A 113,153-nucleotide genomic window follows, 5' to 3' on the forward strand; every position below is an offset into this window, starting at 1 on the left:
CGATCGCGCCTGGCTATGCTCCTGGGCCGCCTTGAGCATGCTGACGATGTCCGCGAGCTCGGCCCGTATGGCCTGCAGCTCCGGTTCTTCGATCGGGTAGGTCTTGACCTGCGGCGCCTCTTCCACTTGCCCGCGGGATTCATCCAGGCGGTTGCGCGCCCCGCTGATGGTGAAACCCTGTTCATACAGCAGTTCGCGAATCCGCCGGATGAGCAGCACCTCGTGGTGCTGGTAATAGCGGCGATTGCCCCGTCGCTTGATGGGTTTGAGCTGCGTGAACTCCTGCTCCCAATAGCGCAGCACGTGCGGCTTGACGCCGCATAGCTCGCTGACTTCGCCTATGGTGAAGTAACGTTTCGCAGGAATGGGGGGAAGAACGACGGGGGGCTCGATGCGCGCCATAAAACCTCTCAAGACCGATTCTGTTCGCGCAGCGCGACTTGTTCGACCATGCTCTTGAGTTTCTGGCTCGCATGGAAGGTGACGACCCGGCGGGCGGCGATCGGTATTTCTTCGCCCGTCTTGGGATTGCGTCCCGGGCGCTGCGGTTTGTTGCGCACCTGGAAGTTGCCGAAGCCCGAGAGCTTCACCACGTCTCCGCGCTCTAGCGCGTCACGGATCTCCTCGAAGAAGGTCTCGACCATGTCCTTGGCTTCGCGCTTGTTGAGGCCTACGCGCTCGAACAGGAGGTCGGCCAGTTCCGCCTTGGTCAGGGTGCGCGCATCGAGCGTGTTCTGCGGCGCCTCGACGCCCGGGGCGAGCGCGTCCGGGCGGGCGTAGCTGTCGGAAACGAGAGAATGCATAGACACGGATGGAGAACTCGGTGTTAAACCCTCAGCCGGGCACCGTGCTCCGTTTCCAGCGCGGTACGGATGCGGGCCAGGCACGACTCGACTCGGGCGTCGTCCAGGGTTACCGAAGTATCCTGTAGCCAGAATCGGAAGGCAAGGCTTTTTTCCTTTCCTAACAAGGACTTATCCCGCCAAACGTCGAAAAGACGTACATCTTTCACCACGGCCAGTTCGGGCTCCGAGGCGACGACCCTGCGAACCGTATCGAGCATTTGCTGGGCCAGCACTCCTTCCGGGACCCACATGGCCAGGTCGCGGATGACCACCGGTTGGCGCGAGATCTCGGACAGCGCAGGCAACGGGTGTGCCGCGGCCCGCGTAGCATCCACTTCGAATACGATCGGCGCGTGGGGAAGCTCGGCGCGCTGCACCCAACGCGGATGCAGCTCCCCTATCCAGCCGATGGTTTCGCCGTCCATTTCGATGCGGGCGCTGCGGCCAGGATGCAGCGCCGGGTGCTGGTCGGGCACGAAGCGCGGCCCCTGCGCGCTGCAGCCGGCCAACAGGGCTTCGAGATCTGCCTTGACGTCGTAAAAATCGACCTGCCGGGTCTGCGTACCCCACTGCTCTTCGACGACCGGGCCATACGCCAGCGCCGCCAAGCGCATGGGTTGTGCGACGCCGGCCACGTCCAGCGGACCGTCTTCTACGGAGGCATCGCGCCGGAACACGCGCCCCAGCTCGAACACGCGCACGCGGGAAATCTTGCGGTTGACGTTGTATTGCGCGTTCGCCACCAATCCGCCGATCAGGCTACTGCGCATGACCGACAACTGGCTGGCGATGGGGTTGAGCAAGCGGATCGGGTCCGGGTTGCCCGCATAGTCGCGCTCCCACTCCGCTTCCACGAAGCTGAAATTGATGACTTCTTGGTAGTCGAGCGCCGCCATGAGGTGGCGCAGGTCGTGGAAAGAGCGACGCTCTTCCTTCGGCGCACGGACCTTCGCCCGCGCCACGGGCGGCACGTCGGGTATCCGTTCGAAACCATAGATGCGTGCCACCTCCTCGATCAGGTCCTCCTCGATTTCGATGTCGAAGCGGAAGGACGGAGGCGTGACGACGAAAGCGCCCGGCTCGCGCACGAAAGGCAGGCCCAGGCGCGTAAAAATGCTGGCGATCTCTTCTTCCGGCACGGGCACCCCGAGCACCTTGTGGCAGCGCTCGACCCGCAGGCGCACCGGCTTGCGTTCGGGAAGATTCACGACTTGGTCGTCGACGGGACCGACTTGCCCGCCGCAGACCTGCACGATGAGGCTGGTCAGGTATTCGAGGTCGGCGGGAATATTCGCGTAGTCCACGCCGCGCTCGAAGCGATGGCTGGCATCAGTGCTGAAGTTATAGCGGCGCGCGCGGCCCGCGATGGCGGCGGGCCACCAGAATGCCGCCTCGATGTAGATGTCGCGGGTCTCGGTCGAGACGGACGTCGCTTCGCCGCCCATGATGCCGGCCAGGCATTCCGGGCCGTTGTCGTCGGCGATGACGCCGACCGAGCCGTCCACCTCCACCGTTTGGCCGTTCAACAGCAGGATCTTCTCTCCGGGGCGGCCCCACCGCACGTGCAGGCCGCCGTGGACTTTGGCGAGGTCGAACACGTGGCTCGGGCGCCCCAATTCCAGCATCACGTAGTTGGAAATATCGACCAGGGCGGAGATGGAGCGTTGGCCCGACCGCTCGAGCCTGCGGCGTATCCAATCCGGCGTGGGTGCGCTGGCATCGACGCCCCGGATCACCCGGCCGACGTAACGCCCGCAGAGGTCCGGCGCATGCACGGTCACAGGCACGCGATCGTCGATGGTGACCGGCACGGGCTCCAGGCGGGGCGCCTCCAAGGGGGCGCCGGTGAGGGCTGCCACTTCGCGGGCCACGCCGAGCACGGACAGGCAGTCCGCCTTGTTGGGCGTCAGCTTGAGGGTGAAGAGGGTGTCGTCGAGCTGCAGCCATTCGCGCACCGGCACGCCGACCTTGGCGTCGGGGCCGAGATCGAGCAGGCCTGCGTGGTCTTGCGAGAGTCCCAGCTCGCGCGCCGAACACAACATGCCGAACGATTCCACGCCGCGCATCTTGGCGACGCCGATCTTGATGCCGCCCGGCAGTTTCGCGCCGACGGTCGCGAGCGGTACTTTCATGCCGGTCGCCACGTTGGGAGCGCCGCACACGATCTGCAGCGGTTCCCCCTGTCCAGCGTCGACCTTGCAAACTCGCAGCTTGTCGGCGTTGGGGTGCGGCTCCACCGATAGCACCTGGGCCACGACGACCCCGCTGAACTCGGGGGCCACGGGAGCCGTTTCCTCGACCTCGAGGCCGGCCATGGTCAATTGATGAGCCAGTTCGTGAGTCGAAATGGCGGGGTTGGTCAGCGACCGCAACCAGGATTCGGGAAATTGCATGACTAGCCCATCAGTTGAATTGCTTGAGGAAACGCAGATCGCCTTCGAAGAACTGCCTCAGGTCGTTGACGCCATACCGCAGCATGGTCAAGCGCTCCAGGCCCGAGCCGAAGGCAAAGCCGATGTAGCGTTCCGGATCGAGGCCGAAGTTGCGCACGACGGTCGGATGCACCTGGCCCGAGCCGGAGATTTCCAGCCAGCGGCCTTTGTTCGGGCCCGAGGTGAACATCATGTCGATTTCCGCCGAAGGTTCGGTGAACGGGAAGAAGGACGGCCGGAAACGCAGCACCAGGTCGTCGGTCTCGAAAAACGCGCGCAGAAAATCCGTATAGACGCCCTTGAGGTCGGCGAACGAGATGTTTTCGTCGATCCACAGGCCCTCGACCTGGTGGAACATGGGCGAATGCGTGGCGTCGCTGTCTACGCGGTAGGTCCGGCCCGGGGCAATGACCTTGATGGGCGGCTTGTGGGCGCGCGCATACCGTACCTGCATGGGACTGGTGTGCGTGCGCAGCAGCAGGGGCAGTCCCTGCGCGTCCTTCATGTCGACGTAGAACGTATCTTGCATGGAGCGCGCCGGATGGTTCTCCGGGTTGTTGAGCGCGGTGAAGTTGGTCCAGTCGTTCTCCACTTCGGGACCGTCTGCTACGTCGAAGCCGATGGACCGGAAAATCTGTTCGATGCGCTCCCAGGTGCGGATGACCGGATGGATGCCGCCTATGCCGCGTCCGCGGCCGGGCAGCGTCACGTCGATGGTCTCCTCCGCCAGTCGTGCCGCGAGCTTGGCGTCGGCCAATGCCTGGCGCCGCTCGTTGAGCAGGCTCTCGATCTTGGCCTTCGCTTCGTTGATGCGGGCCCCTTCCGTGCGCTTCTGTTCGGGAGCCAGGCTCGCGAGCCCCTTGAGCAGCGCCGTCAGGGCGCCCTGCTTACCCAGAAACCGGGCTTTCTCGTTCTCGAGCGCGTTGGGATCCGACGCGGCCGCGAAGGCCTCCCCGGCTTGGCGTATCAGTTCGTCCAGATTCTGGGACATGGCGGATTCGTATCGATAAGAGGAAAAAGAGGCGCTGCAAAACCCTTCGGCGCTGGCTGCCCATCGCGGCAAGGCGGCCTAGGTTGCGGTGCGAAGTCCCGTGGGCGCCCTGCCGGCAAAAACACGAACGGGGCTTCGAAGAAGCCCCGTTCGGGTGTTGCACTCCTAGCTTACCGCCGCTTCCGGCTTACGGGCCGGACCGGCGCTCAGCGATGCGAGTTCAGGCTGCCAGGGCGTTCTTGACTTGTTGCACGATCGCGGCAAAGCCCGCCTTGTCGCGCACAGCCAGGTCGGCCAGGACCTTGCGGTCGAGGTCGATCGCCGCTTTCTTCAGGCCGGCCATGAACACGCTGTAGGACACGCCGTGCTCGCGGACGGCAGCGTTGATACGGGTGATCCACAGGGCACGGAAGGTGCGCTTCTTGGCGCGGCGGTCGCGATAGGCGTATTGGCCGGCGCGCATGACCGCTTGCTTGGCGACGCGGAATACGTTGCCGCGGCGGCCGCGATAACCCTTGGCCGCGCTGATGACTTTCTTGTGACGGGCCCGGGCGGTTACCCCACGTTTGACTCTAGGCATTTGAAAACTCCAATATCAGCGGGTTGGGTTCAGGCAAACGGCATCATTGCCCGCACGGCCTTCACATCGGCCTCGTGGACCGCGGCGGAGCCGCGCAACTGACGCTTGTTCTTGGTCGTTTTCTTGGTGAGGATGTGGCGCTTGAACGCCTGGCCCCGCTTGATGGAACCGCTACCGCGGACCTTAAAGCGCTTGGCGGCGCTTTTCTTGGTCTTCATCTTAGGCATGACTGCTTCCTGTTGCGTTTACATGCTCACGGGTGCCGGCTGCTGCTGCCGGACTTGACGACCCGCATTCACTTGTTTTACCTGTCCCGTCCCCCGGACGCGCACCGCGGCGGCGCAGCGCCGCACACGAATTTGAAAGCGTTGCCGGGAACCGGATTGCTCGCCGCCAGGACTTTCGCGCCGAGCTTCGCCAGCGTGCACGGGAACCCGTGCACATTCTGGAAAACCGTAGATTATACCGCGTTAATCCCCAGTGCCCTTGCCGGGGCTGGCGGGCTTTTTCTTCGGAGCCAGCACCATGACCATCTGGCGGCCTTCCAGCTTGGGCATGGCTTCGACCGCGCTGATCTCGCCCAGGTCGTCACGCACGCGCTCCAGGACCCGCATGCCGAGCTCCTGGTGCGCCATTTCACGCCCGCGGAACCGCAGCGTCACCTTGGCCTTATCGCCCTCTTCCAGGAAGCGGCGCAGGTTGCGCAGCTTGACCTGGTAGTCGCCCTCGTCGGTTCCAGGCCGGAACTTGACTTCCTTGACCTGGATGATTTTTTGCTTGAGCTTGGCTTCGTGCTGACGCTTTTGCTCCTGGTACTTGAACTTGCCGTAGTCCATCAAGCGGCAGACCGGAGGCTGCGCGTTCGGGGCAATTTCGACCAGGTCAACATCATGCTGCTCGGAAAGCCTAACTGCTTCGGCCAGCTTGACGATGCCAAGCTGTTCGCCGTCGACCCCAATCAGGCGCACCTCCGGTGCAGTGATTTCACCATTGATGCGATTCGGCTTGTCGGTAGCGATGTCTGAAACTCCTGAATTTGATTAAAACGGCCGCCCGCGGCGGAACTGCCCCGCCGCCAGCATGGACCATGCCCGGAACGGACGCCTGCCCTCGTTACGATTTGGCGGGCGCCTCGACATTCCGGCGTTCGGCCACGTCGGCTGCGAGCCGCGACGAGAAAGCATCGAGCGGGAGCACCCCGAGGTCGATGCCGCCGCGGGCGCGTACGGCCACCGATGCAGCTTGCCGTTCTTTTTCACCTACGACGAGGATATAGGGAACTTTTTGCAAGCTGTGCTCCCGGATTTTATAGGTGATCTTTTCGCCGCGCAAATCTGCTTCCACCCTAAACCCTTGTTTTTTCAAGGTTTGCGCCACACTCTGCGCATATTCGGCGGTGGCCTCCGAAATACTGCACACCACGGCCTGCACCGGGGCCAGCCAGGGGGGCATCGCGCCGCCAAAATGCTCGATCAGCATTCCGATGAAGCGCTCCATGGATCCGAGGATGGCACGGTGCAGCATCACCGGGGTGACGCGCTGGTCGTTTTGGTCGACGTATTCGGCGCCCAGGCGGCCGGGCATGGAGAAATCCACCTGGATGGTGCCACACTGCCAGTGGCGGCCGAGGGCGTCCTTGAGCGTGTACTCGATCTTCGGTCCGTAGAAGGCCCCGTCTCCCGGGCTGATTTCGTACTCGCAGCCGGAGCGGCGCAGGCTTTCCATCAGGGCGTGCTCGGCCTTGTCCCAGACTTCGTCCGAGCCGATGCGGTGTTCCGGGCGCGTCGCGACCTTGTAGAGGATGTCCGTAAAGCCGAAGTCGCGGTAGACACGCTGCAACTGAGATGTAAACGCTACGCATTCATCGAGGATTTGGTCCTCGGTGCAGAAAATGTGGCCGTCGTCCTGCGTAAAGCCGCGCACCCGCATCATGCCGTGCAGCGCCCCGGAAGGCTCGTTCCGGTGGCATTGGCCGAACTCCCCGTAGCGCAGCGGGAGATCCCGGTACGAGCGCAGGTTGGCCCGGAAGATCTGCACGTGCCCCGGGCAGTTCATGGGCTTGAGCGCGTAGTAGCGGTTTTCGGACTCCGTCGTGAACATGTTCTCGCGGTAGTTTTCCCAGTGCCCCGTCTTTTCCCAGAGCGACCGGTCGAGGATCTGCGGCGCCTTGACCTCTTGGTAGCCGCTCTCCCGATAAACCCCGCGCACGTATTGTTCGACCTGCTGCCAGATGGTCCAGCCCTTGGGGTGCCAGAACACCAGGCCTGGCGCCTCGTCCTGGAAATGGAACAGGTCGAGTTCGCGGCCGAGCTTGCGGTGGTCGCGCTTCTCGGCCTCCTCCAGCATCTTCAGGTAGGCATCCTGGTCTTCCTTCTTCGCCCAAGCCGTGCCGTAGATGCGCTGGAGCATTTCATTCTTGCTGTCGCCGCGCCAGTAGGCGCCGGCCACCTTCATCAGCTTGAAGACTTTGAGCTTGCCAGTGGACGGGACGTGCGGCCCGCGGCACAGGTCGACGAAGTCGCCTTCCCGGTAAAGCGTAATCTTCTCGCCGGCGGGGATCGAGGCAATGATCTCGGCCTTGTATTTCTCGCCGATCGAATTGAAGAACGCCACGGCGTCGTCGCGGTTCCACTCTTCGCGCGTCACGACTTCGTCCTTCTTGGCGAGCTCCAGCATCTTGTTTTCGATGGCCGCCAAGTCTTCCGGCGTGAAGGGGCGAGAATAGGCGAAGTCGTAGTAGAAGCCGTTCTCGATCACCGGGCCGATGGTGACCTGGGCCTCCGGATACAGCGACTTGACCGCGTAAGCCAGCAGGTGGGCCGTGGAGTGGCGGATGAGGTCCAGCCCCTCAGGGTCCTTCGCGGTGATGATGGCGAGGCTGGCATCGCGCTCGATCGTATGGCTGGTGTCGACCAGCGTGGGTTCGCTGCCTTCGTACGTGATCCGGCCGGCCAGCGCGGCCTTGGCCAGCCCGGCGCCGATGGATGCGGCGACGTCGGCCACCGTGACGGGAGCCGGAAACTCACGCTGGGAACCATCGGGCAGCGTTACCTTGATCATTGATGCGACCTCGAAAATGAAACACGGCGCGCGCCGACAAATACCGTCGCTCGCCGCGACGCGCGAAGCAGCGAGCTCGGCAACATAAAAAAACGCGGCATCGGGGCCGCGTTCTTGCATTCTGCAGGGTTCCGGGCAGGGCCCGGCGGACAGGACGATGCGATGCAGGAAACCCACGCGGCTAGCCGGCGATGTTCCCCGTGGTAGTTCGTTCGTGCAGAGAAGGAACGCGCATGCGCGATTCGTCCTTGGTTTGCTTTGGCTGCATGGATGTTGCTCACGATTTTAGCACAGCACCCCCCTGTGGGACAGGGTGGAACTGCCCGCGGGGCCGGAGGAAAAAACCGTTCAGCCGCTGCTCGAGCGCATGGGCGACCCATCCCGCGGTGCGCCCCATGGCCCATAGTGCGCCCGCACTGCCGGCCGGCAGGTCCCAGGCGGAACAGAGGGCGACCAGGCCCAGCTCGATGCGGGGCGGAACGCCGACCTCCGATTGGACGGCCTCGAGGAAGCGGAACAGCATTTCCGCGCGCCGGGTTGGGCGAGGATGCTCACGCGCCATGCGAATCAATTGTTTTGCCCGCGGATCGCCCTGGGGATACGACCCGATGCCGAAGGCCCAGGATCGCGCGCGGTCGCGCATCACTTGCGAGACCCACGCATCGAGTTGGGCGCGCGTCCGGATCCCGGCCAAGGTGTCTTCGATCCGATCGCACCCGCCCGCCAGCCCCGACCCGGAGAGCACTGCCAAGGCGGCCCCTACGCAGGCATGGAGCTCGGCGCCTACGGAGGCAGCGATGCGCGCGCTGAACGTAGGCGGAGACAGTTCGTGGTCGGCGCTCAGTATCAGCATCGCATTGACGGCCTTGACTAGTTCCGGCACGGGAGCGTGGCCAAGCGCCTCGGCCACGTGCTGCGCCAGCGGCTTGTCGCCCGTTGGCGCACGGTAGCGCCGCCGCGCCGACAGCAGGCTGCAGCAGCCGGCGAAGGCCTGCACGAGTTGCTTGGCTGCGGTGATCGGTGCGCCGTGGCGCACCTCCTCGTCTACCGACTTGCCACCTAGCGCAAGCGCCACGGCTTGGAACGCCCGGATCATGCCGGGCGCCTCGCCCAGGCCGGCCATCAGTGCACGCAGCCGGGCCGCGCTCTCCGCAGGCAGCGGCTCTGCCGGCCAAGTGCCCGGGCCGTTTGGAAGAATGCCCGTCCAGAGCAGTTCCGCCACGTTTTCGAATGCGCCGGGATACTCCACCAGTTCGGCGGCGAGCCGGCCGCGGTACCGCGGCCCGTCGGGCGTGATTTCGGTAATGCCGGTGTCGATCACCGGCTGGCCCCACTGGAGTGCACTGGCAGCCACGGCCCCGTGCCCTGCCCGGGCCAGGCTGCGGCTGCGCAGGCCCTCTATTTCGTCGCGCAAGTACAGCCGTCTTTTCCGGCCGGGTTGGGCGACGGGATGCAGCATGCCCCGGCTCACATAGGTGTAGAGCGTAGCCGCCTTGATGCCGAGGATGCGGCACGCTTCCTTGGCGTCGACGACGCCGCCGGCAGACCACGCGTCGACAATGGGATCTGATAGGTTCACGAAGACACGCCGCGGGTGAAAGAGACAATATATCGATTATGCAATCGAGATTGAATCGACGTAAATCGATCCATAAACTTTTCGCCATCCCGCATTGCCACATCGAAGAATGCCGGTTCCACGCATCCCGGCAAGGTACAGGAGACACGTCATGATCCAACGCTTCGCGGGCCGGGCGGCCTTGGCTTTACTTGTTGTAGGCGGCTTTGCCGCGCCGCTGTTCGCCCAGACCGGCCCCTCTTCTTCCCGCCCCATCACCATCGTCGTGCCGTTCCAGGCGGGCGGCGGCGCCGACACTGTGGCACGCATGCTCGCGACCAATCTCGGCCCTCACTTGAACGGCCAGCCGGTGATTGTCGACAACCGTGCAGGAGCTTCGGGCAACATCGGCGCCAACCACGTCGCACGCGCACCGGCAGACGGTCATACCCTGCTGCTGACGAACAGCACCATGACGATCAATGCGGCGCTGAACTTCACGCAGGGCTACGACGTCAAGAAAGACTTGCAACCCGTCGCGATGTTGGTTTCCTCCCCGGTAGCGGTGGGCGTGAACAGCGGCTTGCCGGCCAAGACGACCGCAGAGCTGGTGCGGCACGTCCGGGACAATCCGGGCAAGGCCAACTACTCGTCCTGCGGCAATGGTTCACCGCAGCACTTCGCCGGCGAAGCCTTCAAGCAGTCGGCCAAGGTCGACATGGTGCACGTTCCGTACAACGGCTGCGCGCCCGCCATCAGCGATGCACTCGGCAACCAGGTACCCATTCTGTTCAGCACCATTCCCAACATGGCACCTCATGCCAAGACAGGCAAGCTGCGGCTGCTCGCGGTGGCCTCGGGCAAACGGCTGTCATTCATGCCCGAGGTACCGGCGCTGGCCGAGACGCCGGAATTCAAGAACCTGGACATCTCGGTGTGGTTCGGCCTGTTCGCGCCGGCGGCGACGCCGCCCGACGTGCGCGCCCGCATCGAGCAGGCAGTGCTGGCCACGCTCAAGGATCCAAAGCTGAAGCAGGAGTTCCAGGCGCGCTATTACGAGGTCGACGCGTTGGGGGCGGACGGCATGGGGCAACAGGTCGACAAAGATCTGGCGATGTACGGCGAGCTGGCCAAGCGTGCCGGCATCAAACTGGAGTAGCACCCTTTCCCTTTCCTATCTGAGTATCTGGAGTGCCATGTCTGCTTCGCTACCCTCTGATAGCGCCTCGCTGGCGCAGCACCTCGACGATCTAGTCGTCGCCAATCGCGTGCTTGCGAAATACGGCGTGCTCGACGGCTTCGGCCACGTCAGCATCCGCCATCCGGAACGCCCTGGGCATTTTCTGCTTGCGCGCTCGTTGGCACCTGAATTGGTCACCGCGGCCGACATCATGGAGTTCGACGAAGACTCCAATGCGGTCGGCGGCGACGCGCGCACGCCCTACCTCGAGCGCTTCATCCACGGCGAGATCTACCGGGCGCGACCGGACGTCAATGCGGTCGTCCACAGCCATTCTCCGTCCGTCATCCCGTTCGCGGGCTCTTCGGTGCGCCTGCGGCCCATCTACCACATGGCCGGTTTCCTGTCGGGCGGTGCGCCCGTATTCGACATACGCTGCTGCTTCGGGGCGACAGACCTGCTGGTGCGATGCCGCGAGCACGGCGAAGCACTTGCCAAGACGCTCGGGGCGCAGAACGTTGCTCTTATGCGCGGCCACGGTTTCGTGGCGGTTGGGAGCGACGTGCGCATCGCCGTTTACCGGGCGATGTACACCGAGACCAACGCATCCTTGCAGCAAAAGGCCATAACCCTTGGGGGCGAAGTCACTTACCTGAGCGAGGAAGAGGCTGCCAAGGCCGACGACACCATGGCGGGCGTGATGTTCCGCCCATGGGAGCTGTGGAAGAAGAAAGCCATGGAGGACTGACCTGGCCCGGCAGGCCGCCGAGGCTCGTGATCGAACACTCGACGGCCTGCCGCAGCGTTGCTCAGATCGTTTGTGGGAACGGCAGGTTACGCAGGCGCTTGCCGGTCAGTTTGGCCACCGCGTTGGCCACCGCGGGCGCCACGGGCGGCAAGCCCACCTCGCCGATGCCGCCGGGCGGATTGTCGGTCGGCGTCAGTTTCACCTCGACCACGGGGGCCAGGTTCGCGCGCAAGAGCGGGTACATGTGCAGGTTTTGTTGTTGCACTTGACCGCCCTTGTAGACCAGGCGTTCTCCGAGTGCGGCGGACAGCCCGAAGATCGCGGCGCCTTCAATCTGCGCCTTGATGTTGGCGGGACTGATGGCATGACCGCAATCGACCGCGGCCCAAAGGTGATGAACCGCCGGCCGGCCGTTTTCGACAGAGACTTCGGCAACCAGCGCGATGAACGAGCTCCACGTGTCGGAGAATGCCAGGCCCAGCGCCCGGCCTGGCTTGACGGGCTTGCCCCAGCCCGCCATGGCCGCCACCTCGCGCAGCACCGCCTGGGCGCGCGGGGCATGCGCGGTCATGTCAAGCCGGTACTGGAGCGGATCCTTGCCTACCGAGGCGGCAATTTCGTCGATCATGGTCTCGATCGCGAACTTGGTATAGCCGGCCCCTACCGCTCGCCAAAAGCTCACGTCTACGCCCCGCTGTTCGCGGCAATGCTCGATGAGCTGGTCGGTGATCTGATAGACGCAGTCTGATCCTTCCATGACGGGAGAGTCTTTCCCGCCTGTCTTTTCGTAGATGGCGGGGGCCGTGCGGGCGGTGATGCTTTCGGATACGAGCCTGTGGCGCCATCCGACGATACGCCCTTGGGCGTCGATGCCCGCGACCAGGTGTTGTGCCGTCATGGGGCGTGGACGGGATCGCAGGAAGTCGTCCTCTCGGGTCCAGATCACCTGGATCGGTACGCCGGGCATGGCCTTGGCAAGCAGCGCGGCTTCGAGGCTGTAGTCCGCCTCGGCTCGACGGCCATACCCCCCACCGAGCAGCGTGATGTTGACCTTGATGTTTTCAGGCTTGAATCCCGCGCCGGCAGACACAACGCCGATGACGCCCGAGGGAGATTGTGACGGCACCCAGATCTCGATCTTGTCACCATCGGCCCGCGCCGTGCAGTTCATGGGTTCCAGCGTGGTCTGCGCTACGTGCTCGGAGGTGTAGGTGGCGCGGAGTACGCGCGTGGCGCCGGCCAGTTTCTGCGCCGCATCCCCCTGTTTGTGCCAGACCGCGCCGGCATCGTCGAGCCGTTCCGCGCGGGCGACGAATTGCTTGAGGGCCGCTTCGCTGTCGTACGACCTCGCTTTGGACTCCGTGCTCCAAGTGACCTTGAGCAAATCCCGCGCCTTGCGGGCCGTGAAAAACGAATCGGCCACCACGCCTACGCCATGGGGCAGGCGCACGACTTTCTTGACGCCCGGTACGGCTAGCGCTTCGGCGTCGGAGACCGTGAGGGGTTTCTCACCCTGCACCGGCGCGTGCAGGATGGCAGCCCAGAGCATGCCGGGCAGGCGGACGTCGATTCCAAATTGTGCCGTGCCGTTGGACTTTGCCGGTACTTCCACGCGCGGCAGGTCTTTGCCGATGAGGGTGAACGCCGACATGGGCTTGAGCATGCCCTTGTCCACCTTCGGCAGCTCGGCCGGCGCCTGCGCGCTTTGGGCCAGCTCCCCATAAGTCATGCGCCGGCCGCTCGGTGGGTGGATGAGCGTGCTGCGCTCGGTGCGGACCTCCGAGGCCGGCACGCCCCATTTCGCCGCAGCCGCTTGGACCAGGACTAGCTTGCCCTGCAATCCCGCCAGGCGCAGCGTTTCGTAATAACCTTTGACCGTGCGCGAGGATCCGGTCACCATGGCTCCCCCGAAGCCCGGGTTGCCGAACCGCTTGGGGTCGCCGGGCGCTTGTTCGACGCGCACTTTGCTCCAGTCCAAGTCCATTTCTTCCGCGATGATCACGGGAATGGAGGTCATCGTGCCCTGCCCCATTTCCGAGGCAGGAGAGTAGATGACGGCCGTGTTGTCGGCGGCGAGGTTCACCCAGGCAATGGGACTGAACGGCGCGTTCGCCGCATGCGCCCCGGGTAGCAGCCACGCGGTGTCGCCGCGGGAGGCTGCCCAGCCTCCCATCACGACTCCCAGGGTAGCCGCGCCCGAGCCGACGAGGAACGCGCGGCGGGATAGTGTTTTCGTCTCCATGTCTGCCCTCCTAGCCCAGCGATTTCCGAGCGTTGACCACCGCATCGGCGATGCGGTTGTAGGTGCCGCACCGGCAAAGGTTTCCGGCCATGCGTTCGAGCACCTGCTCGCGCGAGAGCGTCTTGTCCGGCCCCGTTACCAGGCTGGCGGCGGTCATCAGCTGGCCGGACTGGCAGTAGCCGCACTGCGGCACCTGGTGTTCGACCCAAGCCTGGCTCAGGGCTTGGCCGGCTTTCGTCTCCATGAGTCCCTCGATGGTGGTCACGGATGCGCCCGTGACGGCGCTCATCGGCAAAATGCAGGAGCGCATCGGTTGCCCGTTGAGGTGCACCGTACAGGCACCGCACTGCGCCATGCCGCATCCGAACTTCGTCCCGGTGAGCTGGAAGTTCTCCCGCAATACCCAGAGCAAAGGCTTGTCGTCGGTGGCATCGATCGACACCTGCTTTCCATTGAGCTTGAACTCGATCACTGGATGTCTCCTTCGTGTGCGCCGCGCCTGCGAACGGGATGGCCGCATGGGCGGTGAGGATGATGCTAGCGCACGCGTGACGCAAAATCCACGCGCACCGGGGATTTTTCCCTGCGGGGCCAGGCACGCGTTGAGACGCGCGGTGCCTCACATTGAACAGCCCGGAGGTTGAGCGCCTGGCGCGCGCTGCCTAGCATGAGCCCATGCCGCGACGACCCGTCGCGAGAAGCCTGAGAACTCAAAAGGAAACTGTGTGACCGTAGCGTTCGATTATTCTTTGTCCTCCGATACGCGGGTGCTGATCACCGGCGGTACTTCCGGCATAGGCCGCGCCGTCGCCGCGGCGTTTGCGGCGCGCGGCGCGCGCGTCACGGCCACCGGTGCGACGCTGCATGAAGTCGAAAGTGCGCGAAGAGAGCCGGGTTTGGAGCGGGTGGAATGCGCCGTCCTGGACGTGCGCGATGGGCAGGCCGTGCGAGATTTCGCGTCCTGCTTCCAGGAGCTCGACGTGCTCGTCAATTGCGCCGGCATTATCCGGCGTGGCGCCGAACTCGTCGATCCGGCGGTATTCGTCGACGTCGTGGATACGAACTTGAACGGCACCATGCGCATGTGTGCCGCGTTGCGTCCTGCACTGGCCACCCGCCGGGGCGCGATCGTCAACACCACGTCCATCCTGAGCGTTTTCGGTGGCGCCCAGGTGCCGGGTTATTCGGCTTCCAAGGGGGGCGTGGCGCAACTGACCAAATCGCTGGCCATTGCGTACGCCGCCGACGGCATCCGGGTCAATGCCATCGCCCCGGGGTTCGTGGAAACGCCCATGGTCCGCGACATGACGGCGAACCCAGCGCGCTACCGGGCGATCGAGGCGAGAACCCCGCTCGGGCGCTGGGGGCAGCCGGAAGACATGGTGGGGCCGGTAATGTTCCTTGCGTCGCCAGCCGCCGCCTTCGTCACGGGTGTCGTGCTACCCGTGGACGGCGGCTACTTGGTCATGTCCAGCGACGCCGCGGGGTGAGCCCGGCGGCGCTCCCCTGCTTACTCCGCTTGGATGGCAAACTCCTTTACCCGCTGCGAGAAACTGCGCCAGTCCGCCTCGACAACCGATTGAAGGCGGGCCGGCGCGCCGCCCTGGGGTTCAATGCCCAGGCCGCGCAGCCTTTCCGCGACCTCCGGCATGCGCAACACTTCATTCACATGGTGATTCAGGCTGCTGAGGACGTCAGCGGGCAGGCCTTTCGGTCCGAACAGGCCGTACCAGGGCACGATGTCCACGTTCTTGTAGCCGAGTTCGGCAAAGGTTGGGACCTCGGGCAGCGTGGGCCAGCGGGTTTCGCCCGAAACCGCCAGTGGTCGCAGCTTGCCGGAGGGAAGCTGCTGGGCGACGGCGCCTGGCGACAACCAGGCGACCGTGACTTGGCCACCCACGAGATCGACCAGCGCCGGCGCGACGCCGCGGTATGGAATGTGGCGGATCTGCACGCCCGCGTCATGATTCAGCACTTCGGCTGCCACGTGCATGGGCGATCCCATGCCCGGGCTGGCATAGCTTACGTTCTGGTCCTTGCGGGCGAGCTCGATGAGCTGCTTGAGATTCTGCGGCCCGTCGCCTGCACGGCTGAGCAGCAGCAAAGGATTGATGCCCAGCTTGACGACGGGCGTAAAGTCCTTGCTCGGATCGTAGCTGACGCCGGGCCCGAGCTTGAGCACCAAGGGCGTGATCGCCATGGTCTGCGGCGCCACCAGCAGCGTGTAGCCATCGGGCGCGGCGCGCATCACGCTGGCTGCGCCGATCGCGCCGCTGGCGCCCGGCCGGTTGTCGACCACGACGCGCTGCCCTGTCCGGGCAGTGAGTTTTTCGGCCAGGATGCGGGCCAGTACGTCCGTGTCGCCTCCGGCCGGATAGGCGACGACGATCGTGACGGCCTTGGACGGAAACGACTGCGTTTGCGCCTGGGCGCCAACGGCAGGCAGTATGGCGGCGACGGCCGCGGTCAAGAATCGAGAGAAACGCAATGTCATGAAGCTTCCTTGATGCGCCAAACCGGGCGCGTGCCCGCATTCTTCTGCTGTAATGGCGCGCCAACAACAACTCAGGCGATCGAACAAAGGCACCGAGCGTCTCAACTTGCTCGGCGCCGAAGCAAAGGTGCTCTGCGTGGATGCTTTGAGCGAAGTTCTTTCTATTTGCCGCTGTGAACGGGCGGTCACCGCCCGCTTCACGCTGTCCGAACCCTGGGCGTTGCAGTCCAAGGGGGTCAGCGGCGCCATGATCCGCATGGTCACGGGCAAGCCATACTGGATGCAGGTCGAAGATGCCCCGCCTTTCCTCGTGCAGCCCGACGACCTGGTGATGCTCCCGCACGGCAGCGCCCACGTCATGTCGTCCGACCCGGGCGTGCCGCCGACGCCGTTCAGTGAATTGATCGCACGCTACCGCGGCGGCCCGGAAGAAGACACGCCCTTCGTCATGACCTGGGGCGGAGGTGGCGGCACCTCGACCATGTTCTCCACCTTGACTTGGTTTTCGGCCTATTGCCGCAGTACGGTCATGGCCATCCTGCCGCGCTGCATACACCTGCGGGCCAGTGAATTGAGCGTAGGCGGCGGGCTAGCAGGCGCAATGCACCTGCTGGTGGACGAATCGTTGGCGCGGCGCAGCGGCTGGAAGCTCGCCGCCGCACGCTTGGCCGACCTGCTCCTCGTGCACATCCTGCGCGAGCACCTGGAGGGCGAACACCCGCGCCAGGCCAATTGGCTGCGCGGACTCACGCATAAATCGGTGGCGAGCGCCATCGCGCTCATGCATCGCGAGCCCGCACGCGATTGGACGCTGGCGGAACTGGCCGAGGCCGTCCACATGTCGCGTTCCCGCTTTAGCGCCTTGTTCGCGAGCCTGGTCGGGCTGACGCCGATGGAATACCTGTTCCGGCACCGGATGTCGGTGGCGGCCGGCTTGCTCGAAGAACGTAGGATGCCGTTGATCGAGGTGGCCGAGCACGTGGGCTATACCTCGGAAAAGGCGTTTTCGCGCGCGTTTGCGCGATGGGCGGGGTATTCGCCCGCACGGCACGCGCAACGGGTAAGCCGCCTGGTATCGTAACGAGCACGCCGCGCGTCCTTGCAGATCGCCGGCCTTGCCAGCCCTACCCGGGAAGAGATTCACCGCACCTACGTATGTTCTCTTTTCAGCAACAAATGGTTCGAAATAAGCTTCTTTTTAGCAATGAACCTGCATGGTAGATTCCTCGCGTTCCTTGACGCAGGAGTCCTCCATGCCTTTGGTTTCCGGCAGTCTCTCCCGCACGCTCGCCGCGCTTGTCGCGTGCTTCGCGTTGTCCACCGCGGCCGCGGCCCCCGCCAATCCCCTCAAGAAAGTCTCTATCGCCGTGGGCACTCAAGTGCTCAACGTGGCCTACCCGTGGCTCATGTTGCCGCTAGCCAAGGGCTATTGGCGCGAAGAAGGCTACGACGTGGAAGTCATCGGTGTGTCGGGCTCCGCCCAGGGGCTACAGCAGCTCGCGACGGGCACCATCCAGTTCGCCCAGCTCAATTCCACCGGCCTGATCCAGGCCAACACCGACGCCAACCTTCCGGTGCGGGGCATCCTGGGCACCGGCGTGATCGACTGGGGTGTCGCAGTCTTGGAAGACAGTCCCATCCAATCGATCTCGGAGTTCAAGGGCAAGCGGATCGGCATCGTCAGCCTTGCCACCGGCGGCTATCCGCTGCTCAAAGGCTATCTGCGCAACAGCGGGCTGAATCCCGACAGCGACGTGCAAATCATTGCCGTCGGCGCGGGTGCTCCGGCCTTGGATGCGCTAAAGAGCAACCGCGTCCAGGGCCTGATGTTCTGGCAGTCAGCCCTGACCGGCTTCGAAAACGCGGGCGCCAAGCTGCGCGTGTTCCGCTCGCCGGATTGGCGCTCCATGCCGGACTTCACGCTGGGTACCTTGCAGAAGACCATTGATTCGGATCCTGCCATGGTCGAAGCTATCGCGCGCGGTTCGGCCAAGGCGTGGCTGTTCGCCATGACGAACCCCGATTGCGCGCGCAGGGTCCATTGGGCGGCCTTCCCCAACTCCAAGCCCACGGGCGCCGATGAAGCCACGCTCGCCAAGTGGGACTTGGCTTTGCTCAATGCCCAGCTCGACACCATGCGGGATGCACACCACATGAACGGGGGCAAGTTTATCGGCGCGATGGATCCTGCAGCCTACGGGCGGTTCCAGGACTTCATGTTCCGGGAAAAGCTGATCAAGCGTACGCTGCCCCCCGAGGCCTTCCTCATCGACAAGCCCGGGTTCATCGAGGCCGTCAACGGCTTCGAGCATGAAGCGATCATCGCCGATGCCAAGGCCTGCCGTGGAGTTTGAAGTGTCGCCCGCCGTGGCGCATTACGTGGCAGGTTTGCCCAAGGCGGAATTGCACATCCACATCGAGGGTTCAATCGAGCCGGATTGGATGATCGAGCTGGCTGCCCGCAACGCCGTTCCGCTGCGCTGGAAAACCGTGGAAGAAGTGCGGCGGGCGTATCGGTTCCAGAACTTGCAATCCTTCCTGAATCTCTATTACGACGGCTGCCGGGTCCTGGTGACGGAGCGCGACTTCCATGATGTCACCCGGGCCTACCTGCGGCGCGCGCATGCCGATGGCGTGCGTCACGCCGAGATGTTCATTGGTCCGCAGGCCCACACCCGGCGCGGCGTCGCGTTGGCGACTGTGCTCGAAGGGGTACTCGCCGCAATGGATGCGGCGCAGCGGGAAGACGGCATCTCCAGTGGCCTGCTCCTCGGCGCGCAGCGGCACTTGCCCGAGGAGGATGCGCTGGCGATGCTGGAGGCGTCCGAGCCCTGGCACGATCGCATCCTCGGCTTCGGCCTGGGCGGCGCCGAGGTAGGCAATCCGCCTTCGAAGTTCGCGCGGTTTTTTGCCGCCTGCCGCGAGCGGGGATTCCGTGTCACGGCGCACGCTGGCGAGGAAGGTCCAGCCGGATACGTACGTGAAGCGGTGGAGCTATTGCAAGTGGATCGCATTGACCACGGCAACAATTGCCTCGACGACGCCTCTCTGGTGCAAGACCTCGTCGCGCGCGGAACGCCCCTGACGGTCTGCCCGCTCTCCAACCTGCGGCTGTGCCTCGTCGAAAGCATGGCGCGCCACCCGCTCGTCGCGATGCTGCGCGTGGGATTGAACGTGACGGTGAACTCCGACGACCCATCGTACTTCGGGGGATACGTGAACGCGAACTACCTCGCCTGCCACCAGGCGCTGGGCCTGGACATCGACGCCCTGACGCTGCTTGCCCGCAACAGCATCTGCGCGTCTTTTGTCTCGCCGGCACGGAAGACGGCGCTGTTGGCAGAGATCGACGCATGGCGCTCGGCCGCGGCTCCGGCATGATTTCCATCACGGCGCTCCGGTATTTCGCCGAGGTGGCGCGCAGCGGTTCGTTCCGTGCGGCGGCCGACGCCATGTACATTGCACCTTCGGCCATCAGCCGGCAGATCGCGGCCCTGGAGGAAGACTTGGGGGCACCGCTGTTCGAGCGCGGCCCGGGCCGCACCGCGCTGTGCCTGACGGCGGCGGGCGAGCTGCTGATGCGGTTCGTGCAGACCCTCGATACCGAAATGGACCGCGTGCGCTCCGACATCGAGGGACTCAAGCAATTGCGGCGGGGCCAAATCCGGTTCGGCGCGCCCGAGACCTTCGCGCGGGATTTCATTCCCGAGTTCCTGGCGAGCTTCAACCAGCGGTATCCCGGCGTGACTTACCAGGTCCACCTCCACGGCACCCCGCGGTTGGTGGAGATGGTGGCCAACGATGAGCTGGAAGCCTCTCTCGCCTTCAACCCGCCGCCCATTTCCGACGTCCAGCATATCTACGAGCGCATGCTGCCCACTCGCGTCTTGGTGAGCGCCGGACATCCGCTCTATGAGCGTGAATCGATCCGGCTGTCGGACTGCGTCGAGTACGGATTGGCCCTGCCGGACGCCAGCATCGGCGCCAAGCGCGATTACGACGAGATGTTCGCCAAGGCCAAGATCCGGCCCCGTGCCGTTCTGGTCTCCAATTCTTACGAGCTGTTGCGTAGCGTGGCCGTTGCCGGGCTCGGCATCGCGCTTGTGAACGAGGAGCTGACGTACCAGAGAGAAGCTCCGCGCGGCTATCGCTACGTGCCGTTCAAAGATTCCCGCGTCAAGGCCCAGCGGCTGACCGTGTGCGTGCGCAGGGGCCGGAACCTGCCGAGCGCAACCCTGGTGTTCATCGACCAGCTCATCGAGACTTTGAAAGAACTGGAGCAAGCGTGACCGCGGCCTTCTCTTTTTCCTCCATCGACAAGACGTTTTCGAGCAAAGACGGTGGCGAGGTCATCGCGCTCCAAAACGTCGACTTCGACGTGCGCCAGGGCGAATTCGTGACCGTCGTCGGCCCCAGTGGCTGCGGCAAGAGCACCCTGCTGCGCATTCTTGCCGGGCTCGAGGTACCGACCTCCGGAACCGTGTCAATGGGTGGCGTGCCGTTGTCCGGCCCCAGCCGCGACATCGGCGTGGTGTTCCAGGTGCCGGTACTGCTGCCTTGGCGGACGGTGTTGCAGAACGTGCTCGTGCCCGCGCAGATCCAACGGCGGGACATGGCTGCCGCCACGGCCAAGGCCCAGGAATATCTCGACATGGTCGGCCTCGCCGGCTTCGCAACCAAATATCCCGGCGAACTGTCCGGCGGCATGCAGCAGCGGGTCGGCATCGCCCGCGCGCTGGTCAACGAGCCCAAAGTGCTGTTGATGGACGAACCGTTCGGGGCGCTGGACGCTATGACGCGCGAAAGCATGAACGTCGAGTTATTGCGCATCAAGGAGCGTAGCGGGACGACCATCATGCTCGTCACCCACAGCATTCCGGAAGCGGTGTTCCTGGGCGACCGAGTTGTGGTCATGTCGCCCCGGCCTGGCCGGGTGACGAAGATCGTGGAAGTGGACCTGCCCAAGCCGCGCCCGCTCAGCATCATCAACTCGGACGCTTTCGGCGCGTACGTATCCGACATCCGCGCCAACCTGCAAGCTGTCGGCGGATTGGATTGACCCATGGCAAACCTCGTTTCTTACTCCCAGACACCGAATGGGCGGCGCATCCTGGTCGCCGCCTTCTTCGTCCTCGTCATGCTGGCGTGGCACCTCGGGCTGCGCGCATTCGACGTCTCGCCGCTAGTATTCCCAGGGCCCGTCGAGGTCGGGAAATCGCTCTGCGACGGTTTTGCCTCCGGCGAATATTGGCTCCATTTGGGCGTAACACTCTACGAGATCCTCATCGGATTCGCGATCGGCGCGGCGGCAGGTTTCTTGCTCGGAGCGGCGATCGGGCAGTCAGCCGTGCTCGAAGCCGTGCTTTATCCCTATGTGGTTGCCTTCCAAGCCATGCCCAAGGTGGCCGTCGCACCGCTGTTCGTGGTGTGGTTCGGTTTTGGCGCGACCTCCAAGATAGTGATCACCGCCACCATTGTGTTCTTCCCCGTGCTGGCAAACACCATCGTCGGATTGCGCTCAGCCCCGCGCGACCAGATCGACCTGATGATGGCGTTCACGGCGTCCCGCTGGCAGGTGTTCCGCATAGTGCGGCTGCCGCAGTCCCTGCCCTATGTATTCGTCGGCCTGGACATTGGCATCGTGCTGGCCGTCATCGGCGCCATCGTGGGCGAGTTCGTCGGTTCGCAATCCGGCCTGGGTTATCTCATCCTGCAGCGGAATTTTTCGCTCGACACGGCGGGCGTCTTCGCCATCCTGGTGATTCTTTCGCTCATCGGCATTGGCCTGCACATCGTGATGAAGACCATCGCGCGCAAGGTGATTTTCTGGGTGGACTCCTTCGCCGACATCACCGGCGCCTGAGTCCACGCCGTGCTTCCCCATTTCGACGCCTCGACAAGGCCGGATGCCTACCTTCATCGACGGGAGCCCATCATGCTTCAAGCACCACGAAGTGCCTCACCTTCGGAAGTCCCCACCCTCGACCTGTCCTCGTGGCTGGCCGGCGGCACGCCTGACGCGCTGGTCGAGCAGCTGCGCGCGGCCTGCCTGGGGACCGGCTTTTTCTATGTGGCCGGGCACGGCGTGCCCGAGCAGGTGGTCGCCGACGTCTTCGACGCGACGCGCCGCTACTTCGCCCTGCCCGAAGCAATCCGGCTGGGCGACAAAATCGACGAGCGCTTCCGGCGCGGCTTCATGCCGTACGGCATCAACCAGCATCCTGGCTACGACCCAGACCTCAAGGAAAGCTACGAGTTTGGGATGGACCTGCCACTCACTGATCCCGACGTGGTGGCCGGGCGCCCGCTGCACGGGCCCAATCGTTGGCCGGAATGCGCCCCCTGGCTGCGGCCGGCGGCAGAGGCGTATTTCAACCATACGCTGCGCCTCGGCAAGGATTTGCTGCGGTTGCTGGCGCTCGCGCTGGAGCAGGAAGAAGGCTTTTTCCTGCAGTGGTGCAAGAAACCGATGGTCCAGAGTCGGCTCTTCCACTACCCGCCGCAAGTGCCCGACGCGGAGAAAGCCCTTGGCGTGGCACCGCACACTGACTACGGTATGGTGACCATCCTGGCCCAGGACCCCATTGGTGGCTTGGAGCTGATGAAGCGGGACGGCGAGTGGATTTCCGCGCCGTACATCGATGGCACCTTCGTCATCAACCTGGGCGACATGGTAAAGGTGTGGACGAACGATCGCTTTACCTCCAACTTGCATCGCGTGGTGAATCGCACCGGCCAGGAGCGTTACTCCATCCCCACCTTCTTCAACCTGGACTATGACGCGCCAGTACACTGCCTGCCTAACTTCCAGTCGGAGGTGAATCCGCCGAAGTATCCGCCGATCAAGTCCGGCGACTACCTAGTCAAGCGCTTCCGCGAGGTGCAAAAGTACAAGGCTTGATGCAGGGGCCGCGGAATCTCGCGGCGGACGCCTTCACGAGAGAAAAGCTTGGCGTACCCGCCCCATGCGCCTCCGCGGGAATCGCATGGCGCACGCTGTGCTCCGGGCGTTCGGGCAAGCAAAAAGGCCCGGCACAAAATTTCGTGCCGGGCCCCGGGAATTTGGTAGGCGCGATTGGATTCGAACCAACGACCCCCACCATGTCAAGGTGGTGCTCTAACCAACTGAGCTACGCGCCTGCTGTGTAAGCAGCGAAGAATTGAATTTTATATTGGATTTTCCGTGAGTGTCAAATGATGCGCTCACATCAATCGCCGGCGTAGATATCTTCGTAGAGAAAGGTGTCCGGGCGCCGAGCGAGCAAAGTCACGACAGTTGCGGCGATGCCCTCCTTGCGCCCGAGGAAACCGAGGGATTCGTTGGTCTTGGCCTTGATGTTGACGCAGGCGACCGGAACGCCGAGGTCGGCGGCGATGTTTTCTGCCATCGCGGCGGCGTGCGGGCCTATCTTGGGCGCTTGCGCATGCACCGTCGCATCGATGTTGATCGCCATCCATCCTGCTTCGGCCACGCGCTGCACGGCCGTGCGCAGCAACACGCGACTGTTCGCACCGGCGTAAGCCGGATCGGTGTCCGGAAAGTGGCGGCCGATGTCGCCCAAGCCTGCCGCGCCCAACAGGGCGTCGGTGACGGCGTGGAGCAGCACGTCGGCGTCGGAATGTCCCAGCAGGCCGTGGCTGTGGGGAATGCGCACGCCACCGATGATGAGCGGCCGGCCTTCGACCAGTGCATGGACGTCGTAGCCTTGCCCGATGCGATAGGGGTAGGCGGCGGGATCGATGGGTTTGTCTTTCGTCATGTGCGATCCAGGAATTTTTCCATCAAGGCGAAATCCTCCGGCCAGGTCACCTTGAAGTTCGATAGCGTACCGGGCACCAGGCACGGCGCGAGCCCCAAGGCCTCCACGGCGCTTGCTTCGTCGGTCACCGGCAGCTGGCGGATTTCGGCGTGAGCCAAGGCCTTGCGCAGCAGGCCCGCACGAAACATTTGGGGCGTTTGCGCCTGCCACAGCCCGTCGCGGGCAACGGTGCGCCCCACCCGGGGAGGATCGTCGCCGCCCTGGGCCTTGATGGTATCGGCCACGGGCAGGGCAAGCAGGCCGCCCACTTCGTCGTGCAGGCAGGCGTCGATCAGCGCGCGCAAGGTGATGGCCGGCAAGCCGGGGCGGGCCGCGTCGTGGACGAGGATCCAGTCGTCGGCCTGGGCTTCGCAACGTGCCAAGGCGTTGGTGACCGTCTGCGCACGGGTTGCGCCGCCGCAAGGCAGGCAAGCCACGCGCGCCAGGCCGTCCAGGGCCGATTCAGCCTCGCGGTCGCCCGGCGCGACGGCAACGACCACGCGGTCGATGCGCTCCTCGGCCAAGAGCGCGCGCACTGCGTGGCGTAGCATGGGCTGGCCGGCAATCTTGCGGTATTGCTTGGGGAGGGGCGCCGACCCGTCCGGCGAAGGGCCGGCCGCGCGGGAGCCGACGCCCGCCGCGGGCACGATGGCGATCAATCGAGAGCTCGGTGTCATGGCTTCTATAATACGGAATTGCCGTCCAGGCCGCGCCGGCCCATTGGCGACGCTCTTTGCACGAGACCGATGTCCCTCCCGCCCGTTACCGCGTCTAGCTCCCTCGCCCGTCCGACCCTTGCCTTGCCTTCGGCGCTCACCCAAGCCGTCTTGGCGGCGCTCAGGCCGGGAGAGCGCTACGTCCAGCCGCGCCCGCCCGGCGCCGGAGATGCCTGGCTGCTCGCCGATCTCGCGCGCCAGGCGTCCAAGCCGCTCGCCATCCTCACCGCCGACCCCCTCGACGCCCAGCGCCTGGCCGAAGAGGTGCGCCTGTTTGCGCCGGAGCTGAGGGTCCATCAGTTTCCAGATTGGGAAACACTGCCCTACGATTCGTTCTCCCCGCACGAGGACCTCATTTCCGAGCGCCTCAAGGCCTTGCATGCGTTGATGCAGCAAGGCGTGGACGTACTGACGGTGCCAGTGACGACGGCACTCTACCGGCTCGCCCCGCCCTCGTTCCTCGCGGCCTACACGTTTTCGTTCAAGCAGGGCGATACGCTCGACGAGGCGGCGCTGCGGGCACAATTGACGCTCGCCAACTACTCCCACGTCACGCAGGTGACGGCACCAGGCGAATTCTGCATCCGGGGCGGGTTGATCGACCTATTTCCCATGGGGTCGGCCCTGCCCTATCGGCTCGATTTGTTTGACGACGTGATCGAGTCCATCCGCAGCTTCGACATCGATACCCAGCGCAGCCTGTATCCCGTCAAGGAGATCCAGCTGCTGCCGGGCCGCGAATTTCCGATGGACGAGGCCGCGCGCAACGAATTCCGGGCGCGCTTTCGCGAGCAGTTCGAAGGCGACCCTTCGCGTGCCATGCCGTACAAAGACATTGGCAACGGCATTGCATTCCCTGGCGTCGAATACTACCTGCCGTTGTTCTTCGACGAAACGGCGACTTTGTTCGACTATCTCGGCGACCAAACCATCACGGTCACCCTGGGTGACGTCGAAGACACCATCCGGCGCTTCCTGCAGGATACGACGAGCCGCTACGAGTTCCTCAAGAGCGATCGCGAACGCCCCATCCTCCCCCCTTCGCGAATTTTCCTCGATGCCGAAGGCCTGTTCGGCCAGCTCAAGCGCTTTGCCCGCCTGGCGTTGAGCAGCGATCGCCAGCATCCCGCGTTCACATCTCCGCCAGAAGTCGCCATACAGCGCAAGGCCGAGGATCCCGTGGCGCGCCTGCGCGCCCTGATCGCCCGGCCAGACCTCAAGGTGCTGTTGTGCGCGGAATCGGCGGGACGGCGCGAAACCATTTCCCAAATGCTGGCGGAGTTTGGCTTGCGTCCGGACCCGGTCGACTCCATCCAAGGATTCCTCGAGCAGCCCAGCGCTTTTGCCATCGGGATCGCCCCCCTTTCTTCGGGTTTCGGCCTGGCCGAGGCGAACCTGCTGTTCCTGACCGAAAGCGATTTATTCGCGGGCCACACGGTGCGCCGGGGCAAGCGCGGGCAGGAGCGCGCGAGCAACGTCGAGTCCATGGTGCGCGACCTGTCGGAGCTGCGCGTGGGCGACCCGGTCGTCCACGTCCAGCACGGCATCGGCCGATACCAGGGGCTGGTCAGCATGGACATCGGCGAAGGAGACATGGAATTCCTGCACCTGGAATACGCCGGCGGCAGCACGCTTTACGTGCCGGTATCCCAATTGCACGTCATCTCGCGCTATAGCGGCGCGGACCCTGACACGGCGCCGCTGCATCAGCTTGGGTCCGGCCAGTGGGAAAAAGCCCGCCGCAAGGCGGCTGCCCAAGCGCGGGACGCCGCGGCCGAGCTACTTAATCTCTATGCGCGGCGCGCCACCCGCCAGGGTTACCAGTTCAAGCTGCCCCTTGCCGATTATGAGGCTTTCGCGGAGTCTTTCGGCTTCGAGGAGACGCCAGACCAGGCAGCCGCCATCCAGGCCGTGATCGAGGACATGACCTCCGGCCGTCCCATGGACCGGCTGGTATGTGGCGACGTGGGCTTCGGCAAGACTGAAGTCGCCCTGCGCGCGGCGTTCATCGCCGTGGCCAACAACAAGCAGGTGGCGTTGTTGTGTCCCACGACGCTGCTGGCGGAACAGCACGCGCAAAATTTTGCCGATCGCTTCGCAGACTGGCCGGTCAAGGTGGTCGAGCTGTCGCGCTTCAAGTCGACGAGGGAAATCCAGGCTTCGATCGAGCAGATCAACGACGGTCGCGTCGACATCGTGATCGGCACCCACAAGCTGCTATCGGACAAGATCAAGTTCAAGAACCTGGGCTTGGTCATCATCGACGAGGAGCACCGCTTCGGCGTGCGCCAGAAGGAAGCCCTCAAGGCGCTGCGGGCCGAGGTGGACGTGCTGACCCTGACGGCTACCCCGATTCCCCGCACCCTCGGCATGTCGCTGGAGGGGATACGCGATTTCTCGGTCATTGCGACCGCGCCGCAGAAGCGCCTGGCCATCAAGACCTTCGTCCGGCGCGAGGACGGGAGCACCATACGGGAAGCGCTGCTGCGCGAGCTCAAGCGCGGGGGGCAAGTGTACTTCCTCCATAACGAGGTCGAGACCATCCACAACCGGCGCGCCATGCTCGAAGAGTTGGTGCCCGAAGCCCGCATCGCCGTTGCGCACGGCCAGATGCCTGAGCGCGAGCTGGAGCAGGTGATGAAGGCCTTTTACCAGCAGAAGTACAACGTGCTCCTGTGCACCACCATCATCGAGACGGGCATCGACGTGCCGACCGCCAACACCATCGTGCTGCACCGGGCGGACCGTTTCGGCCTGGCCCAGTTGCACCAGCTGCGGGGCCGCGTGGGCCGCTCGCACCACCAGGCTTACGCCTATTTGTTGACGCCGGGCGAAGACGCCATCACCAGCAACGCCAAGAAGCGCCTGGAAGCCATCCAGGCCATGGAAGAGCTGGGCTCGGGCTTTTACTTGGCGATGCACGACCTCGAGATCCGCGGCGTAGGCGAGATCCTGGGCGAATCGCAGTCGGGCAACATCCAGGAAGTCGGTTTCCAGATGTATACCGACATGCTCAACGAGGCAGTCAGGGCCCTGAAGAACGGCCGCGAGCCCGACCTGAACGCCCCGTTGTCGGCTACGACCGAAATCAACTTGCACGTCCCTGCCCTTCTGCCCCAGGACTACTGCGGAGACGTGCACGCTAGGCTAACCATTTACAAGCGGCTTGCCAATTGTGAAGATGCCGGCGAGATCGACGCGATCCAAGAAGAGTTGATTGACCGTTTCGGCAAGCTGCCGGATGCGGCGCGCGCCTTGATTGAAACCCACAGGCTGCGCCTGGCTGCCAAGGCCGTCGGCGTCATCAAGATCGATGCTAGCGAGCAATCGGCAGTGCTGCAATTCGAACCCAATCCTCCAATCGATCCGATGCGGGTGATCAGCCTGGTCCAGAAGAACCGCCACATGCGGCTTTTCGGACAGGACAAGCTGCGCGTCGACATCAAGGGCGTCGACCTGAAATCCCGCGTGGAGGCAGTGCGCGCCGTGTTGCGCTTCTTGGCTTGAGCGCGTTTTTTTCCGTCCAGAACATGACCCATCTCGTTATCCAGGCTCCTGACCTCTCCTCCGAGGCCGTCGAACACTTGTCCCGCCTTGCGAAGGCCAAGAAAACCATGGAACTGGCGCCTGGCGCCGTCCGCCTGGTCGAGGCCGACGGGGCGCCGGCCGTGCGCGCCGAAGTAGCCGCCTATTGCCAGCAGGCAGGCGTGGACTGGGCGTACGTCGCGCCGGGCGCTCGCCTGGCCGACTGGAAGATCCTGGCCATGGACATGGATTCCACCCTCATCAACATCGAGTGCATCGATGAGATCGCCGATATGGCCGGGCTCAAGCCGCAGGTGGCCGCCATCACGGAAGCTGCCATGCGCGGGGAAATCGCCGATTTCAGCGAAAGTCTCACCCGTCGCGTGGCCCTGTTGCAAGGCCTGCCCCTGGAGGCTTTGGAGCGGGTGTACGCCGAGCGGCTGCGACTGAACCCTGGCGCCGAGCGGCTGCTGGAAGTTGCCCGCGGCCTGGGGCTCAAGACCTTGCTCGTTTCCGGAGGCTTCACCTGGTTCACCGGCCGCCTGAAGCACCGCCTGCAGCTGGACGAAGCCCATGCCAACGAGCTGGAAGTGGTCGATGGCCGGCTGACCGGCAAGGTCGTGGGCGCGATCCTGGATGCCGACGGCAAGGCTGCTCACCTGCGCGAATTCGCCGGCCGGCACGGGGCGCCGCTTTCCCGCGCCATCGCCGTCGGCGACGGCGCCAACGACTTGAAAATGTTGGGGCTCGCCGGCCTGAGCGTGGCCTATCATGCCAAGCCGGTCGTGCGGGAAAAAACCACCCACGCGCTCAACGTGTGCGGGCTGGACGGCATCCTGAACTGGTTCGAAGATACCCTGGGCTGATCGATCGGCGCTTCTGCTGTAGTGTTACGCTCCAGTGGTGACTGACGGACCTTTGGCCATGTCTGCACGCCGTACTGCCAATCCTGCTGCGGAGTCTCCGCGCATACGTGATGCCGATCGCACGCGCCAGATCATCCTGGACGCCGCGACCCACGAGTTCGCGGCGCTGGGCTTGGGGGGCGCCCGCATGGACCGGATTGCCGAACGGGCCGGAGTCGACAAGCGGCTCATTTACTACTACTTCAACAATAAAGATGACCTCTTCCTCGCTGTCCTCGAGCGTGCCTATGCCGCCATACGGCGCGCCGAGCAGGCGCAGCACCTCGAAGCCCTGAATCCGGCCGATGCGGTGCGCAAGCTCGTGGAGTTCACTTGGCGCTACTACCTGGAACACCCCGAGTTCCTGTGCCTGCTCAACAGCGAAAACCTGCACCAGGCTGAGCACCTCAAGCGCTCTTCCCAAGTACGCGACATACACTCGCCCTTCGTGCAGTGGCTGGCCGACATCCTGAAGCGCGGGCAAGAAATGGGAGTGTTCCGCAAGGGCGTCGACCCCATCCAGCTTTACATCTCCATCGCCAGCATCGCGTATTTCTACCTGTCGAACAAATACACGCTGTCAGAGATTTTTGGACGCGACCTCATGTCGCCCGAAGCGTTGGATGAACGCCTGGCGCACATGATCGAGGTGATCTTGGGCTACCTGCGTCCTTGACCTTGGCCGACCCAAGGGTTATCCCCAGCCATTGTGGAAAAACTTGGGGATAGCGGGCGAATAACCTCATCATCCCTAGGCACCATGCGCCTTGGCGGTGGGATGATGAAAAAACGGGCAGCTGTCGCGGGGGCCGGGGAGGCGCTCTCGCGCGTTGCGGCCCGTCTCATTCGAACTGCAGGATCAGATTCCCATGTTCATCGGTACTGGCGACAAAGCCGGGTTCGAGCCAGACGGTGGTGTCTGGTTGTTCGAAAACGGCAGGCCCCCGGATACGCGAACCGACCGGCAGGTCCAGCCTCGCATAGCGCGGCGCGTCTAGCCAGGTCCCGTCCGCATAAACGCGTTGCGTACCCAGCGCGAGGGCAGCGCCTCCGGGAGGGGGCGCCAGCAAGCGCAAGTCAAACTTGGGCCGCACGCCGATCAGCGCATAGCGCAGGTTCAGCATGCGTACTGGGATGCCGGGCAACAAGCGACCGAACTCGGCTTGGTAGGCGAGCTCGAAGGCCGTCGCGATGGCTTGCGCATCGAGATTCTCCCGCGCGACCGGAACCGAGACCGTGTGCGTCTGCCCCTGGTAGAGCATGTCGAGGAAGATTTCTTCCCGTACCGTTTCGATGGCGACGTTCGCCGATTTCATGTGTGCGTCGCACTTGGCATGCAAGGCATCCGCCAGTTCCCGCAATTGCCCGAAATCGGCTTCGTCCAAGGATTGGTTGATGGTGCGGACGGCATCGTGGCGCAGGTCCGCCATGACACACCCCAGGGCAGACGTGACGCCCGGGTAGCGCGGCACGATTGCGGTCGCGACGCCGGTTTCGCGCATCATGGCGCACACGTGCAAGCCCCCGCCCCCTCCGAAGGGCATGTAAGCGAACTTGCGGGGGTCATGCCCTTTCTCGATGGAGACCAGGCGCAAGGCGCCGGCCATCTTGGCGTTGGCCACGGTCAGGATGGCCTCGGCCGCAGCTAGCACGTCGAGCCCCAAGGGTTCGGCCACGTAAGTCTGGATGGCTTTGTGCGCGAGCGCTACGTCCAGCTTGCCCAGCAGACCGCCTCCCAGCGGGCGCTGTGCTGCAATGCGTCCGAGCAGTACGTTCGCATCCGTGACGGTGGGATACGGGTTGCCGCGTCCATAACAAGCGGGCCCGGGGCGGCTTCCGGCGGACTCCGGCCCGACGCGCAGCATTCCGCTTGCATCGACCGCGGCGATGGATCCGCCTCCGGCACCTATGGTTTCGATCTGGATCATGGGCGTGCGCACGACCATGCCAAAGGCGATGCTGGTTTGGTCCGCCAAGGCCACGCGCCCGTCGGCCACCAGCGAGACATCGAATGAGGTCCCGCCGATGTCTCCGGTAATGACGTTGGGGTAGCCGGCCGCCTGCGCGACGGCGGCGCAGGCGATGACGCCTGCAGCCGGGCCCGAGAGCGCAGTCCTGACGGGGAGCTCGCACGCGGTTTGGCGAGACATCACGCCGCCGTTGCTTTGCACGATCATCAGTTGTCCGCCAAATCCTTGGCTGCGCAGGTCGTTCTCTAGGCGGTTCAGGTAGCCTCCGACCACAGGCTGGAGCGAAGCATTGAGGCTGGCCGTGGAAACCCGTTCGAATTCGCGGATTTCCGGCAGCACCTCAGTGGACGCGGTCACGCAAGCGTTGGGCCAGAGCGCACGGACGCGGCGCGCGGCGGCCGCTTCATTGGCTGGGTTCGCGTAACTGTTGATGAAGAAGATGCAAATCGCCTCGCAGCCCTCCGCCAGCAGGGATTGTGCGCATTGCTCCACCTGCTCGAGGTCGACTTCAGTGTGGATCGTGCCGTCGGCCAGTACGCGTTCGTCGACTTCCCGGCGCAGGTTGCGGGGGACGACTGGCACGTAGTTCCCGCGCAGTCCCCAGGTTTGGGGCCGGTCCCTCCGCCGCATCTCGAGCACATCGCCGAATCCGCGGGTCGTGATGAGGCCGGTGCGGGCGCCCTTGCGTTCGAGCAAGGCGTTGGTGCCGACAGTCGTGCCGTGGATGATCGTCCCGATCGAAGCGGCTGCGCCGTCGGCGCCAGACGCCCGCTGGATGCCGTTCATGAACCCCACGGCTTCTTCGCCCCGCGTGGAGGGAACTTTGACGATGGAAACGGACCGGTCCCCTTCGTCGAGTATGAATAAATCGGTAAACGTGCCGCCCACGTCCACGCCCACGACCCGTTTCCGACTGCTCACTGCTTGACCTCCGTGACATAACCCATCGCGATATCGTGCGCCCGGGCTTCCCTGCTGCGATCATCCGGCGGGCCGTACCCTCCCCCGCCCGGTGTTTCCAGGCGTACGCGGTCGCCCCGCGACAGCGATATGCCGAGCATCTTCGAAACCATGGGCGGCACATGCCACTCGCCGTTCACGCGATAGCTGAAGCGGTTCAGGGCGGCATTGCCGCCGCCGGCGATCCCTTTTGGGGGCGACTTGCCCCGCTCGCCAAAAATAAACGCCTGGGCGCTCTCTTCGAGTAATTCGATTTCGTAGATGGCACCCAAGCCGCCGCGGTAAGTACCGTCGCCCCCCGAGTCCGGACGCAGCGCCCATTGGGTAAAGCGCACCGGATAGGCCGCCTCCAGGATTTCCAGCGGCGGGATCGTTGCTGTCGATATCGGGGCATTGCCATGGCTGAGCCCGTCGCCGCCGGCATGCGCACCGTGTCCGCCGCCGAAGAAACTGAACATGACCCAGCGCTGTCCCTTGCGCTTGTCGTCGGTGCGCAGCCCGGTCAAGGACAGCGCGTTAATCGTGCCATAGGCCTGCGCGACGGACCGCGTCGGGTCGGCAAGCGCCGCGGCGCCGAACACCACGTCGATCATGCGCAGGATGGTTTCGGTATAACCACCCACCGGGCGCGGCCGCTGCGCCGTGATCAGCAAGCCGTCCGGCATCACGAACTCGACGGCGTCGAGGACGCCGGCATTGGCCGGCACGTCGGGGAATAAATGCTTGAGCGCGACGTAACATGCGGCTACGGCCGTGGCCCGTGAAATATTGACGGCGCCAGCGCACTGTCCCGAAGTACGGGAAAAGTCGAGCACCATGCGCTCGCCTTCTATCGTCATGTCCAGGGCGATCCGGAGCGGCTCGTCCCGTATCCCGTCATTGTCGAGGTAGTCCTCGAACGCATAGCGGCCATCCGGCAGCGACGCGATGTGTGCCTGCATGAGTTTGCGTGCGCGGGCGCGCAGCGCCTGCATGGCGGCCAAGATCCGGTCTTCGCCGTAGGCATTCAGCAGCTCGTGCAAGCGGCGCTCGCCCAGTTCCAAGGCTGCCAGCTGCCCGTTCAGGTCACCCCACAGACTGTCCGGCATGCGAGTGTTGGCGCGCAGAATGGCGAGCACATCGGGATTAACGTCTCCTGCCGTCACGATGCGCACGGGCGGGATCTGGACGGCTTCCTGCCAGCATTCGGTCGCGGCGGGGTTGTAGTTGCCTGGGACGTTGCCGCCCACGTCGTGCCAATGCGCAGCCGAGGCGAGGAAGCACAGCAGGCGGCCGCCGCGGAAGAAAGGCTTGACGAGCTTGAAGTCGTTGGCGTGGGTGCCGCCTTCGTATGGATCGTTGAAAAGCCAAACCTCCCCCTCGTGCATGCCGCCGAGCGGCTGGGCCGCGGCCATGGCAGCGCGCACGGCGAAGGCCATGGCGCCCACGAACACCGGCAGGCCCGATTTCCCTTGCACGAGCGTATCTCCCGTCGAGCCATCGTAGAGGCCATGGCAGGCGTCGTGTGCTTCTGCGATGATGGGATTGAAGGCGCTTCGATAGAGCGTGGCATCCATTTCATCGGCGATTTGTTCGAGCCGCCCTTTCAAGACTGCCAGCGTAACTGGGTCTAGCTCGGTTTCTGACATGCGCGCCCTCGTGCTTTCGGTTTCTCTCGAGGAACTGTATTTATGATCTATTGTTCTGTCAATAAGACAATTCGGGCGAAGCCGGGAGCAGGCGCCGCAGCGGCATTGCGGCGGCGCATCGGATGCTTTGGGAAGAGAAGCGCCTGTGGCGTGGGCGCCCTGCCCTACGCCACCGTCCCCCACAGGTCGTAGTCGTCCGAGCGCGCGATGCGCACGGAGATGATGTCGCCGACTTTGTACCGTTTCCATGGCTTGTCGGCGGGTGCGACGTAAACCTTGCCGTCGATGTCCGGCGCATCGGCCATGGAACGCGCCACGCCACCCTCGGGCGTGACTTCGTCGACGAGGCACTTGAGTACTTTGCCGACCTTGCGGGTCAGGCGCTTGCGGGAGATGGCCTGCTGGACCTCCATGAAGCGAGCCTGTCTCTCCTGGCGCACCTCATCCGGAACGGGGTCGGGCAGTTCATTGGCTGCGGCTCCCTCCACCGGCGAATAAGCGAAGCACCCTACCCGGTCGAGCTGCGCTTCGCGCAGGAAATCCAGCATTTCTTCGAACTCGGCTTCGGTTTCCCCGGGAAAACCGGCGATGAAGGTGCTGCGTATGGTGAGGTCCGGGCAGATTTCACGCCAGGCGCGGATGCGATCCAGGTTGCGCTCGGACGAGGCCGGCCGCTTCATCAGCTTCAGGATGCGCGGGTTGGCATGCTGGAACGGCACGTCCAGGTACGGCAGCACGCGTCCGCCGTTTTCATGGACCTCGTTCATCAGCGGTATGACTTCGTCCACGTGCGGATACGGATAGACGTAATGGAGCCGCACCCACACGCCCAGCTTCGCAAGCTCGGCCACGAGTTCGGTCATGCGCGTGCGCACGGGCCGTCCGTTGACGAAACCAGTGCGGTATTTCACGTCGACGCCGTAGGCGCTGGTGTCCTGCGAGATGACGAGGATTTCCTTGACGCCCGCCTTCACCAGGTTTTCCGCCTCGCGCATCACTTCATGGATGGGGCGCGAGACGAGGTCGCCCCGCATGGACGGGATGATGCAGAAGCTGCAGCGGTGGTTGCACCCTTCCGAAATCTTCAGGTAGGCATAGTGCTTGGGCGTGAGCCGGACACCCTGCGGCGGCACGAGGTCGCTGAAAGGGTCGTGCGGTTTGGGCAGGTGCCGATGCACGGCATCCATGACTTCTTGGGTCGCATGCGGCCCGGTCACGGCAAGCACCTTGGGGTGCATTTTCTGCACGACGCTTGCGCCGTCTTCGCCCTTCTTGGCACCCAGGCACCCGGTCACGATGACCTTGCCGTTGGCCTGCAAGGCTTCACCTATCGTATCCAGGCTCTCCTTGACGGCATCGTCGATGAAGCCACAAGTGTTGACGATCACCAGGTCGGCTTCTTCGTACGTACGGGACGTCTCGTAGCCTTCGGCGCGAAGCTGGGTAAGGATTTGTTCCGAGTCGGAAGCGGCCTTCGGGCATCCCAGGCTTGCGAAAGCGATACGCGGGACTTGGGCGTTCATGCCACTGGCCTCCGGACCCGCCTCGGCGTGGCCGGGCGGAAAGAACAGGCCGCCGGAAGACGGCCGGACGACAATGCAGCAGCCGCCCGCGACGGGGCGGCAAACGACGGACAGGATGACATGGAAAGCATCGGACGACCCGCGGCGCAGCGCCTGCGGACGAAATATGGGGAATCCTGGGATTTTACCGGGTTCCGCGAGGGCTGCCGGCGCCGACGCTTATTTGCGTTCGTCTTCCTTGGGCGCGGGAGCGAACGGAAAGGAGGTGAACATCGAGCGAGCCTGGTTCTGCATCTGGTCTTGCATTTGCACGAACAGGTTCTTGCTCTGTTCGATGTAGTTGCTCATCATGCTCTGGATCATGGGTGTCTGGACGTTCATGAACTGCGCCCAGGCTTCCGGACCGAACTGGCCGCCATACAGGCTCTTGGATTGCTCGCCCAGCTTGTTCTGGATTTCCATGAAGGCCTGGATGTTCTTTTCCAGGTACGAACCCATGATGCCCTGCATCGCATGTCCGTAGAAACGGATGATTTGCGCCAACATGTTGGACGTGAACATGGGCACGCCGGCCGTTTCCTCCTCCAGGATGATCTGCAGCAGGATGCTTCGGGTGAGATCTTCGCCGGACTTGGCATCGACCACCTGGAACGCCTCGTTGTCGAGCACGAGCTGCTTGACGTCGGCCAGCGTGATGTAGGTACTGGTCTGCGTATCGTATAACCGGCGATTGGGATACTTTTTTATCAACCTCAACGCGTTGCCGGCTCCGGCTTGCTGCGCCATGCTTGCCCCCAACTTTTATGTTGTGTGAAACGGGCGCGGCCTGCCGGCCGCGCTTGTCGTCAAGTGTAGTTCAACGCAGCGCGAAACGCTGCTGGCGGGATACGGGCTTACCCCATGTGGAGGCCGCCGTTGAGGGAAAAATCCGCCCCCGTCGCAAACCCGGCATCGTCCGAGGCGAGCCAGGCGACGATGGAGGCGATTTCTTCGGGCGTGCCGAGGCGCTTGACCGGAATGGTATCGATGATGGATTGCAGGACGTCGGGCCGGACGGCGCGGACCATGTCGGTGGCGATATAACCCGGCGAGACCGTGTTGACCGTAACGCCCTTGGATGCCACTTCTTGCGCCAATGCCATCGTAAACCCGTGGATGCCGGCCTTGGCCGTGGAATAGTTGGTCTGCCCGAACTGCCCTTTCTGCCCGTTGACCGAGCTGATGTTGATGATGCGGCCCCAGCCGCGCTCGATCATGTCGCCGATGACCTGCTTGGTGACGTTGAACAGGCTGTTGAGATTGGTGTCGATGACCGCCCGCCAGTCCTCCAGCGACATTTTCCGGAACAACCCGTCGCGGGTGATGCCGGCGTTGTTGACCAGGACGTCGATGGGGCCGAGCTCGGCGCGAACTTTGCTGAAGGCAGCGACGGTGGAGTCCCAATCGGCGACGTTGCCCACCGAAGCATGGAAGGTGTATCCCAGCGCCGCCTGCTCATCCAGCCACTGCTGGTAGTTCCGGTTAGGGCCGCAACCGGCGACCACGGTGAACCCCGCCTTTGCCAAGCGCTGGCATATGACGGTGCCGATACCGCCCATGCCTCCCGTCACGTAGGCAATCTTTCCGTTCATCTCGCCTCCTTGATCGCGAGCCCAGTCGCCCGCCGATAGCCATCGATAACCATTCGCCCGGCCCTCATACGGCCCGCACTTTCACATACCTGCCCGGTGCGGCCTCGAGGACCGGATGCCGTTTGCCGCCTAGCGCCTTCTTCGCCTTGACCAGCGGTCCGCTTTGCTCGCGTATCCATGTGGCCCAGTCGTTCCACCAACTGCCGGGGGCCTCCCGTGCCGATTCGATCCATTCCCTAGGATCGCCCGGCAGCAGGCCGTCTTCGCGCACCCAGTAGCTGCGGCGGTTGCGTGATGCCGGGTTGATGACGCCGGCGATGTGCCCCGACGCACCCAATACGAATCGCGAGGCCCCGGGCAGCAGGCGGGTGGAGGCATACGCGGAGGTCCAGGGCACGATGTGGTCCTCGCGCGAACCGAAGATGTAGGCCGGCATGTCGAGACGACCCAGGTCGAGCTTCACGCCGCATGTGCTCAGCTTCCCCGGCGCGCTCAGGTTGTTCTCCAGGTAGGCGTTGCGCAGGTACCAGGCGTAGAACGGCCCGGGCAGGTTCGTGCTGTCGGCGTTCCAGTAGAGAATGTCGAAGGCCGACGGCGCCTGCCCTTTCAGGTAGTTGTTGACGACGTAGTTCCAGACGAGGTCGTTCGGGCGCAGGAATGCGAACGTGGTCGCGAGCTCGCGCGCGGCAAGCACGCCGCCCCGGGCGAACTGCTGCTCGCGCAGCCGCACGTGGGCCTCGTCGATGAACACGTCCAGGACGCCCGTATCCGAAAAATCCAGCAGCGTCGTCAAGAGGGTTAGCGAGGCGACCGGATCCTCCCCGCGCGCCTTTGCGACGGCCAGGGCCGACGCGAGCAAGGTGCCACCCACGCAGAAGCCGAGGGCGTTGACCTGCCCGCGCCCCGCCACCGCCTGTACCGCCCGGATCGCCTCGAGCACGCCTTGCTCGAGGTAGGTGTCCCAGCCAGCAAGCAAGATGCCGTCGTCGTCAGTCGGCAGCGGATTGCGCCACGACATCATGAAGACCTGGAGTCCCTGCTCTAGGGCGAACCGGACGAAGGAGTTGTCGGGCTGGAGGTCCAGGATGTAGAACTTGTTGATGCACGGCGGCACGATGAGGAGCGGCCGGGCGTGCACGCGGTCGCAGGCAGGCTTGTACTGGATGAGCTGGAAGATGGGCGTCTCGTGCACCACCGCTCCTTCGGTGGTCGCAAGATTGCGCCCCACTTCGAAAGAGGCCTCGTCGGTGTGGGAGATGCGGCCCTTGCCCAGGTCTGCCAGCAGATTGGCGAGCCCGTGCTGCAGGCTCTCGCCACCGGATTCGACCAACCGGCGTTGGGCGTCCGGATTCAGCGCCAGGAAATTCGACGGCGCCATGGCTTCCACCCACTGCATGGTGGCAAAGCGTAGGCGGTTGAGCATTGGCACGGGCGCCTCGACGCTGTCAGCCATCCGTTGCAGCGTGCGCGCGGACAGCAGGTAGGCGTGAGCCATGAACAGGTGCGCAGGACTCGCGGACCAGGCATCGCCGCTAAACCGCTGGTCGGCAGGCGGAGCAAGCCTTCCCTGGGCGGCAGCCTGCCAGAGCTCGGTCCATTGGCGCGTGAAATCCTGCTGGATGGCCAGCAGTGCTTCGGATCGCAGGAATTGACCGCCTGGGAGGTGCGGGGCGGCCGTCTGGGCAGATGCAGGAGGCTCGGGAGTGGCCACCCCCAGTGCCTGCTGCCATGTTTCCAGCCATGCCAAGGGGTTCGTAGAATCCTGCCGGGACTGACTCACCTAGAACCACCCTGAAGTTTCGATTACGCTAGTAGTGATAGTGCATAGCGCGCCGGTGCCTGTCAAATCGCACACGTGGCTGATTACCCGTAGTGTGAGCGCGGCGTCTCTCTGCACGCATTTTCGCCCCGGTCCGCTCATGCACTTTTCCGCGCTCATCGCCATCGGCTGGCTTTACGTGACCATACTGATGTCGCTGTCCCAACCCACCGTGCTGGCTGGGCTGTCGACGCTACTGTTTTATGGGTTGCTGCCGCTCGCCATCGTGCTCTATATCGTGACGACGCCCGCACGCCGGCGCAGGCGGCGCGAGCGTGAATCGGGACGCGAGGAGCCGGCGGCAAGCCGGCAAGGCCCTGCTTCCTGAAAAGCGCCGGCTAGTCCGTGAGCCAGGCCAGGGTGGCAAAGCGCCCCGTCGTGCCTTCTTTGCGGTACGAATAGAAGCGATCGTTGTGCGCGACGGTGCACACGCCGCTGTGAACTACCGTCTCCACGCCCGCCGCGCGGAGACGCCGCTCTGCCAGCGCAGGCAGGTCGGCCAGCCATTTGGGCTTGCCTGCGTCATCGAAGGTGCCGGTCGGCACGAAAGCATCCTGCGCCGAGGCGTCGCGGGCCGAGAAGGCGGCCCTGACTTCATCGCCAACCTCGAACGCGCGCGGTCCGATGCCCGGACCTATCCACGCACGCACCTGGCTGCCGCGCACTCCCCCCATCGCCGCGACCGCGTTCTCGAGCACCCCGGCGGCCAAGCCGCGCCAGCCGGCATGCGCAACCGCCAATACGCCGGCTTCTCCGGCTACGATCACCACCGGCAGGCAGTCGGCCGTCATGATCGCCAGGACTTTGCCGGGCGTGCGGGTCACGGCAGCGTCGGCGGGCCCGGGGTAGCGTTCCCGGTCCGCATCGACCACCCGCACGCCGTGGACCTGCTCCAGCCATAACGGCGCGGAAGGCAGCAGTGTCTGCAACCGGGCGCGGTTCTCCGCCACGGCCTCGGGCGCGTCACCCACGTGCGCGCCCAGGTTGAGCCAAGCGTACGGCGCCCGACTCACGCCGCCGTGGCGGGTGGTCGAGAAAATCCGCACGCGAGGCCACTCCGGGCCTTCATGCAAGGGCAAGCTTGGGCTGTCGCGGTTCATGGCAGCTCATCGTCCTCTTCGGGACACGCCTCTGGCTCCTCCCACTCGATGCCGTCGGAAACCTTCAGCATGTCCTCTGGCAAAGGGGCATGAAAAACCTGGGGCCCGGCTCCGGCAGGATCGTCGAATTGGAGCCGGGCGGCGTGGAGCATTTGACGTGTCGCATGCTCGATTGCCTTGCCGCCGTAGAGGGTGTCGGCAAGGAGCGGATGCCCCAGGCTGGACAGGTGGACCCGTATTTGATGCGTGCGCCCGGTCTCGAGCCGACACTCCACTTCGGTCACGGGCATGCCGCTGTGCGCCCGGCCGCGGCGCATTGGTTCGAAATGGGTGATCGCGGGCTTGGCCGCGATGGGCCGCTCCACGCTCATGCGCACCGGCACCCGCGGGTCGCGTCCGATGGGCCGGTCGATGGTGCCGCCTCGACGCAAATGGCCCGACACCAGGGCGACGTAGCGCCTCCCCACCGTCCGCGCTTGCAATTGGCGCACCAGAGCAGTCTGGGCGGTGATGGTGCGGGCCACCACCATGAGCCCGGAGGTATCTTTGTCCAGCCGGTGCACGATGCCGGCGCGAGGCACCTGGGCGAGTTCCGGATATCGGTAAAGCAAGCCGTTGAGCAACGTGCCGTGCCAGTTGCCGGCGCCCGGATGAACCACCAGCCCCACCGGCTTGTCAATCACGATCCAGTCGTCGCTTTCCGCCGCCACCGGGAAGTCGATGGGCTCGGGCACGAAGGCAAGCGATTCGGGAGCGGGTTCTTCCCAGACGGTCAGCTGGTCGCCCGGCCCCACGACCTGCCGGACGGTCGCCGACTTGCCGTTGACCAGCACGTTCCCCCGCTCTATCCAGCCTTGGAGCCGGCTGCGGGAGTGTTGCGGCAAGAGCTGGGCGAGGACCTTGTCCAGGCGGTCGGCGCGGACGCCCGCCCCCAGATCGAGAATCTGTGGTTCCGCTTCCTGGGACTCGATATCGGAGGACGGCAGAGGAAAGGACATGTTGTTTTGAGAAGCGGGCCCCCAAGCCCGAATATAATCATGGACGGTCTATTGGTGAGGGACACCACCATGCAGTTGAATACCCTGGCAATGCAAGCGGCTTCCGGCAGCGGGCACCGGCTCCCGGTCTGGTGGCGCGGGCTTGCGCTGCGTTTGGGCTACGCCTTGGCGTGCCTGCTGGCCGCCATCGCGCTGACTGGCTGCGCCACCAACGGCAAAGAACCCGATCACACTATCGGTTGGTCTGCCGAGCGATTGTACAAGGAGGCCAAGGAAGAGATGGACACCGGCAACTGGACGCAGGCCGCCAAGTTGCTGGAAAAGCTGGAAGCTCGCTACCCCTTCGGCGTTTATGCCCAGCAGGCCCAGATCGACATTGCCTACGTTTATTGGAAAGACGGCTCCAATGCGCAGGCCCTGGCTGCGATCGACCGCTTCGAGCGCTTGCATCCCAACCATCCTAACTTGGACTACATGCTCTACCTGAAGGGGTTGATCAACTTCTATCAGGAAAGCGCGCTGCTGGCGAGCCTGACGAAGCAAGATCCGAGCGAACGGGACCCCAAGGGCGCGCGCGAGTCGTTCGATGCCTTCAAGGCACTGGTGACCCGTTTCCCGAACAGCAAGTACGCTCCCGACGCCCGCTTGCGCCTGAACTACCTCGTGAACTCCATCGCCATGAACGAGGTCCACGTGGCCCGCATGTACCTGGAGCGTGGCGCTTACGTAGCGGCCGTGAACCGGGCCCAAACGGCCGTGCGTGATTTCCAAGGCACGCCCGCCGTCGAGGAGGCGCTCTACATCATGGTGCTTGCCTACGACAAAATGGGCATGACCGACCTGCGCGACGATGCGGCGCGCGTATTGAACCTGAACTTCCCGAATAGCAAATTCGTCGCCCAGGGCTTTACGCAAGAGAAAGGTCCCTGGTGGAAGATCTGGTAGCCGGAAGCCGGTGCCGGCCCGCCTGGGCGGGCCGGGCACATTCCCGGTAGCGCGGCGGGAGCACCGCCCGTTCCTTTCTACTCAGGCGGCGCCCGCCCGCTGGGCGTAAAAGGCCTCGACGTCTTCCACGCTGCGGGTGCGGGTAAATGGAGGCAGCCCGCGCCACAACAGTTTCCCGTAGGGTTTCTCGACCAGCCGCCGGTCGGCGACCATCAACACGCCCCAATCCTTCTCCGTCCGGATGAGCCGCCCTGCTCCTTGCTTGAGGGCGATCGCGGCTTCGGGCAATTGATATTCGAAGAACGGGTTCCCGCCCCGCTTCTTGCAGGCGCGGATGCGCGCGTCGAGGACCGGATCGTCGGGCGGCGCGAAGGGCAGCTTGTCGATCGCGACGAGCGTCAGCGCGTCGCCGGGCACGTCTATGCCTTCCCAGAAGCTCGCGCTCCCCACCAGCACGGCGTGCTGGCTGGTGCGAAAGCGTTCGAGTAGTTCCCGGCGCGAACGCTCTCCCTGCTTGAACAGCGGCCATTCCCAGCCGCGCTCGCGAAACGCCTCCTGTAGCAGCTCGGCGACCCGGTCCACGGCACGCAGCGTCGTGCAGAGCACGAGCGCCGAGCCGCGGCTGGCCGCAAGCACCGGTAGTAGCGCCTCGACGAAGCCTTCGGTGAAACGGGGGTCTTGCGGGGAAGGAACGCCATGCGGCACGAACAGGCGGCCATTGGTTGCGTAGTCGAAGGGAGACTCCCAGCGGCCCGTCTCGGCCCCATACAAGCCCAGCTGGCGCGTGAAGTGAGAGAAATCCTCCCGCACCGACAGTGTCGCCGACGTCAATATCCAGGCCTGGCCGGCCGGCCGATATTGCGAAAACGCCTGGGCCACGGACAGCGGCGCCGTGTGCAGGCGCACGTGGCCGTTGCCGGTTTCCACCCACCGGACCCAGCCGTCGTCGAATTCGGCCGGGACCTCGGGCGCACCGCCCTCTTCGGCCTGGGCCCCGCCCGGCGCGGCGGCAGCGCCTTCGCACGCCTCCGTCCAGCGTGCCAGCCGGGCGATGAGGTCGGGCCCGCGCTTGGCGACCAACTCCAAATCGGGATGCCGCTCCCCGGCCGCAGCGAGGATGCGCCCCAGCGCGTGAACCGCTTCGATCACTTTGCGCACTGCCGCACCGAACTCCTCCAGGTTGGGCAGCTGGTCGAAGGTGCTGCGCTGGCCCGGCATTTTGTCCACCGCCGCGCACGACAGGCACAGCTCGCGGGTAGCCTGTTCGACGGCCTGGCCCAAGACCGGCCAATCCGCGCTTTCACGAGCATGGGAGAGCCCGGTCACGATGGCGTCGCGGGCGAACTCGAGCAGCTGGTGGGACGATACCGACTCACCCAGAAACCGCGTCGCCGCCGCCGGCAGCTGGTGCGCTTCGTCGAATACCACCGTGTCGGCCGCTGGCAGCAGGTCGGTAATGCCTTCGTCCTTCAGGGCCAGGTCGGCGAGGAAAAGCGCATGGTTGACGACCACCACGTCGGCTTCCACGGCGCGCTTGCGGGCCTGCATCACGAAGCATTCGCGATAGCTCGGGCAATCCGAGCCGAGGCAGTTGTCGCGGGTGGATGTGACGCGGTGCCAGATGTCCGCGTTCTCCGGGACTTCCGCCAACTCCGCTTTGTCGCCGCTGCGGGTCACTTTGGCAAAGCGCTCGATCTTGCGCAGCTGCGCGACTTCGGCGCGGGACGCCAACCGGCCGTCGCCTACCGTGCGCTCGAGGTGATAGTGGCAGACATAGTTCGAACGCCCTTTGAGCAGTGCCGTCGTCACCGGCAAGCCCAAGGCGTCGCGTACGGCCGGTAGGTCACGGGCAAAAAGTTGGTCCTGCAGCGTCTTGGTGCCCGTGGATATCAGCGCCTTGCCGCCGTGCATGAGCACCGGCACCAAATAGGCAAAGGTTTTTCCGGTGCCCGTGCCTGCTTCGGCCACCAGCGTGCCGCGGTCGCGTATGGCCCGCGAAATGGCCTCGGCCAATTCGATCTGTTGGGTACGTGCGCGGTAGCCGGGAATCTTGCGCGCCAAGGGACCGCCATCGGCGAACACTTCCCGCACGTCGGCCTCGATGTCGAGAATCTGGGCGGTCATGCGGGGATGTCCGGAACGAGCTGCATCTGGAGCGCCACGATGAGATCCTTGATCTGGAGCTTGCGCTTTTTCATGCGGCGCAGGCGGAGCTCGTCTACCACCGGGCCGGCGGCCAGGCGCTCGATGGCCGCATCCAAATCGCGGTGCTCGAGCTGCAAAGCAATGATGCGCTCTTTGAGCGCCTGAATATTGTCGTCCATCGTCTACTTTTCGGCGGGTGCCGCCGGTTCCGCATTTTGCCGGGGTGCCTCGAGGTTGGCGGCCTCCCGCTCGCGCTCCGCTCGCCGGCGGGCGCGCTTGGCCTGTGCCTCCTCGCGCTGCCTGGCTTGCTTCTCGGCATATTCCCGGGCCTCGGCCTGTTTGCGCTCGAAAGCCGCACGATTTCGGGCGCGCACCTCTGGATCGTCGACGTCGCGCGGGGCGCGGGGGCGAGGTACGGCGGTGTCGACGTTTCCTGGAACCGGGGCATCGGGCCCGGCACCTCGGTTGGCCGGCGGTTGCGGGGCGCGGTGGGCGGCCTCTTCGGCGCGCTGCGCATTCCTGGCGTCGCGGGCGGCATTTTCCCGCTCGCGCAGTTCACGTCGCTCCCTTGCCTGTTCACGCCGGATATACAGCTCCGCTTCCCGGCGCGCCGCGTCCGCCCGCATTACCCGCTCGTTGCGCTCCAGCCTCGCCTGCTCGACGCAGCGATTGGCGAAAAAACGGGACATGCATTCGGCGGCCTGCGATTCGTATTGCTGCTTGACGCGGTCGGACTCCGCCTTGGCAGCCTCGGCGGCCGCCTGTGCCTCGGCGATCGAAGAAAATGTCCGCTGTGCCGTCGTTCCTTCTGCGGCCGGCGCCAAGCCGGGCAGCATGGCGGCGCAAGCCATCAGGCAAAGTGCCCTGGCGAACCGCGTGATGCAAGCGCCCGGGTTGCTGGCTGCGGCACGCGATGTGGGTGCGCTACGATAGCGAGTCGCCACGGCCTGGGCTCCGGTCGTACTCGCTCCGGAGACACATCGCGTAACGCCCTGTCGGCAGGAAATTGGGGGCATATTCTCAGACTGTGGCAAAATCCGCGGCTTCATTTTCCAAGGTAGGACGGACTCGATGGCTATGGTCACCGACCGGGGCGAGGCGCTCGACGCCCAGGCCCAATCCCGCATTATCGCCCAGCTCGCCGAGGAGCTCGGCGTTCGCGCCACCCAGGTCATGGCTGCGGTGGAACTGCTGGATGACGGCGCGACGGTGCCGTTCATCGCCCGTTACCGGAAGGAAGCGACCGGGGGCCTGGACGACAGTGTGCTGCGCAACCTGGAAACGAGGCTAGAGTACCTGCGCGACATGGAAAGCCGGCGCGCAGCCATCCTGGCGTCGATCGAGCAGCAGGGCAAGCTGACGCCCGAGCTCAAGGAAGCGCTGCTCGCCGCCGATACCAAGCAACGGCTGGAAGACCTGTACGCGCCCTATAAACCGAAGCGCCGTACCCGCGCGCAAATCGCCCGCGAAGCCGGCCTGGAGCCGCTGGCTGACGCTATTCTCGCCGATCCGGGCATCGATCCGCAAACCGCAGCGGCCGCTTACGTCAACCCGGAGGCCGGCGTGGCCGACGTCAAGGCGGCGCTGGACGGCGCGCGCGACATCCTGACGGAACGCTTCGCCGAAAACGCGGAAGTCCTGGACAACCTGCGCAACTACCTGTGGAACACCGGCCTCGTGTATTCCAAGGTGGCCGAAGGCAAGGAAACCGAAGGCGCCAATTTCCGCGACTGGTTCGATTTCCGCGAACCACTGCGCACGCTCCCCTCGCACCGCGTCCTGGCCATGTTCCGGGGGCGCCAGCAAGGCGTCCTCGAGCTGCGCCTGGGGCTGGAGCCCGAGCTGGAAGAGCAAGTGCCCCACCCTTGCGTGGCGCGCGTGGCCAAGCTGGTCGGCCTGGAAGGCGTGTTCGCCCCGGACGTGGACGCCCGCCGCAAATGGCTGGGCGAGGTGTGTCGCTGGACTTGGCGCGTCAAGCTGCTGCCCTCGTTCGAGACCGAGTGCTTTACGCGCCTGCGCGAGGAGGCGGAGACCGAGGCCATACGTGTCTTCGCCCTCAACCTGAAAGACTTGCTGCTGGCCGCGCCCGCCGGCCCGCGGGCCGTGATCGGCCTGGACCCGGGCATCCGCACGGGCGTCAAAGTCGCGGCCATCGACAAGACGGGCAAGCTGCTCGAGACGGCCACAATCTATCCGCACGAACCCCGGCGGGATTGGGACGGCTCCATTGAAGCGCTGGCCCGCATTGCGCGCCGTCACCAGATCGAGCTCATCGCGATCGGCAACGGCACGGCGTCCCGGGAAACGGAGAAACTCGCCGCCGACTTGATCAAGCGCTACCCGGAACTCAACCTGACCCGCGTCGTGGTATCCGAGGCGGGTGCCTCGGTCTACTCGGCATCCGAGCTGGCCGCAGCGGAGTTCCCCGACCTCGACGTCAGCCTGCGCGGCGCCGTCTCCATCGCCCGCCGGCTGCAGGATCCGCTGGCCGAGCTGGTCAAGATCGATCCCAAGTCCATTGGCGTGGGCCAGTACCAGCACGACGTCAACCAGCGCGAGCTTGCCCGTACGCTGGACAGCGTGGTCGAGGATTGCGTGAACGCCGTGGGCGTGGACGTGAACACCGCGTCCGTGCCCCTGCTCACCCGGGTCTCCGGACTGAACGCCGCCCTGGCCAAGAACATCGTGTCCTGGCGCGACCAGAACGGCGCCTTTCGTTCGCGCGAGCAGCTCAAGGACGTGCCGCGCTTCGGCGAAAAAGCCTTCGAACAGGCGGCAGGTTTCTTGCGCGTTGCGAACGGCGACAATCCCCTCGACTGCTCGGCGGTTCACCCAGAGGCCTATCCGGTCGTCGAGCGCATCCTGGCCAAGCTCCAGACCGACATCCGCAAGGTCATCGGCAACCGCGAGGCACTCAAGGGCCTGTCGCCCGCCGAGTTCACCGACGAGCGCTTCGGCTTGCCCACGGTCCGGGACATCCTGGCCGAGCTGGAGAAACCGGGCCGGGATCCACGCCCCGAGTTCAAGACGGCAACCTTCCAGGACGGCGTGGAAACCCTGAATGACTTGCGTCCTGGCATGATCCTGGAGGGCGTGGTGACCAACGTCGCCAATTTCGGCGCCTTTGTGGACATCGGCGTGCACCAGGACGGGTTGGTCCACATCTCCGCCCTATCGGAGAAATTCGTCAAAGATCCTCGCGACGTGGTGCGGGTCGGACAAACCGTCAAGGTCAAGGTCTTGGAGGTGGATTTGCAGCGCCAGCGCATCGCGCTGACCATGCGCTTGAACGACGATGCCCTGCCGGCGCGGCGCAGCGGCGGCGAGGGCGACGCGCGCCCTTCTGGCAACCGCGGCCGGGAGCGCAGCCGTGCGCCCGCACCGGCGGAAAGCGCGATGGCGGCAGCTTTCGCCAAGCTCAAGCTGTAATCTGTAATCCGGCACCTGCCCCGCCCCCCGGCGGGGCGCCGGAATTCCCTACAAGCTCACGGTTTCTCGCCGTTCCGCATCCAAGTACTCCTTCGACTGCATCTCGAGTATCCGCGATACCGTGCGGTGGAATTCGTTCGCCAGCGCGCCCTGCGTGTAAAGCTCCTCGGGTTCGCAGGCGGCCGACATGATCAATTTGATCTTGTGGTCGTAAAAGACGTCCACCAGCCAGGTAAAGCGCCTCGCTTCCGAGGCTTGGCGCGGTCCCATCGCCGGCACGTCCGAGAGAATCACGGCGTGGAAGCGGCTGGCCAGCTCCAGATAATCGTTCTGCGACCGCGGTCCGCCACATAGCGTGGCGAAATCGAACCAGACCACGGTGCCGCTCAGCTTGCGCGCCCTGATCTGCCGGTTTTCGATAGACAGCACAGGCGGTTCAATGGGCGGCGTATCGGCCAGGGCATCGAAGGCCTTTTCGAGCGCCGCATCCGCTTGGGGCCCGAGCGGACTGTGGTAGATCTGGACTTGCTCCAAGGCGCGGCGGCGATAGTCGATGCCGGAGTCGACGTTGAGCACGTCCATTTTTTCCTTGATCAGCTCGATGGCTGGCAGGATGCGGTCGCGGTGCAGGCCTTCCGGGTACAGCGTGGACGGCTCGTAGTTGGACGTCATGACGAAAGACGTGCCATTGTTGAACAGCGCGAGCAGCAGCCGGTACAAGATCATCGCGTCGGCCACGTCCGAGACGTGGAACTCGTCGAAGCAGATGAGCCGGTAGCGGCGGGAAATGCGCCGCGCGACCTCGTCCAGCGGGTCGGGCATGCCCTTGACCTCGTCGAGCTCGCGGTGCACGCCACGCATGAATTCGTGGAAGTGCAGGCGTGTCTTGCGCACGACCGGGACCGTCGCGTAGAAGGCATCCATCAGGAAGCTCTTGCCGCGGCCTACCCCGCCCCACATATAGACGCCGCGAGGCACGCCGGGCCGGTTGAGCAGGCGCTTGAGCACGTTCGACCGCAGCGATTTGAACTCCACCCATTCGTCGTAGTAGCGCTGCAGGCGGTCTATGGCGGCACGTTGCGCGGCGTCGGGCTTGAACCCGCGCTCGGCGATGGCGTGCTCGTAGTATTCGCGAACGTTCATTACCTACGGTCGGCAAAAGTCGAAAGTATACGTCTAGCGCCGGCCCGGCCGCCTGAGCGCCCCTGCCTTCCGCCCTCAGGCGGCAACCGGACGTCGGCCCGCGGGCCGAACGGTGACAATTCGCAGCCCTTCCCAGCGGGCGCAAGGCCGCCGATAACAGTCTGCTACCAGTTCGTCGCAGGATGTCACCGCTCCCGGCTTGGAGTCGGATATGCTGGAACATGACATTCCGCGAGACGCGAAGGGGACGGCCATGGCCACGGCACGCACACTCTGGAAAGGCGCCATTAGCTTCGGGCTGGTCCACATTCCCGTGGGGCTTTATACCGCCACGCAGGAAAGCGAGCTTGACTTCGATTGGCTGGACAAGCGCAGCATGGATCGCGTCGGCTACAAGCGCATCAACAAGCGTACCGGCAGGGAAATCTCCCGCGAGAACATCGTCAAGGGAATAGCCTACGAAGACGGCCGCTACGTGGTCCTGTCCGACGACGAGATCCGCGGCGCGTATCCGGAGTCCACCCAGACCATAGAAATCGAGACCTTCGTCCCGGCCGGACAGATTCCCTTCATTTACCTGGAACGTCCCTACTATCTCGCCCCGCTGGGGAAAGGCGCCAAAGTCTACGCCTTGCTCCGGGAGGCGCTGTTCCAGACGGGCAGGATCGGCATCGCCCGCGTCGTGATCCAGACCAAGCAGCACTTGGCGGCGCTGGTGCCAGCCGGCCCAGGGCTGGTATTGAATCTGCTGCGCTGGGCGGACGAGATCCGTTCCTGGGAAAACCTGGACCTGCCCGAGGAGGGCCCCCGGGCCGAAGGCATCTCGCCCCGCGAGATGAAAATGGCGGTGCAGCTGATCGAAGACATGGCCGGCGAGTGGGATCCGGAGCGATACCGCGACGAATTCAAGGAGAAAATCCTGCAATTGGTGCAGACCAAGATCGAAGCGGACGAAACCGAAGCCGTCACATCGATTGAATCCATGGAGGAAGCCCGACCCACCGCCGACATCGTGGACCTGACCGAGCTGCTCAAACGCAGCCTGGAGAAAAACAAGAAACCCTCCCCCACCCGCGGCGGCTCCGCGCGCGGCGGAAAGAGCAAGCGCAGCGCCTAGTCGGCCCAGGAAACGCGCGCCATGGCCAAGCGCGACAACCTGCGCGCCTACCGTGACAAGCGCGACTTTGCGCACACCCCGGAACCGAGCGAGGGCGGCACGCGGCCGGGGCAGGCGTTGAGCTTCGTCGTCCAGCGGCACGCCGCGCGGCGGCTCCATTATGACTTCCGGCTGGAGTTGGATGGCACCCTCAAGAGCTGGGCCGTGCCCAAGGGGCCCAGCCTGGATCCGGAGGTCAAGCGCATGGCGGTACAGGTGGAAGACCACCCGCTTTCCTACGGTAGTTTCGAAGGCCGCATCCCGAAGGGGCATTACGGCGCGGGCGAGGTCGCGATCTGGGACGCCGGAACCTGGATCCCCTTGGAGGATCCCCGAAAAGGCTATCGCGCGGGCAAACTCAAGTTCGAGTTGCGCGGTGCCAGGCTTCGTGGCCGGTGGGCCCTGGTACGCATGCGCACGGCCGACAAGCAACCCAGCTGGCTGCTGATCAAGGAGAAAGACGCCTATGCGGTTTCCGGACCGCAGGCCGAGGCCGAGGAGGCGTCTTCCTCAGTCCCGGCCTACGATGCGCTGCCCCCTCGCCTGGCTCCCCAGCTCGCTACGTTGGTGAACGAGGCGCCGCGCGAGCACGCGCGGTGGCAATACGAGCTGAAGTTCGACGGCTATCGATTGCTGGCCCGCATAGAAAACGGAGAAGTCTCGCTCTTCACCCGTACGGGGAAGGATTGGACGAATAAGCTGCGGGAGCTGCGCGACGCCTTGGTTGCGATGCGGCTCGCCGATGCCTGGTTGGACGGCGAAATCGTGGCGCCCGACGAACACGGAATCCCGAGTTTCCAGGCATTGCAGAACGCGTTCGAATCGGGTGCTGCGCGCGGCGTTGTTTATTACGTGTTCGACATCCCGTTCTATGCAGGGCGCGACTTGAGGACGTTGCCGTTGACCGAGCGCCGCGCCACGCTGGAGAACCTGCTTCGCGGCTCGGACGGCGAGTACGTGCGTTTCAGCGAAGCCTTCGAGGCCGCGCCGCGCGACCTGGTCGCCTCGGCCTGCAGGCTGGGGTTCGAGGGCGTGATCGGTAAACGCAAGGACGCCGGCTACCGGTCGGGAAGATCCGCCGACTGGATCAAGCTCAAGTGCCAGAATCGGCAGGAGTTTGTCATCGGCGGCTACACCGATCCCAAGGGCACGCGAGCGGGCTTCGGGGCGCTTCTGCTCGGGGTGTATGACGACGACGGCCAGCTACGCTACGCAGGCAACGTGGGGTCCGGCTTCGACCAACGCACGCTCGTCTCCCTGCGGCAGCGCCTGGACGAGTTGCACGCGCCCCGTTCTCCGTTTCAGCGCAATCTTGCCGGGCTGCGGAAGTCGCGTTGGGTCCGCCCGGAGCTCCTGGCCGAAGTCTCCTTTGCAGAGTGGACCGCGAGCGGCCATATCCGCCATGGGGTATTCCGCGGGCTGCGCTCCGATAAACCGGCGAATGCTGTCATGCGGGAGCGGCCAGCGTCTCCCCCCAAGGAGTCGGACAGCATGCAAAGCAACGGACTGCCCTCCTCTTTCCGCGTGACCCATCCGGGGCGCGTAATCGACAAGCAAAGCGGCATCACCAAGCTGCAGCTCATCCAGTGCTATGCCGCCATGTCGCCCCTGCTGCTGCCGCATTTGCGAGACCGCCCGGTGGCCTTGGTCCGTGCGCCTGACGGCATAGGCGGCGAATTGTTCTTCCAAAAGCATGCCGATAAGGCATCGCTGCCTGGCGTGGTGCGCCTGCCTCAGGAACTGGATCCCGGCCATGCGCCGCTGATGAAGATAGACGATCTCCAAGGGCTGCTGTCGGCGGTCCAGATGAATACCATCGAACTGCACACCTGGAACGGGACGGACCGCGCCATCGGCACGCCGGATCGCATGACGTTTGACCTGGATCCCGGAGAAGGCGTGAGCTGGGCGCGGATCCGGGAGGGAACGCATCTCGTCCACGCATTTCTCCAGGAGCTGGGATTGCCGGCGTTTCTCAAGACTAGCGGCGGCAAAGGAATGCACGTCATCGTGCCGCTGCGGCCCCACTACGACTGGGATACCGTCAAGGCGTTCTCACGTGCCATCGTGCGCCACCTGGCCGAAGCACTTCCCCGTCACTTCGTTGCCAAGAGCGGGCCGCGCAATCGGGTAGGCAAGATTTTCATCGACTATCTGCGCAACGGCTTCGGCGCCACGACCGTATGCGCCTGGTCGGTGCGCGCACGTCCCGGCCTGCCGGTCTCGGTGCCCGTGGCCTGGGACGAGCTCGATACCCTTACCGGTTCCGGACACTGGACGCTGTATGTCCTGGGCGAGCGACTGGCAACGGGCAACCGGCCGTGGGCCGATTACGAGCGTACGCGCACTTCGCTGGTCGATGCGATGCGGCGCATGGATTTCGATCCTAAGGAGGATGTTTAGCCGCCCGTGGGCGGCTTGACGCATTTTGCACAACTGGTAGGATCGCTGGGACGCCTGCCGTGTCCCGACGGCGTTCGAACGATTCTTCGTGTCCCGCTCCCGCCTCCTGCCGGGCGGGAATGCCGTGTAGCCCCGTGTCCGCGTCGATTGCCCGCCGTACCTGCCACAGTCCTTTGTTGACGGCCCCTCGCCTTTGGCGCGTGGCGTCAGGCCCCGCGATGCACGGCGATTTCTTTCCCTGCCCCTATTCCCGGCCCTTGCGCGCCACCTTCCTCGACGCCCAGGAAGTGGCGGCTCGTTCCGCCTACGCGCGATCCAAACCCGGCTAATGCCCCTTCCGGCGCGAGCCCTTCGCGCCCATCCCCATCTTCGAGGCCCACGACCGCCCTTCCCTGCGATGCGCGGTCTCGCGCCATCACGGCACGCCCCCCGCCAACGCGAGGTCGCGCCCTGTCGCTCGTTTTGCTGGATGGTTCATGGAACTCACCAAGAATTTCGTCAAAGCCAAGAATCCCTGCGCCGGCGGCTACCGCTGGTTCATCCGCCGCCATCAAGGCCAGGGAGATTACCAAGCCCTGCTGGATGCGCTCGTCGCCGACGGCCGCATCGACGATGCCTGCTGGTTGCTCGATCAATTCGGCCCGGTCGACCTGGTCCTGCAGGTCGATGCGATCGACGCCCACGCCATCGTCTTTGCCGGCACGCTCGAGGTGCGCCACGGCATCAATGTCGATACCATCGTGCGCACGGGCCGCGACTTACGCACGAGCGGCGGCGTGCGGGCTGGCACGGGCATCGTCGCCGGCGGCGACATCGACGCGGACGGCAACCTCAGCAGCGGCGGGCACATCCGCGCAGCAGGCGACATATCCGCCGGCTGGGGCATACGCGCCGAAACCGATCTCGAGGCGGGCGGCGCCTGCCGGGCCAAATGGGACGTTTACGCCGGCCATGCCCTGTCTGTCCGGGGAATGCTGCACGCCGACGGAAGCGTCCATGCGGGCCGCTCCCTGCATTGCGGCCGCAGCATCAAGGCAGGCGGCGATGTCATCGCCGCGCACGATCTGTTCGTTTCCCAGGGAATCCTAGCCGGAGGCCTCATCGAGGCCGGAAACCACATCGAGGCCGGATGGGGGCTCAAGGCCGGCGCAGACATTTCCGCCCAGGGGGCGATCCGCGCGGGAGAAGGCATCGAGGCGGCGGGAGAGATACGCTGCGGGGCGGGCTACGGGATCTATGCCGGCCTGCTCGTCAGGCGTGACGCCTGGCCCTGCAGCGCACGCGTCACGGCCGCACGCCGGCCCGAAGCACTGGTCAGCGGCCACTGGGATGACGCGGGTCCGGCCTCGGGCTGACACCATCGCACTAGCCCGGGTCACCCGGCCGGGGATAAAAAAACGGCCTCGCTAGGCGAGGCCGTTGTGCGGTGGATGGCGAGGCGGCATATCGTCGCCGCCTCCGCTCCTGGGCGTTCGTCAGAAGTTCAACGCGCGCTTATCCACGGCCAGGGCGGCTTCCTTGACCGCCTCGGACAGCGACGGGTGCGCATGGCAGATCCGTGCGATGTCTTCCGACGCCGCGCGGAACTCCATGGCGACGACGCATTCCGAGATCAGTTCGGAGGCCTGCGGGCCGATGATGTGGACGCCGAGGATCTCGTCCGTCTTGGCATCGGCGAGCACCTTGACCATGCCCGTGGTGTCGCCGAGCGCACGCGCGCGGCCATTGGCCAGGAACGGGAAGGTACCGGCCTTGTAGGCACGGCCCTCGTTCTTGAGCGCCTGTTCGGTCTTGCCCACCCAGGAAATCTCGGGCGAGGTGTAGATGACCGACGGGATGGTGTCGAAGTTGACGTGCCCGTGCTGGCCGGCGATGCGCTCGGCCACGGCCACGCCCTCTTCTTCCGCCTTGTGCGCCAGCATGGGCCCGCGCACCACGTCCCCGATGGCCCAGACGTTGGGCAGGCCGGTGCGGCATTCGTCGTCGACGACGATGAAGCCCCGCTCGTCCAACTTCAGGCCCACGCCTTCGGCGTTCAGGCCTTGGGTGTTCGGCAGGCGGCCGATCGACACGATCAACTTGTCGACGACCAGCGACTGCTCGGCGCCGGCGGCGTCCGTGTAGGAAACCGTCACGGTCTTGCCGGTCTTGACCTCGCCGATCTTCACGCCCAGGTTGATCTTCAGGCCCTGTTTGGTCAGGACCTTCAGCGCTTCCTTGGCGATCTGCTCGTCGGCCGCCGGCAGGAAGTTGGGCATGGCCTCCAGAATGGTGACTTCCGCGCCCAGGCGGCGCCAGACGCTGCCCAGTTCCAGTCCGATCACGCCGGCGCCGATGACGCCCAGGCGCTTGGGTACGCTACCGATGGACAGCGCGCCGTCATTGGACAGGACTTGCTTCTCGTCGAACGGAAGGTTGGGCAGCGCGCGGGGGCTCGAGCCCGTCGCCACGATCACGTGCTTGGCCACGAGTTCTTCCTCGGACGGGCCGGAGACCTTGACCGACCAGCCGCCGTCCACCTGGCCGGAGAACGAGCCGGTGCCGTGGAAGAACGTGACCTTGTTCTTCTTGAACAGGAACAGGATGCCATCGTTGTTCTGCTTGACGACGGTATCCTTGCGCGCCAGCAGCTTGGCCAAGTCCAGGCCGAGGCCCTTGACCTCGATGCCGTGGTCGGCGAAGTGATGGCCGGCGTGCTCGTAGTACTCGGACGACTGCAGCAAGGCCTTGGACGGGATGCAGCCAACGTTGGTGCAGGTTCCGCCCGGGGCCGGTCCGCCCTTGGCGTTGCTCCAGGCGTCGATGCATGCCACCGACATGCCCAGCTGGGCCGCGCGGATGGCCGCGATGTATCCGCCAGGGCCGGCACCGATGACGACGACGTCGAATTGTTTCGCCATGATTCCGTGCTCCTTAGATGTCCAGCAGCAGGCGCTGCGGATCTTCCAGGGCTTCCTTCATGGCGACCAGGCCCAGCACGGCCTCGCGGCCGTCGATGATGCGGTGGTCGTACGACAGGGCCAGGTAGTTGATGGGACGGATGACGATCTGGCCGTTTTCCACGACGGGCCGCTCCTTCGTGGCGTGCACGCCCAAGATGGCCGATTGCGGCGGGTTGATGATGGGCGTGGACAGCATGGAGCCGAATACGCCGCCGTTGGAGATCGAGAAGGTGCCGCCGGTCAGCTCTTCAATGCTGAGCTTGCCGTCCTTGGCCTTCTGGCCGAATTCGGCGATCTTCTTCTCGATGTCGGCCAGGCTCATCTGGTCGGCATTGCGCAGGATGGGCACGACCAGGCCACGCGGGCTGCCTACGGCGATGCCGATGTCGAAGTAGCCGTGGTAGACGATGTCCTTGCCGTCGACCGAAGCGTTCAGGATGGGATAGCGCTTGAGCGCGGCCACGGCAGCCTTGACGAAGAAGGACATGAAGCCCAGCTTGACGCCGTGTTCCTTCTCGAACTTGTCTTTGTACTTGGCGCGCAGGTCCATCACGGCCTGCATGTTGACCTCGTTGAACGTGGTCAGGATCGCGTTTTCGGCCTGCGATTGCAGCAGGCGCTCGGCGATGCGGGCGCGCAGGCGGCTCATCGGCACGCGCTGCTCGGGGCGGCCGTTGACCAGCGTGGTGGCGTCATTGATGATGGGGACTGCCGGCTTGGCGGCAGGACGATTCTCGGCAGCGGCCAGCGCGTCGCCCTTGGTGATGCGGCCTCCGCGGCCGGTACCGGCCACGGACTCGGGCGCGATGCCTTGCTCGGCCAGCAGCTTGGCGGCGGCGGGAGAAGGAATCGAGGCAGCAGGTGCGGCCGCGGGTGCTGCGGCAGCAGCCGGGGCCGCGGCCGGCGCAGGTGCGGCGGCGGGCGCTGCAGCCGGCGCTTCAGCAGCGGCGGCCTTGCCTTCGGTATCGATCTTGGCGATCACTTCTTCAGACGCAACGGTGCTGCCGTCGGCCTTGACGATCTCGGCCAGCACGCCGTCGGCGGGTGCGGGCACCTCCAGCACGACCTTGTCGGTCTCGATTTCGATGACGATCTCATCGCGAGCGACCGCTTCACCGGGCTTCTTCTTCCAAGTCAGGAGCGTGCCTTCCGAGACCGATTCGGAAAATTGGGGGACTTTAACGTCGACGATTGCCATGTCTGTTATTCCGCAAATGGGGAGAGTTCGTTCGTCGCTCGGCGCTCATGGCCGAACGCCGGGGCCGCATCGCGGCCCCGGGAAAAGGTTTACTTGGTCAGCACGAAGCCCTTGATGCGGCCGAACGCTTGGTCCAGCAGCGCCTTGAGCTGCTCGATGTGCTTGGAGTAGTAGCCGACGGCAGGCGAAGCCGAAGCGGGACGGCCGGCATAGCCGAGCTTCTGGCCGGCCGACATGTTCTCGTACAGGTGATGCTGCACGTAGAACCACGGTCCTTGGTTCTGCGGCTCATCCTGCACCCAGACCACTTCGGTCGCGGCGGGATACTTCTTGAGCTCGGCCGCGAGCGCCTTGTGCGGGAACGGATACAGCTGCTCGATGCGGGCGATGGCCACGTCGTTCGCCCCGCGGTCTTTGCGGGTGTTGACCAGGTCGTAGTACACCTTGCCCGAGCACAGCAGCACGCGCTTGACCTTGGCGGCGTCGATGGACTCGTCGACCTCGCCGATCAACGTCTGGAAGGCGCCCTTGCTCAGGTCGGACAGCGGCGAGGCGGCATCCTTGTTGCGCAGCAGCGACTTCGGCGTGAAGATGATCAGCGGCTTGCGGAATTGCCGGATCATCTGGCGGCGCAGCAGGTGGAAGATCTGCGCGGCGTTGGTCGGCTGCACGACTTGCATGTTGTTGTCGGCGCACAGCTGCAGGAAGCGCTCGATGCGGCCCGACGAGTGTTCCGGGCCCTGCCCTTCGTAACCGTGGGGAAGCATCAGCACGAGGCCCGACTGACGGCCCCACTTGGCTTCGCCGGAGCTGATGAATTGGTCGATCACGACCTGGGCGCCGTTGGCGAAGTCGCCGAACTGGGCTTCCCAGATGACCAGCGAGTTGGGCTCGGCGGTCGAATAGCCGTATTCGAAGCCCATGACGGCTTCTTCGGACAGGATCGAGTCGATGACGCGGAACGGGGCCTGCGCTTCGGAGACGTTCTGCAGCGGGACATACACGCCCGAATCCCAGCGCTCCCGGTTTTGGTCGTGCAGCACGGCGTGGCGGTGCGTGAAGGTGCCGCGCCCGGAGTCCTGGCCGGTGAGGCGGACCGGATAACCGGAAGCCACCAGGCTCGCGAAGGCCAGGTGCTCGGCCATGCCCCAGTCGACGTTCATTTCACCGCGCGCCATGGCGCGGCGGTCGGCCAGCACCTTCTCCACGATGGGGTGCAGCTTGAAGCCCTCAGGCACCGTCGTGATGCGCTCGCCCAGGCGCTTGAGCTCGGCCTGCGGAACGGCGGTGTCGGCGGCATCGGTCCATTTGCGGCCCAGGAAGGGCGACCAATCCACGGCGTACTTGTTCTTGTAGTTGGTCAGGACCGGATCGACCGTGTGGCGGCCTTCGTCCAGCGCGGCACGGTAGCGCTTGACGTACTCGTCGGCTTCGGCCTCGGTGATGACGCCCTGCACGACCAGCTTGTCGGCATACAGCTTGCGGGTGCCGGGATGCTTGCCGATGCGCTTGTACATCAGCGGCTGCGTCAGCGAGGGAGTGTCCTGCTCGTTGTGGCCCAGCTTGCGGAAGCAGACGATGTCGACGACGATGTCTTTCTGGAACTCGACGCGGAAATCCAGCGCGAGGCGCGTGGCAAACACCACGGCTTCGGGATCGTCGCCGTTCACGTGCAGCACGGGGGCTTCGATCATCTTGACCACGTCCGTGCAATACAGCGTCGAGCGCGCATCGCGGGGATCCGAGGTCGTGAAGCCGATCTGGTTGTTGATCACCAGGTGCACCGTGCCGCCCGTGCCGTAGCCGCGCGTTTGCGCGAGGTTCAGCGTTTCCATCACGACGCCCTGGCCGATGAAGGCGGCGTCGCCGTGCACCAGGACCGGCAAGACCTGCTTGCCGCCGTCCGGGCCGCGACGCTCTTGACGTGCACGCGCACTACCCTCGACCACGGGGTTCACGATTTCCAGGTGCGAGGGGTTGAAGGCCAGCGACACGTGGACGGGGCCGCCGCGCGTGGAGATGTCGCTCGAGAAGCCCTTGTGGTACTTGACGTCGCCCGCAGTCAGGCCGCCGTCGTCGTACTTGCCTTCGAATTCGGCGAACAAATCCTTGGGCATCTTGCCCAGGGTGTTGACCAGGACGTTCAGGCGGCCGCGGTGGGCCATGCCGAGGACCACTTCCTGGATGCCGCGCTCGCCGGCATGCTGGATGAGCTCGTCGATGGCCGCGATGAAGCTTTCGCCGCCTTCCAGCGAGAAGCGCTTCTGGCCGACGTACTTGGTGTGCAGGTAGCGCTCCAGGCCCTCGGCGGCCGTCAGGCGCTCGAGGATGTGCTTCTTCTGGTCAGCCGTGAAGCTGGGCGTGGCCAGCGTGCTTTCGAGGCGCTGCTGGATCCAACGCTTGATGGCCGGGTCGGAGACGTGCATGAACTCGACGCCGATGCTGCGGCAATACGTATCGCGCAGCGCCTTCACGATCTCGCGCAGCGTCATGTGCTCGGCGGTCGTGAAGTAGGTATTCGTGGCGGAGTAGACCTGGTCCATGTCGGCCTCGGTCAACCCGTAGAAGCTCGGCTCGAGCTCGGGAATGTGCGGGCGCTCCTGGCGCTGCAGCGGATCGAGGTCGGCCCAGCGTGCGCCGAGGTAGCGGTAAGCGGCGATGATGGATTGGACGTGGACCTGCTTGCTGGCTACCGACAGGTTGGTTTCCGTGGCGCGCGGCAGGAAAGCGTTCGCGCGTGCGCGTTGGGCGAACGACTCGATGACCGGGGCATGCGCCTGGTCGCGGGTGGATTCTTGCCCGTCAACCGCCGGAGTATGTTGCAGCTGGTCGAAATAATTGCGCCAGTTGTCGGGAACGGAGCCCGGATTGTCGAGGTAGGCCTCGTAGAGCTCCTCTACGTATGGCGCATTCCCCCCGAATAAATACGAGGTGCTGGATTCTTGGATGCTGGACATGATTTACGCTTCACCTTTCCGGGTGTTTCACCCGTTCGATGCAGGACGTACCTTCCGCGACACGGCTCGGCCGAATAGCGGATAGCGGGTGCAGAAGGCGGTTGATGGAAACCTTGCGGTCGCTCAGAAAAAATCAATAAACCTTGAAAGCATAGCACTTAGGGGCTTTTCCTGCTTGAAAAAAACACGCCATTGTGCGGTTTAACCGACGGATGGCGAGCCGTCTTTCAGGCAAAAAGACAGGCCACGCCGCCATTGGTTCCGGCGCGCCAAGGTGCCCAGTTTTTCCCTGCGCCGCAGCAAAATTCGGCGGTCCGGACGACTGCTTCGCCTGCCGCCAGGACGCACCCTCGGATGTGCGCCGCAACACCGGCGAACATGCCTCCCTTGTATCTTTGAAGTGCGTGTCCGGCAGTGCCGTCACGCCCGGACCTGTCAGGGTTCGGGGTTGGCCGCAGCATGTAGCCCGTCATCCCTCGGTGCCCATGGAGCCCGTGCGTGAGTCTTGGGCGCATGCATGCGCCCGATCTCTGAAAGCCCGAACAGTTGCGTGAACGCCGTTCGCATTTGCAAGGAAGGGACGCAGGGATCATGGCCAATCAAATTGCAGTCGGTATCGACATCTCCAAGAAGACCATGGATGTAGCCATGGGGCACGAGCAGCCTACGGCCATATTCAGCAACGATGGTGCCGGGCATCAAGCGTTGATCGAAGAGCTGAAAAACCATCAGGTCTCGCTGATCGTGATGGAGGCGACCGGACAGTACCAACTGGCCTGCGCCTGCGCACTTCAAGCTGCGGGATTCGCTGTCGTCGTCATCAACCCTCGGCAGGCACGGGACTTCGCCAAGGCCATGGGGCGCCTAGTCAAGACCGACAGCGTGGATGCCCGCATGCTGGCTGAGCTGGCCCAGGTGCTGAATCTGCGGCCGGATCGAGACCGCTTCATCAAGCCGATGCCAGACCAGGCGCAGCAATACCTTCATGCACTGGTGCTTCGACGCCGGCAACTGGTGCGCCTTCTGGTCAGTGAGCGCCAGCGCAAGCACATGGCGCATGCCGAGGTGGTGCAGGACATTGTGGAACTGATGGATGTGCTGTCGAGACAGCTTGAAGCGCTGGATCGGAGGATTGCGGAACACTTGGCGTACCATCAGCCCGATCTGGCCGCCTTGCTCAAGAGCGTCAAAGGGGTTGGTCCGGCAACGGCTGCGACGCTGATGTCCGAGCTGCCAGAGCTTGGCCGGCTCAAGGACAGGCAGATCTCTGCGCTGGTAGGCGTCGCTCCGATGAACCGGGACTCGGGCCAGGCCCGCGGCAAACGCTTCATCTGCGGCGGACGTGCCGCGGTCAGGAGCGCTTTGTACATGGCCGCCATCGTCGCCATGCGTCACAACGCCGTGATACGGCGTTGCTATGAGCGTCTGCTGGCGGCAGGCAAGCCGAAGAAGGTGGCCATCGTGGCCTGCATGCGCAAGCTGCTGATTATCCTGAATGCCATGGTCAAAAGCGGGCGGCCATGGAATGACCAGCTTGCACAGGCCTGAAATTGCTGGAGAGTGTCCCCATGTCCGGCCGGCCGCTGCGCCGGCGAATGGGCTTCAGATACCCATCGCCATGACCCAGCCCGCCAGCCCGGCCAGCAGCACCACGAGCGCTGGCGGCACGCGTCCCACCGTCAGCAGCCCGAACGAGAGCAGCGCCAGCCCAAAATCCGCCTTGCCGTGGATGGCACTCGTCCATACCGGGTCATAGAGGGCGGACACCAGAATGCCGACCACGCCGGCGTTGATGCCGGCCATGGCCGTCTGGATGCCCGCGCGGTGGCGCAATCCTTCCCAAAATGGCAGTGCGCCGACCAGCACGAAGAAGGCCGGGAGGAAGATGGTGCCCAGGAGTGCCAGCCCGCCGATCCAGCCATGCAGCGGGCCGTGAGCAACCGCGCCGAGGTAGGCCGAGAACGTGAACAGCGGCCCCGGCACGGCCTGCGCCGCGCCGTAGCCGGCCAGGAAGTCGGCGTTGCTCACGACGCCGCTCGGCACCACGGCGGCCTGCAGCAGCGGCAGCACGACGTGCCCACCACCGAAGACCAATGCACCGGAGCGATACACCCCTTCCAGCAGCGCTATCGTGAACGAGTCCGTGGCTGCGGCCCACAGGGGCAGCCCAACGAGTGGGGCGGCAAACAGCAGCAGTGCCACGACGCCCAGCTTGCGCGAAACCGGGTAGCTATGGGCATGGCCGCCGCCAGGCTGTGCGATCTTCAAGCCCCACCAGCCCAGCAATCCCGCCACCGTGATGGCGGCGATCTGCCCCATCGCCGAGGGAAGAATGATGGTCAGCAGCGCCGCCAGAATGGCCAGGGCGGCGCGCGACCGGTCCGGGCACAACGACCGGGCCATGCCCCAGACTGCCTGGGCCACGATGGCCACGGCCACCACCTTGAGCCCATGGACCCAGCCGGACTGGGCCAGCCCCTGGTACTCGGCGATGCCAAAGGCGAACAGGATCAGCGCAATCGCCGATGGCAAGGTGAATCCGGCCCAGGCCGCCAGCAGCCCCAGCCAGCCCGCGCGGCCCAGCCCCAGCGCCATGCCCACCTGGCTGCTGGCCGGGCCGGGCAGGAGCTGGCACAGGGCGACCAGGTCGGAGTAGCTGCGGTCATCCAGCCAGCGGCGGCGCTCGACAAACTCCGAGCGGAAATAGCCCAGGTGCGCGATCGGCCCGCCGAAGGAGGTCAGCCCCAGCTTGAGAAAGGCGCCGAAGACTTCGACGGGTGAGCCGCGCGCGGCTGCGGACTCATGCTGCAAGGTGTTGGTTGAATCTGTCATTTGTGCATCGCCTCCCCGGTGAACTCCCGGATGCGTTCCTTGGCCAGTGCCAAGCCTTCCTTGCCCTTGGGCGTGATCGTGTAGAGCTTGCGCACGGTGCGCCCTTCACGCTCCTGGCGGGAGACGAGGTAGCCGTCGCGCTCCATCTTGTGCAACATCGGGTACAGCGTTCCGGGAGAGAGGCGGTAGCCGTGGTGGGCCAGCTCGTCGATCATCCATTGCCCGTAGATCTCCTGCTCGGCCGCGTGGTGCAGCACATGCAGGCGGATCAGTCCCGACAGCAAGTCGTGGTGCTCCATAGCGCGCGGTGTCGATTGTTCTTTCATATCGAATATCGATAACGAAATTCGATAATATCAGCTTCAGATCACCCGACTGCGCACGCAGAGGTATTTAGACCTTGCGACCCTCAGCATCCACCACGGCCTCACCATCCTCTTTGTTGAACGCGCCGCGCTGCGGCTGCGGCAAGATGTCCAGCACGGCCTCCGATGGCCGGCACAGGCGCGTGCCCAGCGGCGTGACCACGATGGGCCGGTTGATGAGGACGGGGTGCTGGAGCATGAAGTCGATCAACTGCACGTCGCTCCACTGCGGGTCATCCAGGCCCAGCTCGGCATAGGGCGTGCCTTTCTCGCGCAGCACGGCGCGCGCCGATACGCCCATCGCGGCGATCAGTGCCGTCAGCGTCGCCCGGTCGGGCGGCGTCTTCAGGTACTCGATGACCGTGGGCTCCTCGCCGCTGTTGCGGATCAGGGCCAGCACGTTGCGCGACGTGCCGCAGGCGGGGTTGTGGTAGATGGTGATGTTGCTCATGGTGGCTTGCCTGGGTTAGCGGGAGGGAGGGTTCGGGCCGCATTCGTACCAGCCGCGCGAGCGGTTGACCACGCGCACGACCAGCAGCATCACGGGTACCTCGATCAGCACGCCGACCACGGTGGCCAGCGCCGCGCCGGACTGGAAGCCGAACAGGCTGATGGCGGCGGCCACCGCCAATTCGAAGAAATTGGAAGCGCCGATCAGTGCCGACGGGCAGGCGATGCGGTGCTGCTCGCCCACCTGGCGGTTGAGCCAGTAGGCCAGCCCCGAGTTGAACAGCACCTGGATCAGGATGGGCACGGCCAGCATGGCGATCACCAGCGGTTGGCGCAGGATGGCCTCGCCCTGGAAGGCGAACAGCAGCACCAGCGTGAGCAGCAGCGCGGCCATGGACAGCGGGCCGATGCGGGCCAGCGCGGCATCGAAGGCGGCCTGGCCCTGGCGCAGCAGCGCGCGGCGCCAGAGTTGCGCGAGGATGACCGGGATCACGATGTAGAGCAGCACCGACACCATCAGCGTGCTCCAGGGCACGCTGATGGACGACAGGCCCAGCAGCAGGCCGACGATGGGCGCAAAGGCGAAGACCATGATGGTGTCGTTCAGCGCCACCTGCGACAGCGTGAACGCCGGGTCGCCGCCGGTCAGCCGGCTCCAGACGAAGACCATGGCCGTGCAGGGCGCGGCGGCCAGCAGGATCAGGCCGGCAACATAGCTGTCGAGCTGGTCGGCCGGCAGCCACTGGGCGAAGATCTGGCGCACGAAGATCCAGGCCAGCAGCGCCATCGAAAACGGCTTGACGGCCCAGTTGATGAACAGCGTCACGCCAATGCCGCGCCAATGCTGCCTGACCTGGCCCAGCGCACCGAAGTCCACCTTGAGCAGCATGGGAATGACCATGACCCAGATCAACAGGCCCACCGGCAGGTTGACCTGCGCGACCTCGAGGCGGCCGATGGCCTGGAACACGCCGGGTGCGAACTGGCCCAGGGCCACGCCCAGCACGATGCACAGGAACACCCACAGCGTCAGGTAGCGCTCGAAGAGGCTCATGGGCTGCGGCGCTTGTTCAGGCCGCAGCGCTTCAGGGATTGCATTCATTGCCCCGGCCTCACTTCGTACCGATATTGCGCAGCTCATGCTGCAACGACATGGCGTCCAGCCGCTGCAGCGGCAGCGACAGGAACAGCTCGATGCGTCGGCGCAGCGTCAGCGCCGCATCCGTGAATGCCTTGCGCTTCTGCTCATCGGTGCCTTTGACGGCTGCGGGGTCAGGAACGCCCCAATGCGCCGACATTGGCCGTCCCGGCCACACCGGGCAGACCTCGCCGGCGGCGTTGTCGCAGACCGTGAATATGAAATCCAGCTCCGGTGCACCGGGCGCCGCGAACTCATCCCAGTTCTTGCTGCGGTAGCCAGCGGTCGGCATGTGCAGCCGCTCCAGCGTGGCGAGCGCCAGTGGGTGGACTTCGCCCTTGGGGTGGCTGCCCGCCGAGTAGGCGCGAAAGCGCCCCTGGCCCAATCCATTGAGGATGCCTTCGGCCAGGATGGAGCGAGCCGAGTTACCCGTGCAGATGAACAGGACGCTGTAGATCTTGTCGGTGGTCATGGGTATCTCACATCAGCAGCAGGAGGAGGCCGGCTTCACCGCAACGCCCATCGGCTTGCCGCGCACCGGGGTACAGCACGCTGCGGCGGAAGTCGCTGCAGGCGCCGCTTCGTTAAAGACCGGAATATTGCCCAGCGTGTGAAAGTGCTCCCAGGCCACGCCCTGCGGGTCGGTGATCCAGTGCTTCTCGCTGCGCGCGTAGCAGCAGGTCGTGGTGCCCTCGTCCAGCAGCGTCATGTCGGCCGCCTCGGCGCGGGCCTTCAGCACCGCCAATTCCTCGGCATCGTCGGTCTGGATACCCAGGTGGTCAATGCCCGGCTTGTTGCCACGTGTGGAGATGGCGAAGTTGACCGGCGGGTCTTCGAGCATCCATTTGGCGTAGTCGCTTTTGACGCGCGCGGGCTGCGCGGCGAACAGTTGGGAATAGAAGCCGATGCTGCGGTTCAGGTCATCGACGTGCAGGTGGACGTGGAAGCGCTTCATGGGGAGATCCTTTCAGCAGGAGGTACAGGCAGAGGAGGAATCACTGACCTCGCACGTGCTGCCTTGGCAGCAGTGCTCGGTCAGGTAGCCGAGCAGCCCATTCATCTGGCTGAAGTCGGCGCGGTAGATCAGGTTGCGGCCTTGCTGTTCGATGGTGACGAGGCCAGCATGAGCCAGTTCCTTCAGGTGGAAGGACAGCGCGTTGCGGGCCACGTCGAGCTGATCGGCCAGAACGCTGGGCGTGAGCCCTTCGGGGCCGGCGACGACTAGGGATCGGAACACGCGCAGGCGCTGGGCATGGGCCAGGGCACCGAGGGCGGAAACGGCTTGGGCTTCATTCATTATTCAATAATACATCAATTATTGAATCAATGGCAATGCCGCTTATGCTGGATCAAGCCTGCGTGGCTTGACTTTCAAGACAGTTGCTCACGCGTGCGGGCGTCGCCCTCTCCTGCTTGCCAGCCGAGGACAAAAAAAGCCGCCAGGGAGCATCCTGGCGGCGTTGCAACGACCGGCATGGCAGGGGCAGTGCCACCTGCCGTGCTCCATCAACGCTTGTCGAGGTCCGGGACGTCGCGGGCCGGAGAACCGGTGTACAGCTGGCGCGGACGGCCGATCTTGTAGTCGGGATCGGAGATCATTTCGTCCCACTGCGCGATCCAGCCCACCGTGCGGGCCAGCGCGAAGATGGCCGTGAACAGCTGGGTCGGGATGCCGATGGCACGCTGGACGATGCCCGAGTAGAAGTCCACGTTCGGGTAGAGCTTGCGCTGGACGAAGTAATCGTCTTCCAGTGCGATCTTTTCCAGCGCCATGGCCAGCTTGAACAGCGGGTCGTCTTGCAGGCCCAGCGCCTCGAGCACTTCGCGGCAGGTTTCCTGCATCAGCTTGGCGCGCGGATCGTAGTTCTTGTAGACGCGGTGGCCAAAGCCCATCAGGCGGACGCCCGAGCTCTTGTCCTTGACCTTGGCAACGAACTCGCCCAGCTTATCGACGCCACCCGCTGCGAGCAGGTCTTCCAGCATCTGCAACGCCGCTTCGTTGGCGCCGCCGTGCGCCGGACCCCAGAGGCAAGCCACGCCGGCCGCGATGGCGGCGAACGGGTTGGTGCCCGACGAACCGCACAGGCGCACCGTCGAGGTCGAGGCGTTCTGTTCGTGGTCGGCGTGCAGGATGAAGATGCGGTCGAGCGCGCGTTCGATCACGGGGTTGACGACGTACTCTTCGCACGGCGTCGCGAACATCATGCGCAGGAAGTTGCCGGTGTACGACAGATCGTTCTTCGGATAAATGTACGGTTGGCCGATCGAGTACTTGTAGGCCATTGCCACCAGCGTGGGCATCTTGGCGATCAGGCGGATGGCCGAGATTTCCCGGTGCTTGGGCTGGGTGATGTCGATGGAGTCGTGGTAGAACGCCGACAGGGCGCCGACCAGGCCGGTCAGGACGGCCATCGGGTGGGCGTCGCGGCGGAAGCCACGCAGGAAGAACTGCAGCTGTTCGTTGACCATGGTGTGATGGCGCACCAGGTGATCGAACTCAGCCTTCTGCTGGGCATTCGGCAGCTCGCCGTTCAGGATCAGGTAGCAGGTTTCCAGGAAGTCGCACTTGACCGCCAGTTGCTCGATGGGGTAGCCACGGTAGAGCAGCTCGCCCTTGTCGCCATCGATGTAGGTAATGCTCGAAGAGCAAGCGGCCGTCGACAGGAAGCCAGGGTCCAGAGTGAACATCCCGGTTTGCGCGTACAACTTGCGGATATCGACGACCGACGGACCGACCGTGCCTTCGTAAACCGGGAACTCGGCCCCGGGACTGCCATCGGAAAAGGTCAGGATTGCTTTCTTGTCGGACACTTTCATCGGATGTTCCTCTTGCTTCAAAATCAAATCATTTGGACTCAGGCCGCTCAAACCGAGCGCAGCCTTTTCAGCAAATCCTGCATGGCAGGCGTAGCCAGGTCACCTTCCGGCTCCTTTCGGGCCAGCAGATAGTCCAACAACTCGTTGTCGGACAGCTCGAGCAAGCGCGTCAATTCCGTTACGTCGGCATCGGTGAGCTGCGACTCGTAGGCGTCCAGGAAACGCGTCAGGATCAAGTCGTTCTCGAGCAGACCGCGCCGGGCGCGCCAGCGCAGGCGCGTCCGGTCATGCAGGGAAAATTCCGGCACCACGGTATCAAATCGCCCGTCGGGCCATCATTTCCTTGATCTTGCCTATCGCCCGGGTGGGGTTGAGCCCCTTGGGACAGACGTCGACGCAGTTCATGATGGTATGGCAACGGAACAAACGATAGGGGTCTTCGAGGTTGTCCAAGCGTTCCCCGGTTGCCTCGTCACGGGTATCGGCGAGGAAACGATAAGCCTGCAACAGGCCGGCCGGGCCGACGAATTTGTCCGGATTCCACCAGAACGACGGGCACGACGTGGAGCAGCAAGCACACAGAATACACTCATACAGGCCGTTGAGCTCCTCGCGGGCCTCGGGCGACTGCAGGCGCTCTTTCTCGGGCGGCGGCGTGTCGTTGATCAGGTAAGGCTTGACCGAGTGGTATTGGTTGAAGAAGTGGGTCATGTCCACGATGAGGTCGCGGATGACGGGCAGGCCGGGCAGCGGCTTGAGCACGATGGGCTGCTTGAGGTCGCGCAGGTTGGTCGTGCACGAAAGCCCGTTCTTGCCATTGATGTTCATGGCGTCGGAACCGCACACGCCCTCGCGGCACGAACGGCGGAACGAGAGGCTGTCGTCCACGTCGTTCTTGATGCGCACCAGCGCATCGAGCAGCATTTTGTCGTTCGGCCCCAGCTCGACCTCGAGCTTCTGCATGTAGGGACGCTCGTCCTTGTCGGGGTCGTAGCGGTAAATCTCAAACTTCACAATGCGTTTGGCACTCATCAGAGCACTCCGAAAAAGGTGCCCTCCCGACGCGCTCTGCGCGCCCCCGGGGCGGCGCCGGCAGTGCGGCGGGCCGGGAGGGGGGATGTCATGTCGGTTAGAACGTTCTGGCCTTCGGCGGGAAGCTTTCGACCGTCAGGGGCTTCATGGTCACCGGCTTGTAGTCGAGGCGGTTGCCTTCGGAGTACCACAGCGTGTGACGCAGCCAATTCGCATCGTCGCGCTCCGGATAGTCGCTGTGCGCATGGGCGCCGCGGCTTTCCTTGCGGGCAGCCGCCGACACGATGGTGGCCTTGGCGACTTCGATGAGGTTGTCCAGCTCCAGCGCCTCGACGCGGGCCATGTTGAACACCTTGGAGTGGTCCTTGATCGCCACGGCCTTGGTGCGTTCGGCCAACGCATTGATCTGCTTGACGCCCTCGTCCAGCAGGGCTTGCGTGCGGAACACGCCGCAGTGGTGCTGCATGGAGTTGCGGATGTCGTTCGCGACGTGCTGGACGCGCTCGCCGTCCTTGCGGCTTTCCAGGGCGCTGACGCGGCTCAGCGTGAGGTCCGCGGCATCGGCGGGCAGCGGCTTGTGGCTCTGGCGCTTGAGGTTGGAGGCCACGATGTGGTTGCCGGCCGCGCGACCGAACACCACCAGGTCGAGCAGCGAGTTCGTGCCCAGGCGGTTGGCGCCGTGGACCGACACGCAGGCGCACTCGCCAATCGCGTACAAGCCGCGGACCACCGTGTTGGGGTTGCCGTCCTTGGGCACCACCACCTGCCCGTGGTAGTTGGTCGGGATGCCACCCATTTGGTAGTGGATGGTCGGTACGACGGGGATCGGCTCCTTGATGGGGTCGACGTTGGCGAACTTAATGGCGATTTCGCGGATCGACGGCAGGCGCTTGTTGATGGTCTCGGCGCCCAGGTGGTCGAGCTTGAGCAGCACGTAGTCGCCATTCGGGCCGGCGCCCCGCCCTTCCTTGATTTCCTGGTCCATCGAGCGCGATACGAAATCGCGGGGAGCCAGGTCTTTCAGCGTCGGCGCGTAGCGCTCCATGAAGCGCTCGCCGTCTTTGTTCAGCAGGATGCCGCCCTCGCCGCGCACCCCTTCGGTGATCAGCACGCCGGCACCGGCCACGCCCGTGGGGTGGAATTGCCAGAACTCCATGTCTTCGAGCGGCAGGCCAGCACGCGCGGCCATGCCCAGGCCGTCACCGGTGTTGATGAAAGCGTTCGTGGAGGCGGCCCAGATGCGGCCGGCGCCGCCGGTTGCCAGCACGGTGGTCTTGGCTTCGAAAATGTAGATGTCGCCGGTTTCCATTTCCAGCGCCGTGATGCCGACGACGTCGCCTTCGGAGTCGCGGATCAGGTCCAGCGCCATCCATTCGACGAAGAATTGCGTGCGGGCAGCCACGTTGCGCTGGTAGAGCGTATGCAGCAGCGCGTGGCCAGTGCGGTCGGCGGCGGCACAGGCGCGTTGCACCGGCTTTTCGCCGAAGTTGGCGGTATGGCCGCCGAACGGACGCTGGTAGATCGTCCCATTCGGGTTGCGGTCGAACGGCATGCCGAAGTGCTCGAGCTCATAGACCGCATTCGTGGCCTCGCGGCACATGAATTCGATCGCGTCTTGATCGCCGAGCCAATCGGAGCCCTTGACCGTGTCATACATGTGCCAGAACCAGTTGTCCTCGCTCATGTTGCCCAGCGAGGCACCGATACCGCCCTGGGCTGCCACGGTGTGCGAGCGCGTCGGGAACACTTTGGAGAAGACGGCGACGCTGAGACCGGCTTGCGCGAGCTGCAGCGAGCAACGCATGCCGGATCCACCGGCGCCGACGACCACCACATCGAACTGGCGGCGCGGGAGAGAAGTTTTAACGGCGGCCACGACTTAGATTCTCCACAGAATTTGAGCGGCATAGACGACAGAGCCGACCAGCCACAGAATGGTCAGGACTTGCAGCGCCAGACGGAGGCCGGCCGGCTTGACGTAGTCCATCCAGATGTCTCGAACGCCGATCCAGGCGTGATAGGCAAGCGACAGGAAGGCCAGCATGGCCAGCAGCTTGCCGAGGGGGAAGCTGAACACTTCGAAGTTGAACAGCCGCACCCAGTTTTCGTAGGTGAATTCCGGCGTGATCAACGCGCCGATGCCCAGGACCAGCGTGTAGACGACCAGGATGACGGCGGTAACGCGCTGGGCGATCCAGTCTTTGACGCCGTAGTGTGCGCCGACGACCAGGCGCTTGGGACCGATATTTTGCGGGGCCGACATCAGAATACTCCGAACAGTTTCAAACCGAAGACGAGGGTCAGCGCCAGGCTCACCACGAGCACGATGCCCGCGGAACGCTGCGCCTTTTGCTTTTCCAGCCCCAGGTGGAGGTCCAGCGCCAGGAACCGGATGCCCGCACAGAAATGATGCAGGTAGGCCCAGATCAGGCCGAGCAGAACGATCTTGGCCAAGGGGTGCGTGACGAAATCGCGGAACTCCGCAAAGCCGATTTCAGAGATGACGCTGCGTTCGAAAAGCGGCAGGAGCACCAACGGCAGTGCCAGGAACAGCGCAAAGCCGGAAATGCGGTGCAGGATCGACACTTTGCCGGCCAGCGGCAGGCGGTAGCGCGCGATCTGCGTGATATTGATATTTCTGAACTGCGGGCGGGGTTTTGCGGCAGAGTCGGACATCACGACCTCGGGTAAAGTGAGCAAACCATGAAAAAAACCATTGCTGCGTAATTGCGCATTACAACTTTCGTCTTGGGAAAGCCGGCCTGGCGCGCCGGTTTCCGCATGCGTCTCCGGGGGTGGCGGAACGCGCCGCGCCCGGGCCGCCGGGAAAGGCAAACGTGCTATTTTCGCCCATTCATCGCCACCGTATCAAATCGTGTCCGAAATTGCGTCAGTTCAGGCTGTTCCGATAGTGGTAGCGCGAGGTCAGGTACAGCCCGCGACGCATCTCGACGGGGCGGTCGCCGTAGGTAAACGAGGTGCGCTCCACCTGTAGCAGCGGCGTGCCCGGCGCAACGCCGAGCAGCTCGGCCTCTGGGGCGCCGGCGGCAACCGCCCGGATTTTCTCGTCCGCCCGGATCATCCGGACGCCGAATTCGCTTTCGAACAAACCATACATCGGGCCCTTGTATTCGGCCAGACGTTCCGCCGTCAGCCCCTTGAACAGCGTGCCAGGCAACCAAATCTCATCGATCACGGTAGGCACGTCGCCGAAGGAAAGCACCCTTCGGACCAGCACCACGCTATCTCCCGCGCGCAATTCGAGCACCTTCGCCACTTCGGCCGGCGCGCGCAGGCGCCGGCACTCGAGGAAGCGGCTATGGGACCCCTGGCGCTTGCCATCGTCCGGCGCCAGCCGCAAGAAGCGGAACCGCACGCGGTCTTCGTGGTGGGTAGCGACAAACGTACCCTTGCCTTGGCGGCGCAGCAGGATGTGGTCGGCCGCCAGCTCATCGATGGCCTTGCGCACCGTCCCCTGGCTGACCTTGAAACGGGCTGCCAGGTCGAGCTCGCTGGGAATGGCCTCTCCGGGCTTCCACTCGCCACGGTCGAGGCTTTGCAGGATTAGGGCCTTGATTTGCTTGTATAACGGGGTGAAAGCCGCCCCCGGCGCTGCCTGGTCGCCGGCCGCAGGCGCGCCCGCGACGGCGGGTGCGTCGGACGTGGCTGACATGCAGGGATGGTGCGGCTTGATCGGCATGGCCCGGATTGTGTCACAGCGCAAGGCACGGTGTCCAACCAAATGGCGGCAATCTTATGTCTTATATAAAACATAAGATAACTTTATTGACGGCAAAATCCGATTTTTCTAAACTCGGCGGATTATGCCCATCCACGCTCGCCGCGCCGTCCGCCGCCCCCTGGCACTCCGCCGCTTTCCCATCGTGGATGCGGGCTGTCCGCCCCGCCCACTGCTTCCTCGTGCATCGCGCCGGGCCCACCCCGCGTGGAGTTACACTGCGCGTGGCGTCACCATTCCTACTCACCATCCGCTTCGGAGACTTACATGACCAAGCCCGCAATGCGCGTCGCCGTCACCGGCGCCGCCGGCCAGATCGGCTACGCCCTGTTGTTTCGTATCGCCTCCGGCGAAATGCTAGGCAAGGACCAGCCCGTCATCCTGCAATTGCTGGAAATTCCTGACGAAAAAGCCCAGAAGGCCCTCAAGGGCGTCATCATGGAGCTGGAAGACTGCGCCTTCCCGCTGCTGCAGGGAGTCACCGCCCACAGCGATCCCATGACCGCCTTCAAGGATGCCGACGTGGCCCTGCTCGTGGGCGCCCGTCCCCGCGGCCCGGGCATGGAGCGCAAGGATCTGCTGACCGTCAACGCCCAGATCTTCACCGCGCAAGGCAAGGCGCTGAACGCCGTCGCCAGCCGCAACGTCAAGGTGCTGGTGGTGGGCAATCCCGCCAATACCAACGCCTACATCGCGATGAAGTCGGCGCCGGACCTGCCCGCCCGCAATTTCACCGCCATGTTGCGCTTGGACCACAACCGCGCCCTCACGCAACTGGCTTCCAAGGCCGGCTGCGCGGTCAGCGACATCGAGAAGCTCATCGTCTGGGGCAACCACTCGCCCACGATGTACCCCGACTACCGCTTCGCCACCATCGCCGGCAAGCCCGCCCTCTCGGTGGTCAATGACGACGAATGGAACCGCAACGTATTCATCCCGACGGTCGGCAAGCGCGGCGCCGCGATCATCGACGCCCGTGGCCTGTCTTCCGCCGCGTCGGCCGCCAATGCCGCCATTGATCACGTGCGCGACTGGATCCTGGGCAGCGACGGCAAATGGGTCACGATGGGCGTGCCTTCGGACGGCTCGTACGGCATTCCCGAAGGCATCATCTACGGCCTGCCCGTCATCACCAAGAACGGCGAATACGCGATCGTCAAGGATCTCGAGATCGACGCTTTCTCGCGCGAGCGCATGGACCTCACGCTCAAGGAGCTGCTCGAGGAGCGCGACGGCGTCAAGCACCTGCTGTAAAGCGGCTTTGCGCCTCGGCCGCCCCGGCACGACCGGGGCGTTGCAGGCTGCGAAGCGCAAATCGCCGCTCGCAGCTTAGTGCGAGAACGGGGCCGCATGTTACTGCCCCCGCCCGCGCCGGCCACGGAAGCACATGAGTACGCTATCGTTCTCGTGTGCTTTTTTTTCGCCCCGGACACCGCTGTCTGAAGAACCCTACCGATCATCCCGCGCCATGAAACACCCATCCGAAGTCTTACACGCATCGGGCAAAGCGCCCGTCGTCCTCCCCGTCTGCGACCACTACGCCGGATCCGAAAAGCTCATGCAAAAAAGCCTCGAGCGGCAGGCCCAGGCCGGTCCGGTCTTCGACGTGACGCTCGACTGCGAAGATGGCGCCGCCGTCGGCAAGGAGGCCGAGCACGCGGAGATGGCCGCGCGCTTGGCTGCCAGCGACGCCAACCGGTACGGCCGCGTGGGCGTCCGCGTGCACGACGTGAATCATCCGTCGTTCATCAGCGACCTCGAAATCCTGATCGGCATCGCCGGCCACAAGCTCGCCTATATCACCGTCCCCAAGGTCAACTCGGCCAATGACGCGCTGAATGCGGCCGAATCCGTCGAGCGCATCGGCATGGAAATGGGGCTCGACCGAAAAATCCCCGTCCACGTGTTGATCGAAACGCACGGCGCACTGCGCGAAGTTTTCCGCATCGCCGCCCATCCCGCCATCGAATGCCTGTCCTTCGGCTTGATGGACTTCGTCTCTTCGCACCGAGGCGCCATCCCGGCCCATGCGCTGACCGCCGAAGGCCAGTTCGAACATCCCTTGGTTGCCCGCGCCAAACTCGAAATCGCGGCGGCCTGCCATGCCTACGGCAAGGTGCCTTCGCACAACGTCGTCACGGAGCTGAACGCGCCGGAAGTCATTGCCCGCGCAGCGCAACGCGCCGGCCGCGAATTCGGCTATACGCGCATGTGGAGCATCCACCCTTCGCAGATCGACCCCATCGTCGGCGCGCTGTCGCCCAGTGCCGAGGACGTCGAGGACGCCGAGCGCATCCTGCTGGCCGCCGCCCGTGCCGACTGGGGGCCGATACGCGACGGCGATCCCCAGCGTGGCAGGCTGCACGACCGGGCGAGCTACCGATATTACTGGGACGTGCTGCGGCGGGCGCACGCGGCGGGCGTGAGCTTGTCCCCCGAAGTCGAACGACAGTTCTTCTCGTAGCGGGCGCTTTTCGGATGCGTATCGCTTGAAGGCGCCGGCCGCCGCTAGGCTCGTAAGTCGCCTTCGAGCGCCGAGGCCAGCAAGGCCATGAAACGTTCGACGACCTCTTCGCGGTTGCCGTCGGACGTTCCGGCCATGTGCGGCGTGATCAGGAAGTCTTCGCAAGTCCAGAGCGGATCATCGGCCGGCAGCGGCTCGGCGTCGAATACGTCCAGGTGCGCATACCGGACCAGGCCGCGCTCGTGGGCCACCAGCAGCGCGCGTGTGTCGACGATGGGCCCGCGCGCGACATTCACGAGGCAGAGCGGCCTCTCCACCCGCAGCATGCGGAGCGTGTCCGCATTGAACAAGCCCTGGGTAGCTGCCGACAGCGGGCAAGCGATGAATACCCAGTCCACTTCGCCCACCCATTTGTTGAATACCTCATAGGCGGCTGTCGGCCACCCCTGCGCGACCGGCTCCCCGCTCTGGCGCAGCACTCGGCAGCGTACCCCGAGCTGGCCCAAGAGCATGCCGATGCGTTGACCGATCGCTCCCCACCCCACCACCATAGCCTCCAAGCGGTGCAGGGCCCGCACCGCGTCGTGCGACATGGGCTGCCAGTGTCGCTGCAGTTGCTGGCGGCGCGCGACATGCAGTTGGCGGGCGAAATAGAGAAAGCTCGCTATCGCCGTCTGGGCCACGGCACCGGCATTGGCGCCTGCGGAATTGGTAATCCGCACGCCCCGGCTGCGCAGGTCGTGGTAGATGCGCCGGTCGGTGCCGGATGCATACGTGTGGACCCAGCGTAGCCTGGGAGCGGCCAGCATGGCTTCGTAAAACGCGGCGGTGGCGGGCGCGAGCCACGTATCGGTGGACGGCCAGACCACGTCCCGCGTCACGAAAGCCGCGTCCGCTTGGGCGGCATCCTGCAAATGAAGCAGTTTCACCCTACCGGGCCAGCGCCTGAGCACGCCCGCCTCGACCAGCTCCTGCCCTCCGCGCTCGGAACAAAGAATGTTCATCGCCTCACTTCTGCAATGTCATGAGGAATTGCCTGCGGTCCGCGACCTCCTTCTCGACGAATTTCTGTAACTCAGGCTGGGGCAACGGCAGCCTGTCCTGCATATTCTCACGCATGAACGCCTGCCAGGAAGGGCGTTTTTCAACATCCTCGAGCGCGCGGACGAGCTTGGCCGTCACATCCGGCGGCGTCCCCTTCACGACCATGACGCCGCGCCACAGGGTTTCGACCACATCGTAGCCCTGCTCGACGAAGGTGGGAATGTCCGGAAAGAACTCGCTGCGCGATTCGCTACTGATGCCGAGCAATCGCACGTCGCCGCTCCGGATCTGCGCCATGGCGGTACTGGGAGTGATCACCGCGGCGTCAAGGTGCCCGCCCATCAGCGCCAACAGAGCCTGGTTGCCACCCTGGTAGGGAACCCATGTGGACTTGAACCCGGCCTTCTGTTCTAGGCGATACAGGACGTACTGATGGAATCCGGCGGTGGCGAACCCTCCGATGTTCACCTTGTCCGGCTGGCGCTTCAACGCTTCGACCAGATCCTTCATGCTATGGAACGGACTGTCTTTGCGCACGGCCACGCTTGACGGTTCGGTTTGCAGCGCCCGCAGGAAAATGAAATCGGACGGGTGGAAACGACTGCCCTTTTCCGCCATGAGGAAGGAGGTCGAACCCGTGGCAGATACGACGGTGTAGCCGTCGGCCGGTGCATTGAGCGCCATGTTCATACCCACCGCACCCGTGCCGCCCGGGCGGTTTTCCACGACTATCGTCTGGCCCAGGATTTCTCCCAACTCTTTGGCGAGCGCCCGCATCATGGTGTCGAGCGGCGAACCGGCGGCCGAGGTAGTGATGAAATGCAGAGAGCGCTCAGGCCATTGCGCGGCGGTGGCCGCCCAGCTCGTCATGCACAACCATCCTGCTACGACGCAGGTTCCCAACCATCGGCTAATGGAATACATGTCGTGTCTCCTCGTGTCGTTGCGTTAGGTGGCAGGTGCCCCTCTTTCAAAAGGTTGCGGCCGTATCGTCCTCGCTATGGCGCAGGCTGCGGGTGGGATAGGGCTTGGCCGGCATGGCGCGCAGCACTTGCTCGTCGATGTCGAGTCCCAGCCCGGGCAATTCGGGAATCTCGATGTAGCCGTTCACCGGCTTGAGCGCCTGCGGCGACACGCGCTGGGAAAACTCCTCGAAAGGCACGAAATATTCAGTGATGGTGAAATTGGGCATGCAGGCCGAGGCATGCACGGTGGCCGACAGCGAAAGCAGCGTCGAGTTGTAGTTATGGGGCGAGACGGCGATCATTTCGGTTTCCGCCTGCGCCGCGATGAAGAGCAGCTCCAGGATGCCGCCGCAGTTGGAGACATCGGGGTTGATGATGTCGGCCGCGCGACTCCGGAAAACACTACGGAAGTCGGCCCGGCCGTAGAGCGCCTCTCCCGTGACCACGGGGATGGTCGTAGCCGCGCGCACTTCCTGGATCGCTTCCATGTTTTCCTTCTGGCAGGGCTCTTCGATCCAGTACGGGTTCAACTCTTCCAGGCGTTTGGCCAATTCGATCGCATGCACGGGTGCCAGGCGGCGATGCAGGTCGAGCAGCAGCTCCACGTCCGCCCCCACTGCATCGCGCACCGCCCGTACGACGGCCACCGCATGCTGGATGTGCTCGCGCGGGATGTAAGTGCGCCAAGGACGGGGCAGCGGATCGAACTTTAGCGCGGCGTGGCCGGCTGCCACCACCTGCTCCGCGGCGCGGGCGTAATCATCGGGCGTCTTGAGCTTGTATCCCCATCCGTTGGCGTAGACACGCACGCGATCCCGGCAGCGGCCACCCAGCAACCGGTAGACGGGTTGCCCCACTAGCTTGCCCACCGCGTCCCACATTGCCATTTCAATGCCCGACAAGGCGCTCCAGAACTCCAGCGACGACCTGCGTTGTGCATAGTCGTCGAAAGCGATCTGGCAGAAGTAGCGGATATTGAAGACGTCGCGCCCGACCAGGTAGCGGAGCAGTTCGCGCGCCTGCGCTGCGACGGCTTCGTCGCGGTCGTACTGGCTATAGCTCTCCCCCCAACCGACCGTGCCGTCCTCCAATTCCAGGCGAATGAACAAGAGGTTCTTGCGCCATCCGGGATGCACCGGCAGGCATTCAGCTTTGCGTACTTTCACGGGTTGCCTCTTCCTCTGGTTGGACATGGCGAGCGTACGCAAGGCTCGGTAATTTGAAAACGATATGGATATGAGATAAACCTATATCAAGTTTGAATCCCCTGGGCCTGGTAGAGCATGAGCAAATCATTGGAGCTGCGTCACCTGCGCGCCATCCTCGCAACCGCGGAGCGGGGGTCCGTGCATCAGGCCGCTGGTACGCTCGGTACCTCCCAGCCCGCCCTGTCACGACTGCTGCGTGAGGCCGAAGAACGCTTGGGTGCGCGCCTGTTCGAGCGCTCGGCTCTGGGCAGCCGGGCCACCCCGGTAGGGGCGCTGGCTGAGCAGGTTGCGCGGCGCATCGCGGCGGACGTCACCCGGCTACACGATATGGCCCGAAATGGACGCTGGCATTTACGGGTGGGGTGCATTCCCCGTGCGCTCGACCTGATCGTTCCGGCATTGCTGCATCGCTTGCCCGGTGACCTCGCGGACCAGGTCGAGATCGATTTGCGGGAGGACGACAGCCTCACTCTCATTGCCGGCCTGACCCGGGGGGACCTGGATCTGGGCATTCTGTCCCTGTTCGGGGAGACCCCCCCCGATCTGGTCTGCCGCAAGCTCTACATGGACCGTAACGTGTTCGTCTGCGGAACCCCTGGCCCGCCGCTTCCGCCAGGGCGGCTCAGTCCGCAGGCGTTGGCGCAGCACCCTTTTGCCGCACCGGCGCCGGGCACGCCCTCCCGCCTCGAATTCGATCGCTATTGGCAGCACCACGACGTCGCTCCCCCAGCCTGCCGCATGGCAGCCAGAACCTATGACGCGATCGCCAGCCTGTTATCCGGCACTCCCCTCCTCGCCGTCATGCCGCGCCATGTGGCGCATCGTCATGCCCGCAGCGGCGGCCTGCGCATATTGGAAGTGGAGCACCCGCTGCCCGAACGCCCCATTCACGTCGTTTGGCCCAGGCACGCGCTGCAACCCGCCACGGATCAGTTGGTCGAGCTGATTCGCCCCCTCCCGCGGCGCATGTCTCGTCCCCGGTCGCAGGCAGGTCGCCGCGCCGGCGAAGGCGGTCACTGATCGTTCAAACTGGCCTTCGCGGCCTGCTCCGGTGTCAGGCCCTCATAGAACTGGTCCGTGAACCATTCTGCTTCTTGCTCGATGTAGGCTTGTGCTTCCTCGCGGCTGGCCCCCGCGGCCACGAGCAGGCCTTCGACGTCGGCACACCATTGCAGGAGGGCTTGCAGGTCAGGATCATTTTGGTCGGCAGGCATGATGCCCTCCATGTTGGTGTCTCGAGGCGGCAATGCGGGTGCAGCGGGTCGCCCTGTGCCGCGCGGCGACGGCCATTCACGGCACTGCGCCTTACGGCCAGGGGATTTGGTAGTTCAGCACGGCGGAAACAGAGCGGCCGGCGCCCGGCGTGCAGGTGTCGGTATAACAATACGCCGCGTATTGGCTGTCGAACAGGTTGTTTGCACTGGCCCGTAGTTTCAGCCCTTTCAGGGAGGGGCTGAGGCGGCTGAAGTCGTAGTTGATGCCGGCATCCACCAAGGTATACGAAACCGCGAGCCCTGGCTGCCCGTATCCCGCATAGAGGGCCCCTGCCCGCCCCACCCTGCCGTCCAGGCTCAAGCCGGCCAGCGCGCCGCGGGAAACGGCATACCGGGCACCGAGTGAGAAGCGCTGCTCCGACACCTCCGGATAACGATTGCTCAGCAGGTTCGCATAGGCATCGTCGCTCGCGCGCCGAACCGCGGAATTGATCACGGCATAGCTCGCCACGAGGTTCAAGCCCTGCAACGGCTCCAAGCGGCTTTCGACCGTCGCGCCACGAATGCGCAATTCGGCCCAGGCGCGGCAGCCCGCCACGGCGCACCCGGCTTGCGCATCGCTGACTTGCGAATTGTTCTGGATCTGGTTGAACGCGGTGACCGTCATCAACTCCCCGAGGGCCGGCGGCTGGAAGCGCACGCCTGCTTCGTACTGCTGGCTTTCCGCGGAAGCGGCGGCCGCCGTGCGGGGGGCATAGCTTTGCGAGTAATTCACGTAAGGCGCGAGCCCGCTGTCGAACTGGTAGCGCAATCCCAGGCGGGCGCTGTAGACGTCATCCTCCTGGATGCCCGTTCCGCCGTCGGTCGAGGTCAGGTCTATGGTGCGATGGGTGTTCTGGTCGCGCCTCCCGACCATGGACACCGTCCATTTGTCGTATTGGATCTGGTCCTGGACGAAAAATCCCAGGTTGCTTTGCTCAGTGAACGAGCGCGTGACGACGCGGGGCTGGCCGATGGCCGTGCCGTAGGCCGCATCGAAAATGTCGAGCGAAGGCGACGGCGCCAGCCCGCTTTCCTGGATGTCGCGGGACTTGAGATAGTCGAAACCGAATTTGACCTGGTGACGCAAGCCTCCCGTCGCGAAACTGGCCTGGGCGTGCGTGCCGACGTGGAAAGTTCCCAGGCCCGGACCGATGGCGTCCTGCCCGGCTACCGGCGATCCCGTGATCCAGTCGACCTTGGGTTGGTTTTCGGCACGACCGTAGCGCACGCTTTGCTTGACGACCCACGTGTCGTCCAGCTTCTGTTCGAACTCGTAACTGGACGGTCGGCTGGCGCGCGGCTGTCCGTAGACCGGGACGGTCCCCCTGAGGTCGACGGGCGAGGCAGCATGGGGATTCCAGCCGGGCGTCGTTGGGGCTTCGATCGAGCCGGCATCGGTCACCGCGTAAGCGATGGCGACCGGAGTATGAGGCAACTCGGGTTCTGGGGCAGCCGCCCCGCGTGCGCTGGCTGCGGCCGGCGGCGCGACAGGCGGCGTTTCCGGCTCATGCAGGGAGACCGCGGGCGTGCAAGCTGCCGCGGCGAGCAGCGCAGCCGCCAGCGTCGCCCACCGTAAAGGTCGATCGCGAAATGAAAAACGACTCGAAAATCGAGAAACCATGCTCATCGCTATCGGCCACAACGGACGGCATGGTCGAACCGCGGGCACGCTGCGCACGCGGCCAGGAATGGCGTCAAGGCACTAGGCTTCCTGGATCCATGCCATTTGTATGGCTTCGAGAATCTTTTCCCCGGATCGTTTCGGATCATCGTCGAAGCCGGGAAGTTCCAACACCCAGTTGTGCAGATCCGTAAATCTCACTCGAGACGGGTCAACGTCGGGGTGTGCTTCGGCCAAGGCGGTGGCAATCTCGTAGATGTCCGTCCATTTCATCCGATTTCTCCGGATCAGCGCCAAGCCGAGAGCCGGCAAGGCCAACATAGCGTCGGGGACGGGCCGGCGCAACGGAAATTTCCGGGAAGGTGCCACCCTTCCAGTTTAACCGCCCCCGCGCGCAGCGGCGTCGCTCGTCAGTGGTTCTCGCTGGCGTGATTGATGGTGTACTTGGGAATCTCGATCGTCAGGTCGGCATCCTCGATGATGGCCTGGCACGAGAGCCGCGACGTGGAAGTCAGGCCCCATGCCTTGTCGAGGAGATCTTCCTCATTGTCGCTAGCTGCCTCGAGGGAAGAAAAGCCCTCGCGCACGATGACGTGGCACGTCGTGCACGCACACGAGAGTTCGCAGGCGTGCTCGATGGGAATGTCATGCTCGAGGAGCACCCGGCAAATGGACTGGCCCGAAGGAGCATCTTCGATGACGGCGCCCTCGGGGCAAATTTCGGGGTGCGGAAGCACCGTAAGTTTAGGCATGATGACTACCTGATACTGGAGCGGCGAACGGCTTTATGCGATTTCGTCGAGGCGCCGGCCCGACAAGGCCCGGCGTATGCTGCGATCCATCCGGCGGGCGGCGAAATCTTCGGTAGCGCGGGACAGCGCTTCCACCTGGGCGCGCACCGCGTCGCTGTCTTCGCCCTCGGCTGCCGCCGCCGTCCGGTCGAGTTCGGCGCGTATCGCCGCCAATTCGTCCTCGTTCAGCAGGTCGGCGTCGGCCTGCAACGCCGATTCCACCGACTCGACGAGACGCCGGGCCTCTACCTGCTGCTCGCGCAGCGCCCGCATCTTCATGTCGACCTCGGCGCTCTTCATGCCATCGGCCAGCATGGCGGCGACTTCCTCATCCGACAAGCCGTACGAGGGCTTGACCGACACCGAAGCCTCTACGCCGGAACTCTGCTCGCGGGCCGTGACGCTGAGCAGGCCGTCGGCGTCGACCTGGAAGGTCACCCGTATCCGCGCAGCGCCCGCCACCATCGGCGGAATTCCCCGCAGCTCGAAGCGGGCCAACGACCGGCAATCGGAAACGAGTTCCCGTTCGCCTTGCACCACGTGGATTGCCATGGCAGTTTGGCCGTCCTTGAATGTGGTGAAGTCCTGCGCGCGGGCAATGGGTATGGTGCTATTGCGGGGGATCACGCGTTCGACCAGCCCGCCCATGGTTTCCAGTCCCAGCGAAAGCGGTATGACGTCCAGCAGGAGCCAATCTCCGTCCGCAGTACGGTTTCCGGCGAGAAGGTTGGCCTGCATGGCGGCCCCCAGCGCAACTACTTGGTCGGGGTCGAGGTTGATCAGGGGTTCGGTGCCGAACAGCTCTGCAACCATGTTCCGCACGATGGGCATGCGCGTCGCCCCGCCCACCATGACTACGCCCTTGATGTCTTCGACGCTCAGGTCGGCGTCGCGCAACGCGCGGCGGGCGCTCGACAAGGTGCGGGTGACCAGGGGCTTGGCCAGCGCCTCGAAGTGCTCGCGGCTCAGTTTCAACGCGACGTTTCTTCCGCCGGACAAAGCTACCGACAGCTCGGCCTCGAGCGCGTCCGTCAAGGCTTCGCGCGTGCGGCGCGCGGCAACCAGCAAAGCCCGACGGTCTTCCGGCCCGAGCTCGCCGAGCTGCGATTCCTGTGCGGCCCAAGCCGCGATGGCCGAATCGAAGTCGTCGCCCCCGAGCGCGGTGTCGCCACCGGTCGCGATGACTTCGAAGACGCCCTTGGAAAGGCGGAGAATGGAGATGTCGAACGTTCCGCCGCCAAGGTCGTAGACCGCATAAATCCCCTCGGCCGCGTTATCCAGCCCATAGGCGATCGCCGCCGCCGTGGGTTCGTTGAGCAGCCGCAATACATTCAGGCCGGCCAGCCGGGCTGCGTCCTTGGTAGCCTGCCGCTGCGCATCGTCGAAATAGGCCGGAACCGTGATCACCGCCCCCACCAAGTCGTCGCCGAGCACGTCTTCGGCCAACTGGCGCAACTTGGCCAAGATCTGGGCGGATACCTCGACCGGGCTCTTGTCTCCCTGCACCGTGCGTATGCGCACCATGCCGGGCGCGTCCACGAACTCATACGGCACGCGCAGCTTTTGCACGTCGGCCAAGCCGCGCCCCATGAAGCGCTTGACCGACACCACCGTGTTGTGTGGATCTTCGGCCTGGGAGAGCAGCGCCTTGCGGCCGATCACGACCTCTCCCCCGGGCAGGTAGCGCACTGCCGATGGCAACAGGGCGTGCCCCTCCTCGTCGCGTAGGACTTCCGCCATTCCGCTGCGTACGGAGGCTACGAGCGAGTTGGTCGTGCCCAGGTCTATCCCCACCGCCAAGCGGCGCTGATGGGGAGCTTCGGACATGCCGGGTTCGGCTATCTGCAAGAGCGCCATGCGTTCCTATATGTCAGTCTTGTTCCGCGAGAGCTTCGACGGCCGCGTCGATCTCCTCGGAGAATTTCTCAATGAACATCCACTCCCGCACGCGGGCGGCGGCAGCGGCGTAATCGTGCTTGCGGTCCAGCAGTTCTTCGACCTCGGCCATCATGGAGCGCCGCGCCGCAGCCAGTTCGCCCGCCAGCGCTTCAAGCGCGGCCGTATCCCGCGACGCACGCGCCTCGCTGAGCGCTTCGCGCCACTCCATCTGCTGCATGAGGAAAGCAGGCGTCATGGCCGTGTTGGTCTCGACTTGCAAGTCGACGCCCGCGCGTTCGCACAGATAGCGGGCGCGCGCGAGCGGCGACCGCAGCGTCCGGTAGGCCTCGTTGGCCCGCGACGCCCATTGCATGGCGACCCGCCTCTCCTGGGCGGACCCGGCGGCATGGCGGTCGGGGTGAACCCTCGCCTGGACTTCGCGCCATGCCCGGTCCAGCGCGTCGCGATCGACGGCGAAACCGGGCTTCAGGCCCAACAGTTCGAAATGGTCCAGTTCTTTTTGCATCACACGGTGAAAGACTCACCGCAACCGCAGGACGCCTTTTCGTTGGGATTGTTGAATTTGAAGCCTTCGTTGAGCCCTTCACGCGCGTAATCGAGCTCGGTGCCCGCCAAATAAGGAAGGCTCTTGCGGTCGACGACCACTTTCACTCCCTGGCTCTCGAACACCTCGTCGTCGGGCTGGATTTCGTCCACGTACTCGAGCTTGTAGGCCAGGCCCGAGCATCCCGTGGTGCGCACGCCCAAGCGCAAGCCTATGCCTTTGCCGCGCTTCTCCAAGTAGCGGTTCACATGCCTAGCCGCGCGTTCGGTCAACGTTACCGACATGGCTCCCTCTTAGCTGTTTCCGTGCTTGGCACGGTAATCGTTCACCGCCGCCTTGATGGCGTCCTCGGCCAAAATCGAGCAGTGGATCTTGACCGGCGGCAACGCCAGTTCTTCGGCGATTTGCGTGTTGCGGATGCTGAGCGCCTCGTCGAGCGTCTTGCCTTTGACCCATTCGGTCACGAGAGAGCTCGACGCAATCGCGGAGCCGCAACCGTAGGTCTTGAAGCGAGCGTCTTCGATGATGCCCTGTTCGTTGACCTTGATTTGCAGCTTCATGACGTCGCCGCAGGCGGGAGCGCCCACCATGCCCGTGCCGACCGACGCGTCGCTCTTGTCGAACGACCCGACGTTGCGGGGGTTTTCATAGTGATCGATGACTTTTTCGCTATAGGCCATGTCTTTCTCCTGGCTCAGTGTGCAGCCCACTGCACCGTATTGATGTCGATGCCGTCCTTGACCATCTCCCACAGCGGAGACATTTCGCGCAGCTTTTCGACTTTGCTGCGGATCAGTTCAACGGCGAAATCTATTTCCTCCACCGTCGTGAAACGGCCGAGGGTGAAGCGGATGGAGCTGTGCGCCAGCTCGTCACTGCGGCCCAGGGCGCGCAGCACGTACGACGGCTCCAGGCTGGCGGAAGTGCACGCCGAGCCGCTGGACACGGCCAGTTCCTTGACCGCCATGATGAGCGACTCCCCTTCCACGTAGTTGAAGCTGACGTTCAGGTTGTGCGGGATGCGCCGCTCCATGTCACCGTTGAGGTACACCTCTTCGATGGTGGAAAGTCCGGCCCACAGGCGGTCGCGCAACATGCGCACCCGTTCGTTCTCGGTCGCCATTTCTTCCCGGGCGATGCGGAAGGCCTCGCCCATGCCCACGATCTGGTGCGTGGGCAGCGTGCCCGACCGCATGCCGCGCTCATGCCCGCCGCCGTGCATCTGCGCTTCGATGCGCACGCGCGGCTTGCGCCGCACGTACAGCGCGCCTATGCCTTTGGGGCCGCACATCTTGTGCGCGCAGAACGACATCAGGTCAACCTTTAGCTTGGCCAGGTCGATCACGACCTTGCCGGTGGCCTGTGCCGCGTCGACGTGGAAAATCACGCCCCGCTCGCGGCAGATCTCGCCTATGGACTCGATGTCCTGGATCACCCCGATCTCGTTGTTGACGAACATGACCGAAGCGAGGATGGTGTCGGGACGTATCGCGGCCTGGAAGGCGTCGAGGTCGAGCAGCCCATTCTCCTGCACGTCGAGGTACGTCACCTCGAAGCCTTCGCGCTCGAGCTCCCGGCAGGTATCCAGCACAGCCTTGTGCTCGGTCTTGACGGTGATGATGTGCTTGCCGCGCTCGGCATAGAAATGCGCCGCACCTTTGATCGCCAAGTTGTCTGACTCGGTTGCGCCCGAAGTCCAGATGATTTCACGCGGGTCGGCGTTGACGAGCGCCGCCACCTGCTCCCGCGCCGTTTCCACCGCCTTCTCGGCATCCCAGCCGTAGGCGTGGCTGCGCGAGGCAGGATTGCCGAAGCGCTCATACAGCCAGGGCACCATGGCGTCGACCACGCGCGGGTCGACCGGCGTGGTGGCGGAGTAGTCGAGATAAACCGGTGTTTTGATCATGACATCACAACCTTCATTGTCTAGGAAACCGCAACCGCGTCAGGCCGCGGCGGAGGACTCCGTGGCGCCGGAGCGCCGGTCCACCAGGACCGACTTCGCAGCATTGGCCTCCTGCAGTTCTCGCATGCGCTGCTGATCGACCAGGTCCTGCAGGGAAACGGAATCCAGGTACTCCACCATCTTGCGGTTGAGCGTGGCCCACAGCTCATGCGTCATGCACTTGCCGGACTTGCCGTCGTTGCCGCGCGTGCAGTCCTGCTTGCCGCCGCAGTCGGTGGCATCCAACGGCTCATCCACGGCAAAGATGATGTCGGCGACCGTGACGTTCCGCGCCAGCTTGGCCAGCGAATAACCGCCGCCGGGCCCACGCATGCTCTCGACCAATTCGTGTCTGCGCAACTTGCCGAACAACTGCTCCAGATAGGACAGGGAAATGTTCTGGCGCTGGCTGATGGCGGACAGGGTAACCGGACCGCTGTGCTGGCGCAGCGCCAGGTCGATCATCGCCGTCACGGCGAAACGTCCTTTGGTAGTTAGTCGCATTCGAGACCCCTGAAGTGACTCTGCCCCTGCATGCATGCGCCGCCATTGCGGAGGATCGCGCACCGCCGGTGGCGGCCTGCTGCGCTGCAGCCGGGGGCAAGTCTTGCCGATTCAAGCATCGCGGGAAACGCGGTCGTTGCTCCACGCAACGGGCAATTCCTTAGCGATTTGCTCAAGTATATCGAATTCCCGAATGTTTTTCTAGGGATTTGTCGATCGGGGCTCGGGGAGGGAGACATCGGGCGCCCCTTTGCGGCCGGGGTGCCCGCCGGCGGCAAAAGGCCGGCGAAACAAGGCCCGGGGTGACCGGGCCTGCAACAATGAAGGGAATGGCCTAGTAGGAAAGGATGACGACCGGAGACGGGGCTCAGGCAGCTTGGTATTGCGTCGCGCGCTTGCGCACGACTTCAAGCAGGCCCTGGCAGGCGTCCTCGATGTAATCGAGCACCTTGGCAAAACCCTCGGGGCCGCCATAATAGGGATCCGGAACCGTTGCTTCTTCGTACTCGTTGGCAAAGCGCATCAGCAGCATCAGCTTGTGCTGATATTGCTTGGGAGCCTGCTGCTGCAGCAGCGACAGGTTGTCCCAATCCATGGCCAGGATCATGTCGAATTCCCGGAAGTCGTCGACACGGATCTGGCGCGCGCGGATTTCGCTGATGTCGTAGCCTCGCTTCCGGGCGGCAGCCTGCATACGGGCATCGGGAGGCTCACCGATATGGAAGGCGTGAGTCCCGGCCGATTCTATACGGACAACGTCGGAAAGACCGGCATCTTTCACCATGCGGCGAAATACGCCCTCTGCGCTCGGCGAGCGGCAGATGTTGCCCATGCACACAAACAGTACCTTGGTCATCATGTCCGAAAGTGTGCGGGAAAACCCCGGATAGTTCAAGCTTTTTTTATAAGCTCATGAAAAAATGGTGCATTAAAAACTCTTTAAGAATCATAGCCTTATGACGTGCTTGCTAGGGAACCGGCACCATATCCGCACGCGCTGCACTTTTGTGGTATAGCCACGGATCCCCAACTCGAGCACGCAGCTGCACCAATATGGTGCAAAAATATTTCGCGTTGCACAAGGGCATCCGCCCTTCTTCAAGCGCCCCCGTCGGGCGCAGAGAGCGCCTCCTCGTCGGCATGCCGGCCGCCCGCGCCGAAGAGCTTTTCCTTGAGCGCGAGCAATTGGTCGCGCGCCCGGGCGGCTTTTTCGAACTCCAGGTTGCGGGCGTATTCCAACATGGCCTTCTCCAGCTTCTTGATCTCTTTGGCGACTTGCTTCTCGCCCATCGCCTCGAGCTTGGCGGCATCCCCCGTGCCTGCGCTCGGCGTTTCCGGCGGCACGTAAACGCCGTCGATAAGGTCGCGGACCTCCTTCTTGACGCCCTGGGGCACGATGCCGTGCTCTTCATTGAAACGCAGCTGCTTCTCGCGCCTGCGCGAGGTCTCGTCCAGGGCGCGCCGCATCGATTCGGTGACGGTGTCGGCATAGAGGATCGCCTTGCCGTTCAGGTTGCGGGCCGCCCGGCCTATGGTCTGGATCAGGCTCCGCTCGGAGCGCAGGAAGCCTTCCTTGTCGGCATCCAGGATGGCCACCAGGGACACCTCCGGAATGTCCAGCCCCTCGCGCAGCAGGTTGATGCCGACCAAGACGTCGAACGTCCCCAGGCGCAAGTCGCGCAGGATTTCCACCCGCTCGACCGTGTCGATGTCGGAATGGAGGTAGCGCACCTTGATGCCGTGGTCCGTCAGGAAGTCGGTCAGGTCTTCGGCCATGCGCTTGGTGAGCGTGGTGATCAGCACCCGTTCGTTCTTGGCCACGCGCAGGTGGATTTCACCTAGCACGTCATCCACCTGGTTCAGCGCCGGCCGGACCTCGACGACCGGGTCGACCAGCCCGGTAGGACGCACCACCTGTTCGACGATTGCGTCGGCGTGGCGTTTCTCGTAATCGGCGGGCGTGGCCGAGACGAAAATGGTCTGGCGCATCTTCGCCTCGAACTCCTCGAACTTCAGGGGCCGGTTGTCCAGCGCCGACGGCAGGCGGAACCCGTAATTCACCAGCGTTTCCTTGCGCGACCGGTCGCCTTTGTACATCGCCCCCACCTGCCCGATCGTGACGTGGCTCTCGTCGATGATCATCAGCGCGTCCGCAGGCAGGTAGTCCACGAGTGTCGGAGGCGGTTCGCCCGGCTTGGCGCCGGAGAGGTGGCGCGAGTAGTTTTCGATGCCTTTGCAGAAGCCAAGCTCCTGGAGCATTTCCAGGTCGAAGCGGGTACGTTGTTCGAGGCGCTGGGCCTCGACCAGTTTTCCGTTGTCGACGAAGAACTTGACGCGCTCCTTGAGCTCCTGCTTGATCGTCTCGATGGCGCGCAGCACCGTGGCCCGCGGCGTGACGTAATGCGACCCCGGATACACGGCAAAACGCAGGATTTTCTGCCGCACTTTGCCTGTGAGCGGGTCGAATAGCTCCAAGGTTTCGATCTCGTCGTCGAACAAAGTAATGCGCAGCGCCAGTTCGGCATGTTCGGCGGGAAACACGTCGATCCGCTCGCCTCGCACGCGGAACGTGCCGCGGAGGAAGTCCGTGTCGTTCCGGGTGTACTGCATCGCCACCAGGCGCGCGATGATGTCGCGCTGCCCGATGCGGTCGCCCGTCCGCAGCAGCAGTACCATGTTGTGGTAGTCGTCCGGATTGCCGATGCCATAGATGCAGGAAACGCTCGCCACGATGACGGTATCGCGCCGTTCGAGCAGGCTTTTGGTGGCCGACAGCCGCATCTGCTCGATGTGCTCGTTGATGGACGAGTCCTTCTCGATGAACAAGTCGCGCGTAGGCACGTAGGCCTCGGGCTGGTAGTAGTCGTAGTACGAGACGAAATACTCCACCGCGTTGCGGGGGAAGAACTCGCGCATTTCGGCGTATAGCTGTGCGGCCAGCGTTTTGTTCGGGGCGAGGATGATCGCCGGCCTTCCCAGGCGGGCGATCACGTTGGCCATGGTGTAAGTCTTGCCCGAGCCGGTCACGCCGAGCAGGATCTGGTACATCAGGCCGTCCTCGATGCCTTCGCAAAGCTGGTCGATGGCCGTGGGCTGGTCCCCGGCCGGCGGATACGGCTGGTAGAGCTGAAACGGGCTGCCTTCGAACGTGACGAAGCCCGGCTCGAAATTCTTCGCCTCGGCGGCGGCCGCCACGAGTTCCCGCGCCTCGGCTGCGGCCCGCAGCCCTTCGGAAGAGGTAGTCTGCATGCTAGACTCTTGTTTCATCAGGAAAACTTCGGCAGCGAAACGGCCCTAGAGTTCCGGCAGCCCACTTCGGCATCTTCCTTCGGCACCTCCGGCAGGCTCCCCATGAGTCCCGCGCCAGCGTTGCCGCATGGCCGTTGCCAAGGGCCGCCCGGGAACCACGAGGTCGCCGGTAAGCGGCTGGGGGCCGCGGAACAGCTCGTCGAACAGCTTGTCAGCCTGCAATTGTTAGCCTGTAATTGCCAGCCTGTAAAAGTTCGTCAGACCTGTCCACCCAAGCTGCTCACCAGGCCTGCTCGCCGGGACTGCTCGCCGAACCACCACCGGATTTCGCATTGTAAAAAGCAATCTTCCATTATCCCCTGCACAGTTTCTTCCTTCAACCCCGCGCGCTAAACGGACGCTTTCAATGACTTCGCTCTTCGCAGCCGTAGAACTGGCTCCTCGCGACCCCATCCTGGGCCTGACAGAACAATTCAACGCCGATACCCGCAGCAATAAGGTCAACCTGGGTGTGGGCGTGTATTACAACGATGAAGGTCGAATTCCCCTGCTCAAGGCCGTTCGCAAGGCGGAGCAGGCGCTCGTCGACGCCGCATCCGCACGTGGATACCTGCCCATCGAAGGGCTGCCCGGCTATAACCGCGCGGTGCAGGAACTGCTGCTGGGCGCCGGTTCGCCCTTGATTGCCGAAGGCCGCGTGCTGACCGCCCAGAGCCTGGGCGGGACCGGCGCCCTCAAGATCGGTGCCGACTTCCTCAAGCGCCTGGTGCCCAATGCCAAGGTCGCCATCAGCAACCCGAGTTGGGAGAACCACCGCGCCCTCTTCGAATACGCTGGCTTCGAGGTGGTCAACTACCCCTATTACGATGCCGCCACCCATGGCGTGGACTTCGCCGGCATGATCGCGGCGCTGGAGAGCTATCCGGCCAATACGATCGTCGTGCTGCACGCCTGCTGCCACAACCCCACCGGCGTGGACCTCACCAGCGAGCAATGGGCCAAGGTCGTGGAGGTCGTCAAGGCGCGTGGCCTGATTCCGTTCCTCGACATTGCCTACCAGGGCTTCGGCGACGGCATCGACGCCGATGCGACCGCCGTGCGCCAGTTCGCGGCGGCTGGCCTGACGGCGTTGATCAGTTCATCGTTCTCGAAGTCGTTCTCGCTGTATGGCGAGCGCGTGGGTGCCCTGACCATGATCGCCTCCGACAAGGACGAGAGCGCCCGGGTGCTGAGCCAGCTCAAGCGCGTGATCCGCACCAACTACTCCAACCCGCCGACCCACGGGGGCACGGTGGTGGCCAAGGTGCTGACTTCGCCCGACCTGCGCGCCGAGTGGGAAGCGGAGCTGGGCGAAATGCGCGACCGCATCCGCACCATGCGCGCCTCGCTCGTGGCTAAGCTCAAGGAACGCGGCGTGACCCGCAACTTCGATTTCGTGCTGCAGCAGCGCGGCATGTTCTCGTACTCGGGCCTGACGGCAACCCAGGTCGATCGCCTGCGCGAGGAGCATGGCATTTACGCTGTGTCCACGGGCCGCATCTGCGTCGCGGCGCTCAACAGCCGCAACATCGACGCAGTGGCCGATGGCATCGCCGCCGTGTTGAAGTGATTTGGAGCATGGAGTGATTCATGCTATAGTCTTGGGCTCGATTCCCCGATAGCTCAGTCGGTAGAGCGACGGACTGTTAATCCGCAGGTCGCAGGTTCGAGCCCTGCTCGGGGAGCCAAAGATCAATGAAGACGGACGCTTCGGCGTCCGTTTTTTATTTCCGGCCGGCGCCCCTGCCACCTCTCCTTGCGAACCCATCCATGCGGCTTGCGGGGCGTGGGTTTCCGGTCGGCGCTCCTCCCCCTTCTCGCCCGCCCCCTCTTTGCCGCGGCGCTTCCAGCCGTTTGCGACAACCGTGCCCGCCCTTCGAGCGCCGGCTAGGGGCAATAGGTTTATTCAACATTCAATCTTGATCAATGCCAGGCTGTTCGGTACCTTGCCGCAGCGCGTCCGCTGGCGGCCATGCCTGGCACGGCGGAGCGGCATTCCGTCAGGCCGGCCTCACGATAAACACACTGCGAGATTTCTCGTGCCGGCAAAACGCTAGAGGAGACTCATGAAAACGAAAGTTCGCGCTTTTCTGTCCGCAGCGCTGCTCGCCGTGTCCAGCGCCGCAGCCCATGCGGACACCTTCCCGTCCCGCCCGATCCGCTTCGTGGTGCCGTTCGGGCCGGGAGGAGGCACAGACATCGTCGCGCGCTTGGTGGCGCCGTATCTTTCCGCAGAGCTCGGGCAACAGGTAATCGTCGAGAACCGGCCCGGCGCAGGGGGTGCCATCGGATCCAACATGGTGGCCAAGGGGCCGGCCGACGGGTACACCATTCTTTTCGCAGAGAGCGCACGGACGATCGCCCCGTCGATGCAAAAGGACCTCCCCTTCGACATCACGAAAGACCTGGAGCCGATTGGAATGATCGCCGGCACGCCCCTGCTGTTGCTCGCCCATCCCCAGGCTCCCGTCAAGACATTGGATGAGCTCATCAGCTACGCCAAGGCCAACCCCGGCAAACTGACATACGGAAGCTCGGGCAACGGCACCCCGCAGCATTTCGCGGTCGAATTGCTGAAATCCGCGGCAGGCATCGATCTCGTGCATGTACCGTATAAAGGGGCGGCAGCGGTCGTGTCCGATGCGGTGGGCGGGCAGATCAACCTGGCATCGGCTACATACGCGCCCTCGGTCGAGTACATCCGCAGCAAGCGCTTGGTGCCGTTGACTGTCATGGAGCCCAAGCGCCTGCCCGCGCTGCCGGATGTGCCCGCTGCGGCCGAACGCTACCCAGGCGTCACGATCAGCATCTGGTTTGGCATCATGGTGCCGGCCGGCGTGGAGCCTGACGTTCGCGCCAAGCTCGAGAACGCCGTCAAGAAAGTCGTGGCCAACCCGGAGTATGCCAACAAGCTCAAGGCGGCCGGCTTCGAGGCTACGCAGGAGACGGCAGCCGAAATGAAGGCGCGCATCGAGCGCGAAGTGAAGCTGTTCGGCGAGGTCGCGAAGAAGGCGGGCATCAAGCCTGAGTGATCCGGCCCTGGGGCGGGGGCATTTCCGGCCTCATCCCGGGACTGGAGTATGATCGGCCCATGGCCGCTTACGCTTCCTCACGCCTCGCCTGGCTGGCACTGCTGTGCGTACTCTGGCATGCCGCCGTCCCGATGGTGCACGCGGCCGCCGGCAGACAGCAGTTGGTGGCCGAGCTCTGTTCCCATCAGGGAACGGCCTCGGTTCCGCTGGGGCCGCTAGACGGCGGCGCCCACGTCTTGGCGGCGCTGCAGTGCCCCTTGTGCCTGGCGGGCGCCCACGCCGCTGCGCTTCCGCCCCCTCCGTCCGATCCGGCACGGACCGTCCTGCTCGACTGCGGTCCGGCCTATCATGTCGATTTTTCGGCCTGGACTTTTCCCCTTCCCCCTTACCTGCATTTCTCGTCCCGCGCGCCGCCGGCATGACGCTTGGCTACGTGAGAGAGCTCGGGCGCGTCGTACCCGCCGCGCCCGCATCGACCCGCATTTTTACGACGAGAAAAAACATGCAGATTCGCCCTTTTCTTTCTAGCTTCTTGGTTTCTCTGCTCGTTGCCGGCGCGGCCAGCGCACACGCCCACGGCTACACTGCGGGCAGCATCCGTATCGAGCACCCGTGGGCCCGCGCCACGGCGCCCGGCCAGCCCAGCGGAGGGGGATTCCTCAAACTCACGAACGCGGGCGAGGCGGACAAGCTCATCGCCGTCCGGGCCGATGTCTCGGCGTCGACCGAACTGCACACGATGCAAATGGAAGGCGACATCATGCGCATGAGGCAAGTGGACGCCATCGCCGTGCCGGCAGGTGGCGAGGTGGAGCTCAAGCCCGGCGGCTACCACATCATGTTCGTGCGGCTGAAGGCGCCACTGAAGGAAGGTGCCAGCTTCCCGGCCACGCTCGTTTTCGAGAAGGCGGGCGAGGTACAGGTAGAGTTCAAAGTCCATGCGCCGGGTGCGCGGGGCGGCGAACACGGAACGCACGGCATGCACCACTAAAGAGCGCCGCCGCGACGTAGAGCCGGCACAGGTCTTGCATTGGAACGAGAAAGGATGAATTCTTCTGCTTCGGAAATGTTGGTTGCTGCCCGAGATCATGACATCCTCGCTTCCTGCCTGGACCGGAATCGTCGTATGACTGCGATGTACAACGGGATGCCCCGGGAGGAACTCGACGTCGCCTACGATAATTGCGCCGCCGTGCTCAACAGCGCGGTGCTGATGGCGGAGTTCAACGAGCGCAGCGCCAAGCTGCGGGCGGCGTATCCCCAGTACCTCGACCTGCGCTACGGGCCGGCCTCGCGCAACCGGATCGATTACTTTCCGGCCGCGCGGCCCGGCCCGCTCATGGTGTTCATCCACGGCGGCTACTGGCAGTCAGGCTCCAAGGATAGCTTCAGCTTTTTGGCCGCCGGGCCGCTTGCCCACGGGCTGCACGTGGCTGTGGTGGGGTATACGCTAGCGCCGGAGCAGTCCCTGGGCGGCATCGTGGGTGAAATCCGCTCGGCCATCGGTTGGCTGACACGGCATGCATCACAATGGGGCACCGACCCGGATCGCCTTATCGTCTGCGGCTGGTCGGCCGGGGCGCACCTGGCCGCCATGGTGCTTGACGAGCCGGGTGTCAGCGCAGGCCTGGCCATCAGCGGCATCTATGACCTCGAACCCATCCGGCTCAGCCACTTGAATGAAAGACTGTGCCTGTGTCCGCCGGACGTGCAACGGCTCAGTCCCTTGCACCGACCGCTCAGCCGCCGCGAACTGATCCTGGCGTACGGCGCGGCGGAGCTTCCGGAATTCCAGCGCCAGGCCGAGACATTCGCTGCCGCGCGCGCCGGCTTGCCCGGTGAGTTGCTGCGAGTGGCCGACCGCAATCACTTCACTATCTTGAACGACCTGGCCTCACCCGATGGCATCTTGGTCCAGCGCGCCTGTAAGCTCGCCGGCCTATAAGCTATAAGCCGGACGCCATCAGGGCGCGTCCCGCAGTTCCAGCACGGAACGACCGCGGCTCAAGCCTGTCAGGACCTGCTTCAACGCATCTAGGTTGGCGCGCGGCACTTTGATCGAGAGGCGGGCACCGTGCTCGTCGAAATGTTCCTGGACGACCTCTGCACCATGGCTACGCAGCCGCGCCTTGAACAGCGGCAGTTCGGCGAACGTGCACGAGACTTCGGCTTCGGTTACTTCCACCAGCGGCACGCGCCGTCCCAGGCGCAGGCAATTGGCGGCGCAGCCTCCATAGGCGCGCACGAGCCCGCCTGCCCCCAGGAGCGTGCCGCCGAACCAGCGCACCACCAGCACTGCGACGCGGTCGCAGGACTGTCCGTCTATGGCCTGCAAGATGGGGCGCCCGGCAGTGCCGCCCGGTTCGCCATCATCGTTGAAGCGATACGAAGCGCCGATGCGGTAAGCCCAGCAGTTATGCGTGGCCGTGGGATCGGAATGCCTGGCGAAGAAAGCCATCGCGTCATCGGCGCTCGAGACCGGCGCCGCATGCGCGAGGAACCGGCTCTTGCGGATCTCCTCGCGGTAGCTGCAAGGCGCTTCGAGCGTAAAGAGGGAACTCATGGCGGCAAGTTTACCGCCCTGCTCGCGTCCTTTGACGCCGCATTTTTTTCTGCTATAGTTACGGGCTCGATTCCCCGATAGCTCAGTCGGTAGAGCGACGGACTGTTAATCCGCAGGTCACTGGTTCGAACCCAGTTCGGGGAGCCAAATTCGATGAGGAACGGACGCCCAGGGCGTCCGTTTTTCGTTTCAGGGTATGCTCGCCGCGAAACGCCGCGGCAGCGGCAAGACGAATACGACCCGGCGGAAGGACGGTCCGTGCCCCCAGTGTCTCCTCCCCTCACCCATCGGCGCATTCTCGCGATGGCCTTGCCCATCGTGCTTGCCAATCTCACGCAACCCTTGATGTCGGCCGTCGATACCGGGGTAGCAGGCCATCTTCCCGGCCCGGAATACCTGGCAGGCGTCGCATTGGGCGGCTTGCTATTCAGCTTTCTTTTCTGGGGCTTCGGTTTCTTGCGCATGGGAACCACCGGCCTCGTCGCCCAGGCCTGGGGCAAAGGCGACGAACCCGCGCTCGCCGCGACGGTGGTGCGTGCCATGATCCTGGCCGCCGCAATCGGACTACTCCTGCTGGCATTGCAAGGACCACTGATCGCGTTGGGCCTGGAACTGCTGGGAGGGAGCGCGGAAGTCACCCGGCAGGCGACGGCCTACTGCCGGGGCCGGATCTGGGCGGCTCCGCTCGCTCTCGCCAACTACGTCATCCTGGGCTGGCTGCTGGGTTGCCAGCGGGTACGCATCGCGCTCGGCCTGCAAATCCTGATCAACCTCGTCAACCTCGCGGCCGTGCTGCTGTTCGTGCACGTCTTCGACTGGGGCGTGACCGGCATTGGCGCGGCCACGGCCGCGGCCGACGGCGTCGGCACGCTGGCCGGCGGGTTCCTGCTATGGCGCTCCCACCGGTCTGCCTGGCCGGCCCTGCGCCTGGCGGCCTTGCTCGACGCCTCGGCCATGCGGCGGCTGGTCGGCATCAATATCCACATATTCATCCGCACGGCCTGTCTGCTGGCGAGCATGGGGTGGTTTGCACACCTTGGTGCCATGCAAGGCGACACGGTGCTCGCCGCCAATGCCCTCTTGCTGAACTTCCTGACCTTCATGGCTTTCGGCCTCGACGGTTTCGCGCATGCAGCGGAGGCACTGGTCGGTTCAGCCGTAGGCGCGGGCGACGCCCCGGGGCTGCGCCGCGCGGTGCGGCTATGCATGGGCTGGGCCGCCGCCGGTGCGCTGGGTTACGCGGCGGCATATGCCGCGGCAGGCCCCGCCATCGTCGCCATGCTGACTGACCAGCCGGTGCTGCGCGAAACGGCCGCGCACTTCCTGCCGTGGATGGTACTGGCGCCCATCGCCTCGGTCTGGGCTTACCTGTACGACGGCATGTTCATCGGCGCGACGCAGACCCGGACGCTGATGTATTCCATGCTCTTGTGCGGCGCCGCCTTCCTCGGATTGTCCCTGGGGCTGTTGCCGAAGTTTGGCAATCACGGCCTATGGCTGTCTTTTCTTACTTTCAACGCCCTGCGCGGATTGACGCTGCACCTGGCAGCTCCCCGCACGCTTTACCGCGCACCCGGCGCGTCCGTGTCGGCAAATGCATCCTGATGCGGGGTTATCCCCGCATCCTGTGGACAAGCTTGGGGACAGCAGTGGAACAAACGGAAACGGCCCGCATCACAGCGCGCTTTGAGGTTCCCCGCCCACGAATTGAGCAGCGCATCCCGCCAGGCGCTGCTGCCCCTTTGCCTTGACAATGGCTTGCTTGGCCGATTATGGTCACGCCCCTTGTATAGAGATGGTGATCCCATGGTTGTCTGGCTCAAAGTGCCCTATGCCGAGAAGGACGAAGCCAAGGCGCTAGGGGCCAGGTGGTCTCCCGCGCAGAAGAAGTGGTACGTCAAGGACGCCGCCGATCTCACGCCTTTTCAACGCTGGCTGGACGTCGATGCGCCTGCCTCGGCCGTGGCGGCGCCCGTGGACGAAGCGCCGCCGGCCAACGGAGCCGTGATTTTTTGCGACGGTGCTTGCCGTGGCAATCCCGGCGGCCCGGGCGGCTGGGGCGCGCTGATCCGCACGCCGGACGGCACCGTGGAAATCTTTGGCGGGTCTCCGGACACGACCAACAACCGCATGGAGTTGACCGCGGCTGCCGAAGCCTTGCGCTGGCTGCCGCAGCCTTGCGACGTCGTCGTCTATACCGACTCCCAGTACGTCGTGAACGGCATGAACCAATGGCGCCATGGATGGGTGCGCAAGAACTGGAAAGACGTCAAGAACGTCGAACTCTGGAAGACGCTGATCGCAGAAGCGGATCGGCATCGTGCCACGTTCAAGTGGGTACGCGGACACAACGGCCATGTCGGCAACGAACGGGCCGATGCACTGGCCAACGAAGGCCTGGATCATGCGCAACGTACGGGCAAGAGCGAAGCCGTGGTGCGCGTGGTGGCAGGAAGCGGAACGTCGAACTGACCCGTTGGCGCCGCGTTCTCCCTCAGATCGAGGATGGGTCGGCCGCGTACAATGCCGCCCCATGATTTTCCGCTCGCTGGCATTTTCACTGCTTCTCTCCTTGCTTCCCGCTCATGCCGCAGACCTGGTCACCCGGCCGGGCGCCGTCGGCCACCGCGATTTCCGGCATGCCAAGCAAGTCCTCCCCAAGGTCTATGCAGGCCTAGAAAGCACGTTTTATTGCGGATGCCGCTACCGCGGCAAAAGCATTGACTTTTCCTCCTGTAGCTACCAGGTCCGCAAGGACGCCCGCCGTGGATCACGCCAGGAGTGGGAACACGTCGTGCCAGCCTGGGTCATCGGCCACCAGCGGCAGTGCTGGCAACGCGGCGGACGCAAGCACTGCGCGGCCGTCGACCCGGTCTTCCGCAAAGCGGAAGGCGATCTAGTCAACCTTGTTCCCGTGATCGGCGAGATCAACGCGGACCGCTCTAATTTCCGCTATGCCGTGTGGGCAGACGACCCGCCTCCCATCTATGGCCAATGCCGCACTGTCGTGGACTTCAAAAAGCGCCGCATACAGCCCCGGCAAGTGGTGCGGGGACGCATTGCACGCATCCAGATGTACATGGCCACCACCTATGGCCTGCACCTGAGCCAACAGGATCGGCGCCTGTTCTGCACCTGGGCCCGGGCCTATCCGGTGGACGCCTGGGAGCGCGAACGGGAGCACCGCATCCAGCGCATACAGGGCAGCGGCAACCGCTTCGTCTCCGACCCGGCGGCAGTAGACAGTTTCTGCAGCCGTAGCTAAGGCGCGCGAGCACTCCTCCCCGCCGTGGGCCGAGCCCCTGGGGAAGGATCAGCCCACGGATGGCGGGGACATGGCGACAGCGGTGACTTGACGGAGATACTGTATATTCATACAGTATCCATCCGTTGTGTTCGCGCATCCCCATGCCTGCTTTCGCTGCTTCCTCGCCCTCGGCTTTGCCCGCCATCCACCCGCTGCTCTGGCGGGGGTCGCAGCTCGCACGGGCCGACCAGCCGTGTGTGGAGACCGGCCATCCCGAACTATCCCGCAATCTGCCCGGCGGGGGCTGGCCCCTGGGGCAGCTCATCGAATTGTTGCTGCCGCACTCCGGCATAGGCGAGCTCAGGCTGCTGCTGCCCGCCCTGCGCAGGCTTCCCCCCAAGCGCAGCATCGTCCTGCTTCGACCTCCGCACGTCCCCTGCCAACAGGCCTGGCTGGCCCAGGGCTTTCCGGTCCGGCAACTGCTTTGGGTGTCGCCCAGGGAAACGACCAATGCCCTATGGGCCGCCGAGCAAATCCTCAAGCACGGAAGCTGCGGGGCCTTGCTTTACTGGGCGGAGCATTCGTCCGCCACGGCCCTGCGGCGGCTGCACTTGGCCGCGCAAGGCGGAGAAACCGCTTTCTTCATGTTCCGCCCGGCCGCCGCGGCACAAGCCTCCTCTCCAGCCTCCTTGCGGCTGCTGCTGCAGCCGGCCGGGGATCGGCTATGCCTGCGCATACTCAAGCGCCGCGGCCCCTGCCAGGAAACCCCCTTGGTGCTGCCGCTCGCGCCTGCCCCCTCGGCGCCGGGCGACGCCGTTCCGTCTTCCGAGCCCCATCATGCGGTTGTGGATAGCCGTCTACCTGACGCAACCCAGCCTCGACGCACTGAACCCGCTCTGGTCGGATGAGGCCGCGCCCGCCGTGGCGGTCCTGGATCACGAGCAGGTGGTAGCCGTCACCCCCGAGGCCCGCAGGCTGGGCGTGCGTCCAGACATGCGCAAAAAAAGCGCAGGCGCGGTGGCGCCCCACGCCTCGTTCATCCAACGCGACGCCGAACGCGAGCAGCAACTGCTGAAGGCTGCCTCGCTCGCCATGCTGCAATACACCCCCGACGTCGCCTTCGGTCCCGAGGCCAGCCTGCTATTGGAAGTCGGCCCCAGCCTGCGGGCCTTCGGCGGCCCGGCCTCCTTGTGCCGGCGCATACGCCGCAGCATGGGCGAGCTCGGCTGCCAGTCCCGCCTCGGCATGGCTCCCACTGCCCTCGGCGCATGGCTGCTCGCGGCACGTGCTACCCCCGGCCCGCGTCGGGTGCTGCGGCTGCCGGCACTCGTGCGCAACCTGGGGAACATTCCCTGCACCCTGCTGCCCGCTGCCCGCCCGCACCGTGAATGGCTCGAAGGCATAGGCTGCCGCACCCTCGCCGCGCTGCTCCGCTTGCCGCGTGCCGGCATGCAGCGCCGCTGCGGCCCCGATTTGCTTCGATCGATCGACCAAGCCTACGGGCACCATCCAGAAGTCTTCGAATGGATACGACCCCCACTCGAGTTCTCGGCCCGCATTGAATTACTGGCCCGCATCGAACATGCTCCGGCCGTGCTCACGGTGGCCAGGCGGCTCATCCAGCAATTGGCGGGATGGCTCAATGCAGTACAGGCGGCCGTGTGCGCCGTCGTGCTGGTCCTGGAACACGAACGCGGCCGCCATGCCCGCCCTCCTACGCGCCTGTCCATCGCGCCGGCAGACCCCGAATGGCAGCCCGATCATTTATTGCACCTGCTCAAAGAACACCTGGGGCGCCTGTCACTCCAGGCGCCGGTCATCGCCGTTGGCCTGCAGACCGACCGGCTCGCACCCCGCGAGCCGGCGCCAGACGACCTCTTCATCGAGCCCGGAGGAGAGCCTGCCCGGGAAGGGCGCCTGCTGGACCTGCTGACGGCGCGCCTGGGCCCCGGCCAAGTCTTGGCTGCCCGGCCACAGGCCGATCACCGTCCCGAGGCGGCCAACCGCTGGCTGCCGGCACTCGGGCCGTTCCGCTCGGCCGCCACGGCGGAAAACTTCTCTGCCGAGCGTCCGTTCTGGCTGCTGCAGCGGCCCATTCCTCTCGTCATGCGTGAGCATCGACCGTATTACGGCACGCCGTTGCGCATCTTGCGCGGGCCCGAGCGCATCGAAGCCGGCTGGTGGGACGGCTCGCCCATTTCCCGCGATTACTTCGTGGCCGAAAGCGAAGACAAAATCCGCTATTGGATTTATCTCGACCGGTCTCTGAAGGAGCCCCGGTGGTACCTGCACGGCCTGTATGCCTGACGCCATGGCTGCTCCACCTTCCCTTCCCGGCATCAGCCTGCCTCCGTACGCCGAGCTGCAGTGCCTGACCAACTTCAGTTTCTTGCGCGGCGCCTCGTGGCCGGAGGAAATGGTGGACCGCGCCGCCGAGCTCGGTTATGCGGCCCTGGCCATCACCGACGAATGCTCGCTGGCGGGTGCGGTACGCGCCCATGTCCGGGCCAAGGAGAAAAAGCTGCCGCTGATCTTGGGCAGTCAATTCCGCCTGCAAGACGAAACGGACTCGCCCGGGATGGAGCTCGTGCTGCTGGCCACGGACAAGGAAGGCTACGGTCACCTTGCGGAATTGATCACGTACGCCCGTTCCCGAAGCGCCAAGGGCAGCTACTGCTTGCGCGCGGACGATCTCGCGCATCCCCCTGCAGGATATGCCCATTTGCGCGGCATGCCGCATTGCCTCGCCATTCTCGTCCCCGCCCATGGAATAGGCGCGGATCGCCTGTCCCGGCAGGCCGAATGGCTGGCCGCGACCTTCCCCGGACGGTGCTGGCTCGCATTGAGCTTGCTCAACCTTCCAGGAGACGACCATCACCGCAACACGGTGGAAAGCATCGCGCGCCAGTATGCATTGCCCGTGGTGGCCACGGGACGGGTGGAAATGCATGTCCGCTCCCGCAAGCCCTTGCACGACGTCTTATGCGGCATCCGCTTGCGCCGGCCCGTGGGCCAATGCGGATATGCGCTGGCGGCCAACGCGGAGCAACACCTGAGGACTCGCGTCCACCTGGCCAGGCTCTATCCCCCTGAAGCGTTGGAAGAAACCGTGCGTATCGCCAAACTGTGCGCCTTCGACCTGGACCAGCTGCGCTACGAATATCCCGAAGAACTCGTGCCGGCGGGGCATACACCCGCTTCCTACCTGCGCAGCGAAACCTACGCCGGGGCGCGCAAGCGCTATCCAGAAGGGATTCCCGAACGCATCCGGACCCAGCTCGAGAAAGAACTCGCGCTGATCTCCGAGCTGCGCTATGAGGCCTATTTCTTGACCGTGTACGACATCGTCAAGTTCGCGAACAGCCGCAACATCCTCTGTCAAGGACGCGGCTCCGCCGCCAATTCCGCAGTCTGCTACTGCCTGGGCATCACCGCAGTCCGGCCCGAAAGCATCGACCTGCTCTTCGGGCGCTTCATCAGCAAAGAGCGCAACGAACCGCCCGACATCGACGTCGACTTCGAGCACCAACGCCGCGAAGATGTCATCCAATACATTTACAAAAAATACGGCCGCGACCGGGCGGCGCTGACCGCCGTCGTCATTTCCTACCGCTCGCGCAGCGCACTGCGCGACGTGGGGCGCGCGCTCGGCATGGATCTCGCCCTGGTGGACCGCGTCGCCAAGGCCCACCAATGGTGGGATGGAAAAAAGAACATCCTGAAGCGCCTCGAGGAATGCGGCTTGGCGGCCGACTCCCCAGAAGCGCAGCTTTGGGCGAACCTGGCCGAACAATTGCTCGGTTTCCCGCGCCATCTATCTCAGCACCCCGGCGGCTTCGTCATTTCGCACAGCAAACTCTCGCGCATGGTGCCCATCGAGAACGCCGCCATGAAAGACCGCAGCATCGTGCAATGGGACAAAGACGACCTCGATGCCGCGGGACTGCTCAAGGTAGACATACTGGCCTTGGGCATGCTCACGGCGCTACGCCGGGCGCTGGAGCTTGCCAGCCGGCGTCGCGGGCACACACTGGAGCTCTACGCCGTGCCGCACGGAGACGAGGCGACGTACGACATGATCTGCAAAGCGGACACCATAGGCGTGTTCCAGATCGAGTCGCGCGCGCAAATGAGCATGCTGCCCCGCCTGCAGCCGCGCAATCTGTACGACCTCACCGTCCAGATCGCCATCGTGCGGCCGGGCCCCATCCAGGGCGGCATGGTGCATCCGTACCTGCGCCAGCGCCAGCAGCCGGAACGCATTCGATACCACAGCCCGGCAGTCAAGAAAGTCCTGGAGCGCACCTACGGCGTTCCTATTTTTCAAGAACAGGTCATGCAGCTCGCGATGTGCGCGGCCGGCTATACAGAGGGAGAAGCCGACGAGCTGCGCCGCTCCATGGCGGCTTGGAAGCGCAAAGGCAATCTCGAAAAACACTACGAAAAAATCATCCGCGGCATGCTGGCTAACGACTACGAACTGGAATTCGCCCAAAGCATCTGCCGCCAGATACAAGGCTTCGGGGAATATGGCTTTCCCGAATCGCATGCAGCCAGCTTCGCATTGCTTGCCTACGCAAGCGCCTGGCTCAAGTGCCATGAACCGGAGGCCTTCCTGGCGGCCTTGCTCAATAGTCAGCCCATGGGGTTTTACTCGCCTTATCAATTGATCCAAGATGCCCAGCGACATGGCGTGGAAATTCGCCCGGTAGACGTCCTCGCTAGCGATTGGGATGCCACGCTCGAGCCTGCTGGCGAACGTCCCGCGGTACGCCTGGGGTTGAACCAGGTGCAGGGGCTGTCCGAAAGCGCGGGGCGCCGCATCGAAGCCGCCAGGAAAGAAGCGCCGTTCCGGAATGCCACGGACCTGGCGCGCCGTGCCGATCTCGATCGCCAGGCTTTGCAAGCCCTTGCCGCCGCTGATGCCCTGCGCTCTTTGTCGGGACATCGGCGCGCCGCGCTCTGGGAAGCAGCCGACAACGTTCCCCAGCCCGGCCTGCTGCGCGACGCCATGCCCTATGAGCCAGCGCCGCTGCTCGATGCGCCGGGCGAGGCCGACGACATCCGGGCCGACTACGAAGCCTTGAAGCTCACGCTGCGGCGCCATCCGTTGGCGCTGCTGCGCGAACGCCTCACGCGGCGCGGCTTCATGCCCGCTTCGGTCCTGAAAACTTACCCGGACCGCCGACTGGCGCGCGCTTGTGGCATCGTCACGGTGCGCCAGCGGCCAGGTACGGCCAAAGGTACCGTATTCATCACGCTGGAAGACGAAACGGGCCAGGTCAACGTCATCGTCTGGTCGGGCCTGGCTGAACGCCAGCGCCGCGAATTGGTAGGTGCTCCATTGCTGGGTGTATACGGTACCTGGCAATCGCACCAGGGCGTGCAGCACCTGCTGGCGAAACGGCTGGTCGACCTCACTCCCCTGCTTGGCAAGCTCGTCGTATCGAGCCGCAATTTCCATTGAGGAAGGCCCAGGGGCCCCAGGTCGCCGGGACGCGACGGGCGGCAACGAAGCGACGAACACAACGCTCGCCCGCACATCGCAAAGCGGCACGGACGAACGAAAAAAAACCGCGCCAGGCGCGGCGCGGTCTTGCTGGGCAACCGAACGCTTAGAAGTCCATGCCGCCGCCAGCGGGAGCCGGGGCCTTTTCTTCCTTGGGCAGTTCGGCCACCGTGGCGTCGGTGGTCAGGATCAGGCCGGCGATGGACGCGGCGTTCTGCAGCGCGGTCCGCGTCACCTTGGTAGGATCGACGACGCCGATCTCGACCAGATCGCCGTATTCGCCGGTGGCGGCGTTATAGCCATAGTTGCCCTTGCCTTCCAGCACCTTCGAGACGACCACCGAGGGCTCTTCGCCCGCATTGGCGACGATGGTGCGCAGCGGCGCTTCGAGGGCGCGCAACACGATGCGGATACCGGCATCCTGGTCGCTGTTGTCGCCCTTGATTTTTTCGGCGGCCGCCCGGGCGCGCAGCAGCGCGACGCCACCACCCGGCACGATGCCCTCTTCCACTGCGGCGCGAGTCGCGTGCAGGGCATCGTCGACGCGATCCTTCTTCTCTTTCATCTCGACTTCGGTCGCGGCGCCCACCTTGATCACGGCCACGCCGCCCGCCAGCTTGGCCACGCGCTCCTGCAGCTTTTCACGGTCGTAATCGCTGGTGGCCTGCTCGATCTGCTTCTGGATGGACTTGACGCGCGCATCGATGCGCGACTGTTCGCCAGCGCCGTCAATGATGATGGTGTTCTCTTTCTGCACCTCCACGCGCTTGGCGCGGCCAAGGTCTTCCAGGGTAGCCTTCTCGAGCTGCTTGCCGGTTTCTTCGGAGATGACGGTCGCCCCCGTGAGGATGGCGATGTCTTCCAGCATGGCCTTGCGGCGATCGCCAAAGCCCGGGGCCTTGACGGCCGCAACCTTGAGCACGCCGCGCATGGCGTTGACCACCAGCGTCGCGAGCGCTTCGCCTTCGACGTCCTCGGCCACGATGAGCAGCGGCTTGCCAGCCTTGGCCGTCGCCTCGAGCACGGGCAAGAGTTCGCGGATGTTGGAGATCTTCTTGTCGTGCAGCAGGATCAACGGTTCTTCCAGGACCGCGATCTGCTTTTCCGGATCGTTGATGAAGTACGGGCTCAGGTAGCCGCGATCGAACTGCATGCCCTCGACGATGTCGAGCTCGTTCTCCAGCGACTTGCCGTCTTCGACGGTGATCACGCCTTCCTTGCCGACTTTTTCCATCGCCTCGGCGATGATCTTGCCCACGGCTTCATCGGCGTTGGCCGACAGCGCGGCAACCTGCGCCACCTCCTTGTTGGTGGATATCGGCTTGGAGAGCTTCTTCAACTCTTCGACCACGGCATTGACGGCCTTGTCGATGCCGCGCTTCAGGTCCATGGGGTTCATGCCCGAAGCGACGTGCTTCATGCCTTCCTGCACGATGGCCTGGGCCAGCACGGTAGCGGTCGTGGTGCCGTCGCCAGCAACGTCGGCGGTCTTGGAGGCGACTTGCTTGACGATCTGGGCCCCCATGTTCTCGAACTTGTCCTTCAGCTCGATCTCCTTGGCCACGGAGACGCCGTCCTTGGTGACCACGGGCGCGCCGAAGCTGCGTTCGAGCAGCACGTTGCGGCCCTTCGGGCCAAGCGTGACCTTGACCGCATCAGCCAGGATGTTGACGCCCTGCACGATACGCGCGCGGGCACCGTCATGGAACTTGATGTCTTTTGCACTCATATCGTTTTCCTCGCAATCCTATCGTTAGGCGGCTTTCTTCAGTTCGCCCTGCTTGTCCTCGAGGATGCCGAGCACATCGTCTTCGCGCATGACGAGGAATTCCTCGCCGTCGATCTTCACCGTCTGGCCGGCATATTTGCCGAACAGCACGTGATCGCCGACCTTCACCTGGAGGGGACGCACGCTGCCGTCATCGAGGGTCTTGCCGGGACCCACGGCGATGACTTCCCCCTGCTCGGGCTTTTCCGCTGCGGTGTCCGGAATCACGATGCCCGAGGCCGTCTGGCGTTGTTGTTCTATTCGTTTGACGATTACCCGGTCGTGAAGGGGACGAATCTTCATGATCAATCTCCTAAGCGATTACAGGTCACCAGAAAGGGATACAGGCGAGACAGGCGCCGCGCCTCGCGCCGGGAGGGGCGCCTGCGCCGCGGACCGGAAAATATGAGCAGGCGGCAAACCTTCAAGAGGCTGCCGCCTGCGCAATTTGAAACAAAATGTAACTAAAGGATGATGCGGTCGACCCTGCCCAATCGATAGACGGCGCGACCGTCTTTTCCTGCTTCGAACGGGTATGGCACGACCGGGCACGGCAGCGCGCGGCCACCGGCACTATCCAGCGTACTGTCTTCGTCGCCTGTCAACTGCCAGAGGCCGCCTTTGCGGGGCCGGAACAACCAGCGCACATAACCCTTGTGGGCGGCCATGCGCAGCATGCCGTCGCGATCCGGCGCTTCCATGATGACCCCGGGCTCGGTGGCATCAGGATAGTCGCCAAAGGCGCGATGGCCGGCCAGTGCTTCGCTGGCCGAGGCCCCCAGCCGCCACCACGGGCGACTCACGAGGCGCTCCAGGTCCCAAGCCCCCAATTGCCAGGCCGCATCGAGCAAGGCCTGTTCGATGGCCGAAATGCCTTCCCCCTGCACCTCGAGCTGCAGCCCGGAGCCGGCTACCGCCCGCAGGGGCAACGGCACGCCCTCGAGTTTCAGCGGCGTTTCCCGCCCGAAGCCATGCCAGTGGATGATGAGGAGGACCGGCGTGTCGCGCTTCGGCACGGTAGTCGCGGTCACCGCATAAATAGGCAGCTTCATGGCTGCGGCATGGGCCGAAATCGTTTCAAAGACGTTCATCCTGCCTCCGATTCGATTTACGCGGCCCCGGCTCGCGCGCGGGAGGCGGGACGCGGGGCCGCCGGGCTTCGTGCAAAAAATTTATCGCGCCATGTCGCCCCGTTCAAGCACCCCTGCAGCCCCGGAAGGCAGGCCAAACAAAAAAGGCGGCTTGCCTAGCAAGCCGCCTTTTATCCAGCGGAAAAAACCGGGGAAAATCAGCCGGGCATCGGAGGCTCGGTGCCTTCGATCTGGACCCGGAAACCCGAGCGCACGTTGGGCCAATAATCCCAGATCGCCTTGTGGTGCGTGCAACGGTTGTCCCAGAAGGCGATCGAATGCGGCTCCCAGCGGAAGCGGCAGGTCCATTCGGGCTTGTTGCAGTGATCGACCAAGAATTGCAGGATGCGGTCGCCTTCCAGCTTGGGCAACTCGTTGATGTGCGAGGTGAAGTCGGTGTTGACGAAGATGAGCTTCTTGCCGCTTTCGGGGTGGCGCGCGATCACGGGATGAGAAGAGATCGGCGTGCCGGCACCGAACACCCGCGTGCCGTCATGCGTCGCGGTCAGGCCTTCCAGGTAGGCCTTCATCCTCGGCGAAAGCGCGTCGTATGCCGCGTACATGCTCGCGAACATGGTGTCGCCGCCGCCGTGCGGAGGCACCGTGTGGTTGTAGAGCATGCTGGCCATGGGCGGGATCGGGGCGCAGGACTGGTCGCTGTGGAAGTTCTCGCCCGAGATCTGCTTGGAGGTCTCGTCGTAGTGGAATTTGCGGACGTACGGGTTGTCCGTGGTCTTGCTGATGGTATTGACGCCGACGTGCTTGCCCAGTTTCCCGAAATAGCTGGCGGTACGGATTTGATCTTCGAAACTGATTTTCTGGTTACGGAAGAAAATCACCTGATATTCGATGAAAGCGGCGCGCAGTTCCGCAACCTCTTTATCGCTCAGCGGACGGGTCAAATCGATGTTGCCGATTTCGGCCCCAATATGCGGAGATATCGGGGTAACGGTGATGCATTCGTATTTCATAATAAAGATTCCTGATCCGAAAAACCCGGACATGAGTCGGCGGCAACGTCTGTCGCCCATCCGGCACGAACGGAATCATGCGCCTGCGGGCCCGATTCAGCTAGTCCGCCAAGCGACTACTAGTTATTCAGTTTTTGCATTCCTCAAGATGAGGACGTGCTTCCCACCAGCGTGTCCGCAGCCGTTTGGCGAAGCAAATCCACGGTCTTGGTGGTCAGCAAGGTGGGCGGGCGCCGGCTGTGCGTCACAAGCGCGATGACCCCGCCTATGACCGGCTCGACCAGCGGATGGATGCATAACTCGTGGCTCTGCATGCCCGCCCGCACTAGGTTGTAAGGGACGACGGCGGCGCCGAATCCCTTGTTCACCAGCGCCACGATGGCCTCGACGCCATCGATTTCGAACGCGATATCGAGCGCAACGCTCTGGCGCGCCGCCTCGGCCTCGACCAGCATCCGCAGGGGATGGGGTTCGGACGGAAAAATCAATCGGTACTGGGACAGGCAGGAGAAGGCCAGCGGCTTGTTTTCTTCGCGCTCGTCCGATTTGCGCAGTATGAGGCAGAGCGGCTCGCGCACGATGGGCTCGATCTCCGTCAGCGAAGAGACCACCGGGTCATACATCAGCGCAGCATCCAGCTTATCTGATATCAAGCGCTCGTAAAGCGCCATGCTCAGTGCTTCGACGATGGTCAGCTTGGCGAGCGGAAAACGTTCACTGAAAGCGCGCACCAATGGAACCGTGAGCACCCGTCCCAGCGAGGGGGGTAGGCCGATCACCACCCTGCCCGTGATCTCCGACTCCGAGCGCGACAAGACTTGCGTCGCTGCGTCGAGCTGCTGGAGCACGCTTCGCGCGAACAGGGAAAACTGCTCGCCCGCGTCGGTGAGCACGATGCCCCGCCCATGCCGATGGAACAGGGTTTTTCGCAATTCGAGCTCGAGTTGCCGCACTTGCCGGCTGAGAAACGGCTGCCCTACCCCCAGTGCCGCGGCGGCCCGGCTGAAACTACCGTGCTCGGCGACTCGGACGAAATACTCCAGCTGCTTGAAATCCATTGCGCTCTCTAGCTAACAGAAATGCAAATATTGCATAACTCGTTGTTATCTTCACGTCTAAAGGCGATTTTCGCAAGCCTGGACGGAAATTGCTTGACACCGATGAGTCGACCCTTTTAGTGTGTCACTAATTAACCATTGAACCATAGACGAAACGCGAGAGCCGGTCGCCAGGTTTTCGTTCGGTCAGGGTCATTGGGCAAAAAGGCTTGCCCCACAAATTCGGAGGAGACACAAGGTTTTTTTCCCCAAACCCCGGTCTTTTGGCCGAATAAATAACTTCTTTTCGTCCAGAGTATTGCCATGAAAAAAATCATGCTGCGCGCCTGTGCGGCCTCGGTTATTGCGTCCCTTGGTTTTGCCGCACAAGCTCAAAATTACCCGACCCGACCGATTACCCTGGTAGTCCCCTTTGCTGCCGGGGGCTCTTCCGACATCCTGGCCCGCGCCTTCGGCGCCTCGTTGGCGGCGCGCGTCGGCCAGCCCGTCGTTGTCGAAAATAAACCCGGCGCGGCCGGCATCATCGCCTCGGATTACGTGGCGCGCGCTCAACCCGACGGCTATACCCTGCTGTTCGGCACCATCGGCACGCACGCCATCAATCCCGTCCTGAAAAAGACGTTGCCCTTCGACGTATCCAAGAGCTTCACGGCGATCGGGCCGCTCGCCGACGGCCCCCTGGTGCTCGTGGTCAATCCCCGCCTGCCCGCCAATAATCTTCAGGGGCTCATGGATTATGCGCGCGCCCACCCCGACAAGTTGTCTTATGCCTCTGCCGGCATTGGCGCCATTTCCCACCTGGCTGGCGAACTGTTCAAGTCTGAGGCCCAAGCCGAGATCACCCACGTGCCTTATAAGGGCGGCGGCGCTGCCATGCCCGACCTGATGAGCGGCCAGGTGCAACTGATGCTCGAGACCATCCCCAACACGCTCTCCGCCCTGCGCGCCGGCAAGCTCCGAGCCTTGGCCATTAGTAGCGACACGCGTTCGGCCTCGCTGCCCGACGTGCCGACCTTCAAAGAAGCGGGCCTCAGCAAGCTGAATGTCACCACTTGGACCGGCTTGTTTGGCCCGGCAGGCATGTCGGCAGACGTGAGTACGCGACTGAATGCGGAGCTCGTGAAAATCCTGGCCGACGCCGACTACGTCAAGCGCATCGAGCAAACCGGCAGCGTCGTGCCCAAGCCCATGACCGGAGAACAATTCTCTGCCTTCGTGAGCAGCGAAGTGACACGCTGGCGCGCCGTGGCGCAGGCTGCAGGCGTACAGCCCGAATAAGCCGGTGCCCGCAACCGCCGGGCGGCATCGCTCGGCCGGCTGCGTCCCGGGGCCGATCGCAAATCCGTCGATCGGCCCCTTTTCTTTTTTCTTTATTTGGGCCGCTATACGTCCACCGCCCCGGCGTCCGGTGCCGTGCATGCCGCGCGCCACGTCATTCCCATATCTGCACGCGCAGCGCCGGGGCGCGCGAAAAAAACGGTACTTTCTACACGCTGGCCAGGCAATTCCATGCGCGTGTTAAACCCGGAAATGCCAGCAACGGCGCTGTAACCCCTGGCCCCATGGCATACCGCTAAGCTGGACTCGTGAATGGAACCGGACGGTGATATGCGCATTCCCCCTTCGTCGCACGAAACCCGCTACATGGCGGAGGCCCGCTTGCGAATGGTGGTGCGGACGCTCAGGCCGGATATCCCCGCCGACGCCATTACCATCGAAACCGACGAGAGGGGTCTCTGGAGTGCGCAGATCTTCGGTGTCGAGCAAGCCTTGCAGCACCCCGGCGCCCCCTTGTACCGCGAGGTACTCGACAGGCTCTCGAACTGGCATCCGATCTATGACCGCGAGGAAATCGCGGCGCTGCTCACCACCCTCAAGATCATCGCCCCCAAGGCTGGCATTGCCATACCGCCGGGCTCGCTGCAGTTGCTCGAGTTGCCGGCCGGCGTCCTTGTCCTGACCGTGAACGATGCAGCCGTCATAGCCTCGGAAGACCCGCTGCACTTGCTGTCGCAGGCGGTCGTGCGCCTGCGCGCCACGCAGGACGCCTCGCATTGAGGCCCATGCCGGGGTCCGGCCCGCTGCGACTGGTATCATCAGTCATCAATCTTCCCGCGACTTTATAACCCGCATGTTCCCGACACGACTCACGGCCGGCTACCGGTCCTTCCTCGACGGCCGCTTCACTGGCGAGCGCGCCCGCTACGAATCGCTTGCCGAGAAAGGACAGAAGCCCGAGATCATGGTCATCGGTTGTTGCGACTCGCGCGTCGCGCCGGAGGTCATTTTCGATGCCGGTCCGGGTGAAATCTTCGTGGTGCGCAACGTCGCGAACCTGGTGCCTCCCTACGAGGGAGGCACCCAGAACTACCACGGTACCAGCGCCGCGCTCGAGTTCGCGGTGCAATCGCTGCGAGTCAAGCACATCGTGGTCCTGGGGCACGCGCTGTGCGGCGGCATTTCGGCCGTCGCCAATAGCGCCCAGCCACTCTCGGCCGGAGATTTCATCGGCAAGTGGATGCAGCAAATCGCCCCGGTCGTCGAACGCATCGTCCCACCCGGGGAAAACCCCGGCAAATACATCCGGCAGCTCGAATTGGCCACGGTTGAACACAGCCTCGCCAATCTCATGACCTTTCCCTGGGTGCGTACCCAGGTCGAACAAGGGCAGCTGCAGCTGCACGGTGCTTATTTCGGCGTGGCAACCGGCGTGCTGATGGTGCGCGACCCGGCCACCGGAGCGTTCCACCCCGTTACCGACGAGCCGGCTCAGGCTTGATTGCCCGCCGCGCAACAACTTTTACGCAACGTCATCCCGCCCCCGCGGTCCAACCGTTTCGCACGACTACATACGAATACGGACGGAGTTGGACGCCATGATGTCACGCATCGCCCTCGGGGCGCTGATTTGCCTGCCCTTGCTGGCCCATGCCGGCGGAGTTGCCAAGCTTGCCGGGGTGGACGACCGCGGCCGCCCCTTCTCGGCCTCCGTGGAATTTGCGGGGGGCAATGTACGCGCTTCGTCGCCCCAGGGCCCTGACGGCTATCTGCTGGCCCGCGGCGAGAGAATCTATGCGGTCACCCGCGTAAGCAGCCGCCAGGTGGTCATGCAGGCCGAAGACTTGATGCGCATGGCGGGAAGTTTGATGCCCAGCCCCACCGCGGCGTTGGAACAAGTCAGCGCCATCGTCTCCCTACAGCCCACTGAGCGGCCCGAGGTGGTCGCCGGCGTGCGGGGGACGATCTACCTACTCACCTATGAGGACGGCCAGCGGCGGCGGCGAACAGAAGAACTGGTCCTAGCTCCTGACCCGGCCGCAGGCGAACTGACTTCCGCTGCGCTCAAGCTCGGCAAGAATCTCGCGAGGCTCGCGGGCACGGTCCTGCCCGCCGGCGCCGACGATTTGGCGAGCAGGCTCCAGCGCGAGCGCCTGGGGCTGCTCCGGTTCGGCGACCGCTTGAAGGTCGAATCCCTCGACGCCCGCACGCCGCAAGGCGCCCGCTTCGAGCTGCCCCGCGAATCCTTCCAACTGCCAGACCTGCGTAGCATCGTCCCTGGCCTCGGCCGCCCATGAGGCAGCAATGCAGGCGCCGCTGACAAGGCCTAGAATGCCAAGACCAGCCCACCCTGCCTTGACTGCATGCCCCATTTCGCCGCTCTGCGGGAGGGAGCTTCCCGATGACCCGCGCCACGCGTTTCAGCCTGGTGACGATTGCCGTCGGCGTCGTCGTACTCGGCCTGAAGTTCACGGCCTATTGGGTCACGGGCAGCATCGCGCTGTACTCCGATGCACTGGAGAGCATCGTCAACGTGGCCACGGCCGTCATTACGCTCATCGCCGTGTCGGTCAGCGCCATGCCAGCCGACGCCAATCACCCCTACGGCCACGACAAGGCCGAGTATCTCTCGGCCGTACTCGAAAGCACGCTGATCTTGATCGCGGCCTTGGCCATCCTGCGCGAAGCGTACGAAGCGTTCATGCATCCCAGGCCGCTGCAGACCCCGCTGCTGGGCACGGCCATCAACTTAGGAGCGACGCTGCTCAACGGGCTGTGGGCCGCCATGCTGATACGTTATGGCCGCCGGTGGCGTTCTCCGGCCCTGGTCGCCGATGGCAAGCACCTCTGGACGGACGTCGCATCCTCGCTAGGCGTCGCCCTGGGCGTCGGGTTGGCGGCGCTCACGCAATGGCAGCGCCTGGACGCCATCATTGCCGGCCTGGTGGCCTTGCACGTGCTGTGGTCGGGGTGGCAATTGATGCGGGATTCGCTAGGTGGCCTCATGGACGAAGCGTTGCCTGCGGAAACCCTCGAAGGCATCCGCCATATCATACGCACTGTCGGAGGCGGGGCACTCCAGCCTGGCTCGCTACGCTCGCGTCGCTCGGGCGCCCGGGTTTTCATCGAGTTCAACCTCGTGGTTCCGGGTGAGATTTCGGTGGCCACGGCGCACGACATTTGCGACCGACTGGAAGCCGCCATCGAGGCCTATGTCGAAGGCAGCACCATCGTCATTCACCTGGAGCCGGCATCCTCCCACGCCGCCTCGCGCGACATCCTTACCGGCTGACATCATTATTATGTTTACTCCCCCGCCCGAAACGCTTTCCCGCCAGCTCGTCATCGACGCCACGCGCTCCTGGCTGGAAAAAGCCGTCATCGGCTTGAACCTGTGCCCGTTCGCCAAGGCTGTCCATGTCAGAAACCAGATCCGCTACGTGGTCAGCGAAGCGCGCGACGCCGACGCACTCCTGGAAGACCTGGCCGCGGAACTCAAGGCCCTGGCCCAAGCCGATCCCGAGCAGGTGGACACGGTGCTGCTCATCCACCCCTGGGCGCTGGCCGATTTCCATGCCTACAACGATTTTCTCGACGCCGCCGACGCGGCGGTGGCAGCGCTAGGCCTGGAAGGCGAAATCCAAGTTGCCAGTTTCCATCCTGACTACCAGTT

General features: G+C 64.4%; 104 protein-coding genes, 3 tRNA genes and 1 pseudogene (2 of these 108 only partly in view). 43 read left to right on the top strand and 65 right to left on the bottom strand.

What is annotated here, in order from left to right:
• The 9 genes from Q0319_RS09190 to Q0319_RS09230 form a co-directional block, all read right to left on the bottom strand.
• Window positions 1-402: the 5' portion of a MerR family transcriptional regulator gene (locus tag Q0319_RS09190; RefSeq protein WP_296466577.1), read on the bottom strand. 6 nt of this gene lie to the left of the window's left edge; only the first 402 of its 408 coding nucleotides appear in the window; its start codon is at window positions 400-402; the stop codon falls past the left edge of the window.
• Between the two features lie 8 nt (window positions 403-410).
• The gene (locus tag Q0319_RS09195; RefSeq protein WP_296466580.1) at window positions 411-809 is read right to left on the bottom strand and encodes an integration host factor subunit alpha; all 399 of its coding nucleotides are present in this window, start codon (window positions 807-809) and stop codon (window positions 411-413) included.
• A 17-nt stretch (window positions 810-826) separates the two neighbouring features.
• Entirely contained in the window at window positions 827-3,238 is a 2,412-nt protein-coding gene (gene pheT / locus Q0319_RS09200) for a phenylalanine--tRNA ligase subunit beta (protein WP_296466582.1), read from the bottom strand.
• Between the two features lie 10 nt (window positions 3,239-3,248).
• A complete protein-coding gene (pheS, locus tag Q0319_RS09205) occupies window positions 3,249-4,268 on the bottom strand; it encodes a phenylalanine--tRNA ligase subunit alpha (RefSeq protein WP_299451901.1) in 1,020 nt (339 codons plus the stop codon).
• Window positions 4,269-4,488: 220 nt separating this feature from the next.
• A complete protein-coding gene (rplT, locus tag Q0319_RS09210; protein WP_296466588.1) occupies window positions 4,489-4,848 on the bottom strand; it encodes a 50S ribosomal protein L20 in 360 nt (119 codons plus the stop codon).
• Window positions 4,849-4,877: 29 nt separating this feature from the next.
• On the bottom strand, window positions 4,878-5,075 hold the full coding sequence (rpmI, locus tag Q0319_RS09215; RefSeq protein ID WP_296466591.1) for a 50S ribosomal protein L35: 198 nt from the start codon (window positions 5,073-5,075) through the stop codon (window positions 4,878-4,880).
• Between the two features lie 243 nt (window positions 5,076-5,318).
• Complete coding sequence (infC, locus tag Q0319_RS09220) at window positions 5,319-5,867, bottom strand: translation initiation factor IF-3 (RefSeq protein WP_296466621.1); 549 nt, start codon at window positions 5,865-5,867, stop codon at window positions 5,319-5,321.
• A 94-nt stretch (window positions 5,868-5,961) separates the two neighbouring features.
• Entirely contained in the window at window positions 5,962-7,908 is a 1,947-nt protein-coding gene (gene thrS, locus Q0319_RS09225) for a threonine--tRNA ligase (protein WP_299451903.1), read from the bottom strand.
• Window positions 7,909-8,185: 277 nt separating this feature from the next.
• On the bottom strand, window positions 8,186-9,487 hold the full coding sequence (locus tag Q0319_RS09230) for a citrate synthase (protein WP_299451905.1): 1,302 nt from the start codon (window positions 9,485-9,487) through the stop codon (window positions 8,186-8,188).
• A gap of 151 nt (window positions 9,488-9,638) precedes the next feature.
• Between Q0319_RS09230 and Q0319_RS09235 the strand changes: the two genes are divergently transcribed.
• Together Q0319_RS09235 and Q0319_RS09240 are read left to right on the top strand one after the other, a co-directional pair.
• The gene (locus tag Q0319_RS09235; RefSeq protein ID WP_296466600.1) at window positions 9,639-10,625 is read left to right on the top strand and encodes a tripartite tricarboxylate transporter substrate binding protein; all 987 of its coding nucleotides are present in this window, start codon (window positions 9,639-9,641) and stop codon (window positions 10,623-10,625) included.
• A gap of 37 nt (window positions 10,626-10,662) precedes the next feature.
• On the top strand, window positions 10,663-11,394 hold the full coding sequence (locus Q0319_RS09240; RefSeq protein WP_296466602.1) for a class II aldolase/adducin family protein: 732 nt from the start codon (window positions 10,663-10,665) through the stop codon (window positions 11,392-11,394).
• A gap of 61 nt (window positions 11,395-11,455) precedes the next feature.
• Here Q0319_RS09240 and Q0319_RS09245 read toward each other — a convergent pair whose 3' ends face one another.
• Window positions 11,456-13,636: a molybdopterin cofactor-binding domain-containing protein gene (locus Q0319_RS09245; protein WP_299451907.1), complete on the bottom strand. Its 2,181-nt coding sequence runs from the start codon at window positions 13,634-13,636 to the stop codon at window positions 11,456-11,458.
• A gap of 10 nt (window positions 13,637-13,646) precedes the next feature.
• Entirely contained in the window at window positions 13,647-14,108 is a 462-nt protein-coding gene (locus tag Q0319_RS09250) for a (2Fe-2S)-binding protein (protein ID WP_299451908.1), read from the bottom strand.
• A gap of 253 nt (window positions 14,109-14,361) precedes the next feature.
• Here Q0319_RS09250 and Q0319_RS09255 point away from each other — a divergent pair, with 253 nt between their 5' ends.
• A complete protein-coding gene (locus Q0319_RS09255) occupies window positions 14,362-15,126 on the top strand; it encodes an SDR family oxidoreductase (RefSeq protein ID WP_296466612.1) in 765 nt (254 codons plus the stop codon).
• A gap of 20 nt (window positions 15,127-15,146) precedes the next feature.
• Here the strand turns inward: Q0319_RS09255 and Q0319_RS09260 are convergent, their stop codons facing one another.
• Window positions 15,147-16,130 carry a tripartite tricarboxylate transporter substrate binding protein gene (locus tag Q0319_RS09260; protein ID WP_299451910.1) on the bottom strand — a complete coding sequence of 328 codons (984 nt, stop codon included), beginning with the start codon at window positions 16,128-16,130 and terminating at the stop codon, window positions 15,147-15,149.
• A 136-nt stretch (window positions 16,131-16,266) separates the two neighbouring features.
• Here Q0319_RS09260 and Q0319_RS09265 point away from each other — a divergent pair, with 136 nt between their 5' ends.
• From Q0319_RS09265 to Q0319_RS09295, 7 genes are all read left to right on the top strand, one after another.
• Window positions 16,267-17,211, top strand: coding sequence for an AraC family transcriptional regulator (locus Q0319_RS09265; RefSeq protein ID WP_299451912.1), 945 nt, complete (start codon window positions 16,267-16,269; stop codon window positions 17,209-17,211).
• A gap of 172 nt (window positions 17,212-17,383) precedes the next feature.
• The gene (locus tag Q0319_RS09270; RefSeq protein WP_299451914.1) at window positions 17,384-18,484 is read left to right on the top strand and encodes an ABC transporter substrate-binding protein; all 1,101 of its coding nucleotides are present in this window, start codon (window positions 17,384-17,386) and stop codon (window positions 18,482-18,484) included.
• A 1-nt stretch (window position 18,485) separates the two neighbouring features.
• On the top strand, window positions 18,486-19,511 hold the full coding sequence (locus Q0319_RS09275; RefSeq protein WP_299451916.1) for an adenosine deaminase: 1,026 nt from the start codon (window positions 18,486-18,488) through the stop codon (window positions 19,509-19,511).
• A complete protein-coding gene (locus Q0319_RS09280) occupies window positions 19,484-20,419 on the top strand; it encodes a LysR family transcriptional regulator (protein ID WP_299451918.1) in 936 nt (311 codons plus the stop codon). The genes Q0319_RS09275 and Q0319_RS09280 overlap by 28 nt, the downstream gene beginning before the upstream one ends.
• Complete coding sequence (locus Q0319_RS09285; RefSeq protein ID WP_299451920.1) at window positions 20,416-21,189, top strand: ABC transporter ATP-binding protein; 774 nt, start codon at window positions 20,416-20,418, stop codon at window positions 21,187-21,189. Before Q0319_RS09280 ends, Q0319_RS09285 begins: the two co-directional genes overlap by 4 nt.
• A gap of 3 nt (window positions 21,190-21,192) precedes the next feature.
• The gene (locus Q0319_RS09290; RefSeq protein WP_299451922.1) at window positions 21,193-21,993 is read left to right on the top strand and encodes an ABC transporter permease; all 801 of its coding nucleotides are present in this window, start codon (window positions 21,193-21,195) and stop codon (window positions 21,991-21,993) included.
• Between the two features lie 72 nt (window positions 21,994-22,065).
• Window positions 22,066-23,031, top strand: a complete 966-nt coding sequence (locus Q0319_RS09295; RefSeq protein WP_299451925.1) for a 2OG-Fe(II) oxygenase family protein — start codon at window positions 22,066-22,068, stop codon at window positions 23,029-23,031.
• 162 nt (window positions 23,032-23,193) lie between these two features.
• Here Q0319_RS09295 and Q0319_RS09300 read toward each other — a convergent pair.
• From Q0319_RS09300 to ispD, 3 genes are all read right to left on the bottom strand, one after another.
• Window positions 23,194-23,270, bottom strand: a tRNA-Val gene (locus tag Q0319_RS09300).
• Window positions 23,271-23,338: 68 nt separating this feature from the next.
• Window positions 23,339-23,890 (bottom strand): 2-C-methyl-D-erythritol 2,4-cyclodiphosphate synthase, encoded by a 552-nt coding sequence (gene ispF / locus Q0319_RS09305; RefSeq protein WP_299451927.1) that lies wholly within the window; start codon window positions 23,888-23,890, stop codon window positions 23,339-23,341.
• Window positions 23,887-24,606, bottom strand: a complete 720-nt coding sequence (ispD, locus tag Q0319_RS09310; RefSeq protein WP_299451929.1) for a 2-C-methyl-D-erythritol 4-phosphate cytidylyltransferase — start codon at window positions 24,604-24,606, stop codon at window positions 23,887-23,889. Before ispD ends, ispF begins: the two co-directional genes overlap by 4 nt.
• 69 nt (window positions 24,607-24,675) lie before the next feature.
• Between ispD and mfd the strand changes: the two genes are divergently transcribed.
• Genes mfd through Q0319_RS09325 form a run of 3 tightly spaced genes read left to right on the top strand, consistent with a single transcriptional unit; the run spans window position 24,676 to window position 29,751 of the window.
• Window positions 24,676-28,152, top strand: coding sequence for a transcription-repair coupling factor (gene mfd, locus Q0319_RS09315; protein WP_299451931.1), 3,477 nt, complete (start codon window positions 24,676-24,678; stop codon window positions 28,150-28,152).
• A 23-nt stretch (window positions 28,153-28,175) separates the two neighbouring features.
• Window positions 28,176-29,036: a phosphoserine phosphatase SerB gene (gene serB, locus Q0319_RS09320; RefSeq protein WP_296466474.1), complete on the top strand. Its 861-nt coding sequence runs from the start codon at window positions 28,176-28,178 to the stop codon at window positions 29,034-29,036.
• A 58-nt stretch (window positions 29,037-29,094) separates the two neighbouring features.
• Window positions 29,095-29,751: a TetR/AcrR family transcriptional regulator gene (locus Q0319_RS09325; protein ID WP_299451933.1), complete on the top strand. Its 657-nt coding sequence runs from the start codon at window positions 29,095-29,097 to the stop codon at window positions 29,749-29,751.
• 166 nt (window positions 29,752-29,917) lie between these two features.
• Here the strand turns inward: Q0319_RS09325 and Q0319_RS09330 are convergent, their stop codons facing one another.
• From Q0319_RS09330 to phaC, 6 genes are all read right to left on the bottom strand, one after another.
• Window positions 29,918-31,966 carry a hydantoinase/oxoprolinase family protein gene (locus tag Q0319_RS09330; protein WP_299451935.1) on the bottom strand — a complete coding sequence of 683 codons (2,049 nt, stop codon included), beginning with the start codon at window positions 31,964-31,966 and terminating at the stop codon, window positions 29,918-29,920.
• The gene (locus Q0319_RS09335; protein WP_299451937.1) at window positions 31,963-33,633 is read right to left on the bottom strand and encodes a hydantoinase B/oxoprolinase family protein; all 1,671 of its coding nucleotides are present in this window, start codon (window positions 33,631-33,633) and stop codon (window positions 31,963-31,965) included. Before Q0319_RS09335 ends, Q0319_RS09330 begins: the two co-directional genes overlap by 4 nt.
• A gap of 164 nt (window positions 33,634-33,797) precedes the next feature.
• Window positions 33,798-35,156, bottom strand: a complete 1,359-nt coding sequence (gene rimO / locus Q0319_RS09340) for a 30S ribosomal protein S12 methylthiotransferase RimO (protein ID WP_299451939.1) — start codon at window positions 35,154-35,156, stop codon at window positions 33,798-33,800.
• Between the two features lie 219 nt (window positions 35,157-35,375).
• Window positions 35,376-35,942: a polyhydroxyalkanoate synthesis repressor PhaR gene (gene phaR, locus Q0319_RS09345; RefSeq protein ID WP_299451941.1), complete on the bottom strand. Its 567-nt coding sequence runs from the start codon at window positions 35,940-35,942 to the stop codon at window positions 35,376-35,378.
• Between the two features lie 107 nt (window positions 35,943-36,049).
• Window positions 36,050-36,787 (bottom strand): acetoacetyl-CoA reductase, encoded by a 738-nt coding sequence (gene phbB / locus Q0319_RS09350; protein WP_299451943.1) that lies wholly within the window; start codon window positions 36,785-36,787, stop codon window positions 36,050-36,052.
• A 64-nt stretch (window positions 36,788-36,851) separates the two neighbouring features.
• Entirely contained in the window at window positions 36,852-38,432 is a 1,581-nt protein-coding gene (gene phaC / locus Q0319_RS09355) for a class I poly(R)-hydroxyalkanoic acid synthase (RefSeq protein WP_296469096.1), read from the bottom strand.
• Window positions 38,433-38,706: 274 nt separating this feature from the next.
• On the opposite strand from phaC, the gene Q0319_RS09360 reads away from it, so the two are divergent.
• Window positions 38,707-38,934: a hypothetical protein gene (locus Q0319_RS09360; protein WP_296469085.1), complete on the top strand. Its 228-nt coding sequence runs from the start codon at window positions 38,707-38,709 to the stop codon at window positions 38,932-38,934.
• A 10-nt stretch (window positions 38,935-38,944) separates the two neighbouring features.
• Here the strand turns inward: Q0319_RS09360 and pgeF are convergent, their stop codons facing one another.
• Window positions 38,945-39,706 (bottom strand): peptidoglycan editing factor PgeF, encoded by a 762-nt coding sequence (gene pgeF / locus Q0319_RS09365; protein WP_296469087.1) that lies wholly within the window; start codon window positions 39,704-39,706, stop codon window positions 38,945-38,947.
• Complete coding sequence (locus tag Q0319_RS09370) at window positions 39,703-40,704, bottom strand: RluA family pseudouridine synthase (protein ID WP_296469090.1); 1,002 nt, start codon at window positions 40,702-40,704, stop codon at window positions 39,703-39,705. The genes pgeF and Q0319_RS09370 overlap by 4 nt, the downstream gene beginning before the upstream one ends.
• Before the next feature lie 90 nt (window positions 40,705-40,794).
• Between Q0319_RS09370 and Q0319_RS09375 the strand changes: the two genes are divergently transcribed.
• On the top strand, window positions 40,795-41,649 hold the full coding sequence (locus Q0319_RS09375; RefSeq protein WP_296469099.1) for an outer membrane protein assembly factor BamD: 855 nt from the start codon (window positions 40,795-40,797) through the stop codon (window positions 41,647-41,649).
• An 81-nt stretch (window positions 41,650-41,730) separates the two neighbouring features.
• On the opposite strand, the gene Q0319_RS09380 is transcribed toward Q0319_RS09375, so the two are convergent.
• Genes Q0319_RS09380 through Q0319_RS09390 form a run of 3 tightly spaced genes read right to left on the bottom strand, consistent with a single transcriptional unit; the run spans window position 41,731 to window position 44,738 of the window.
• Window positions 41,731-43,761: an ATP-dependent DNA helicase gene (locus Q0319_RS09380; protein WP_299452127.1), complete on the bottom strand. Its 2,031-nt coding sequence runs from the start codon at window positions 43,759-43,761 to the stop codon at window positions 41,731-41,733.
• 8 nt (window positions 43,762-43,769) lie between these two features.
• Window positions 43,770-43,973: a YdcH family protein gene (locus tag Q0319_RS09385; protein ID WP_296469092.1), complete on the bottom strand. Its 204-nt coding sequence runs from the start codon at window positions 43,971-43,973 to the stop codon at window positions 43,770-43,772.
• A gap of 3 nt (window positions 43,974-43,976) precedes the next feature.
• Window positions 43,977-44,738: a hypothetical protein gene (locus Q0319_RS09390; RefSeq protein ID WP_299451946.1), complete on the bottom strand. Its 762-nt coding sequence runs from the start codon at window positions 44,736-44,738 to the stop codon at window positions 43,977-43,979.
• Window positions 44,739-44,865: 127 nt separating this feature from the next.
• Here Q0319_RS09390 and Q0319_RS09395 point away from each other — a divergent pair, with 127 nt between their 5' ends.
• Entirely contained in the window at window positions 44,866-47,223 is a 2,358-nt protein-coding gene (locus Q0319_RS09395; RefSeq protein WP_296470662.1) for a Tex family protein, read from the top strand.
• Window positions 47,224-47,271: 48 nt separating this feature from the next.
• Here Q0319_RS09395 and zapE read toward each other — a convergent pair whose 3' ends face one another.
• Window positions 47,272-48,366 (bottom strand): cell division protein ZapE, encoded by a 1,095-nt coding sequence (gene zapE / locus Q0319_RS09400; protein ID WP_299451949.1) that lies wholly within the window; start codon window positions 48,364-48,366, stop codon window positions 47,272-47,274.
• A 211-nt stretch (window positions 48,367-48,577) separates the two neighbouring features.
• On the opposite strand from zapE, the gene Q0319_RS09405 reads away from it, so the two are divergent.
• The 3 genes from Q0319_RS09405 to Q0319_RS09415 all read left to right on the top strand — a co-directional run bounded on the left by Q0319_RS09405 (window position 48,578) and on the right by Q0319_RS09415 (window position 53,280).
• Window positions 48,578-49,483, top strand: a complete 906-nt coding sequence (locus tag Q0319_RS09405) for a Ku protein (RefSeq protein WP_299451951.1) — start codon at window positions 48,578-48,580, stop codon at window positions 49,481-49,483.
• Window positions 49,484-49,504: 21 nt separating this feature from the next.
• The gene (gene ligD / locus Q0319_RS09410; RefSeq protein WP_299451953.1) at window positions 49,505-51,925 is read left to right on the top strand and encodes a DNA ligase D; all 2,421 of its coding nucleotides are present in this window, start codon (window positions 49,505-49,507) and stop codon (window positions 51,923-51,925) included.
• Between the two features lie 476 nt (window positions 51,926-52,401).
• Window positions 52,402-53,280, top strand: a complete 879-nt coding sequence (locus Q0319_RS09415) for a FapA family protein (protein ID WP_296469479.1) — start codon at window positions 52,402-52,404, stop codon at window positions 53,278-53,280.
• Between the two features lie 120 nt (window positions 53,281-53,400).
• On the opposite strand, the gene lpdA is transcribed toward Q0319_RS09415, so the two are convergent.
• The 3 genes from lpdA to Q0319_RS09430 all read right to left on the bottom strand — a co-directional run bounded on the left by lpdA (window position 53,401) and on the right by Q0319_RS09430 (window position 59,022).
• Entirely contained in the window at window positions 53,401-54,825 is a 1,425-nt protein-coding gene (lpdA, locus tag Q0319_RS09420; protein WP_296469476.1) for a dihydrolipoyl dehydrogenase, read from the bottom strand.
• A gap of 13 nt (window positions 54,826-54,838) precedes the next feature.
• The gene (gene odhB / locus Q0319_RS09425; RefSeq protein ID WP_296469474.1) at window positions 54,839-56,065 is read right to left on the bottom strand and encodes a 2-oxoglutarate dehydrogenase complex dihydrolipoyllysine-residue succinyltransferase; all 1,227 of its coding nucleotides are present in this window, start codon (window positions 56,063-56,065) and stop codon (window positions 54,839-54,841) included.
• 89 nt (window positions 56,066-56,154) lie between these two features.
• Window positions 56,155-59,022 carry a 2-oxoglutarate dehydrogenase E1 component gene (locus tag Q0319_RS09430; RefSeq protein ID WP_296471022.1) on the bottom strand — a complete coding sequence of 956 codons (2,868 nt, stop codon included), beginning with the start codon at window positions 59,020-59,022 and terminating at the stop codon, window positions 56,155-56,157.
• 591 nt (window positions 59,023-59,613) lie between these two features.
• On the opposite strand from Q0319_RS09430, the gene Q0319_RS09435 reads away from it, so the two are divergent.
• Complete coding sequence (locus Q0319_RS09435; RefSeq protein WP_299451957.1) at window positions 59,614-60,570, top strand: transposase; 957 nt, start codon at window positions 59,614-59,616, stop codon at window positions 60,568-60,570.
• A gap of 54 nt (window positions 60,571-60,624) precedes the next feature.
• On the opposite strand, the gene chrA is transcribed toward Q0319_RS09435, so the two are convergent.
• From chrA to Q0319_RS09505, 14 genes are all read right to left on the bottom strand, one after another.
• Window positions 60,625-61,854, bottom strand: a complete 1,230-nt coding sequence (gene chrA / locus Q0319_RS09440) for a chromate efflux transporter (RefSeq protein ID WP_049405859.1) — start codon at window positions 61,852-61,854, stop codon at window positions 60,625-60,627.
• Window positions 61,851-62,153, bottom strand: coding sequence for a PadR family transcriptional regulator (locus tag Q0319_RS09445; RefSeq protein ID WP_027457582.1), 303 nt, complete (start codon window positions 62,151-62,153; stop codon window positions 61,851-61,853). The genes chrA and Q0319_RS09445 overlap by 4 nt, the downstream gene beginning before the upstream one ends.
• A 94-nt stretch (window positions 62,154-62,247) precedes the next feature.
• A complete protein-coding gene (gene arsC, locus Q0319_RS09450) occupies window positions 62,248-62,670 on the bottom strand; it encodes an arsenate reductase (glutaredoxin) (RefSeq protein WP_027457581.1) in 423 nt (140 codons plus the stop codon).
• Window positions 62,671-62,685: 15 nt separating this feature from the next.
• Window positions 62,686-63,771 carry an ACR3 family arsenite efflux transporter gene (arsB, locus tag Q0319_RS09455; RefSeq protein ID WP_069744862.1) on the bottom strand — a complete coding sequence of 362 codons (1,086 nt, stop codon included), beginning with the start codon at window positions 63,769-63,771 and terminating at the stop codon, window positions 62,686-62,688.
• A gap of 10 nt (window positions 63,772-63,781) precedes the next feature.
• Complete coding sequence (locus Q0319_RS09460) at window positions 63,782-64,279, bottom strand: arsenate reductase ArsC (protein WP_299451973.1); 498 nt, start codon at window positions 64,277-64,279, stop codon at window positions 63,782-63,784.
• Window positions 64,280-64,291: 12 nt separating this feature from the next.
• Complete coding sequence (locus Q0319_RS09465) at window positions 64,292-64,762, bottom strand: ArsI/CadI family heavy metal resistance metalloenzyme (protein WP_069744861.1); 471 nt, start codon at window positions 64,760-64,762, stop codon at window positions 64,292-64,294.
• Window positions 64,763-64,774: 12 nt separating this feature from the next.
• Window positions 64,775-65,104, bottom strand: a complete 330-nt coding sequence (locus Q0319_RS09470; RefSeq protein ID WP_027457577.1) for a helix-turn-helix domain-containing protein — start codon at window positions 65,102-65,104, stop codon at window positions 64,775-64,777.
• Between the two features lie 209 nt (window positions 65,105-65,313).
• Window positions 65,314-66,624 (bottom strand): citrate synthase, encoded by a 1,311-nt coding sequence (gene gltA / locus Q0319_RS09475; RefSeq protein WP_296471046.1) that lies wholly within the window; start codon window positions 66,622-66,624, stop codon window positions 65,314-65,316.
• A 47-nt stretch (window positions 66,625-66,671) separates the two neighbouring features.
• Window positions 66,672-66,932: a succinate dehydrogenase assembly factor 2 gene (locus Q0319_RS09480; RefSeq protein ID WP_296471049.1), complete on the bottom strand. Its 261-nt coding sequence runs from the start codon at window positions 66,930-66,932 to the stop codon at window positions 66,672-66,674.
• Between the two features lie 7 nt (window positions 66,933-66,939).
• On the bottom strand, window positions 66,940-67,656 hold the full coding sequence (locus Q0319_RS09485; protein ID WP_296471053.1) for a succinate dehydrogenase iron-sulfur subunit: 717 nt from the start codon (window positions 67,654-67,656) through the stop codon (window positions 66,940-66,942).
• A gap of 97 nt (window positions 67,657-67,753) precedes the next feature.
• Window positions 67,754-69,532: a succinate dehydrogenase flavoprotein subunit gene (gene sdhA / locus Q0319_RS09490; protein ID WP_296470769.1), complete on the bottom strand. Its 1,779-nt coding sequence runs from the start codon at window positions 69,530-69,532 to the stop codon at window positions 67,754-67,756.
• 3 nt (window positions 69,533-69,535) lie between these two features.
• Complete coding sequence (gene sdhD / locus Q0319_RS09495; protein ID WP_296470771.1) at window positions 69,536-69,919, bottom strand: succinate dehydrogenase, hydrophobic membrane anchor protein; 384 nt, start codon at window positions 69,917-69,919, stop codon at window positions 69,536-69,538.
• The gene (gene sdhC / locus Q0319_RS09500; protein WP_296470774.1) at window positions 69,919-70,332 is read right to left on the bottom strand and encodes a succinate dehydrogenase, cytochrome b556 subunit; all 414 of its coding nucleotides are present in this window, start codon (window positions 70,330-70,332) and stop codon (window positions 69,919-69,921) included. The genes sdhD and sdhC overlap by 1 nt, the downstream gene beginning before the upstream one ends.
• 214 nt (window positions 70,333-70,546) lie before the next feature.
• Window positions 70,547-71,329 (bottom strand): GntR family transcriptional regulator, encoded by a 783-nt coding sequence (locus Q0319_RS09505; RefSeq protein WP_299451983.1) that lies wholly within the window; start codon window positions 71,327-71,329, stop codon window positions 70,547-70,549.
• Between the two features lie 333 nt (window positions 71,330-71,662).
• On the opposite strand from Q0319_RS09505, the gene Q0319_RS09510 reads away from it, so the two are divergent.
• Both Q0319_RS09510 and Q0319_RS09515 read left to right on the top strand, forming a co-directional pair.
• Window positions 71,663-72,649, top strand: a complete 987-nt coding sequence (locus Q0319_RS09510) for a malate dehydrogenase (protein ID WP_296471227.1) — start codon at window positions 71,663-71,665, stop codon at window positions 72,647-72,649.
• Between the two features lie 214 nt (window positions 72,650-72,863).
• Window positions 72,864-73,859 (top strand): aldolase/citrate lyase family protein, encoded by a 996-nt coding sequence (locus Q0319_RS09515; protein ID WP_296471229.1) that lies wholly within the window; start codon window positions 72,864-72,866, stop codon window positions 73,857-73,859.
• 44 nt (window positions 73,860-73,903) lie between these two features.
• Here Q0319_RS09515 and Q0319_RS09520 read toward each other — a convergent pair whose 3' ends face one another.
• From Q0319_RS09520 to Q0319_RS09530, 3 genes are read right to left on the bottom strand one after another with little or no spacing between them, the layout of a single operon-like run.
• Window positions 73,904-74,863 carry an NAD(P)-dependent oxidoreductase gene (locus Q0319_RS09520; RefSeq protein ID WP_299451986.1) on the bottom strand — a complete coding sequence of 320 codons (960 nt, stop codon included), beginning with the start codon at window positions 74,861-74,863 and terminating at the stop codon, window positions 73,904-73,906.
• A 4-nt stretch (window positions 74,864-74,867) separates the two neighbouring features.
• On the bottom strand, window positions 74,868-75,827 hold the full coding sequence (locus tag Q0319_RS09525) for a tripartite tricarboxylate transporter substrate binding protein (protein ID WP_299451988.1): 960 nt from the start codon (window positions 75,825-75,827) through the stop codon (window positions 74,868-74,870).
• 46 nt (window positions 75,828-75,873) lie between these two features.
• Window positions 75,874-77,034, bottom strand: coding sequence for a mandelate racemase/muconate lactonizing enzyme family protein (locus Q0319_RS09530; RefSeq protein WP_299451990.1), 1,161 nt, complete (start codon window positions 77,032-77,034; stop codon window positions 75,874-75,876).
• A gap of 117 nt (window positions 77,035-77,151) precedes the next feature.
• Between Q0319_RS09530 and Q0319_RS09535 the strand changes: the two genes are divergently transcribed.
• Complete coding sequence (locus Q0319_RS09535; RefSeq protein ID WP_299451992.1) at window positions 77,152-78,096, top strand: LysR family transcriptional regulator; 945 nt, start codon at window positions 77,152-77,154, stop codon at window positions 78,094-78,096.
• On the opposite strand, the gene Q0319_RS09540 is transcribed toward Q0319_RS09535, so the two are convergent.
• The 12 genes from Q0319_RS09540 to uvrB all read right to left on the bottom strand — a co-directional run bounded on the left by Q0319_RS09540 (window position 78,090) and on the right by uvrB (window position 88,885).
• Entirely contained in the window at window positions 78,090-78,290 is a 201-nt protein-coding gene (locus tag Q0319_RS09540) for a hypothetical protein (RefSeq protein WP_299451994.1), read from the bottom strand. The two genes, Q0319_RS09535 and Q0319_RS09540, sit on opposite strands and share 7 nt — an antisense overlap.
• Before the next feature lie 91 nt (window positions 78,291-78,381).
• Window positions 78,382-79,953 carry a TonB-dependent receptor gene (locus Q0319_RS09545; protein WP_299451996.1) on the bottom strand — a complete coding sequence of 524 codons (1,572 nt, stop codon included), beginning with the start codon at window positions 79,951-79,953 and terminating at the stop codon, window positions 78,382-78,384.
• An 81-nt stretch (window positions 79,954-80,034) separates the two neighbouring features.
• On the bottom strand, window positions 80,035-80,226 hold the full coding sequence (gene iscX, locus Q0319_RS09550; protein WP_296469325.1) for a Fe-S cluster assembly protein IscX: 192 nt from the start codon (window positions 80,224-80,226) through the stop codon (window positions 80,035-80,037).
• A 137-nt stretch (window positions 80,227-80,363) separates the two neighbouring features.
• Window positions 80,364-80,705 (bottom strand): ISC system 2Fe-2S type ferredoxin, encoded by a 342-nt coding sequence (fdx, locus tag Q0319_RS09555; protein WP_296469327.1) that lies wholly within the window; start codon window positions 80,703-80,705, stop codon window positions 80,364-80,366.
• A gap of 33 nt (window positions 80,706-80,738) precedes the next feature.
• Window positions 80,739-82,601: a Fe-S protein assembly chaperone HscA gene (gene hscA, locus Q0319_RS09560; protein ID WP_296469329.1), complete on the bottom strand. Its 1,863-nt coding sequence runs from the start codon at window positions 82,599-82,601 to the stop codon at window positions 80,739-80,741.
• 13 nt (window positions 82,602-82,614) lie between these two features.
• Entirely contained in the window at window positions 82,615-83,148 is a 534-nt protein-coding gene (hscB, locus tag Q0319_RS09565) for a Fe-S protein assembly co-chaperone HscB (RefSeq protein WP_296469339.1), read from the bottom strand.
• Window positions 83,148-83,471, bottom strand: coding sequence for an iron-sulfur cluster assembly protein IscA (gene iscA, locus Q0319_RS09570; protein ID WP_296469331.1), 324 nt, complete (start codon window positions 83,469-83,471; stop codon window positions 83,148-83,150). Before iscA ends, hscB begins: the two co-directional genes overlap by 1 nt.
• Window positions 83,472-83,480: 9 nt before the next feature.
• Window positions 83,481-83,867 (bottom strand): Fe-S cluster assembly scaffold IscU, encoded by a 387-nt coding sequence (gene iscU, locus Q0319_RS09575; protein ID WP_296469333.1) that lies wholly within the window; start codon window positions 83,865-83,867, stop codon window positions 83,481-83,483.
• Window positions 83,868-83,881: 14 nt separating this feature from the next.
• The gene (locus Q0319_RS09580; protein WP_296469335.1) at window positions 83,882-85,093 is read right to left on the bottom strand and encodes an IscS subfamily cysteine desulfurase; all 1,212 of its coding nucleotides are present in this window, start codon (window positions 85,091-85,093) and stop codon (window positions 83,882-83,884) included.
• Between the two features lie 39 nt (window positions 85,094-85,132).
• Window positions 85,133-85,636, bottom strand: a complete 504-nt coding sequence (locus Q0319_RS09585) for a Fe-S cluster assembly transcription factor (protein WP_296469337.1) — start codon at window positions 85,634-85,636, stop codon at window positions 85,133-85,135.
• 367 nt (window positions 85,637-86,003) lie between these two features.
• On the bottom strand, window positions 86,004-86,495 hold the full coding sequence (locus Q0319_RS09590; RefSeq protein ID WP_296469341.1) for a low molecular weight protein-tyrosine-phosphatase: 492 nt from the start codon (window positions 86,493-86,495) through the stop codon (window positions 86,004-86,006).
• Between the two features lie 239 nt (window positions 86,496-86,734).
• Complete coding sequence (gene uvrB / locus Q0319_RS09595; RefSeq protein WP_296470573.1) at window positions 86,735-88,885, bottom strand: excinuclease ABC subunit UvrB; 2,151 nt, start codon at window positions 88,883-88,885, stop codon at window positions 86,735-86,737.
• Between the two features lie 406 nt (window positions 88,886-89,291).
• Here uvrB and Q0319_RS09600 point away from each other — a divergent pair, with 406 nt between their 5' ends.
• From Q0319_RS09600 to Q0319_RS09625, 6 genes are all read left to right on the top strand, one after another.
• Window positions 89,292-90,494, top strand: a complete 1,203-nt coding sequence (locus tag Q0319_RS09600; protein ID WP_299452002.1) for an amino acid aminotransferase — start codon at window positions 89,292-89,294, stop codon at window positions 90,492-90,494.
• 42 nt (window positions 90,495-90,536) lie between these two features.
• Window positions 90,537-90,612, top strand: a tRNA-Asn gene (locus Q0319_RS09605).
• Between the two features lie 378 nt (window positions 90,613-90,990).
• Window positions 90,991-91,956, top strand: coding sequence for a tripartite tricarboxylate transporter substrate binding protein (locus Q0319_RS09610; RefSeq protein WP_299452003.1), 966 nt, complete (start codon window positions 90,991-90,993; stop codon window positions 91,954-91,956).
• Between the two features lie 59 nt (window positions 91,957-92,015).
• Window positions 92,016-92,378, top strand: coding sequence for a DUF2946 family protein (locus Q0319_RS09615; RefSeq protein WP_296467082.1), 363 nt, complete (start codon window positions 92,016-92,018; stop codon window positions 92,376-92,378).
• 80 nt (window positions 92,379-92,458) lie between these two features.
• Window positions 92,459-92,947, top strand: coding sequence for a copper chaperone PCu(A)C (locus Q0319_RS09620; protein ID WP_296467079.1), 489 nt, complete (start codon window positions 92,459-92,461; stop codon window positions 92,945-92,947).
• Window positions 92,948-93,082: 135 nt separating this feature from the next.
• Window positions 93,083-93,901, top strand: a complete 819-nt coding sequence (locus Q0319_RS09625; protein WP_296467076.1) for an alpha/beta hydrolase — start codon at window positions 93,083-93,085, stop codon at window positions 93,899-93,901.
• 18 nt (window positions 93,902-93,919) lie between these two features.
• Here Q0319_RS09625 and Q0319_RS09630 read toward each other — a convergent pair whose 3' ends face one another.
• Window positions 93,920-94,519, bottom strand: a complete 600-nt coding sequence (locus Q0319_RS09630) for a YigZ family protein (RefSeq protein ID WP_296467073.1) — start codon at window positions 94,517-94,519, stop codon at window positions 93,920-93,922.
• Between the two features lie 71 nt (window positions 94,520-94,590).
• Between Q0319_RS09630 and Q0319_RS09635 the strand changes: the two genes are divergently transcribed.
• The 8 genes and pseudogenes from Q0319_RS09635 (at window position 94,591) to Q0319_RS09670 (ending at window position 103,233) form a co-directional block, all read left to right on the top strand.
• Window positions 94,591-94,666: transfer RNA gene (locus Q0319_RS09635), tRNA-Asn, on the top strand.
• A gap of 156 nt (window positions 94,667-94,822) precedes the next feature.
• Window positions 94,823-96,124, top strand: a complete 1,302-nt coding sequence (locus Q0319_RS09640; RefSeq protein ID WP_296467089.1) for an MATE family efflux transporter — start codon at window positions 94,823-94,825, stop codon at window positions 96,122-96,124.
• 201 nt (window positions 96,125-96,325) lie between these two features.
• Window positions 96,326-96,445, top strand: a pseudogene (locus Q0319_RS09645) (DUF5710 domain-containing protein); the annotation flags it as partial.
• A 78-nt stretch (window positions 96,446-96,523) separates the two neighbouring features.
• A complete protein-coding gene (rnhA, locus tag Q0319_RS09650) occupies window positions 96,524-96,991 on the top strand; it encodes a ribonuclease HI (RefSeq protein ID WP_296467084.1) in 468 nt (155 codons plus the stop codon).
• 61 nt (window positions 96,992-97,052) lie between these two features.
• Window positions 97,053-97,784, top strand: a complete 732-nt coding sequence (locus Q0319_RS09655) for an endonuclease (RefSeq protein WP_296467071.1) — start codon at window positions 97,053-97,055, stop codon at window positions 97,782-97,784.
• A gap of 143 nt (window positions 97,785-97,927) precedes the next feature.
• A complete protein-coding gene (imuA, locus tag Q0319_RS09660; protein ID WP_296467067.1) occupies window positions 97,928-98,674 on the top strand; it encodes a translesion DNA synthesis-associated protein ImuA in 747 nt (248 codons plus the stop codon).
• Entirely contained in the window at window positions 98,604-100,073 is a 1,470-nt protein-coding gene (locus Q0319_RS09665) for a DNA polymerase Y family protein (RefSeq protein ID WP_299452007.1), read from the top strand. Before imuA ends, Q0319_RS09665 begins: the two co-directional genes overlap by 71 nt.
• Before the next feature lie 4 nt (window positions 100,074-100,077).
• Complete coding sequence (locus Q0319_RS09670; protein ID WP_296467062.1) at window positions 100,078-103,233, top strand: error-prone DNA polymerase; 3,156 nt, start codon at window positions 100,078-100,080, stop codon at window positions 103,231-103,233.
• Window positions 103,234-103,381: 148 nt separating this feature from the next.
• Here Q0319_RS09670 and groL read toward each other — a convergent pair whose 3' ends face one another.
• The 5 genes from groL to Q0319_RS09695 form a co-directional block, all read right to left on the bottom strand.
• Complete coding sequence (gene groL / locus Q0319_RS09675; protein WP_296467060.1) at window positions 103,382-105,004, bottom strand: chaperonin GroEL; 1,623 nt, start codon at window positions 105,002-105,004, stop codon at window positions 103,382-103,384.
• Between the two features lie 24 nt (window positions 105,005-105,028).
• Window positions 105,029-105,346 (bottom strand): co-chaperone GroES, encoded by a 318-nt coding sequence (gene groES / locus Q0319_RS09680; protein ID WP_296467056.1) that lies wholly within the window; start codon window positions 105,344-105,346, stop codon window positions 105,029-105,031.
• Window positions 105,347-105,507: 161 nt separating this feature from the next.
• Window positions 105,508-106,134 carry a diguanylate cyclase gene (locus tag Q0319_RS09685; RefSeq protein ID WP_296467054.1) on the bottom strand — a complete coding sequence of 209 codons (627 nt, stop codon included), beginning with the start codon at window positions 106,132-106,134 and terminating at the stop codon, window positions 105,508-105,510.
• 197 nt (window positions 106,135-106,331) lie between these two features.
• Window positions 106,332-107,144: a TauD/TfdA family dioxygenase gene (locus tag Q0319_RS09690; protein ID WP_296467051.1), complete on the bottom strand. Its 813-nt coding sequence runs from the start codon at window positions 107,142-107,144 to the stop codon at window positions 106,332-106,334.
• Window positions 107,145-107,287: 143 nt separating this feature from the next.
• Window positions 107,288-108,202 (bottom strand): LysR family transcriptional regulator, encoded by a 915-nt coding sequence (locus Q0319_RS09695; protein WP_296464578.1) that lies wholly within the window; start codon window positions 108,200-108,202, stop codon window positions 107,288-107,290.
• Window positions 108,203-108,505: 303 nt separating this feature from the next.
• Here Q0319_RS09695 and Q0319_RS09700 point away from each other — a divergent pair, with 303 nt between their 5' ends.
• The 6 genes from Q0319_RS09700 to Q0319_RS09725 form a co-directional block, all read left to right on the top strand.
• The gene (locus Q0319_RS09700; protein ID WP_299452011.1) at window positions 108,506-109,480 is read left to right on the top strand and encodes a tripartite tricarboxylate transporter substrate binding protein; all 975 of its coding nucleotides are present in this window, start codon (window positions 108,506-108,508) and stop codon (window positions 109,478-109,480) included.
• A gap of 330 nt (window positions 109,481-109,810) precedes the next feature.
• Entirely contained in the window at window positions 109,811-110,260 is a 450-nt protein-coding gene (locus Q0319_RS09705) for a hypothetical protein (RefSeq protein WP_296464584.1), read from the top strand.
• Window positions 110,261-110,333: 73 nt separating this feature from the next.
• Complete coding sequence (locus Q0319_RS09710) at window positions 110,334-110,981, top strand: carbonic anhydrase (protein ID WP_299452013.1); 648 nt, start codon at window positions 110,334-110,336, stop codon at window positions 110,979-110,981.
• Between the two features lie 97 nt (window positions 110,982-111,078).
• Complete coding sequence (locus tag Q0319_RS09715) at window positions 111,079-111,777, top strand: hypothetical protein (protein ID WP_299452015.1); 699 nt, start codon at window positions 111,079-111,081, stop codon at window positions 111,775-111,777.
• A 104-nt stretch (window positions 111,778-111,881) separates the two neighbouring features.
• A complete protein-coding gene (locus tag Q0319_RS09720) occupies window positions 111,882-112,772 on the top strand; it encodes a cation diffusion facilitator family transporter (protein ID WP_299452017.1) in 891 nt (296 codons plus the stop codon).
• Window positions 112,773-112,782: 10 nt separating this feature from the next.
• Window positions 112,783-113,153, top strand: the 5' portion of a protein-coding gene (locus Q0319_RS09725; RefSeq protein ID WP_296464594.1) for a DUF1415 domain-containing protein. Its footprint extends 190 nt past the window's final position; the window shows 371 of its 561 coding nt (coding positions 1-371); its start codon is at window positions 112,783-112,785; its stop codon lies off the right edge, out of view.

The organism is uncultured Pigmentiphaga sp. (assembly GCF_937950555.1).
In the GTDB taxonomy this organism is placed as follows: Bacteria; Pseudomonadota; Gammaproteobacteria; order Burkholderiales; family Burkholderiaceae_B; genus Pigmentiphaga.

What these genes read in the sequence shown, in the direction of transcription:
- pheT (WP_296466582.1), bottom strand. Translation starts at nt 3,238, where the DNA reads ATGCAATTTCCCGAATCCTGGTTGCGGTCGCTGACCAACCCCGCCATT.
- pheS (WP_299451901.1), bottom strand. Translation starts at nt 4,268, where the DNA reads ATGTCCCAGAATCTGGACGAACTGATACGCCAAGCCGGGGAGGCCTTC.
- rplT (WP_296466588.1), bottom strand. Translation starts at nt 4,848, where the DNA reads ATGCCTAGAGTCAAACGTGGGGTAACCGCCCGGGCCCGTCACAAGAAA.
- rpmI (WP_296466591.1), bottom strand. Translation starts at nt 5,075, where the DNA reads ATGCCTAAGATGAAGACCAAGAAAAGCGCCGCCAAGCGCTTTAAGGTC.
- thrS (WP_299451903.1), bottom strand. Translation starts at nt 7,908, where the DNA reads ATGATCAAGGTAACGCTGCCCGATGGTTCCCAGCGTGAGTTTCCGGCT.
- Q0319_RS09235 (WP_296466600.1), top strand. Translation starts at nt 9,639, where the DNA reads ATGATCCAACGCTTCGCGGGCCGGGCGGCCTTGGCTTTACTTGTTGTA.
- Q0319_RS09240 (WP_296466602.1), top strand. Translation starts at nt 10,663, where the DNA reads ATGTCTGCTTCGCTACCCTCTGATAGCGCCTCGCTGGCGCAGCACCTC.
- Q0319_RS09245 (WP_299451907.1), bottom strand. Translation starts at nt 13,636, where the DNA reads ATGGAGACGAAAACACTATCCCGCCGCGCGTTCCTCGTCGGCTCGGGC.
- Q0319_RS09260 (WP_299451910.1), bottom strand. Translation starts at nt 16,130, where the DNA reads ATGACATTGCGTTTCTCTCGATTCTTGACCGCGGCCGTCGCCGCCATA.
- Q0319_RS09270 (WP_299451914.1), top strand. Translation starts at nt 17,384, where the DNA reads ATGCCTTTGGTTTCCGGCAGTCTCTCCCGCACGCTCGCCGCGCTTGTC.
- Q0319_RS09280 (WP_299451918.1), top strand. Translation starts at nt 19,484, where the DNA reads ATGGCGCTCGGCCGCGGCTCCGGCATGATTTCCATCACGGCGCTCCGG.
- Q0319_RS09290 (WP_299451922.1), top strand. Translation starts at nt 21,193, where the DNA reads ATGGCAAACCTCGTTTCTTACTCCCAGACACCGAATGGGCGGCGCATC.
- Q0319_RS09295 (WP_299451925.1), top strand. Translation starts at nt 22,066, where the DNA reads ATGCTTCAAGCACCACGAAGTGCCTCACCTTCGGAAGTCCCCACCCTC.
- ispF (WP_299451927.1), bottom strand. Translation starts at nt 23,890, where the DNA reads ATGACGAAAGACAAACCCATCGATCCCGCCGCCTACCCCTATCGCATC.
- ispD (WP_299451929.1), bottom strand. Translation starts at nt 24,606, where the DNA reads ATGACACCGAGCTCTCGATTGATCGCCATCGTGCCCGCGGCGGGCGTC.
- mfd (WP_299451931.1), top strand. Translation starts at nt 24,676, where the DNA reads ATGTCCCTCCCGCCCGTTACCGCGTCTAGCTCCCTCGCCCGTCCGACC.
- serB (WP_296466474.1), top strand. Translation starts at nt 28,176, where the DNA reads ATGACCCATCTCGTTATCCAGGCTCCTGACCTCTCCTCCGAGGCCGTC.
- Q0319_RS09325 (WP_299451933.1), top strand. Translation starts at nt 29,095, where the DNA reads ATGTCTGCACGCCGTACTGCCAATCCTGCTGCGGAGTCTCCGCGCATA.
- Q0319_RS09335 (WP_299451937.1), bottom strand. Translation starts at nt 33,633, where the DNA reads ATGTCAGAAACCGAGCTAGACCCAGTTACGCTGGCAGTCTTGAAAGGG.
- rimO (WP_299451939.1), bottom strand. Translation starts at nt 35,156, where the DNA reads ATGAACGCCCAAGTCCCGCGTATCGCTTTCGCAAGCCTGGGATGCCCG.
- phaR (WP_299451941.1), bottom strand. Translation starts at nt 35,942, where the DNA reads ATGGCGCAGCAAGCCGGAGCCGGCAACGCGTTGAGGTTGATAAAAAAG.
- phbB (WP_299451943.1), bottom strand. Translation starts at nt 36,787, where the DNA reads ATGAACGGAAAGATTGCCTACGTGACGGGAGGCATGGGCGGTATCGGC.
- Q0319_RS09360 (WP_296469085.1), top strand. Translation starts at nt 38,707, where the DNA reads ATGCACTTTTCCGCGCTCATCGCCATCGGCTGGCTTTACGTGACCATA.
- pgeF (WP_296469087.1), bottom strand. Translation starts at nt 39,706, where the DNA reads ATGAACCGCGACAGCCCAAGCTTGCCCTTGCATGAAGGCCCGGAGTGG.
- Q0319_RS09370 (WP_296469090.1), bottom strand. Translation starts at nt 40,704, where the DNA reads ATGTCCTTTCCTCTGCCGTCCTCCGATATCGAGTCCCAGGAAGCGGAA.
- Q0319_RS09375 (WP_296469099.1), top strand. Translation starts at nt 40,795, where the DNA reads ATGCAAGCGGCTTCCGGCAGCGGGCACCGGCTCCCGGTCTGGTGGCGC.
- Q0319_RS09385 (WP_296469092.1), bottom strand. Translation starts at nt 43,973, where the DNA reads ATGGACGACAATATTCAGGCGCTCAAAGAGCGCATCATTGCTTTGCAG.
- Q0319_RS09395 (WP_296470662.1), top strand. Translation starts at nt 44,866, where the DNA reads ATGGCTATGGTCACCGACCGGGGCGAGGCGCTCGACGCCCAGGCCCAA.
- zapE (WP_299451949.1), bottom strand. Translation starts at nt 48,366, where the DNA reads ATGAACGTTCGCGAATACTACGAGCACGCCATCGCCGAGCGCGGGTTC.
- Q0319_RS09405 (WP_299451951.1), top strand. Translation starts at nt 48,578, where the DNA reads ATGCTGGAACATGACATTCCGCGAGACGCGAAGGGGACGGCCATGGCC.
- ligD (WP_299451953.1), top strand. Translation starts at nt 49,505, where the DNA reads ATGGCCAAGCGCGACAACCTGCGCGCCTACCGTGACAAGCGCGACTTT.
- Q0319_RS09415 (WP_296469479.1), top strand. Translation starts at nt 52,402, where the DNA reads ATGGAACTCACCAAGAATTTCGTCAAAGCCAAGAATCCCTGCGCCGGC.
- lpdA (WP_296469476.1), bottom strand. Translation starts at nt 54,825, where the DNA reads ATGGCGAAACAATTCGACGTCGTCGTCATCGGTGCCGGCCCTGGCGGA.
- odhB (WP_296469474.1), bottom strand. Translation starts at nt 56,065, where the DNA reads ATGGCAATCGTCGACGTTAAAGTCCCCCAATTTTCCGAATCGGTCTCG.
- Q0319_RS09430 (WP_296471022.1), bottom strand. Translation starts at nt 59,022, where the DNA reads ATGTCCAGCATCCAAGAATCCAGCACCTCGTATTTATTCGGGGGGAAT.
- Q0319_RS09435 (WP_299451957.1), top strand. Translation starts at nt 59,614, where the DNA reads ATGGCCAATCAAATTGCAGTCGGTATCGACATCTCCAAGAAGACCATG.
- chrA (WP_049405859.1), bottom strand. Translation starts at nt 61,854, where the DNA reads ATGACAGATTCAACCAACACCTTGCAGCATGAGTCCGCAGCCGCGCGC.
- Q0319_RS09445 (WP_027457582.1), bottom strand. Translation starts at nt 62,153, where the DNA reads ATGGAGCACCACGACTTGCTGTCGGGACTGATCCGCCTGCATGTGCTG.
- arsC (WP_027457581.1), bottom strand. Translation starts at nt 62,670, where the DNA reads ATGAGCAACATCACCATCTACCACAACCCCGCCTGCGGCACGTCGCGC.
- arsB (WP_069744862.1), bottom strand. Translation starts at nt 63,771, where the DNA reads ATGAATGCAATCCCTGAAGCGCTGCGGCCTGAACAAGCGCCGCAGCCC.
- Q0319_RS09460 (WP_299451973.1), bottom strand. Translation starts at nt 64,279, where the DNA reads ATGACCACCGACAAGATCTACAGCGTCCTGTTCATCTGCACGGGTAAC.
- Q0319_RS09465 (WP_069744861.1), bottom strand. Translation starts at nt 64,762, where the DNA reads ATGAAGCGCTTCCACGTCCACCTGCACGTCGATGACCTGAACCGCAGC.
- Q0319_RS09470 (WP_027457577.1), bottom strand. Translation starts at nt 65,104, where the DNA reads ATGAATGAAGCCCAAGCCGTTTCCGCCCTCGGTGCCCTGGCCCATGCC.
- gltA (WP_296471046.1), bottom strand. Translation starts at nt 66,624, where the DNA reads ATGAAAGTGTCCGACAAGAAAGCAATCCTGACCTTTTCCGATGGCAGT.
- Q0319_RS09485 (WP_296471053.1), bottom strand. Translation starts at nt 67,656, where the DNA reads ATGAGTGCCAAACGCATTGTGAAGTTTGAGATTTACCGCTACGACCCC.
- sdhD (WP_296470771.1), bottom strand. Translation starts at nt 69,919, where the DNA reads ATGTCGGCCCCGCAAAATATCGGTCCCAAGCGCCTGGTCGTCGGCGCA.
- sdhC (WP_296470774.1), bottom strand. Translation starts at nt 70,332, where the DNA reads ATGTCCGACTCTGCCGCAAAACCCCGCCCGCAGTTCAGAAATATCAAT.
- Q0319_RS09505 (WP_299451983.1), bottom strand. Translation starts at nt 71,329, where the DNA reads ATGTCAGCCACGTCCGACGCACCCGCCGTCGCGGGCGCGCCTGCGGCC.
- Q0319_RS09510 (WP_296471227.1), top strand. Translation starts at nt 71,663, where the DNA reads ATGACCAAGCCCGCAATGCGCGTCGCCGTCACCGGCGCCGCCGGCCAG.
- Q0319_RS09515 (WP_296471229.1), top strand. Translation starts at nt 72,864, where the DNA reads ATGAAACACCCATCCGAAGTCTTACACGCATCGGGCAAAGCGCCCGTC.
- Q0319_RS09520 (WP_299451986.1), bottom strand. Translation starts at nt 74,863, where the DNA reads ATGAACATTCTTTGTTCCGAGCGCGGAGGGCAGGAGCTGGTCGAGGCG.
- Q0319_RS09525 (WP_299451988.1), bottom strand. Translation starts at nt 75,827, where the DNA reads ATGTATTCCATTAGCCGATGGTTGGGAACCTGCGTCGTAGCAGGATGG.
- Q0319_RS09535 (WP_299451992.1), top strand. Translation starts at nt 77,152, where the DNA reads ATGAGCAAATCATTGGAGCTGCGTCACCTGCGCGCCATCCTCGCAACC.
- Q0319_RS09540 (WP_299451994.1), bottom strand. Translation starts at nt 78,290, where the DNA reads ATGCCTGCCGACCAAAATGATCCTGACCTGCAAGCCCTCCTGCAATGG.
- Q0319_RS09545 (WP_299451996.1), bottom strand. Translation starts at nt 79,953, where the DNA reads ATGGTTTCTCGATTTTCGAGTCGTTTTTCATTTCGCGATCGACCTTTA.
- iscX (WP_296469325.1), bottom strand. Translation starts at nt 80,226, where the DNA reads ATGAAATGGACGGACATCTACGAGATTGCCACCGCCTTGGCCGAAGCA.
- fdx (WP_296469327.1), bottom strand. Translation starts at nt 80,705, where the DNA reads ATGCCTAAACTTACGGTGCTTCCGCACCCCGAAATTTGCCCCGAGGGC.
- hscA (WP_296469329.1), bottom strand. Translation starts at nt 82,601, where the DNA reads ATGGCGCTCTTGCAGATAGCCGAACCCGGCATGTCCGAAGCTCCCCAT.
- hscB (WP_296469339.1), bottom strand. Translation starts at nt 83,148, where the DNA reads ATGCAAAAAGAACTGGACCATTTCGAACTGTTGGGCCTGAAGCCCGGT.
- iscA (WP_296469331.1), bottom strand. Translation starts at nt 83,471, where the DNA reads ATGTCGGTAACGTTGACCGAACGCGCGGCTAGGCATGTGAACCGCTAC.
- iscU (WP_296469333.1), bottom strand. Translation starts at nt 83,867, where the DNA reads ATGGCCTATAGCGAAAAAGTCATCGATCACTATGAAAACCCCCGCAAC.
- Q0319_RS09580 (WP_296469335.1), bottom strand. Translation starts at nt 85,093, where the DNA reads ATGATCAAAACACCGGTTTATCTCGACTACTCCGCCACCACGCCGGTC.
- Q0319_RS09585 (WP_296469337.1), bottom strand. Translation starts at nt 85,636, where the DNA reads ATGCGACTAACTACCAAAGGACGTTTCGCCGTGACGGCGATGATCGAC.
- Q0319_RS09590 (WP_296469341.1), bottom strand. Translation starts at nt 86,495, where the DNA reads ATGATGACCAAGGTACTGTTTGTGTGCATGGGCAACATCTGCCGCTCG.
- uvrB (WP_296470573.1), bottom strand. Translation starts at nt 88,885, where the DNA reads ATGCAGACTACCTCTTCCGAAGGGCTGCGGGCCGCAGCCGAGGCGCGG.
- Q0319_RS09600 (WP_299452002.1), top strand. Translation starts at nt 89,292, where the DNA reads ATGACTTCGCTCTTCGCAGCCGTAGAACTGGCTCCTCGCGACCCCATC.
- Q0319_RS09610 (WP_299452003.1), top strand. Translation starts at nt 90,991, where the DNA reads ATGAAAACGAAAGTTCGCGCTTTTCTGTCCGCAGCGCTGCTCGCCGTG.
- Q0319_RS09615 (WP_296467082.1), top strand. Translation starts at nt 92,016, where the DNA reads ATGGCCGCTTACGCTTCCTCACGCCTCGCCTGGCTGGCACTGCTGTGC.
- Q0319_RS09620 (WP_296467079.1), top strand. Translation starts at nt 92,459, where the DNA reads ATGCAGATTCGCCCTTTTCTTTCTAGCTTCTTGGTTTCTCTGCTCGTT.
- Q0319_RS09625 (WP_296467076.1), top strand. Translation starts at nt 93,083, where the DNA reads ATGACTGCGATGTACAACGGGATGCCCCGGGAGGAACTCGACGTCGCC.
- Q0319_RS09630 (WP_296467073.1), bottom strand. Translation starts at nt 94,519, where the DNA reads ATGAGTTCCCTCTTTACGCTCGAAGCGCCTTGCAGCTACCGCGAGGAG.
- Q0319_RS09640 (WP_296467089.1), top strand. Translation starts at nt 94,823, where the DNA reads ATGGCCTTGCCCATCGTGCTTGCCAATCTCACGCAACCCTTGATGTCG.
- Q0319_RS09655 (WP_296467071.1), top strand. Translation starts at nt 97,053, where the DNA reads ATGATTTTCCGCTCGCTGGCATTTTCACTGCTTCTCTCCTTGCTTCCC.
- imuA (WP_296467067.1), top strand. Translation starts at nt 97,928, where the DNA reads ATGCCTGCTTTCGCTGCTTCCTCGCCCTCGGCTTTGCCCGCCATCCAC.
- Q0319_RS09665 (WP_299452007.1), top strand. Translation starts at nt 98,604, where the DNA reads ATGCGGTTGTGGATAGCCGTCTACCTGACGCAACCCAGCCTCGACGCA.
- Q0319_RS09670 (WP_296467062.1), top strand. Translation starts at nt 100,078, where the DNA reads ATGGCTGCTCCACCTTCCCTTCCCGGCATCAGCCTGCCTCCGTACGCC.
- groL (WP_296467060.1), bottom strand. Translation starts at nt 105,004, where the DNA reads ATGAGTGCAAAAGACATCAAGTTCCATGACGGTGCCCGCGCGCGTATC.
- groES (WP_296467056.1), bottom strand. Translation starts at nt 105,346, where the DNA reads ATGAAGATTCGTCCCCTTCACGACCGGGTAATCGTCAAACGAATAGAA.
- Q0319_RS09685 (WP_296467054.1), bottom strand. Translation starts at nt 106,134, where the DNA reads ATGAACGTCTTTGAAACGATTTCGGCCCATGCCGCAGCCATGAAGCTG.
- Q0319_RS09690 (WP_296467051.1), bottom strand. Translation starts at nt 107,144, where the DNA reads ATGAAATACGAATGCATCACCGTTACCCCGATATCTCCGCATATTGGG.
- Q0319_RS09695 (WP_296464578.1), bottom strand. Translation starts at nt 108,202, where the DNA reads ATGGATTTCAAGCAGCTGGAGTATTTCGTCCGAGTCGCCGAGCACGGT.
- Q0319_RS09700 (WP_299452011.1), top strand. Translation starts at nt 108,506, where the DNA reads ATGAAAAAAATCATGCTGCGCGCCTGTGCGGCCTCGGTTATTGCGTCC.
- Q0319_RS09705 (WP_296464584.1), top strand. Translation starts at nt 109,811, where the DNA reads ATGCGCATTCCCCCTTCGTCGCACGAAACCCGCTACATGGCGGAGGCC.
- Q0319_RS09710 (WP_299452013.1), top strand. Translation starts at nt 110,334, where the DNA reads ATGTTCCCGACACGACTCACGGCCGGCTACCGGTCCTTCCTCGACGGC.
- Q0319_RS09715 (WP_299452015.1), top strand. Translation starts at nt 111,079, where the DNA reads ATGATGTCACGCATCGCCCTCGGGGCGCTGATTTGCCTGCCCTTGCTG.
- Q0319_RS09720 (WP_299452017.1), top strand. Translation starts at nt 111,882, where the DNA reads ATGACCCGCGCCACGCGTTTCAGCCTGGTGACGATTGCCGTCGGCGTC.